Annotated in this window: 112 protein-coding genes (2 of these 112 only partly in view); 62 read left to right on the forward strand and 50 right to left on the reverse strand. The window is 53.0% G+C overall.

Annotated features, from left to right (window positions below; translation table 11 throughout):
- The 8 genes from ABKW30_RS14500 to moaA all read right to left on the reverse strand — a co-directional run.
- Positions 1-87 carry the start of a glutathione S-transferase gene (locus tag ABKW30_RS14500; protein ID WP_348599616.1) on the reverse strand. 534 nt of this gene lie to the left of the window's left edge, so the window shows 87 of its 621 coding nt (coding positions 1-87); it begins with the start codon at positions 85-87; the stop codon falls past the left edge of the window.
- Positions 88-110: 23 nt separating this feature from the next.
- Entirely contained in the window at positions 111-947 is an 837-nt protein-coding gene (locus ABKW30_RS14505; protein ID WP_348599617.1) for an ABC transporter permease, read from the reverse strand.
- Positions 944-1657 carry an ABC transporter permease gene (locus tag ABKW30_RS14510; RefSeq protein WP_348599618.1) on the reverse strand — a complete coding sequence of 238 codons (714 nt, stop codon included), beginning with the start codon at positions 1655-1657 and terminating at the stop codon, positions 944-946. Before ABKW30_RS14510 ends, ABKW30_RS14505 begins: the two co-directional genes overlap by 4 nt.
- A gap of 104 nt (positions 1658-1761) precedes the next feature.
- Complete coding sequence (locus ABKW30_RS14515; protein WP_348599619.1) at positions 1762-2553, reverse strand: ABC transporter substrate-binding protein; 792 nt, start codon at positions 2551-2553, stop codon at positions 1762-1764.
- A 225-nt stretch (positions 2554-2778) separates the two neighbouring features.
- Positions 2779-3294 (reverse strand): molybdopterin-guanine dinucleotide biosynthesis protein B, encoded by a 516-nt coding sequence (mobB, locus tag ABKW30_RS14520; protein ID WP_348599620.1) that lies wholly within the window; start codon positions 3292-3294, stop codon positions 2779-2781.
- Complete coding sequence (gene mobA / locus ABKW30_RS14525) at positions 3291-3923, reverse strand: molybdenum cofactor guanylyltransferase MobA (protein WP_348599621.1); 633 nt, start codon at positions 3921-3923, stop codon at positions 3291-3293. Before mobA ends, mobB begins: the two co-directional genes overlap by 4 nt.
- A 2-nt stretch (positions 3924-3925) precedes the next feature.
- Positions 3926-4840, reverse strand: coding sequence for a DMT family transporter (locus tag ABKW30_RS14530; RefSeq protein WP_348599622.1), 915 nt, complete (start codon positions 4838-4840; stop codon positions 3926-3928).
- Between the two features lie 97 nt (positions 4841-4937).
- Entirely contained in the window at positions 4938-5927 is a 990-nt protein-coding gene (gene moaA / locus ABKW30_RS14535) for a GTP 3',8-cyclase MoaA (RefSeq protein WP_348599814.1), read from the reverse strand.
- 227 nt (positions 5928-6154) lie between these two features.
- On the opposite strand from moaA, the gene ABKW30_RS14540 reads away from it, so the two are divergent.
- Positions 6155-6532 (forward strand): DUF971 domain-containing protein, encoded by a 378-nt coding sequence (locus tag ABKW30_RS14540; RefSeq protein WP_348599623.1) that lies wholly within the window; start codon positions 6155-6157, stop codon positions 6530-6532.
- A gap of 3 nt (positions 6533-6535) precedes the next feature.
- Here the strand turns inward: ABKW30_RS14540 and ABKW30_RS14545 are convergent, their stop codons facing one another.
- On the reverse strand, positions 6536-7144 hold the full coding sequence (locus ABKW30_RS14545; RefSeq protein WP_348599624.1) for a L,D-transpeptidase: 609 nt from the start codon (positions 7142-7144) through the stop codon (positions 6536-6538).
- A gap of 290 nt (positions 7145-7434) precedes the next feature.
- Here ABKW30_RS14545 and ABKW30_RS14550 point away from each other — a divergent pair, with 290 nt between their 5' ends.
- Positions 7435-9351, forward strand: a complete 1917-nt coding sequence (locus ABKW30_RS14550; protein WP_348599625.1) for a L,D-transpeptidase family protein — start codon at positions 7435-7437, stop codon at positions 9349-9351.
- Here the strand turns inward: ABKW30_RS14550 and ABKW30_RS14555 are convergent.
- The 6 genes from ABKW30_RS14555 to ABKW30_RS14580 form a co-directional block, all read right to left on the reverse strand.
- The gene (locus ABKW30_RS14555; RefSeq protein ID WP_348599626.1) at positions 9348-10088 is read right to left on the reverse strand and encodes a proteasome-type protease; all 741 of its coding nucleotides are present in this window, start codon (positions 10086-10088) and stop codon (positions 9348-9350) included. The two genes, ABKW30_RS14550 and ABKW30_RS14555, sit on opposite strands and share 4 nt — an antisense overlap.
- Positions 10089-10119: 31 nt before the next feature.
- Positions 10120-10917, reverse strand: a complete 798-nt coding sequence (locus tag ABKW30_RS14560) for a transglutaminase family protein (protein ID WP_348599627.1) — start codon at positions 10915-10917, stop codon at positions 10120-10122.
- A 5-nt stretch (positions 10918-10922) separates the two neighbouring features.
- The gene (locus ABKW30_RS14565) at positions 10923-11864 is read right to left on the reverse strand and encodes an alpha-E domain-containing protein (protein ID WP_348599628.1); all 942 of its coding nucleotides are present in this window, start codon (positions 11862-11864) and stop codon (positions 10923-10925) included.
- An 82-nt stretch (positions 11865-11946) separates the two neighbouring features.
- Entirely contained in the window at positions 11947-13359 is a 1413-nt protein-coding gene (locus ABKW30_RS14570) for a circularly permuted type 2 ATP-grasp protein (protein ID WP_348599629.1), read from the reverse strand.
- Positions 13360-13591: 232 nt separating this feature from the next.
- A complete protein-coding gene (locus ABKW30_RS14575; RefSeq protein WP_348599630.1) occupies positions 13592-14065 on the reverse strand; it encodes a BA14K family protein in 474 nt (157 codons plus the stop codon).
- A gap of 135 nt (positions 14066-14200) precedes the next feature.
- Complete coding sequence (locus ABKW30_RS14580) at positions 14201-14884, reverse strand: HAD family hydrolase (RefSeq protein WP_348599631.1); 684 nt, start codon at positions 14882-14884, stop codon at positions 14201-14203.
- 142 nt (positions 14885-15026) lie between these two features.
- Here ABKW30_RS14580 and rpiA point away from each other — a divergent pair, with 142 nt between their 5' ends.
- The 3 genes from rpiA to gor all read left to right on the forward strand — a co-directional run bounded on the left by rpiA (position 15027) and on the right by gor (position 17908).
- Positions 15027-15746 carry a ribose-5-phosphate isomerase RpiA gene (rpiA, locus tag ABKW30_RS14585; protein WP_348599815.1) on the forward strand — a complete coding sequence of 240 codons (720 nt, stop codon included), beginning with the start codon at positions 15027-15029 and terminating at the stop codon, positions 15744-15746.
- Between the two features lie 93 nt (positions 15747-15839).
- Positions 15840-16397 carry a DUF2059 domain-containing protein gene (locus tag ABKW30_RS14590; RefSeq protein WP_348599632.1) on the forward strand — a complete coding sequence of 186 codons (558 nt, stop codon included), beginning with the start codon at positions 15840-15842 and terminating at the stop codon, positions 16395-16397.
- Positions 16398-16516: 119 nt separating this feature from the next.
- Complete coding sequence (gor, locus tag ABKW30_RS14595; RefSeq protein ID WP_348599633.1) at positions 16517-17908, forward strand: glutathione-disulfide reductase; 1392 nt, start codon at positions 16517-16519, stop codon at positions 17906-17908.
- Between the two features lie 12 nt (positions 17909-17920).
- Here the strand turns inward: gor and ABKW30_RS14600 are convergent, their stop codons facing one another.
- The 3 genes from ABKW30_RS14600 to ABKW30_RS14610 form a co-directional block, all read right to left on the reverse strand.
- Positions 17921-18235 (reverse strand): BrnA antitoxin family protein, encoded by a 315-nt coding sequence (locus ABKW30_RS14600; RefSeq protein ID WP_348599634.1) that lies wholly within the window; start codon positions 18233-18235, stop codon positions 17921-17923.
- Positions 18232-18480: a BrnT family toxin gene (locus tag ABKW30_RS14605; RefSeq protein ID WP_348599635.1), complete on the reverse strand. Its 249-nt coding sequence runs from the start codon at positions 18478-18480 to the stop codon at positions 18232-18234. The genes ABKW30_RS14600 and ABKW30_RS14605 overlap by 4 nt, the downstream gene beginning before the upstream one ends.
- Before the next feature lie 86 nt (positions 18481-18566).
- Entirely contained in the window at positions 18567-19448 is an 882-nt protein-coding gene (locus ABKW30_RS14610) for an alpha/beta fold hydrolase (RefSeq protein ID WP_348599636.1), read from the reverse strand.
- A gap of 196 nt (positions 19449-19644) precedes the next feature.
- Between ABKW30_RS14610 and ABKW30_RS14615 the strand changes: the two genes are divergently transcribed.
- The 11 genes from ABKW30_RS14615 to gltX all read left to right on the forward strand — a co-directional run bounded on the left by ABKW30_RS14615 (position 19645) and on the right by gltX (position 33355).
- Positions 19645-21024 (forward strand): 3-deoxy-7-phosphoheptulonate synthase class II, encoded by a 1380-nt coding sequence (locus tag ABKW30_RS14615; RefSeq protein ID WP_115053270.1) that lies wholly within the window; start codon positions 19645-19647, stop codon positions 21022-21024.
- Positions 21025-21096: 72 nt separating this feature from the next.
- Positions 21097-21528, forward strand: a complete 432-nt coding sequence (locus ABKW30_RS14620; RefSeq protein WP_348599637.1) for a GFA family protein — start codon at positions 21097-21099, stop codon at positions 21526-21528.
- 96 nt (positions 21529-21624) lie between these two features.
- Positions 21625-22800: a Na+/H+ antiporter NhaA gene (gene nhaA / locus ABKW30_RS14625; RefSeq protein ID WP_348599638.1), complete on the forward strand. Its 1176-nt coding sequence runs from the start codon at positions 21625-21627 to the stop codon at positions 22798-22800.
- A gap of 60 nt (positions 22801-22860) precedes the next feature.
- Positions 22861-23286: a GFA family protein gene (locus tag ABKW30_RS14630; protein ID WP_348599639.1), complete on the forward strand. Its 426-nt coding sequence runs from the start codon at positions 22861-22863 to the stop codon at positions 23284-23286.
- Between the two features lie 54 nt (positions 23287-23340).
- On the forward strand, positions 23341-23691 hold the full coding sequence (locus ABKW30_RS14635; protein WP_348599640.1) for a diacylglycerol kinase: 351 nt from the start codon (positions 23341-23343) through the stop codon (positions 23689-23691).
- A 52-nt stretch (positions 23692-23743) separates the two neighbouring features.
- A complete protein-coding gene (locus tag ABKW30_RS14640; protein ID WP_348599641.1) occupies positions 23744-25420 on the forward strand; it encodes an NAD+ synthase in 1677 nt (558 codons plus the stop codon).
- Between the two features lie 279 nt (positions 25421-25699).
- Positions 25700-27205 (forward strand): DUF4173 domain-containing protein, encoded by a 1506-nt coding sequence (locus ABKW30_RS14645; protein ID WP_348599642.1) that lies wholly within the window; start codon positions 25700-25702, stop codon positions 27203-27205.
- A gap of 9 nt (positions 27206-27214) precedes the next feature.
- Positions 27215-27910, forward strand: a complete 696-nt coding sequence (locus ABKW30_RS14650) for a response regulator transcription factor (RefSeq protein ID WP_348599643.1) — start codon at positions 27215-27217, stop codon at positions 27908-27910.
- On the forward strand, positions 27907-29463 hold the full coding sequence (locus ABKW30_RS14655) for an ATP-binding protein (protein WP_348599644.1): 1557 nt from the start codon (positions 27907-27909) through the stop codon (positions 29461-29463). The genes ABKW30_RS14650 and ABKW30_RS14655 overlap by 4 nt, the downstream gene beginning before the upstream one ends.
- Before the next feature lie 400 nt (positions 29464-29863).
- Positions 29864-31678, forward strand: a complete 1815-nt coding sequence (locus ABKW30_RS14660; RefSeq protein ID WP_348599645.1) for an ABC transporter ATP-binding protein — start codon at positions 29864-29866, stop codon at positions 31676-31678.
- 303 nt (positions 31679-31981) lie between these two features.
- Positions 31982-33355 (forward strand): glutamate--tRNA ligase, encoded by a 1374-nt coding sequence (gene gltX / locus ABKW30_RS14665; protein ID WP_348599816.1) that lies wholly within the window; start codon positions 31982-31984, stop codon positions 33353-33355.
- Here the strand turns inward: gltX and ABKW30_RS14670 are convergent.
- Positions 33273-34343: a DUF2865 domain-containing protein gene (locus ABKW30_RS14670; RefSeq protein WP_348599646.1), complete on the reverse strand. Its 1071-nt coding sequence runs from the start codon at positions 34341-34343 to the stop codon at positions 33273-33275. The genes gltX and ABKW30_RS14670 overlap by 83 nt on opposite strands.
- A 66-nt stretch (positions 34344-34409) precedes the next feature.
- Positions 34410-36707, reverse strand: a complete 2298-nt coding sequence (locus ABKW30_RS14675) for an NADP-dependent malic enzyme (RefSeq protein WP_348599647.1) — start codon at positions 36705-36707, stop codon at positions 34410-34412.
- A 204-nt stretch (positions 36708-36911) separates the two neighbouring features.
- Between ABKW30_RS14675 and ABKW30_RS14680 the strand changes: the two genes are divergently transcribed.
- From ABKW30_RS14680 to ABKW30_RS14690, 3 genes are all read left to right on the forward strand, one after another.
- On the forward strand, positions 36912-37733 hold the full coding sequence (locus tag ABKW30_RS14680; RefSeq protein ID WP_348599648.1) for a UDP-2,3-diacylglucosamine diphosphatase: 822 nt from the start codon (positions 36912-36914) through the stop codon (positions 37731-37733).
- Positions 37723-38796, forward strand: coding sequence for a glycosyltransferase family 1 protein (locus ABKW30_RS14685; protein WP_348599649.1), 1074 nt, complete (start codon positions 37723-37725; stop codon positions 38794-38796). The genes ABKW30_RS14680 and ABKW30_RS14685 overlap by 11 nt, the downstream gene beginning before the upstream one ends.
- 165 nt (positions 38797-38961) lie before the next feature.
- Positions 38962-40164, forward strand: coding sequence for an MFS transporter (locus ABKW30_RS14690; RefSeq protein WP_348599650.1), 1203 nt, complete (start codon positions 38962-38964; stop codon positions 40162-40164).
- Here the strand turns inward: ABKW30_RS14690 and dgcA are convergent.
- Positions 40161-41144, reverse strand: coding sequence for an N-acetyl-D-Glu racemase DgcA (gene dgcA / locus ABKW30_RS14695; RefSeq protein WP_348599651.1), 984 nt, complete (start codon positions 41142-41144; stop codon positions 40161-40163). The genes ABKW30_RS14690 and dgcA overlap by 4 nt on opposite strands.
- A gap of 59 nt (positions 41145-41203) precedes the next feature.
- On the opposite strand from dgcA, the gene ABKW30_RS14700 reads away from it, so the two are divergent.
- Genes ABKW30_RS14700 through ABKW30_RS14715 form a run of 4 tightly spaced genes read left to right on the forward strand, consistent with a single transcriptional unit; the run spans position 41204 to position 44939 of the window.
- Entirely contained in the window at positions 41204-42379 is a 1176-nt protein-coding gene (locus ABKW30_RS14700; protein WP_348599652.1) for an ABC transporter permease, read from the forward strand.
- Between the two features lie 20 nt (positions 42380-42399).
- On the forward strand, positions 42400-43296 hold the full coding sequence (locus ABKW30_RS14705) for an ABC transporter ATP-binding protein (RefSeq protein ID WP_348599653.1): 897 nt from the start codon (positions 42400-42402) through the stop codon (positions 43294-43296).
- Positions 43297-43299: 3 nt separating this feature from the next.
- On the forward strand, positions 43300-44292 hold the full coding sequence (locus tag ABKW30_RS14710) for an MlaD family protein (protein WP_348599654.1): 993 nt from the start codon (positions 43300-43302) through the stop codon (positions 44290-44292).
- A gap of 59 nt (positions 44293-44351) precedes the next feature.
- On the forward strand, positions 44352-44939 hold the full coding sequence (locus tag ABKW30_RS14715; protein WP_348599655.1) for an ABC-type transport auxiliary lipoprotein family protein: 588 nt from the start codon (positions 44352-44354) through the stop codon (positions 44937-44939).
- 234 nt (positions 44940-45173) lie between these two features.
- Here the strand turns inward: ABKW30_RS14715 and ABKW30_RS14720 are convergent, their stop codons facing one another.
- On the reverse strand, positions 45174-45596 hold the full coding sequence (locus ABKW30_RS14720) for a rhodanese-like domain-containing protein (protein ID WP_348599656.1): 423 nt from the start codon (positions 45594-45596) through the stop codon (positions 45174-45176).
- 66 nt (positions 45597-45662) lie between these two features.
- Between ABKW30_RS14720 and ftrA the strand changes: the two genes are divergently transcribed.
- The gene (gene ftrA, locus ABKW30_RS14725) at positions 45663-46685 is read left to right on the forward strand and encodes a transcriptional regulator FtrA (RefSeq protein ID WP_348599657.1); all 1023 of its coding nucleotides are present in this window, start codon (positions 45663-45665) and stop codon (positions 46683-46685) included.
- Positions 46686-47021: 336 nt separating this feature from the next.
- On the opposite strand, the gene ABKW30_RS14730 is transcribed toward ftrA, so the two are convergent.
- Positions 47022-52097 (reverse strand): kinesin, encoded by a 5076-nt coding sequence (locus ABKW30_RS14730; protein WP_348599658.1) that lies wholly within the window; start codon positions 52095-52097, stop codon positions 47022-47024.
- Between the two features lie 304 nt (positions 52098-52401).
- Here ABKW30_RS14730 and ABKW30_RS14735 point away from each other — a divergent pair, with 304 nt between their 5' ends.
- The 3 genes from ABKW30_RS14735 (at position 52402) to ABKW30_RS14745 (ending at position 54568) form a co-directional block, all read left to right on the forward strand.
- On the forward strand, positions 52402-52770 hold the full coding sequence (locus ABKW30_RS14735; RefSeq protein ID WP_348599659.1) for a histidine kinase: 369 nt from the start codon (positions 52402-52404) through the stop codon (positions 52768-52770).
- An 84-nt stretch (positions 52771-52854) separates the two neighbouring features.
- Positions 52855-53175, forward strand: a complete 321-nt coding sequence (locus ABKW30_RS14740) for a 2Fe-2S iron-sulfur cluster-binding protein (protein WP_348599660.1) — start codon at positions 52855-52857, stop codon at positions 53173-53175.
- Positions 53176-53542: 367 nt separating this feature from the next.
- Complete coding sequence (locus ABKW30_RS14745) at positions 53543-54568, forward strand: NAD(P)/FAD-dependent oxidoreductase (protein ID WP_348599661.1); 1026 nt, start codon at positions 53543-53545, stop codon at positions 54566-54568.
- A gap of 197 nt (positions 54569-54765) precedes the next feature.
- On the opposite strand, the gene ABKW30_RS14750 is transcribed toward ABKW30_RS14745, so the two are convergent.
- Positions 54766-55392 carry a DUF922 domain-containing protein gene (locus tag ABKW30_RS14750; RefSeq protein ID WP_348599662.1) on the reverse strand — a complete coding sequence of 209 codons (627 nt, stop codon included), beginning with the start codon at positions 55390-55392 and terminating at the stop codon, positions 54766-54768.
- A gap of 129 nt (positions 55393-55521) precedes the next feature.
- Between ABKW30_RS14750 and folP the strand changes: the two genes are divergently transcribed.
- Positions 55522-56361: a dihydropteroate synthase gene (gene folP / locus ABKW30_RS14755; protein ID WP_348599663.1), complete on the forward strand. Its 840-nt coding sequence runs from the start codon at positions 55522-55524 to the stop codon at positions 56359-56361.
- On the forward strand, positions 56358-56867 hold the full coding sequence (gene folK, locus ABKW30_RS14760; RefSeq protein WP_348599664.1) for a 2-amino-4-hydroxy-6-hydroxymethyldihydropteridine diphosphokinase: 510 nt from the start codon (positions 56358-56360) through the stop codon (positions 56865-56867). The genes folP and folK overlap by 4 nt, the downstream gene beginning before the upstream one ends.
- A gap of 149 nt (positions 56868-57016) precedes the next feature.
- Here folK and ABKW30_RS14765 read toward each other — a convergent pair whose 3' ends face one another.
- The 6 genes from ABKW30_RS14765 to ABKW30_RS14790 form a co-directional block, all read right to left on the reverse strand.
- Positions 57017-57553 carry a hypothetical protein gene (locus tag ABKW30_RS14765; protein ID WP_348599665.1) on the reverse strand — a complete coding sequence of 179 codons (537 nt, stop codon included), beginning with the start codon at positions 57551-57553 and terminating at the stop codon, positions 57017-57019.
- Positions 57554-57663: 110 nt separating this feature from the next.
- On the reverse strand, positions 57664-58011 hold the full coding sequence (locus tag ABKW30_RS14770; RefSeq protein ID WP_348599666.1) for a type II toxin-antitoxin system PemK/MazF family toxin: 348 nt from the start codon (positions 58009-58011) through the stop codon (positions 57664-57666).
- Complete coding sequence (locus ABKW30_RS14775) at positions 57998-58216, reverse strand: type II toxin-antitoxin system PrlF family antitoxin (RefSeq protein WP_348599667.1); 219 nt, start codon at positions 58214-58216, stop codon at positions 57998-58000. Before ABKW30_RS14775 ends, ABKW30_RS14770 begins: the two co-directional genes overlap by 14 nt.
- 49 nt (positions 58217-58265) lie before the next feature.
- On the reverse strand, positions 58266-59339 hold the full coding sequence (locus tag ABKW30_RS14780; RefSeq protein WP_348599668.1) for a TIGR01620 family protein: 1074 nt from the start codon (positions 59337-59339) through the stop codon (positions 58266-58268).
- Positions 59336-60802 (reverse strand): YcjX family protein, encoded by a 1467-nt coding sequence (locus ABKW30_RS14785; RefSeq protein WP_348599817.1) that lies wholly within the window; start codon positions 60800-60802, stop codon positions 59336-59338. Before ABKW30_RS14785 ends, ABKW30_RS14780 begins: the two co-directional genes overlap by 4 nt.
- Positions 60803-60915: 113 nt before the next feature.
- On the reverse strand, positions 60916-61431 hold the full coding sequence (locus tag ABKW30_RS14790) for a histidine phosphatase family protein (protein ID WP_348599669.1): 516 nt from the start codon (positions 61429-61431) through the stop codon (positions 60916-60918).
- Positions 61432-61816: 385 nt separating this feature from the next.
- Between ABKW30_RS14790 and dksA the strand changes: the two genes are divergently transcribed.
- Entirely contained in the window at positions 61817-62233 is a 417-nt protein-coding gene (gene dksA, locus ABKW30_RS14795; RefSeq protein ID WP_040854267.1) for an RNA polymerase-binding protein DksA, read from the forward strand.
- 194 nt (positions 62234-62427) lie between these two features.
- Here dksA and ABKW30_RS14800 read toward each other — a convergent pair whose 3' ends face one another.
- Positions 62428-63531 carry a hypothetical protein gene (locus ABKW30_RS14800; protein WP_348599670.1) on the reverse strand — a complete coding sequence of 368 codons (1104 nt, stop codon included), beginning with the start codon at positions 63529-63531 and terminating at the stop codon, positions 62428-62430.
- Positions 63532-64031: 500 nt separating this feature from the next.
- On the opposite strand from ABKW30_RS14800, the gene ABKW30_RS14805 reads away from it, so the two are divergent.
- Positions 64032-66629: a response regulator gene (locus tag ABKW30_RS14805; protein ID WP_348599671.1), complete on the forward strand. Its 2598-nt coding sequence runs from the start codon at positions 64032-64034 to the stop codon at positions 66627-66629.
- 26 nt (positions 66630-66655) lie between these two features.
- Here ABKW30_RS14805 and ABKW30_RS14810 read toward each other — a convergent pair whose 3' ends face one another.
- Complete coding sequence (locus ABKW30_RS14810; protein ID WP_348599672.1) at positions 66656-68146, reverse strand: AbgT family transporter; 1491 nt, start codon at positions 68144-68146, stop codon at positions 66656-66658.
- Between the two features lie 35 nt (positions 68147-68181).
- On the reverse strand, positions 68182-69339 hold the full coding sequence (locus ABKW30_RS14815) for an amidohydrolase (RefSeq protein ID WP_348599673.1): 1158 nt from the start codon (positions 69337-69339) through the stop codon (positions 68182-68184).
- Positions 69340-69467: 128 nt separating this feature from the next.
- Here ABKW30_RS14815 and ABKW30_RS14820 point away from each other — a divergent pair, with 128 nt between their 5' ends.
- The 3 genes from ABKW30_RS14820 (at position 69468) to ABKW30_RS14830 (ending at position 71488) form a co-directional block, all read left to right on the forward strand.
- On the forward strand, positions 69468-70400 hold the full coding sequence (locus ABKW30_RS14820; protein WP_348599674.1) for a LysR family transcriptional regulator: 933 nt from the start codon (positions 69468-69470) through the stop codon (positions 70398-70400).
- Between the two features lie 79 nt (positions 70401-70479).
- Entirely contained in the window at positions 70480-71013 is a 534-nt protein-coding gene (locus ABKW30_RS14825; RefSeq protein WP_348599675.1) for a GNAT family protein, read from the forward strand.
- 43 nt (positions 71014-71056) lie between these two features.
- Positions 71057-71488 (forward strand): GFA family protein, encoded by a 432-nt coding sequence (locus tag ABKW30_RS14830; protein ID WP_348599676.1) that lies wholly within the window; start codon positions 71057-71059, stop codon positions 71486-71488.
- A gap of 40 nt (positions 71489-71528) precedes the next feature.
- On the opposite strand, the gene ABKW30_RS14835 is transcribed toward ABKW30_RS14830, so the two are convergent.
- Positions 71529-71867: a hypothetical protein gene (locus ABKW30_RS14835; RefSeq protein ID WP_348599677.1), complete on the reverse strand. Its 339-nt coding sequence runs from the start codon at positions 71865-71867 to the stop codon at positions 71529-71531.
- Between the two features lie 54 nt (positions 71868-71921).
- Positions 71922-72329, reverse strand: coding sequence for a GFA family protein (locus tag ABKW30_RS14840; protein ID WP_348599678.1), 408 nt, complete (start codon positions 72327-72329; stop codon positions 71922-71924).
- Positions 72330-72560: 231 nt separating this feature from the next.
- On the opposite strand from ABKW30_RS14840, the gene ABKW30_RS14845 reads away from it, so the two are divergent.
- From ABKW30_RS14845 to ABKW30_RS14870, 6 genes are all read left to right on the forward strand, one after another.
- A complete protein-coding gene (locus tag ABKW30_RS14845) occupies positions 72561-73112 on the forward strand; it encodes an AAA family ATPase (protein ID WP_348599679.1) in 552 nt (183 codons plus the stop codon).
- A 256-nt stretch (positions 73113-73368) separates the two neighbouring features.
- Positions 73369-73656: an antibiotic biosynthesis monooxygenase family protein gene (locus tag ABKW30_RS14850; protein WP_348599680.1), complete on the forward strand. Its 288-nt coding sequence runs from the start codon at positions 73369-73371 to the stop codon at positions 73654-73656.
- Between the two features lie 135 nt (positions 73657-73791).
- The gene (locus ABKW30_RS14855; RefSeq protein WP_348599681.1) at positions 73792-74112 is read left to right on the forward strand and encodes a metalloregulator ArsR/SmtB family transcription factor; all 321 of its coding nucleotides are present in this window, start codon (positions 73792-73794) and stop codon (positions 74110-74112) included.
- The gene (locus ABKW30_RS14860) at positions 74112-74522 is read left to right on the forward strand and encodes an SRPBCC domain-containing protein (RefSeq protein WP_348599682.1); all 411 of its coding nucleotides are present in this window, start codon (positions 74112-74114) and stop codon (positions 74520-74522) included. The genes ABKW30_RS14855 and ABKW30_RS14860 overlap by 1 nt, the downstream gene beginning before the upstream one ends.
- Before the next feature lie 15 nt (positions 74523-74537).
- Positions 74538-74771: a hypothetical protein gene (locus ABKW30_RS14865; RefSeq protein ID WP_348599683.1), complete on the forward strand. Its 234-nt coding sequence runs from the start codon at positions 74538-74540 to the stop codon at positions 74769-74771.
- A gap of 160 nt (positions 74772-74931) precedes the next feature.
- On the forward strand, positions 74932-75237 hold the full coding sequence (locus tag ABKW30_RS14870) for a HigA family addiction module antitoxin (RefSeq protein WP_348599684.1): 306 nt from the start codon (positions 74932-74934) through the stop codon (positions 75235-75237).
- Positions 75238-76439: 1202 nt separating this feature from the next.
- Here ABKW30_RS14870 and ABKW30_RS14875 read toward each other — a convergent pair.
- Positions 76440-77873, reverse strand: coding sequence for a PLP-dependent aminotransferase family protein (locus ABKW30_RS14875; protein ID WP_348599818.1), 1434 nt, complete (start codon positions 77871-77873; stop codon positions 76440-76442).
- A 92-nt stretch (positions 77874-77965) separates the two neighbouring features.
- Between ABKW30_RS14875 and ABKW30_RS14880 the strand changes: the two genes are divergently transcribed.
- Entirely contained in the window at positions 77966-78202 is a 237-nt protein-coding gene (locus ABKW30_RS14880) for a DUF1127 domain-containing protein (RefSeq protein WP_348599685.1), read from the forward strand.
- A gap of 259 nt (positions 78203-78461) precedes the next feature.
- On the opposite strand, the gene purB is transcribed toward ABKW30_RS14880, so the two are convergent.
- The 5 genes from purB to ABKW30_RS14905 all read right to left on the reverse strand — a co-directional run bounded on the left by purB (position 78462) and on the right by ABKW30_RS14905 (position 83444).
- On the reverse strand, positions 78462-79778 hold the full coding sequence (gene purB, locus ABKW30_RS14885; RefSeq protein WP_348599686.1) for an adenylosuccinate lyase: 1317 nt from the start codon (positions 79776-79778) through the stop codon (positions 78462-78464).
- Between the two features lie 100 nt (positions 79779-79878).
- Complete coding sequence (locus ABKW30_RS14890) at positions 79879-80616, reverse strand: DUF2259 domain-containing protein (RefSeq protein ID WP_348599687.1); 738 nt, start codon at positions 80614-80616, stop codon at positions 79879-79881.
- Complete coding sequence (gene rpe, locus ABKW30_RS14895) at positions 80616-81290, reverse strand: ribulose-phosphate 3-epimerase (RefSeq protein ID WP_348599688.1); 675 nt, start codon at positions 81288-81290, stop codon at positions 80616-80618. The genes ABKW30_RS14890 and rpe overlap by 1 nt, the downstream gene beginning before the upstream one ends.
- 64 nt (positions 81291-81354) lie before the next feature.
- Positions 81355-82362, reverse strand: coding sequence for a P1 family peptidase (locus ABKW30_RS14900; protein ID WP_348599689.1), 1008 nt, complete (start codon positions 82360-82362; stop codon positions 81355-81357).
- The gene (locus tag ABKW30_RS14905) at positions 82362-83444 is read right to left on the reverse strand and encodes a branched-chain amino acid ABC transporter substrate-binding protein (RefSeq protein WP_348599690.1); all 1083 of its coding nucleotides are present in this window, start codon (positions 83442-83444) and stop codon (positions 82362-82364) included. Before ABKW30_RS14905 ends, ABKW30_RS14900 begins: the two co-directional genes overlap by 1 nt.
- A 73-nt stretch (positions 83445-83517) precedes the next feature.
- Between ABKW30_RS14905 and ABKW30_RS14910 the strand changes: the two genes are divergently transcribed.
- The 5 genes from ABKW30_RS14910 to ABKW30_RS14930 all read left to right on the forward strand — a co-directional run bounded on the left by ABKW30_RS14910 (position 83518) and on the right by ABKW30_RS14930 (position 86545).
- Positions 83518-84087, forward strand: coding sequence for a flavin reductase (locus tag ABKW30_RS14910; protein WP_348599819.1), 570 nt, complete (start codon positions 83518-83520; stop codon positions 84085-84087).
- A 13-nt stretch (positions 84088-84100) separates the two neighbouring features.
- A complete protein-coding gene (locus ABKW30_RS14915) occupies positions 84101-84424 on the forward strand; it encodes an XdhC family protein (RefSeq protein ID WP_348599691.1) in 324 nt (107 codons plus the stop codon).
- 2 nt (positions 84425-84426) lie between these two features.
- Positions 84427-85116, forward strand: a complete 690-nt coding sequence (locus tag ABKW30_RS14920) for an XdhC family protein (protein ID WP_348599692.1) — start codon at positions 84427-84429, stop codon at positions 85114-85116.
- Positions 85117-85125: 9 nt separating this feature from the next.
- A complete protein-coding gene (locus ABKW30_RS14925; RefSeq protein ID WP_348599693.1) occupies positions 85126-86004 on the forward strand; it encodes an alpha/beta hydrolase in 879 nt (292 codons plus the stop codon).
- Positions 86005-86119: 115 nt separating this feature from the next.
- A complete protein-coding gene (locus tag ABKW30_RS14930) occupies positions 86120-86545 on the forward strand; it encodes a hypothetical protein (protein ID WP_348599694.1) in 426 nt (141 codons plus the stop codon).
- 30 nt (positions 86546-86575) lie between these two features.
- On the opposite strand, the gene ABKW30_RS14935 is transcribed toward ABKW30_RS14930, so the two are convergent.
- Complete coding sequence (locus ABKW30_RS14935; RefSeq protein WP_348599695.1) at positions 86576-87502, reverse strand: diacylglycerol kinase family protein; 927 nt, start codon at positions 87500-87502, stop codon at positions 86576-86578.
- Between the two features lie 78 nt (positions 87503-87580).
- On the reverse strand, positions 87581-88879 hold the full coding sequence (locus tag ABKW30_RS14940; RefSeq protein WP_348599696.1) for a glucoamylase family protein: 1299 nt from the start codon (positions 88877-88879) through the stop codon (positions 87581-87583).
- Positions 88880-89007: 128 nt separating this feature from the next.
- Between ABKW30_RS14940 and ABKW30_RS14945 the strand changes: the two genes are divergently transcribed.
- The 4 genes from ABKW30_RS14945 to ABKW30_RS14960 all read left to right on the forward strand — a co-directional run bounded on the left by ABKW30_RS14945 (position 89008) and on the right by ABKW30_RS14960 (position 94611).
- A complete protein-coding gene (locus ABKW30_RS14945; protein ID WP_348599697.1) occupies positions 89008-89700 on the forward strand; it encodes a fumarylacetoacetate hydrolase family protein in 693 nt (230 codons plus the stop codon).
- Positions 89701-89948: 248 nt separating this feature from the next.
- Positions 89949-90428: a hypothetical protein gene (locus ABKW30_RS14950; protein ID WP_348599698.1), complete on the forward strand. Its 480-nt coding sequence runs from the start codon at positions 89949-89951 to the stop codon at positions 90426-90428.
- Between the two features lie 179 nt (positions 90429-90607).
- Positions 90608-93232, forward strand: coding sequence for a bifunctional lysylphosphatidylglycerol flippase/synthetase MprF (gene mprF, locus ABKW30_RS14955; protein ID WP_348599699.1), 2625 nt, complete (start codon positions 90608-90610; stop codon positions 93230-93232).
- The gene (locus ABKW30_RS14960; protein WP_348599700.1) at positions 93229-94611 is read left to right on the forward strand and encodes an AcvB/VirJ family lysyl-phosphatidylglycerol hydrolase; all 1383 of its coding nucleotides are present in this window, start codon (positions 93229-93231) and stop codon (positions 94609-94611) included. Before mprF ends, ABKW30_RS14960 begins: the two co-directional genes overlap by 4 nt.
- Positions 94612-94613: 2 nt before the next feature.
- Here ABKW30_RS14960 and ABKW30_RS14965 read toward each other — a convergent pair whose 3' ends face one another.
- Positions 94614-95582, reverse strand: a complete 969-nt coding sequence (locus ABKW30_RS14965) for a bile acid:sodium symporter family protein (RefSeq protein ID WP_348599701.1) — start codon at positions 95580-95582, stop codon at positions 94614-94616.
- 108 nt (positions 95583-95690) lie between these two features.
- Here ABKW30_RS14965 and ABKW30_RS14970 point away from each other — a divergent pair, with 108 nt between their 5' ends.
- On the forward strand, positions 95691-96287 hold the full coding sequence (locus ABKW30_RS14970) for a DUF1349 domain-containing protein (RefSeq protein WP_348599820.1): 597 nt from the start codon (positions 95691-95693) through the stop codon (positions 96285-96287).
- On the opposite strand, the gene ABKW30_RS14975 is transcribed toward ABKW30_RS14970, so the two are convergent.
- Positions 96273-96935: a GntR family transcriptional regulator gene (locus ABKW30_RS14975; RefSeq protein ID WP_348599702.1), complete on the reverse strand. Its 663-nt coding sequence runs from the start codon at positions 96933-96935 to the stop codon at positions 96273-96275. The two genes, ABKW30_RS14970 and ABKW30_RS14975, sit on opposite strands and share 15 nt — an antisense overlap.
- A 154-nt stretch (positions 96936-97089) precedes the next feature.
- On the opposite strand from ABKW30_RS14975, the gene ABKW30_RS14980 reads away from it, so the two are divergent.
- From ABKW30_RS14980 to ABKW30_RS14990, 3 genes are read left to right on the forward strand one after another with little or no spacing between them, the layout of a single operon-like run.
- A complete protein-coding gene (locus ABKW30_RS14980; RefSeq protein WP_348599703.1) occupies positions 97090-98667 on the forward strand; it encodes a sugar ABC transporter ATP-binding protein in 1578 nt (525 codons plus the stop codon).
- Between the two features lie 47 nt (positions 98668-98714).
- Complete coding sequence (locus tag ABKW30_RS14985) at positions 98715-99974, forward strand: ABC transporter permease (protein WP_348599821.1); 1260 nt, start codon at positions 98715-98717, stop codon at positions 99972-99974.
- The gene (locus ABKW30_RS14990) at positions 99971-100936 is read left to right on the forward strand and encodes a substrate-binding domain-containing protein (protein ID WP_348599704.1); all 966 of its coding nucleotides are present in this window, start codon (positions 99971-99973) and stop codon (positions 100934-100936) included. Before ABKW30_RS14985 ends, ABKW30_RS14990 begins: the two co-directional genes overlap by 4 nt.
- A 190-nt stretch (positions 100937-101126) precedes the next feature.
- Here ABKW30_RS14990 and treY read toward each other — a convergent pair whose 3' ends face one another.
- Positions 101127-103733 (reverse strand): malto-oligosyltrehalose synthase, encoded by a 2607-nt coding sequence (treY, locus tag ABKW30_RS14995; protein ID WP_348599705.1) that lies wholly within the window; start codon positions 103731-103733, stop codon positions 101127-101129.
- 28 nt (positions 103734-103761) lie between these two features.
- Positions 103762-105186, reverse strand: a complete 1425-nt coding sequence (locus ABKW30_RS15000) for a trehalose-6-phosphate synthase (RefSeq protein ID WP_348599706.1) — start codon at positions 105184-105186, stop codon at positions 103762-103764.
- A gap of 105 nt (positions 105187-105291) precedes the next feature.
- On the opposite strand from ABKW30_RS15000, the gene otsB reads away from it, so the two are divergent.
- Positions 105292-106104: a trehalose-phosphatase gene (otsB, locus tag ABKW30_RS15005; RefSeq protein ID WP_348599707.1), complete on the forward strand. Its 813-nt coding sequence runs from the start codon at positions 105292-105294 to the stop codon at positions 106102-106104.
- A 21-nt stretch (positions 106105-106125) separates the two neighbouring features.
- On the opposite strand, the gene ABKW30_RS15010 is transcribed toward otsB, so the two are convergent.
- Positions 106126-107457, reverse strand: coding sequence for a sorbosone dehydrogenase family protein (locus ABKW30_RS15010; protein ID WP_348599708.1), 1332 nt, complete (start codon positions 107455-107457; stop codon positions 106126-106128).
- 139 nt (positions 107458-107596) lie between these two features.
- Between ABKW30_RS15010 and ABKW30_RS15015 the strand changes: the two genes are divergently transcribed.
- The 7 genes from ABKW30_RS15015 (at position 107597) to ABKW30_RS15045 (ending at position 112213) form a co-directional block, all read left to right on the forward strand.
- A complete protein-coding gene (locus tag ABKW30_RS15015) occupies positions 107597-107911 on the forward strand; it encodes a hypothetical protein (RefSeq protein ID WP_348599709.1) in 315 nt (104 codons plus the stop codon).
- A gap of 207 nt (positions 107912-108118) precedes the next feature.
- Positions 108119-108328: a cold-shock protein gene (locus ABKW30_RS15020; protein ID WP_008126707.1), complete on the forward strand. Its 210-nt coding sequence runs from the start codon at positions 108119-108121 to the stop codon at positions 108326-108328.
- A 131-nt stretch (positions 108329-108459) separates the two neighbouring features.
- On the forward strand, positions 108460-108822 hold the full coding sequence (locus ABKW30_RS15025) for a DUF6481 family protein (RefSeq protein ID WP_348599710.1): 363 nt from the start codon (positions 108460-108462) through the stop codon (positions 108820-108822).
- A gap of 151 nt (positions 108823-108973) precedes the next feature.
- Positions 108974-109768, forward strand: a complete 795-nt coding sequence (modA, locus tag ABKW30_RS15030; RefSeq protein WP_348599711.1) for a molybdate ABC transporter substrate-binding protein — start codon at positions 108974-108976, stop codon at positions 109766-109768.
- Between the two features lie 50 nt (positions 109769-109818).
- Entirely contained in the window at positions 109819-110520 is a 702-nt protein-coding gene (modB, locus tag ABKW30_RS15035; protein WP_348599712.1) for a molybdate ABC transporter permease subunit, read from the forward strand.
- Positions 110517-111590, forward strand: a complete 1074-nt coding sequence (gene modC / locus ABKW30_RS15040; RefSeq protein WP_348599713.1) for a molybdenum ABC transporter ATP-binding protein — start codon at positions 110517-110519, stop codon at positions 111588-111590. Before modB ends, modC begins: the two co-directional genes overlap by 4 nt.
- Before the next feature lie 65 nt (positions 111591-111655).
- The gene (locus ABKW30_RS15045; RefSeq protein WP_348599714.1) at positions 111656-112213 is read left to right on the forward strand and encodes a helix-turn-helix domain-containing protein; all 558 of its coding nucleotides are present in this window, start codon (positions 111656-111658) and stop codon (positions 112211-112213) included.
- Here ABKW30_RS15045 and ABKW30_RS15050 read toward each other — a convergent pair.
- Entirely contained in the window at positions 112210-113106 is an 897-nt protein-coding gene (locus ABKW30_RS15050; RefSeq protein ID WP_348599715.1) for a dihydrodipicolinate synthase family protein, read from the reverse strand. The two genes, ABKW30_RS15045 and ABKW30_RS15050, sit on opposite strands and share 4 nt — an antisense overlap.
- Positions 113107-113166: 60 nt before the next feature.
- Positions 113167-113192, reverse strand: the final stretch of a protein-coding gene (locus tag ABKW30_RS15055) for a YciI family protein (RefSeq protein ID WP_348599716.1). It continues 358 nt past the right edge of the window; the window shows 26 of its 384 coding nt (coding positions 359-384); the start codon falls outside the window, past its right edge; the stop codon is at positions 113167-113169.

Raw genomic sequence — 113192 nt, forward strand, 5'->3', positions numbered from 1 at the left:
ATTCTCATAAGTCACGCCTGTTTCTTCAGCAGCCCAAAGAACTTTCTTGACGTTGGTCGAGTTTGTTCGACCCCAGATTTTGAGCATGAGAACTCTCTTATGATTTGATTCTAACGGATCAGGTGGCGGGTAATACGACGTTCCATCCAGTCCCATAGGTGACGCAGAACTTCAACCAGCAATAGGTAGATGATTGCAGTCCAAAGGTAGGTTTGGAAATCGAACGTGCGTGAATAGGCCAGCTTGGTATAGCCCATCAGATCATAGACCGAGATCAACGCCACAATTGCCGAACCCTTGATCATCAGGATCAATTCATTGCCATAGGGCCGCAAAGCCACGATCAGCGCCTGAGGCAGGATGATTTTACGGAAGGTCACGAACTTGGAAATACCGAGTGAGGCCGCACCCTCCCACTGTCCGGGGGAAACGCTGCGAATAGCGCCGCGCAGAATTTCTGCCTGATAGGCAGCGGTGTTGAGCGCAAATGACAACAGCGCGCAATACCATGCTTCGCGGAAAAATCCCCAAAGCCCAACTGCCTGAAGTTCTTTGCTGAACGATCCGAGGCCGTAATAAATCAGGAACACCTGCGCGATTAGTGGCGTCCCGCGGAAGAAATAGACATAGAAGTAGGCGATGGATGAGATGATCCGGTTTTTACTCATCCGCCCAAGTGCTACCGGGACGGAAAGAATTGCCCCAATGATAACCGATGCCACGACAAGACTTATGGTGGTCCATAGTCCCGAAAGATAGGTTGGAGCGTACTTGTCGATGAGTTCTCTGTCCCAGGCGGTATAAAGAAAATACATCAGGCCAAGGATCAATGCTGTCCAAAGCCCTACAAGTATATGGCCGGTAATCCGGGTTTTCGTCCATGGCTTCGGTGGCGCTGGAGGACGGCGAACGGCAGCGGCGGAGGGGGAGATCGCATTATCGGTCATCTCTTCGCTCCACTCTTGGCGGCCCAGCGATCAATGCCGTTGATGGCAAAGGATGACAGAATCCCGAGTATGAGGAAGATGAGACAAGCGGTTCCATAGAACATGAAAGCGTGCTTCGTCACGCGGGCTGCCACGGATGTCTGACGCAAAATATCGGCAAGGCCGATGGCTGAGACAAGCGCAGTATCCTTAAGCAATATCAGCCAGAGATTACCCAGACCGGGCAGGGCGATACGGATCAACTGCGGCAGGATAATCTTTCGCATGGTCTGCCCGTAGGAAAGACCAATCGCATAGCCGCCTTCATACTGACCCTTGGGAATAACGCGAAATGCCGAGAGGAAGACTTCACTGGCATAGGATGAGAACACGGTGCCCAAGGCGAACATGCCCGCGATAAACGAGTTTATCTCTATAGCGCCGGTATATCCAAGCAGTTGACCAAGCTTTTGAACACCGATCTGCCCGCCGTAATAAACCAGAAACAAGGTCAGCAGTTCGGGCAAACCGCGAAATATCGTCGTATACATATTGGCAGCGAGTTTGACCGACGGTTCTTCGGATTGCTTTCCGAGAGCAACGAAAAACCCGATCGCCAGCCCCAAGGGCAACGTGGCAAGCGCCAATGTTACCGTGACGAGTATTCCGCTGGCTATGCTCGGGCCCCATCCGCCTTCGCCAAAACCCAAGAGCGCTATTGAGCCTTCCATAGGCAACTTTCATATCTTGCGGGCAATTCCCCAACCCGTCATTTTTTGTAGGTTCGCAGATGGCAGTTTTATCCGCCATCTGCATGTCAAATCAACTTTTTATCTTAGTTTTCTGCACCATACACATCGAACTTGAAGTACTTGTCGTTGATTTCCTTGTACTTTCCGTTCTTGCGGATGGCGGCGATGGCTTCGCTGAACTTGTCGGCAAGAGCTGTATTGCCCTTTTTGACAGTTACACCAGCGCCCGGGCCGTGAATGGCGACATCGGGTGTAATTGTGCCGAGGATTTTGCAGCATGAGCCGGCATCGCTATCCACCCACTGACTGAGCACGACAACATCATCCATCACCGCGTCAATACGGCCATTCGAAACGTCGAGCTTATACTCGTCCGCAGTTGGGTACATTTTGATATCCGAGTCACTGTACTTGGCTTCGGCAAAGTTTGAATGGCTTGTCGAGCCCTGAACGCCGAGGGACTTGCCTTTCAGTGATTCGGGGGTGACATCCTTGATATCCGAATCTTTTGGTACAGCGATGGCTGGAGGTGTGTTGTAATACTTCTTGGAGAAGTCGACCTGCTTCAGGCGTTCCGGTGTAATTGACATGGAGGCAATAACAGCGTCGAACTTGTCTGCCTGTAGAGCCGGGATCATTCCGTCCCAATCCTGCGTGACAAAAGTGCATTCTGCCTTCATCTCCTCGCAGAGTGCTTTGCCGATATCGATATCAAAGCCTTCAAGCTTGCCATCTGGCGTCAGATTGTTGAAGGGCGGATAGGCACCTTCGGAAGCAATCTTAATCTTCAGCGCGTCCTGTGCATGAGCTGCGCCCATGGTTAAGGCGAGGGCTGCAGCAGAAATCGCGATCGCGAGACGCTTGGTTGTACGCATTTATTTGAACCTCTCTTTTATGGCCCGGCTGTTCCCCTGTTTTTCTGGACAGCCTTCCGGACAAGGTAGCAGTTTAAATCACTGCTCCTGACACGGATATTCCCACTAGTTTTCAATGAAAAGCAACCGGGAATCGTGCGCCGTTTAACGAATTTAATTGTAAAAAATGCCGAATGTTTCGGCGTTTTTACTTTTGTTTCGCCCTCATAAGTGGAAAGGACATATTCAAACACGTTGAGGGTGAAGGCCTGTTTCACGTTCAATCATGTCAGCAAGTCCGGCAACATCATCAAGATCAAAAACCGGGACCGTTTCGTCAGCAAGAGCATGATCACTTGCAACTGCCACTATCGTTGGATCATTGGTGGTCAAGCGCTCTCCCGCGCGGCCGTCCAGTCGCCTTGTCTCAATCTTCTTGTGCGCTTCCCGTTTATATCCTTCAACCAATATGAGATCGCAGGGCGAAAATTGTTCCAGTATCTCTGCCAGTGAAGGTTCCTGTTCTTCTTTCAACTCGTGCATTAGTGCCCAGCGTCGGTCGGATATGATTGCAACTTCGCCAGCACCTGCCTTGCGGTGACGGTAGGAATCGGTGCCTTCCTTGTCGATATCGAAATCGTGGTGCGCATGTTTGATCGTCGAGACTCTCCAGCCGCGCCGCGTGAGTTCGGCCACCAGTTTGACCGTCAAAGTCGTTTTTCCGGAGTTCTTCCATCCGGTTATGCCGAATAGTCGATTCATCGTGTCGAGGCCGCCCATCGTTGTCGCGCTTCCAGAATATCCTCTTGAGTATTTATGTTGAAGAACGGGTCCAATGGCTGGCCTGTTTGCGCCTCTGTCAATGGAAATTCAAAACTCCGGTATGGTTGGACTTCAATCCAACTCATGACGCGGCGATTCTGGTCGTCAGCCAACCATTTGCGCAGTTCGTGACGCGACGAAATTGGCCACAAACCAAATACCGGGTGAAGGCGCCCCGCTGATGACGCGATTGCGATGGTGTGCGGGAGGCCAGCAATCTCCCGACCGAGTTTCTCGGCGAGATCATCCGGAAAGAACGGAGTGTCCGTCGCAACAGTCATTATGTGCGAAAAGGCATCGCTCTGAATTGCAGCCCATTCCATTCCGGCGAGTATGCCGGCAAGCGGCCCCGCATAGCCGGTAATGTCGTCGGGGATGACGGGAATGTCGAGATGATGAAAGTGTGAAGGATTATTGTTTGAATTCAGCGCCATCACCGGCAGCTGATGTGCGAGACGTTTGACGATGTGGTCGATGAGCTTGGCGGCGCCAAAGGGCATTAGAGCCTTGTCCGGCCCATTCATGCGGCGGGATTGCCCACCGGCCAGAATGATTCCTGCTGTGTTCACAATCACACTCCGTCGGGTGAGGATGCCGCTGCTGTTGCTGCTGGCTTGATACGGCTTACCTTCCGTTCACGGTAGAGCGTATAAAGACCGCTGCCAATGACAATGATTGAACCAATAATCATCGGCATGTCCGGCAGGTCCCCGAAGAATAGGAAGCCCAGCAATATCGCCCAAAGCAAACTTGTGTAACGAAATGGGGCAACGAAGGAAATCTCGCCTTCCCGCATCGCCAGAATAAGGAAATGGTAGGCGACCATGACGCAGCATGCGGCGAGGACGAGTAGCAGAATGTTTGTGTTCGACATTGGTGTCCAGCCGCCAAGAGGCACAATCATGGCTGCACCCGCGACCCCCACGCCCACCGATGTCAGCGCTGATATCATCAGAACGGGAATGGTTTTTGGTACTTTGCGTGTTGCAAGATCACGTAGCGATGCAAAAATCACCGTAATGACGATCAGCAAGATGTATGGGCTCATTCCACTTTGGCCGGGGCGAACAATGATCAGCACACCTGCAAGCCCTATGACGATTGCAACCCATCGCCGCCAGCCGACCGGTTCACCGAAGAACAGTGCCGCGCCCAGTGTTACAACCAAGGGCAGAGCCTGAAGAATGGCAGATGTCAGCGCAAGCGGGACATGTACGAGGGCAACAAGAAAGCTGACGGTGCCAACAACTTCGCCGATAACGCGCAATATCGTCATCTTGTGCAATGCCTGACCCAAGGGAATAAGCATACCTTGATGCCAGGCCAGGGCAACGATCAGAAATATGGCAATAGAACTGCGGACCAGCATCACCTGACCCATGTTCATTTCTTCGGCGACAAATTTGACTGTCGCATCGTTGAATGTGAAGCAAGCCATGCCGATGGCCATCGACAGACTTCCGCGCAAGTTGGGAGATAGCGCCAAGATTATTCACTTCCGCTGGCAGGAACGACTCTCCTCCAGAATCGCTTCCATTGATATATCAATGAAAACAATATCGCGCATGCGGAATATTTGCGTTTTAGCCGCCTGTAACGCTCATGTGGCGGGAAACCGCAGGACGGTTGTGTCGGCGGTCGATGATGAAGTCGTGCCCCTTGGGCTTGCGGCCGATAGCTTCATCTATTGCGTTATTCAGAAGATCATTTCCTTCGGAGGCCCGCAGGGGCGCACGAAGGTCGGCCGCATCCTCCTGACCGAGGCACATATAAAGCGTGCCGGTACAGGTTAGGCGAACACGATTGCAGCTTTCGCAGAAATTATGCGTCATCGGCGTGATGAAGCCGACGCGTCCGCCAGTCTCGGCGATTTGTACATATCGGGCAGGACCGCCGGTCTTGTAATGAATATCGTTGAGCGTGAATTCTTCACGCAGTCTTGCCCGGAGTAGTGACAGCGGCAAATATTGATCGGTCCGATCCAGATCAATTTCGCCCATTGGCATGGTTTCGATCAGAGTAAGATCCATGCCACGCCCATGCGCCCAGCGGATCATGTGCGGGATTTCGAGATCGTTGAAGCCTTTCAATGCAACGGCATTCAGCTTTACATTGATTCCTGCTGCCTGAGCGGCATCAATACCTTCCATCACGCGGTCAAGATCGCCCCAGCGTGTAATCGCCTTGAATTTTGCTGCGTCGAGCGTATCCAGCGAAACATTAATGCGCTTGACGCCCAGATCGGCAAGTTCATGCGCGAAACGCGCAAGCTGCGAGCCGTTTGTGGTCAAGGTCAGTTCTTCCAAAGCACCGGAACGCAGATGGCGGGAAAGCTCACGGATCAGATGCATGATGTTCTTGCGAACCAGCGGTTCTCCGCCTGTGAGCCTCAGCCGTTTCACGCCTTTTTCGATAAAGGCCGTGCAAAGTCTATCCAGTTCCTCAAGCGTCAGAAGTTCTTTTCTTGGAAGAAAGGTCATATGTTCCGACATGCAATAGGTGCAGCGGAAATCGCAACGATCCGTAACCGACACACGCAGATAATTGATCGTCCGCCCGAAGGGATCGATCATCGATGTCTGTGCTGGTGTCTGGTCGAATGTTGCCAAATAGTCCAAGAGCTTCCTCCTCGTTCAGAGATAGTGCGGCATCAAAGACTTGTCCAGTTATCGGGTCTTCGCAGAGCACTCTATGAAGTGAGGCGTTTGCGCGCATTTCACTTCGCTGGAAAGGCCTTGGCTGACGCTTGCCTCTGCAAGCGTCACGGCCTACACAGTCAGGAAACAAGGATGGAAACACGATGACCGATGCCTGGCCAAAGGAATTGCGCGTCAGCAAGGACCGCAAATCTTTGTCGATTACCTTCGATAATGGCGAGAAGTATGATCTGACTGCAGAACTTTTGCGTGTAGCTTCGCCGTCAGCCGAAGTGCAGGGGCATTCTCCCGAGCAGCGTGTAACTGTTCCCGGCAAGCTCAACGTGGAAATAGCCAAGATGGAGCCTATCGGAAATTATGCCGTGCGCATCACCTTCGACGATATGCACGATACAGGTCTTTTCAGTTGGGATTATCTGATTGACCTTGGCAGAAACAAGGATGTGCGCTGGCAGGTCTATCTCGATGAACTTGCGGAAAAAGGCCTTGCCCGCGAGCCTGTAAGGCTGAAGCGCTCCTGAATTCTACCGCAGGACGACGACGCGTGTGCCGATGCTAACATTGGCGTAAAGATGTTTCACATCATCATTTGCCATGCGAATGCAACCGGATGACATGGCCTGACCAATCGTCCATGGCTGGTTGGTTCCGTGAATGCGGTAGATGGTAGAGCCGATATACATGGCCCGTGCGCCAAGCGGATTGTTTGGGCCGCCCGGCATGTAAGTCGGAAGAATGCGCCCTTTCTTGGCTTCGCGTGCACGCATGCGTGCTGGCGGTGTCCAGCCCGGCCACTCAGCTTTGCGTGAAATCCTGTTGCTGCCGCTCCACGTAAATCCGCTTTTTCCGACACCAATTCCATAGGCCACGGCGCGGCCAGAAGATGTCACGTGATACAGTCGCCGCTCGCCAGTGCGTATAACGATTGTTCCTGCTGAATATTTGGATGGAAACGAAACACTTTTTCGTGTGATCGGCGAGAAATCTGATCGATATTTGGCGGATTGGGCTTGTGGCTTTCCGTTTTGGAAAAATTTTCTACCAAGGTTATCTTGCGGTTTTGCTGTTGCTCCGAAGCAACTCAGACAAAAAACGCCAAAACACAGTAAAAATATGCGATAAAATCTACTCATCGTATCCCCCAATTCGATGTTTCGACCGCTTGTACTGTGACATTATTGCATGTTCGAGAAAAGAACGCCTATGATCAACTCGTCGTGTAGTGAATCAAAATGAAATTCGAGTTGAATCACGTTAACCTTTGAACCAAGGCGAACGTGCTGAAATGCGTCGCCAGAGAATAATCTGCCGGGGGCGGGGCATTGTTAAAACATTCTAAACAAGATGCGTCGAAACTGGAACGACACCAAATTGACGGCCTGCATTTGACCGCAGGCGAGACTGTTCCAGCTGGGCGAGCATCATGAATTCTTCTTCGAAAAAACGTGCACTCTTCTTGGCAGCTATGCTGTCGGCAACGGCAACCGCCGTGCCACAGGCATCGGCAGCCAATAACCTGATGGAACTCCTGTTTCCCAATCGGCGCATTCAATCACAGCCGGTCTTGCCGCCGGAGCCAGCGGTGGGAGTTGGTCAGAGTTCTGCTCCCGCCCAACGCGCCCCGATCAAGCGCGTTACCGTGACTGCACCCAAGAATTACGATTACAAGCCAGATGCGTTGGTTCAGATCGATCTGACAAAGGTTGATCCGCAGCTAACTGCTTCTTCCCACCCCAGCATCGGCGCTGCACCATCCATGGAAATGGATCAGTTCGGCTTGAAAATTGACCACCTTCGCGAAGCCCACGTGAAAGCTGAGAAAGACATCGCCGATGCGATTGTTGCTTACTACGCATCCGGGCAACATCCAATCTGGACGGCATCCTATGACGTCACGCCAAAGGCAAAGGCTGTTGTCGAGCTTTTCGCCAAGGCCGCCGAAAGCGGCCTGGACCCGCAGGATTACGCGGTAAAAGTTCCAAGCGATGATTATGACCGAAGCGATATTCCTGCTCGTTTGAAGGAACTGGCCGAGTTCGAGCTTTCGCTTTCTGCTCGCGCCCTCCGCTATGCAATGGATCAGGGCGATGGTCGTGTAAATCCAAATCGCCTGAGTGGGTTCCACGATCTGAACACCGATAATGTAAAGCCTCGCGCCGTCATCGATCAGCTTGCATCAACCAAGGATGCAAGTGCTGTGCTGGCCGGTTTTGAGCCGCAGAACAAGTTTTACACCGAGCTGAAGCAGAATCTGCACGAAATAGCCGATGTTGCCGGTCCATCCGTCCACATCGCGCCCGGAACCCTGATCCGCCCGGGTGAAAGCAATCCTGAACTGAAAAACGTTGTCGCTCTCATCAGAGCCAAGGCGCCGAAGGAATATCTTCTCCAGCACGACGCAATCTTGCAGGCGAACGAAACTGCTGAAACCTACGATTTAAGTCTCGTCGACGCGGTGAAGGACTACCAGAAATCGCAGGGACGACAGGCTGATGGTGTTATTGGGAATGCCACGATCAAGTCGCTTCAGGGCGAAAGCAGCGCATCTAAGCGCGACCGGATTCTGTATTCGATGGAGCGTATGCGTTGGATGCCGCGTGATTTTGGCAATCGCTATGTCTTTATCAACCAGCCTGCATATCGTGCACAGTATTTCAGCGATAACACCGAAAAGCTCGCGATGAATGTTGTTGTCGGATCGCCGACCAACCAGACTTATTTCTTCAACGATACGATTGAAACGGTGGTGTTCAATCCATCGTGGGGTGTGCCTCGCTCCATTATTCTCAATGAGATGATGCCGAAGATCCTCAATAACCCATCCTATCTCGAAAATAGCGGCTATGAGGTTTATGACAAGTCCGGACGCGTGGTTCCATCCAGCTCAGTCAATTGGGGGCAGGTTGCTTCAAATGGCGGCGGCGTCGGAATTCGCCAGAAGCCAAGCCTTGATAATGCGCTGGGCGAACTGAAAATCCTGTTCCCGAACAGCCATGACATCTACATGCACGACACACCCGCAAAGTCGTACTTCAAAAAGGATATGCGCGCTTTGAGCCATGGCTGCATTCGCTTGGAGCGGCCACGCGATATGGCTGCTGCAGTGCTTGAAATGCCGGTGGAAGAGTTGAAGCAGTATTTTGGCAAGAACGAACGCAACGTGAAGGTGAAATCACAGCTTCCCGTTTACGTTTCCTACTTCACGGCTTGGCCGGATGCGGCGACAGGGCAAATTCATTATTATGATGATGTCTATGAGCGCGATGCCTATCTCGAAAAGGCTCTTGGCAAGACGCATTCTGTGCGTCAGGCAGAAACCGTGCAGACCGCTAATCTCTAGTCGCGCGATTTAATCTCGAATGGCGGCAGGCTCTGGAACGCCAGTTTCAGAGCCTGAGACCAGCCTTCTGATACGATCTCATAATAGGGGTCATTGCGTTCGATACGCTTTTCAAAGCCGAGACGGAAACTGTCGGACTCATAAAACTGCAAATCCAGCGGCAAGCCAACAGACAGATTAGACTTCAACGTTGAATCGAACGAAACAAGCAAAAGCTTGGTCGCTTCTTCAAAAGTCATCGCCGGATCATAGGACCGCACAATGATCGGCTTGCCGTATTTGTGCTCGCCGATCTGGAAGAATGGTGTGTCTTGTGTCGATTCAATGAAATTTCCTTCGGGATAAATAAGGAATAGGCGTGGATCGCCGCCCTTTATCTGACCGCCGAGTATGATTGAAGCGCCGAAGGAGTCGGCGCGCTGACCACCGCTATCTACCTGATGGATCACGTCACGGATCGTATCGCCAACGAGTCTTGCAGTCTGAAACATCGAGGGCATTTCGTAGATCGAAGGCGAGCGTTCCGATGGTGTTTTGGTCCGCTCGTTAAGAATGCTGATAACTGCCTGTGTCGTGGCGAGGTTGCCAGCGGAAAGAAGCGTTATCACCCGGTCGCCTGTCCTTGCCCAAGTGTACATTTTCTTGAATGTCGAAATATTGTCGACGCCCGCATTAGTCCTTGTGTCAGACATAAACACAAGTCCACGGTCCAGTTTGAGCCCGACGCAATAAGTCATAGCGAATCCCAAGTTCGAATATCAGAGCCGATTACTGCTCTACATTGACCTCGACGGCAAGAGATTCAATTGACGGTCCAAAGCGTATTCCCGAAACGGGCGCCGCTTCGCGATAATCCAGACCACAAGCAATTCGCACGTAGGTCTCGTTGGGGCAGATATCGTTGGCAGCATCGAAACCGACCCATCCGAGGCCGTCAATATGGGCTTCGGCCCATGCATGGCTGGCCGTCTGTTCGATTGTATTATTCATCATCAGATAGCCGGAAACATAGCGCGCTGGGATATGCAGAAGCCGGGCAGCGGAGACAAATACGTGCGTATGGTCCTGACAAACACCAGTTCCAAGACGCAGCGCTTCCTCGGCGGTCGTGTTGATTGTTGTCGAACCGGGCGTATAGACCAGTTTCTGGTTTAACGCGCCCATGAGTTCATGCAGAATCTCAAGCCTGTCCGACTTTGCCGGTAATCCTGCCACAAGTTCGCGGATAGCCTCACCGGGCGCTGTCAGTTCGGTCTCTCGCTCATAGAGCCATGTCGGCATGAAATTATAGACCTTGCCATGAACGCCGCTGCGATCATCAGTCTCGACATGTCCGGCGGCGCGGATAATGAGTTCCTCTGTTCCGCGATCAACGCTAATGAGCATGGTACGATTGCCGTATCCGTCGCGATAGTTCGCTTCCTGCGTCGCACCCTCAACCGTCACATTCCAGTCAATGACCTTTTGCCCGGGGGAACTCTGGGGATGAAGGCGCAGGCGCTGCACAGCGTAGTGCACCGGTGCATCGTAGCGGTAGTGAGAATTATGCTGGATATTCAGAAGCATGGCGCTCAATCAAAATTGTAGGCTTTGGCAATTTTACTGCTCAAGCCGGTGGTTTGATAGATAAGATCACTCAGGAATTCGTGCAGGCCATTGTCGAAGATCGTGCGGATATCGTTATTCTCAAGCCGCGTCATAATCCCCTCAGCCATGTCGTGGCATTCGTGACGGGCACCATAATCAATGGCCAGATGTTTCAGATTATCGACAATGTTCGAATAACAGAAATTCAGCGAGCGCGGCATCCGGGAATTGAGGATCAGATAATCTGCAATGTTAACCGGACTATATTCGATATCGTAAACCCAGCGATAAGAGCGATGGGCAGAAACCGATCGCAAAATCGATTCCCACTGGAAGTTATCAAGTGTTGTCCCGACATATGAAATTGATGGCAGCAACACATAATATTTGACATCAAGAATGCGCGCTGTGTTATCCGCCCGTTCGATAAAAGTGCCAATGCGCGCGAAATTGAAGATTTCATTGCGAAGCATGGTGCCATGAAAAGCACCCCGAATAATCGCGGTCTCACGTTTGATTTGATCGAGAACGCGGGGCAGGTCGGTTTCGGGAATGGGCGACGCCAAGGTAGATTTCAGCACCATCCAGGTTTCGTTGACACTTTCCCACGCTTCCCGTGTTAATGCGGTACGCACCATGCGCGCGTTTGAGCGAGCCGTTTCAACGCAGGACATGACACTCGATGGATTGTTCAGGTCGCGGAGAAGGAAGTCGGAGACAAGGCTGGCATTGTATTCCTTGTACTTATTATCGTAACCGATCTTTACACCGGCGCTCATCAAAACGGAGGACCATTCTTCCGGCGCATCGGACGTCTTTGTAAGTGCCATGCGCAACCCGGCATCGATCAATCGAGCCATGTTTTCGGCCCGCTCTATATAGCGGAACATCCAGTAAAGACCGTTTGCGGTACGCCCAAGTAGCATTTTCTAATAAATTCCCTCTTTTATTAATCGGGAGCCTTATGGATGGCCCTTATTTCCGCAATTATTGTCAGTTGCCTGAATGTTAGTCGTCCAGCACCCAGGTATCCTTTGTCCCGCCTCCCTGACTGGAATTGACCACCAACGACCCTTCCTTGAGAGCAACACGCGTCAACCCGCCGGGTGTGATACGAATGCGATCAGAAACAAGCACGAACGGGCGTAAATCCACGTGACGCGGCGCGAGGCCTTTCTCGGTCATGATTGGCGTCGTCGATAATGCAAGCGTGGGTTGAGCAATGTAATTCTTTGGATTGGCTTTGAGTTTCAGCGCAAAAGCCTCACATTCCTTCTTGGAGGCGGCTGGCCCGACCAGCATGCCATAGCCGCCGGAACCATGTACTTCCTTGACAACAAGCTCGCTCAGATTTTCGAGCACGTATTTCAACGTGTCAGGCTCGGAACAACGATGCGTAGGCACATTCTCCAGTATCGCCTTGCGTCCTGTATAGAACTCGACAATCTCCGGCATGTAGGAATAAAGCGCCTTGTCATCGGCAATTCCGGTGCCCGGAGCATTGGCGATTGTGATGTTACCGGACCTGTAAACATCCATGATACCAGCAACGCCAAGCGCTGAATCCCGACGGAAGGTAAGGGGATCGAGGTACGAGTCGTCCACGCGGCGATAAAGGACATCGATTGCACGGTTGCCTTCGGTGGTACGCATGACAACTTTGCCGTTTTCGACCTTCAGATCGCCGCCTTCGACAAGTTCCACACCCATTTGATCAGCCAGGAAAGCATGCTCGAAATAGGCGGAATTATAGATGCCGGGCGTCAATACGGCGATGGTTGGTGTTCCATTGCATCCCGGAGGAGCCACGGCAGCAAGCGATTGCCGTAACATTTTCGGATAAGTCTCTACCGGCCTGACCTTGATCTGCTGGAAAAGCTCTGGAAAGAGCTGCATCATCGTTTCGCGATTTTCCAGCATGTAGGATACACCGGAAGGTGTCCGCGCATTGTCTTCCAGCACGTAGAACTGGTTCTCGGCGGTCCTTACAATGTCAACTCCAATAATATGGGTGTAGACATTGCCCGGCGGCCGAAACCCTACCATTTCGGGTAGATACGCGTCGTTATGGGTAAAAAGCTCACGCGGAATGCGTCCGGCACGAATGATTTCCTGACGGTGATAAATATCGTCGAGAAAAGCATTGAGCGCCATAACGCGCTGCTCGATACCCTGTGAAAGGCGGCGCCATTCATTTCCGGTGATGATACGCGGGATAATATCGAAGGGAATGAGCCGCTCGGCAGCTTCTTCATCGCCATAAACAGCGAAGGTAATACCGGTTTTCCTGAAAACATTCTCGGCATCGAGTGCTTTTTGTGCCAGCCGGCCTGGGTTCTGTGTATCTAGCCAGCTTTTCAACTGGTCATATGGCTGACGGACCTCGTCGCCGGTTTTGATCATCTCGTCAAATGGCTTCACTCATGTCCCCCTTTTTATAAGTGTCATTCAAGCGCGTTCGAGGAAAAATGCAAGCACATTCCGTCGTTGGTGTGCAGCAAAACCGGTGCAGGTTAAAAACTAGGCAGCTATAACGGGCCTTGTGCAAAGGCAATGCGGCTTCCGTCTAATATGGAGGCACAACGATATGTCGACTAACAATAAAAAGCCCGGCTCATTGAAAGCCGGGCCGCAGAATCAAGACCGTCGATTATCAATATGGCGAATTACACTGACGACGCGGACCATTATTGGGCTGAAACGTGTTGTCGGATGCACGGTACGAACGATAGCGATCATAGCACCATTGCGTGTGCGAGCGGACACCACGATAGGCGGGGCGATTGACCGTACTGCCAATAATTACGCCAGTACCAAATGCGGCCAATGGGAACCATGCACCATTGTGATATCGATATCCCGAGCGATGATGACGATATCCGCGATGACCACGCCAATGACGATCACCTCTCCACCCGCGATCGCCGCGCCAGTGCCGATTGCCTCTCCAACCACGATCGCCGCCATGTCGCCAGTGACGGCCACGGTCTCGCACCGTTTGCACGTTGGGAGTGCCTGTTTCAATCGAGATAGGAGCCAGCGGAGCAGAGGTAGCCGGAACAGCACCGGCTGATAACATGCCAACAGACATAGCCATTGCTGTCAGAATTGAAGTGAGCTTTTTCATAATTCCTCCAGAGTTTCCCGAAGTATTAAACACTTCGTTCTGATGACCAACCAAAATTTGTCGGCATCATTGGAAAGTTATAACGCGCAGTCAACCGTTTAGTTCCTGAAGTTTTATGAGTACTGAAACGTTTGGCTATGCATTCACGGCTGCGATCAAAGACCTGGCCATTTCTACATTCAATTCGCGATAATGTGAAATGACGCGGCTCGGGTCGTAAGTGGCTACCGGCATGTCGGAATAACCGAAATCAACGGCAATTACCGGAATGCCTGCGGCTTTGGCGGTGTTGATGTCTGTATGGCTGTCGCCAACCATAATTGCCTGTTCCCGATCACCGCCTGCGAGTCTGATTGTCTCCAGAAGATGTCTCGCATCCGGCTTCCGGAAAGCAAATGTATCGCCACCGGTAATTGCAGCAAACCGACGTGTCTCACCCAGATGATCAAGTAGTGACGTGGCAAGTCCTTCAAACTTGTTTGTGCAAACGGCCAGCAGATAACCTGCTTTGGCAAGGTCGTCCATTGATTGTGCAACGCCTTCATAGAGCGCAGAGTGACCGGGCATGTGTGCACCATAGTGCTCGATGAAAAGACCGAGGAGCCAATCAAGCTGTTCCGGGCTAAGCAGCTTCTGCTGTGCCTCGAAAGCGCGCTCGATCATGACGCGCCCCCCCTGACCAACGTAGCGGCGCAAGGCCACCGGGTCGACTTTCTGCATTCCTGCGGCACTTAAACAATGATTGAGACTGTCGAGAAGATCTGGAGCTGTATCGACCAGCGTTCCATCAAGATCGAATACGATAATTGGTTGAGACATTTTATTCCTGCAATCGCTTCATGGGTGTACCAGCCCGCCAAAAATCAACAGGCGAGTCTTGACCCTTTTGCCTGACGTGTTAGGGAGCCCAATGTCAACGCAAAAAGATGGCAAGTCAAAGCTACAAGAGGGCGCATCACTCATGGACCCAAGAACATTGAAGATCGAAGCTGCCGCCGCTGCATTGACCTATGTAGAAGATGGTATGCGACTTGGCATTGGCACGGGATCGACTGCGGAAGAGTTCGTGCGCCTTTTGGCAAAAAAGGTCGAGGGCGGTATTTCCGTCATCGGTGTACCCACTTCGGAACGCACAGCAAAGCTTTGTCGTGAGCTTGGCGTACCGCTATCCACCCTTGAAGACACGCCGCAACTTGACCTCACAATTGATGGCGCGGATGAAGTCGATGCACAACTCAGCCTCATAAAGGGGGGTGGTGGTGCCTTATTGCGCGAAAAGATTGTCGCCGCTGCCTCCAGCCGGATGATTGTCATCGCCGATGGTTCCAAGTTTGTCGATGTTCTGGGTGCCTTTCCACTGCCGATAGAAGTCAATCGTTTCGGATTGGCTGCAACGACGCTGGCGATAGAGCGCGCCGCTGTGGAGTTGGGTTTGTCAGGGGCGGTGACATTAAGGGTGACGGGAGCCGATGCATTTGGTACAGAGCCATTCGTAACAGATGGGGGGCATTTAATCCTGGATGCATCTTTTGGCCGCATTCCAGATACAAGAGCGTTATCGAATGCCTTGCATACCATTCCCGGTGTTGTAGAGCATGGTCTGTTTTTGAATCTGGCGCACACAGCCATTCTGGCGGGTGCTGACGGTATTCAAACATTGCTGCGTGATAAGTCTGTCTAGGCACGCGGCGGCATTAGAATCGGTTGTTTCATCCGAAAACTTGGAGATGGTTTTGGATGAGACGCATACAACGAAAAACGGAGCGATAAATTCATGAACCGAGCAACTGGCTTTCGCCGCTTGATTGCACCTTTGTCCATCGCAATCATGCTGGGCGGTGTTTATTCTGTACAAGCGCAAGAGATCACTCCATCACATCTGGCTGCTGCACGCGCCGCGGTTACCGCCATCAAGACGACAGATCAGTTCGACTCGATTCTGCCAATGGTTGCCCAGCAGTTGAAATCTGAACTGATCCAGAAGGACCCGAATCTGGAATCTATTATCAGTTCAACTGTTGATGAGCAGGCTCTGACCCTGGCTGCCCGTCGCGGTGACTTGGAAGATGAAGCAGCGCGCGCCTATGCCGTTTCTTTTACGGAAGAAGATCTGAACGCCATCACCGGCTTTTATAATTCTCCGGCAGGAAAGAAACTCCTTTCGGAAGGTCCAATCGTAACACGTGAAGTGTTGAAGGCCGCCGGTATCTGGCAGCGTGGTATTGCCCGCGATCTAGCCCAGGCTGTAGCGGAAAAGATTGTGGCTTCGGGCGCTGCAACGGCTCCGGCAACACCAGACGCACCGGCTGATCCGGAAGCGCCAAAACCTTAATTATGACAATCATTGTCTATTGATTTTCAAAGCCCGGTTCTTGCCGGGCTTTGTGCTTTTAAATTGGTGCCATAGGGCCCATATATGTCAGCCACGCACAGATTCGGAGCGCTCCTGCCATGACAATATATGACTACGACCTTTTCGTTATTGGGGGAGGGTCCGGTGGTGTGCGTGCGGGCAGATTGGCTGGCGCCATGGGCAAGAAGGTGGGCCTTGCCGAAGAATATCGCATGGGCGGCACCTGTGTGATCCGTGGCTGTGTCCCCAAAAAGCTTTTTGTTTATGCTTCCCAGTTCCCCGAGCATTTTGAAGCCGCAGCAGGCTATGGCTGGAGCGTCGGCGAAACCAAGTTCGATTGGTCGACGCTTATCGCAAACAAGGATCGCGAAATCGCGCGTCTTGAAGGACTGTACCGCAAGGGGTTGGATAATTCCCATGTGGAAATATTCGACAGCCGTGCGCTGCTGATTGATGCTCACACGATTGAAATTCTCAAAACCGGCAAGCGTGTTACCGCCGATCAGATTTTGATCGCCGTTGGCGGTCACCCTAATCCACACGCGGCACTGCCGGGATACGAGCTTTGCATCAGTTCCAATGAAGCGTTCCATCTCGAAAAGCTGCCTGAATCCATCATTATTGCAGGCGGCGGCTATATCGCTGTCGAGTTCGCCAATATTTTCCATGGGCTTGGTGTCGACGTAACACTGGTTTATCGTGGCAAGGAGATATTGTCCCGTTTCGACCATGATTTGCGCCATTTGCTGCATGAAGCCATGGAAGCCAAAGGCATTAAAATCCGTTGCGGCGAGATTTTGAAAGAGGTCAAGCGCAATGCCAATGGCCGCCTCGACGTGCAATTGTCCTCCGGCGATGAACTGCCTGCGGATCAGGTTATGTTGGCAATCGGCCGCATACCCAACACAAAGATGCTCGGTCTGGAGCAGGCCGGCGTTGAAGTTGATGAAATCGGCGCTATCAAGGTTGATGACTATTCCCGCACGAATGTGGAAAATATCTGGGCAGTCGGTGATGTGACAAATCGGGTGCAATTGACCCCGGTAGCCATTCACGAAACGATGTGTTTCCTCGAAACGGCATTCAAAGGCAATCCGACCAAGCCTGATCACCGCGATATTGCCACAGCCGTATTTTCACAGCCGGAAATCGGGACGGTTGGGCTTTCGGAAGAGGAAGCCGCCAAGGAGTTTGACGAAATCGAGGTTTACCGGGCGCTTTTCCGGCCGATGCGCAACACGCTTTCGGGATCGAAAGAGAGAATGTTGACCAAGCTTATCGTCGACGCTGGAAGCAGGAAGGTAGTGGGTGCGCATATTCTTGGGCCGGATGCCGGCGAAATGGCGCAGCTTCTCGGCATTCCGATTAAAGCTGGCTGCACGAAGGACGATTTCGACCGTACTATGGCTGTCCATCCGACCGCTTCAGAAGAACTTGTCACCATGTACAAGCCAACCTATCGCATTGTGAAAGGCGAGCGCGTCGACTGAGTGCAATGGCGATCAGACCTTCGCTTGTCTCAGCACTTCATTAATTCTGGACTGCCAGCCGCGCCCGGTCGCCTTGAATTTCGCAATGACATCGGGGTCGAGGCGTATCGTGACCGGTTGTTTGGTAATGGCTGAATGCGGTCGGCCACGTTTGGCTATTTCCTCGCGGATTTTTTCTGCCAGCTCGGGGAAGACTTCGCGAAAGGGACGGGCGTTTTTAATGTCTTCTTCGGTCCATTCAGGATTGTCGGAGACTTCGTCCCAATCCTTTTGAGAGTAGCCTCTGCCTTCTTTGAATTCACGCTGAATATTCTGTTTTGCTGTCATAAAATGAGCGCTCTTTCCTTTGGGTTGGCGGGGCGCATGGAAACTATGGACCAGCCCTTACTACCGAGTTTGAAAAATATAACTGATATCACCCCGTTATGAAGATGCCCAATTGCCTGAAGCCGTTGTTTCTTGGCTGGTCGAATAACTGCACCAAGAAAGAAATCGATATCTAAGGCCATAAAGTCGAGCCCATGCTTTTCGATATTCGCGATACGTTTTGGTTCGTCCCAAATGATTATCATATATTGTACGTACAATAAATAAGAGAAATCAAAATAATGAGACGATAATAAATAGTGCCTTTCAGATTGATAGCGCGACCTTAGTCTCAGGCCGCTTTTACGCTTGACCGGCGTATCGCACCTTCCGGTAGTTTTCCGTCCAGCAGCCAACCCATAATATCCGGCCACAAGGTTTCCGCTCTGGTTTTACGGAAGAAACCAAGATGACCAATCTGATCTGCGCGATTGTCAGGCGAGAGCCATATTTCGCTGACATCGGCATTTGCCAGCCTTTCCAGAAATAAACCGACCGCCCTGGGTGTACCCCAGGGATCGTCTGCAATACCCACGCCAAGCACTGGTATCCTTACCGCGTTGAAATGCCTTGCTTCGGGTACTTTCGGGTCCTCGAACAGGAAGTTCGGATTGCGGCACCAACGTGCCCAATCACGGAAAATGCTGCCGGGTAGTGCTTCACCTATTCCGCTCCACTTTGGGAGTCTCCCGAGCGGATATGTAAGTGGCACACCCAACAGGTTCATTTTTGCAAACACGGCAAACGGTTCGGCAGTGTTGCGGTAATAGCCCGATAATGAAGCAAGAGTAGTATAGCGCTCGAAATCGGCGGAGCGGTTGCAAAGGCCAATTGCAACGCCACCAAAGGAGTGACCAATGCCTGCTATCGGCTTGCCGCCGGATGTCTTTTTCAGTTGGTCAAGCGCTGCAGGCATGTCCAATACCGCCCAATCCTTCATATGCAAGCGAGGCTTCCAACCTTTTGGGACGGTTGATTTTGCTACTCCGCGATAGTCATAAGTAAGGACGTGAGAAGCGCCAAGATCAAGCAACCGGTTGGCATAATGCCGGTAAAAACTGTCGGGGACTGCGGCGGCCGATGAGATCAGGACCGCAGGTTTTTGTCCTGTTCCGCTGAACAGATTGCCGCGTAGGGGAAAACCGTCTGACGCCTCAAAAGCAATCTCTTGCATCACTGCCTCCCGTAATTACTTTTACGTTAAGGTAATACAAAGCGATGCCGCTCACAACGGCCAAATCGGCTGTGCGGCACAATCGTTAACAGGACTGGTATCGCAAGCATAATTGGACTATATGAGCGCCTTCCGGCATGACCGGAAAATCTCAAACAAACGCTACCAAAGTGGAAAGCAAGTAACAGGTGCAATAATGACCAAGAACTGGACACCGACTTCCTGGAGAGGCAAACCGATCAAGCAGGTGCCTTTTTATCCGGACGCTCAAGCTCTGAGCGATGTCGAGGCCCGTCTTCGGACATATCCACCGCTGGTTTTTGCAGGTGAGGCACGCAAGCTGAAGAAGCAGCTCGCGGCCGTCTCCCGTGGTGAAAGCTTTCTCTTGCAGGGTGGCGATTGCGCCGAAAGCTTTGCCGAACATGGCGCGGACAATATTCGCGACTTTTTCCGTGTATTCCTCCAGATGGCGGTCGTTCTGACGTTCGGTGCCTCGCAGCCCATCGTCAAGGTTGGCCGCATTGCCGGTCAGTTTGCCAAGCCGCGTTCTTCGGACACGGAAACCAAGAATGGTATCGAGCTGCCAATCTATCGTGGCGATATTATCAATGGCACCGAGTTCACGGAGCAGTCGCGTATCCCTGATCCTGCACGTCAGGAAATGGCTTACCGTCAGTCTGCCGCAACGTTGAATTTGTTGCGCGCGTTCGCACAGGGCGGTTATGCCAATCTTGAGAACGTCAACCAGTGGATGCTTGGCTTCGTTGCGGATAGCCCGCAGGGTGAACGCTATGGTATGCTTGCCCGCCGTATTGCCGATACGGTCGACTTCATGCGCGCCGTCGGTATTACAGCCGAGACTAACGCGCAGTTGCGTGAGACGGATTTCTACACCAGCCACGAAGCATTGCTGCTTGGCTATGAAGAGGCCCTCACACGCGTCGATTCAACGTCCGGTGACTGGTACGGCACGTCCGGCCATATGATCTGGATCGGTGATCGTACCCGTCAGGCGGATCATGCCCATATTGAATATTGCCGTGGCATCAAGAACCCGCTCGGTCTCAAGTGCGGCCCATCGTTGGAGCCGGACGATCTTCTGCGTCTGATCGATCTGCTCAACCCTGCAAACGAAGCTGGCCGTTTGACACTGATCGCCCGTTTCGGACATGACAAGGTTGGCGATCATCTGCCAAAGCTAATCCGTGCAGTACAGAAGGAAGGCCGCAATGTTGTCTGGTCCTGTGATCCGATGCATGGCAATACGATCACTGCCAATGGCTACAAGACACGTCCATTTGACCGTATCCTCAAAGAGGTCGAAGGCTTTTTTGCAGTTCATCATGCCGAAGGAACATATCCCGGCGGTATCCACATCGAGATGACCGGCAATAATGTGACCGAATGCACAGGCGGTGCGCGTGCTATTTCTGCTGAAGATTTGCAGGATCGCTACCACACCCATTGCGACCCGCGTCTCAATGCCGATCAGGCTTTGGAACTGGCGTTTCTGGTTGCCGAACTGCTCAAGAAGGAACGTGACAGCCAGCCGCAGAAAATGGCTGCAAACGGCTGATCTGCCAGACGTTTAAAAATTTAATGGCGGTCCTTGTGGCCGCCATTATTGTTTCAGGGGTCAGGAGAGCGGATGGACAAGAATATTGAAGAGATTGATGGTTCGTGCCACTGCGGCGCTGTCCGCTTTCACGTGCGCCTGAAAAATGGCTTGCACGGCGCGCGAAGATGCACCTGTTCCTATTGCCGTATGCGCGGTGCAGTTGCTGTAACTGCTGATATCGGGGACATCGCAATATTCGAAGGCGAAGACGCGCTCACGCTCTACCAATTCAATACGAACACGGCCAAACATTATTTCTGCTCGAAATGCGGGATTTATACGCACCACCAGCGCCGCTCCAATCCGCAGGAATATGGCGTTAATGCTGCCTGTCTTGAAGGTATCAGCCCTTTTGATTTTGAAGAATTGCCCGTTAATGATGGAACTTCTCATCCTTCCGACAGACGTAATAGTGCAGACTCAGGACTTGCAGGAATTTTGAAATTTATCCCGCTCAAGTAATCCGGCTTTGCAGAGGATAATGCGAACACTCACAATCACGTCATAACCGACGGCTTTGGGGTGGAATTTTAGGTTTTCGGATTCTATCAAGGCACTATGAATACGAAAGCGCCCCGCCGAGTCCGTCTGTCCGCATCTTTCCGTTCGTTTATGGCGAGTGAAGCCGCTGGCGGCATCATTCTTATGGTGGTTGCCGCCCTGGCGCTGATCGTTGCCAACTCACCCCTAAGCCAGACCTATTTCGATCTGCTGCACATCGATCTTGGCGGACTGAGCGTTCTCCATTGGGTCAATGACGCACTGATGGCCGTTTTCTTTTTGCTCGTTGGTCTGGAGATCAAGCGTGAGATGATCAGCGGCCAGTTGTCGAACTGGTCGCGGCGGGCGCTTCCGGGTTTTGCTGCAGTCGGCGGCATGGTCGTGCCAGCGCTTATTTTCCTTGCCTTTAATGAAGGCGAGACCATACGTGGTTGGGCTATTCCATCGGCGACCGATATTGCCTTTTCGCTGGGCGTATTGTCGTTGCTCGGTTCACGCGTTCCGCTTTCATTGAAGGTGTTTCTGACGGCGCTCGCCATTATCGATGACCTTGGCGCGGTCATCATCATTGCACTGTTCTATTCGGAGGGTCTCAATGTTCCGGCGCTGGCCGGTGTTGCGGTGGTCTTCGCCATTCTTATGGCGATGAATCTGCTCGGAATGGTGCGGCTCTGGGCCTATATTGTTCTTGGCGTGATCCTTTGGATACTGGTTTTCAAATCCGGTATTCACGCGACAATAGCAGGTGTTCTGCTTGCATTGACCATTCCCATGACGGGCGAGAAGGGGGAGGCAGGTTCGCCGCTTCTCAAGCTTGAACATGCCATCCAGCCTTGGGTTGGATTTATCATTGTTCCCATATTCGGCTTTGCCAATGCCGGTGTTTCATTCACCGGAGTGTCACTTTCAAATCTTGCTGATCCAGTGCCGCTTGGCGTCGCTGCCGGGCTGTTCGTGGGCAAGCAGCTTGGCGTGTTTTCGTTTGCATGGCTGGCGATCAAAATGCGTCTTGCGGAACGACCAGCCGGTGCCAGCTGGATGCAAATGTATGGTGTCTCTGTTCTCTGCGGCATCGGCTTTACGATGAGCTTGTTTATCGGCCTCTTGGCTTATGCCAATTCACCGATGCTTCAGGATGAAACCAAACTCGGTGTTCTGCTCGGCTCGCTGCTCTCCGCGCTGTTTGGTGCGCTCCTGCTGGTGCTGTCGTCAAAACGTTCACCAAAGGCGTGAATGCGAAAGCAGGCCGGACTGCACTGCCTATTCTCCAGTCCTGCGAGGGAGGAATGACTTATGAGCGAATTGCATAAAGGCTCGTGCCTTTGCGGAAATGTTCATTTTGAAACACGCGGGCCTTTGCGTGGCGTTGTCTATTGCCATTGCTCGCAATGTCGCAAACAATCGGGTCATCACTACGCTGCCACAAATGTCCAGGACGACTGCATCGATATATCCGGTCAGGAAAACATCAGTTGGTATGAAGCCAGCGAATTTGCCCGGCGCGGCTTCTGCAAGCATTGCGGCTCAGTGTTGTTCTGGAAGCATAATGACCTTGATTATATTTCAGTTATGGCCGGTGCTTTCGACAATCCAACCAACCTTAAAGGGGACATCCACATTTTTGTTGCCGATAAGGGTGACTATTATGAAATCGATGATGGTCTGCCGCAATATGAAAAAAGCAGTAGCGGCATTGTGGTGGCACCGCCAAAGCATTGACGCAGGCCATATGGGTCTTATAGCTGACTTGTCTAAGATATTCAGGGGCAGGGCATGCATCGACTGGTAATGGCATTCATAAATTCAATGCGGGCGCTTCGGCACCTCGCCGTCCATGAAAAAGCGGTACAACAGGAACTTGTACTGTTTTTGCTGTCTATTCCCGTCGCCGCATTCATTGCGCCAACTGGTCTTTCCTTCCTCCTCCTCACTGGCTCATTGCTTTTTCTCATCATGGTTGAAGTCTTGAATACCGGCATTGAGGCGGCCTGCGATGCGGTTTCCCGTGATTTTCATAAGGAAATCCAGATTGCCAAGGATTGCGGTTCGCTGGCCGTGCTGATCTCGGTTATTCTCGTCGCGACTATCTGGCTCTACACGCTCTGGCACGTATTTTTCTTATGATACGCCCAGCGGCGACATTGTTTTCCCATCAACGAAACGATATATGTTCATTATGAGCAAAAATACCGACATCCTGCGTATCGCCATTGCCCAGCTCAATCCTGTACTGGGTGATATCAAAGGCAATCTGGCCAAAGCGCGCGAGGCGAGAGCCGACGCGACCCGGCAGGGCGCTGACCTTATACTCTTCACAGAACTGTTCATTTCGGGCTATCCGCCTGAAGATCTGGTGTTGAAGCGGGCTTTTATCGAGGCTTGCGAAAAGGCAGTCCAGGATTTCGCCAAGGATACTGGCGATGGTGGTCCCGGTGTCATTATCGGTACGCCATTGCGGCGGGAAACCGGTTTACATAACTCGGTGATGGTCCTTGATGGCGGCAAGGTCATTGCAGAGCGCTTCAAGGTCGATCTGCCGAACTATGGCGAGTTTGACGAAAAGCGTGTGTTCCAGCAGGGGCCAATGCCCGGTCCGGTTAACTTTCGTGGCGTACGTATCGGCATACCGATCTGCGAGGATATATGGGGTGATCTGGGCGTTTGCGAAACGCTTGCGGAAAGCGGCGCGGAAATTCTCTGCGTGCCGAATGGTTCTCCCTATTACCGCGGCAAGGTCGATGTGCGCCATCAGGTGGCATTGCGTCAGGTGATCGAGACTGGCCTTCCGCTGGTTTTTGCAAACCAGCTTGGCGGGCAGGACGATCTGATTTTTGACGGCGCTTCGTTTGCTTTCAATGCCGACAAGAACCTCGCATTCCAGATGTCGCAATTCGAAGAGCAGCTGATTGTCACCACGTGGCGTCGCGGCAAGGATGGCTGGGCCTGCGGCGAGGGGCCGATGTCGCATATTCCGGAAGGTGAGGAGGCGAATTATCGCGCCTGCATGCTTGGCCTGCGTGATTACGTCAACAAGAACGGCTTCAAGGATGTTGTGCTTGGCCTTTCCGGCGGTATTGACTCGGCGATCTGTGCTGCTTTGGCCGTCGATGCGTTGGGTGAGGAGCGCCTGCGCGCCGTCATGATGCCCTACACCTATACGTCCAAGGATTCGCTGAAAGATGCAGAGGACTGCGCAAGATTGCTCGGCTGCCGTTATGATATCGTGCCGATCTTTGAGCCTGTTGAAGGGTTTCTCAAGGCGCTTGGCCCGACATTCGAAGGCACCAGGGAAGGCATTACCGAGGAAAACCTGCAGAGCCGTGCGCGTGGTACGATCCTCATGGCCATCTCGAACAAGTTCGGCTCAATGGTTGTAACAACGGGCAACAAGTCGGAAATGTCGGTTGGCTATGCCACGCTTTATGGCGATATGAATGGCGGCTACAATCCGATCAAAGACCTCTACAAGATGCAGGTCTATTCCATGTCCGAGTGGCGCAACAAGAATGTGCCGGCGGGTGGGCTTGGTCCATCGGGCGAGGTGATCCCGGTCAATATCATCAGTAAGGCTCCTTCGGCGGAGCTGCGCGAAAATCAGACCGATCAGGATTCGTTGCCGCCTTATCCGGTGCTCGACGATATTCTCGAATGTCTGGTGGAAAATGAGATGGGCGTTGATGAAATCGTTGCGCGTGGCCATGAACGTGCAATCGTGGAACGCATTGAGCATCTGCTTTACATTGCGGAGTATAAGCGTCGCCAATCGGCTCCGGGTGTGAAGGTCACCAAAAAGAATTTTGGCCGTGACCGCCGCTATCCCATTACCAATCGCTTCCGTGACAGGCTGCAATAGCTTCATAGCTGATGCAGATTGCGGCGTGCACCGCGATCTGCACAATTCCTGCACAAAGCTCCTGAAATCCTCCGCATCTTAGGCACGGGGAATCCTTTATGTGCCCGCATAAGGAGGCATGCGCCAAATAAATCCCAACACCGGTTTTCCGTTTCCCGCTTTGCCCTCCCGCCTTTTGCGTGATGGCTGGTGGATTGATGATCCAAAGACGGATGCCAGTGCGGTGATAATTCCGTTTCGGCGCAGAATCAGCGAAGACAAATCAATCAGGATAAGAGAATGACCGCTTCCGTTTATGCACAAAAATGGAGTTTCCCTGCACGCCTATCGATAGTCATATTGCTGACTGTCGCGGCAGACTTCCTGTTTTACGATCATTCGGCAGGCATATCGGTGTTTATCTTTGCGGTCCTGTTGGCTATGGCAATTACCGTGGTTCACGCAAGAACAATCGCACAGCGGGGCCTGTTGGTACGTTGCACTTTGCTGTTCGCCGGTCTTCTTCCGCTTTTTGAGGAACTCACGGAACTATCACTGCTCATAGCGCTGTTTTCGCTGGCCGCCTTTGCCCTGTCGATGGCAAAGCGTTTGCGTTCCCGCTTCGATGTGGCGGTGAGGCAAGTAATTTTGTTTCTTATCGTCGTTCCTGCAAGGCTGATACGCGATTTTTTCCGTTGGCGAAAAGCGGTCCGACGTACAGGCTCCGGCAGGATCAGGTTTGCTGGCCTTGCAATCTGGCTGATGCCTGTTGTGCTCACGGCATTCTTCATCAGCATGTTCGGGCTCGCTAATCCGGTCATCGAACATTGGCTTTCGCTGATTGATGTTTGGGTGATATTCGAGCGTATCGAGATCATACGCATCATATTCTGGACTATTACTATCGTTTGCTGCTGGGCATTTATCCGCCCACGCTTGCGCCAGCGCATGAGCCGCAAGATCAATCTTCCAAGGTATAAAACCGTGACCACGATTGAGGATGTTGTATTCGGCAAGGCGGCCATCTTTCGCGCGCTGCTTATGTTCAATGTTCTTTTTGCAATCCAGACAGTGCTGGATGGAGCTTATCTATGGGGCGGCATCGCCCTGCCGGATGGCATGTCCTATGCGCGTTATGCCCATAGTGGTGCCTATCCTTTGATTGTCACCGCGCTTTTGGCTGCACTCTTTGTGCTCATTGCCATGCGTCCGGGCAGTGCCAGCGCTGGAGATCGACGTATCCGTATCTTGGTCTATGTGTGGATTGCCCAGAATGTGGTGCTGGTCGCATCCTCGATTTTACGGCTTCAACTCTATGTCGGCATCTATTCACTGACTTATTGGCGTGTTGCCGCATTCATATGGATGGTGCTGGTTGCAACTGGTCTTCTGCTGATCCTTGCCCGCATTGCAATTGGAAAAACCAATGAATGGCTTTGCACGGCCAATCTTCTGGCGCTTTCTGCAACGCTTTATCTGTGCTGTTTTGTGAACTTTGCTTATTTGATTACCAGTTACAACATTCAGCACAGCCGCGATCTTGGCGGAGAGGGCGTAGCGTTGGATACTTATTATCTGGAACAATTGGGGCCAGCCGCAATCCCGGCAATCCAGAACGCTATTGCTTCGGGGAAAATCAGGAACCATGAATTGCCACCACAATTGGCAAGTATCATCTATGTACATGAGCCTTATGGTGAGAACTGGAGTGAATGGACCTTTCGCGGATGGCGGCTTTCCCGCTATCTACGGGATCATCCCTTTGTGTACGAAATGCCCAAGATCAGGCGCAATGAATATGAGTAGTACATTGTAATGAGCCATCGCATCCTAGTCGTCGATGACGATCCGCATATCCGCGAAGTCATATGCTTTGCATTGGCGAAGGCTGGTATGACCACGGAAATTGCCGGTGACGGCATCACTGCGCTGCGTCAGTTCGAGAAAATAGCACCTGATCTTATCGTTCTCGATGTAGGTATGCCGGAGATGGATGGCCTTGAGGTCTGCCGGGAACTGCGCAAGAAATCCGATGTGCCGATCCTGTTTCTTTCGGCAAGAGACGATGAGATTGACCGCATTCTCGGGCTGGAAATTGGTGGTGATGATTACGTCACCAAGCCATTCAGCCCGCGCGAACTGACCTCGCGTATTAATGTCATTCTACGCAGGGCGCGGCCTTTGGCCGAGCCTGAATCCGCCCCGGTATCCATGAGCCATGGGCTTTTGAAACTCGACCCGATAAGGCGATCTACAAGCTTTGCAAGCAACGAAATTGATCTCACCTCAATTGAGTTCTCAATTGTCAAAAGCCTGCTTACGAGACCGGCGCATGTGCTCAATCGCGTGCAGATACTGGATGCAAGCCACGCGGCAAATGTTCATGTGTCTGATCGCACCGTAGACAGTCACGTCCGCAATATACGCGCCAAATTTTCCGCTGCTGGCTGCCCGGATATAATCGAAACGGTGCATGGTATCGGTTTTCGGCTTGGCCGATGCGGCGCATGAAGGACAAGCTTCGCCCCCGCCTGCGTCTGGTGGTGCTGGCGCTGCTGCTCGCGGTCATGCTGTTACCGCTGGCAGGGCTGTTCTTCTTCCGCATTTATGAAAACCAGCTGGTGCGTGAAACCGAAGCCGAACTGATCGCGCAGAGCGTGGTCATAGCAGCTGTCTATTCCCATAATCTGCGGGAAGCGGCTGTTTCACCCAATGAATTCGGTGCCCTCGTCAGTACACGAAATCCCCGGGAGGCACGCTACACGCCTATCGAGCCACGCCTTGATCTGGCGACTGATCCTATCCTGCCCAGCCGCCCGGATGCCGTTCCTGCGACAGCAAACTCTCAGTTTACGGCGATAGGCGCAGGGCTGTCAGATATTCTAGAGAAAACAAAGAACACGACACTTGCAGGTATTCGCCTGCTCGATCCGACGGGTGTAGTGATTGCCGGTGGGGGTGATATCGGCAGTTCCTTTGCCAATGTTGAGGAGGTTCGAACAGCGCTGGAGGGTCAATATTCCAGCGTCATGCGGACTCGCGTTCTGGATGAACCGGCACCATCGCTCTATTCGATCAGCCGCGGCACCCGTATCCGCGTATTCGTGGCGATGCCTGTTGTTCTCGATAGTCGTGTCGCGGGCGTTGTTTATATCGCGCGCACGCCCAATAATATTGTCAAACATCTTTATAGCGAGCGCGGCAAGGCAGCGCTTGCGGTGGTCGTCATAGTAGGCGCCACTCTTCTTATCGGATTGATTTTCCTGCGCACGATCAGTCGTCCGATCTACGAATTGATGGAACGCACTGCCAGAATTTCCGCTGGCGACCGCGAAGCCATGCGTCCGCTGAGCCATCACGGCACGCGGGAAATGGCAGAGTTATCCGAGGCTTTCCTTGATATGGCGCGCAAGCTTCAGGCGCGTTCAGATACCATTCAAACCTTCGCAACCCACGTTTCACACGAGCTCAAATCCCCGCTGACTGCGATTCAGGGTGCTGCTGAGCTACTGCGTGAATCCGGTGACGAAATGGATACGGCGCAACGGCTACGCTTCTACGATAATATCGCTGCGGATACGCATCGCCTCAACGAGCTTGTACGCCGCCTGATCGAACTTGCACGCGCCGAAAGCGCCGACCTCACGGCTGAGACTACATCGCTCGCCCGGGTGCTGCCCGGCATCAAACCGCCCGAGGGCTTGACCATCAATATTTCCAGCGGCGCACAATTGCCATTCCAGATGTCCAGCGAATATGCAGGGATCATTCTCACCAACCTTGCCGAGAATTCAGTGCAGCACGGCGCACATCAGCTTATTCTCAATGCCCGAATTGAGGTCGAGGCGATCCTCATAACGGCATCAGATGATGGCAATGGAGTTTCCAGCGGCAACAAAGATCGTATTTTCGATCCGTTCTTCACGACAAGGCGTGAGAATGGCGGGACGGGAATTGGGCTCGGAATTATTGCGGCCCTGCTCAAGGCGCATAATGGAACGATCAGGCTGATCGATTCTGAAGCTGGCGCGCGTTTCGAAATGATTTTGCCAAAAACAGTCTAGGCTGGCATTTGCAAGTCCACGTTGCGCGGGACCGTGCCTACACTGTTGCAATCTGGCCGCACCGCAAAACCAAAGCCATTTGCACAAAAAATAGGCGCTTGGCGTGGCAAACCGATTCGCCTATAAGCCAATCTCCGGCAATTACGACCGGGAGGTTCACGAATGGTAGCTCTCATGATGTCCCCACGGGGCGGCGCCAGTTCCTGATATGTGATGGCGGAAAGCACTCAAGCTTTCCTATTGGCTTCACAAGTCAAGAACTCATCGCCGACATTGGCCTTGTCCGTATTCGGCCAAGTCGCCACACCACAATGCCGTACTGATTCACTTTTCTTTTTACGCGGCATCTTCTTTCTGTAATTCCTATTGAGGCCGGTGCTTTGCGTACCGGACAATCGTCATGGCTTTTTTACGACTCGCTATCCGAGGCGGAGCTTTCCGCAGCGTTCTTGGATTCACCTGGAAACATTGGCAGGCACAGCCCGTGCGTCTGTCACTAACGCTTGTTGCCGTGTTGTTTTCGACAATGGCTGATGTGCTGACCCCGCTTTATTCCGGGCGGCTCGTTGATGCCATCGTCAAGGGCAGTCCGCAGGACGAAGTAACGTGGAATGCCGCAATGACGGCGTTCTTCGCACTGATTGCCCTGTCTTTCGGGGCAATTGTTCTGCGCTATGTCATCTTCATGACAGTGGTTAATCTGACATTGAAGATGATGTCCGACATTGCGGCGAATGCCTTTTATCGCATCCAGCGTTTTTCGACTGACTGGCATGCAAATAGCTTTGCCGGTTCGACTGTGCGTAAGGTCACGCGCGGTATGTGGGCGCTTGACCTGTTGAACGATACGCTGCTTCTGGCACTGTTTCCGTCCATCATCATGCTCATCGGCTCGACAGCGCTGATGACGTGGTACTGGCCGGTCATGGGTATCATTGTCGGTCTGGGATCATTGCTGTTCGTGGTGGTCACGGTGCTGATGTCGCTTGGCTTTGTTGCTCCAATGGCAAGCCTTGCCAATCGCTGGGATACCAAGCTTGGCGGTGCCTTGGCCGATGCGGTCAGCTGCAACATGGTCGTCAAAGGCTTTGGTGCGGAAAGCCGCGAGGATGCCCGTCTTGCCAAGGTTGTGGCGAAATGGCGTGACCGTACAGCCCGCACATGGCGGCGCGGTACGATCAATGGAACAACACAGGGTTCGATGCTTCTCATCCTGAGAGGCTCGATGATCGGCGCAGCATTGCTGCTTTGGTCGAATGGACATGCGAGTGCGGGTGATATCACCTTTGTACTCACATCGTTCTTTATCCTGCAGGGCTACTTGCGTGAAGTTGGCATGGACATTCGCAATTTGCAGCGTTCTGTCAATGACATGGAAGAGCTGGTTGATATTCAGAGTCAACCACTTGGCATTGATGATCGTCCCGGCGCCAAGCCGATCGACATCACCAATGGCAAGATAGAGTTCGACAATGTGACGTTCCACTATGGTGCACACAGGCTACCGCTTTACGACCGGTTCTCGGTAACGATCCGGGCAGGCGAGCGGGTTGGTCTGGTCGGACATTCGGGTTCAGGCAAGACCACCTTCGTCAAGCTGATCCAGCGCCTGCATGATGTGCAGTCGGGCCAGATCCGCATTGACGGTCAGGATATTGCCGATGTCAGGCAGGCATCGTTACGCCAGCAAATCGCCATTGTGCAGCAGGAGCCAATCCTGTTTCACCGGTCGCTGGCTGAAAACATTGCCTATGCAAAGCCTGGTGCTACGCAGGCCGAGATCGAGGAAGCTGCCCGGCAGGCAAGTGCGCATGATTTCATCATGGGCTTGCCGAAGGGCTACGGCACGCTTGTTGGTGAGCGTGGCGTGAAGCTTTCGGGTGGTGAGCGCCAGCGCGTTGCCATTGCCCGTGCATTCCTTGCGGATGCCCCGGTTCTTATTCTGGACGAGGCGACTTCCAGCCTTGATTCAGAGTCAGAAATGCTGATCCAGCAGGCAATGGAGCGCCTGATGCTCGGCCGGACGACATTGGTGATCGCTCACCGATTGTCGACCGTTCGCTCCCTCGACCGGCTGCTGGTCTTCGACCATGGCCGTATCGCGGAAGAGGGCAACCACGAGGCCCTGATAGGGCTCAAGGGCGGTATCTATCGCGGCCTGTTCGAGTTGCAGGCGATGGAACTGACCAAGGGCCTGATGCTTCAGGACGACTAGGACGCTTCGCTGCGGCGACCTCTTATCTCTCTCCCTTGCGGGAGAGAAAGCGCAAGAGAGAGTAAGTGCATCGAAATTTGCATTTGGCTCAAAGCGTGGTTCGACGGGGCTCACCATGAGGAAGGTTGTTACTTGCAGGGAGTTTATCTTCTGCAAGGTTGGCGACTAATGTGCAATCAACCACTTTCCTCATGGTGAGCCCCGTCGAACCACGCAACGACCGGAATGCAGATTATGCCACTCACACAGTGGGAGATGCCAATCCATATTGCCATTCCCCACCGCATCCGATATTCCCCCACCATGACCCCAATCGTACGTTTTGCTCCTTCACCCACCGGCTATATCCATATTGGCAATACGCGCACGGCCTTGTTCAATTGGCTGTTCGCGTTGAAAAATGGCGGGCAAATGGTCCTGCGTTTTGACGACACGGATGTTGAGCGATCCAAGACAGAATATGTCGAGGCGATAGCCGAAGATGTGGAATGGCTGGGCATCAAGCCTTTCCGCGTGGAATATCAGTCGAAGCGCTTTGCCGAATATGCTGCGGCCGCTGAAAAGCTGAAGGCTGCCGGTCTGCTTTACCCATGCTACGAGACTGCCGAGGAGCTTGACCTGAAGCGCAAGCTTCGTCTCGCACGGCGTCTGCCGCCGGTCTATGGCCGCGATGCGCTGAAATTATCTGACGAAGACAGGGCGAAACTGGAAGCTGAAGGCAAGCGCCCGCATTGGCGTTTTCTCCTACCGAATTTCAAGGGTGATCCTTTCGCTCCTGTGCGCACCGAAGTGCATTGGGACGATCTGGTTCGCGGTCCGGAAACTGTCGATCTTGCGTCACTGTCAGACCCTGTGCTGATCCGTGAGGACGGCACGTATCTTTATACATTCACGTCGGTGGTCGATGATATCGACATGGGCATCACCCATATTATTCGCGGTGACGATCATGTCACCAATAGCGGTGTTCAGATTTCGATCTTTGAGGCAATGGGTGCGAAGTCACCGCAGCTTGGCCATCATAATCTGCTGACAACTGCGACAGGCGAGGGCCTTTCGAAACGTACAGGCGCATTGTCGGTGGGCAGTCTTCGCCGCGCTGGCTATGAGCCCATGGCCGTTGCAAGCCTTGCGGTACTGACCGGCACTTCGGAAAACGTGGTGGCCGTGCCTGACATGGACACGCTGGCCGCAATCTTTGATCCGGCGGCTACATCAAAGTCATCTTCGAAATTTGATCCGGCGGATCTCGACGCGCTGAATCGCACGCTGATTCATGCCATGTCTTTTGCTGACGCGAAGGAGAGGCTTGCGGCTCTTGGCATTGAAGGCAGCGATGCAGAAGCATTCTGGCTGGCCGTTCGCAGCAATCTGACCTTCGTATCAGATGCATCCCAGTGGTGGGCAATTGTCAAAAATGGCCCCGCTGCCGATGAGGCTTTGGCTGATGAAGATCGTGAGTTTATCAATGCAGCTTTCGACATTTTGCCGTCGGAGCCATGGAGCCGCGAGACCTGGAAAGAGTGGACGGATGCTGTGAAGACACAAAGCGGCCGCAAGGGCAAAGGCTTGTTCATGCCTCTGCGTATTGCGCTTACGGGCCGGGCTTCCGGTCCTGAGCTTGCGGATCTTTTGCCCCTCCTTGGTCGGGAAGGAACGTTGGCCCGACGACCCTGACCTTTCGGTTCGGATCGATAGGCTTGTCCTCGCTCAAGGGTTTTGGCAATGGCGCTTCGGTCGCCGGTTTGCCCAGTTCAATGATCGAAGAGGGCTTTTCCTCTACCTTTGGAGCTGGCGGGGCGGGCTCTGCCTTTGTCTGAACCGGTTGCTCTTTTGGCTTAGCCGGTTCTGTCACTGTGGGCTTTGCCGGTTCGATTACCGGCAGCTTTGCGGGCTCGGTTGGTGCTGGCGTAGTCGGCAAAGGCTCTTGCTTCGTCACCGCAGGTTGTTGAGGGTCTATCGCGATAATCGATGGCGTTTTGGGCTGAGAAGGCGGTGCGGGCGGTGACGTGGGTTTGGGCGGTTGTTTTGCAAGTTCGCGCGGATTACCCATGGTCGAGAAATTGCCGGCGGTTTTCTGGCATGTACATTGCGGCGTAGCATTGGCGCCAGCCTTGCGGAATTTGAACGCGTTCGGCATATCCCGATAAGCCTGACCACCAAGCGAAATCATTGCTTCGGGCCGCTCTTCCCCTGTTGGCTTGAAGAAAAGCTGCGCTCCGGGGCACTGTGCCTGACATTGCGCCTGATCGCGGGGAAAGTTTTCCGCCCCTGTCTCATAGGTCAGCGGGAAATAATAACCGTCACATGTGCGCACGCACATGGTTTGGTATTGGCCACCCTCGATGGGAACCGGGATTGAACCGGGGCCGACAGGTTGCGGCTCGCGCCCTCCGTAAATCTCGTATGAACCCGGCTCTTCTTCGTCCAGTCGCGGCAGATCGCGATACTGATAGTCATTTATCGGGCAATTATTGGCATCGAGTGCCGCTTCAATGCGATCACGACGCAAATTGAACTCGTATTCGTCCAGCGTCGGATCATTGTTCAACCTGTCGAGACGGCTTTGCATGCGCGCGCAACTCTCGCTCTGCGCATGAGACAACCCGGTTACCGCCAGTAGAGCGGCAAATGCGGCAAGGATAATCAAGGGTGTCCGGAGCATGGATGGTCTCATATTAAAATGTCGATGAAACCATCCACGCTCGTGCGGCAGCAATAAGACGAAGGCCTATTCAACCCGTTGCGAGGCCTCTACAACAGCCAGCGCTGTCATGTTGACGATGCCGCGCGATGTTACCGAAGGCGTCAGGATATGGGCTGGCTTGGCTGCACCGAGCAGGATCGGGCCAACATGCAGCGCATCCGTAACAGTCTTGACGACATTCAGCGTGATATTGGCGGCATCGAGATTGGGGAATACCAGCAGATTGGCTTCATCCGTCAGGCGGGAGTGCGGCAGCACGCGTTCCCTCAGCACCTGCGAGAGTGCGCTATCGCCATGCATTTCACCGTCCTGCTCAAGCTCTGGTGCTTTCACGCGCAGGATTTCCGAGGCACTGCGCATTTTTGCGGCGCTTTCGGAATCGCGCGAACCGAAATTCGAATGCGAGAGCAATGCGGCCTTGGGCTCGATACCAAACCGGCGGATTTCGTTTGCTGCAAGCACTGTCTTCTCGGCAATTTCTTCCGCAGTAGGATCGATATTCACATAGGTATCGGTCAGGAAAAGCACGCCGCGCTGCGAGATAAGCAGGCTGAGCGCGGAGAAGTTACGAATACCTTCCGATTTGCCGATAATCAGTTCGACATTGCGAAGGTGCCGCTCGAAACGACCTTCAAGACCGCAGATCATGGCATCGGCTTCGCCGCGTACGATCGCGAGCGCAGCAATCACCGTGCCGCTGGCACGAACCATCGTCCTTGCAACTTCCGGTGTGGTGCCACGCCGCCCCGTAAGACTGACCAGCAGATCGACATAATCGCGATAACGTGGATCGTCTTCCGGATCGATGACATCGAAATCCTGCCCGATCTTGATTTTCAATCCATAGCGTTGAAGCCGCGTTTCGATGACCTGCGGACGTCCGATAAGGGTTGGAACGGCAATGCCTTCTTCCAGCACGACCTGAGCTGCACGAAGCACGCGCTCGTCTTCGCCATCGGCATAGATGACGCGCTTTTTCTCCGCGGTTTTTGCCGCAGTGAAAATCGGCTTCATGATGAGGCCGGAACGGAAAACGAAGCGGTTTAGCCGGTCGAGATAAGCGTCGAAATCTTCGATGGGGCGTTCGGCAACGCCAGTTTCCATTGCAGCCTTTGCCACAGCTGGCGCGATGCGCAGGATCAAACGCGGATCGAAAGGCGACGGGATCAAATAGTTTGGGCCGAATGTCGGTGTTTCGCCGGAATAGGCGCGGGCGGCAACGTCTGACGGCTCTTCACGGGCAAGCGCCGCAATGGCCTGAACCGCCGCCATTTTCATTTCTTCATTGATGGCACTAGCGCCGCAGTCCAGCGCGCCCCGGAAAATATAGGGGAAGCAAAGGACGTTGTTGACCTGATTGGGGAAGTCCGACCGGCCTGTGCAGATCATCGCGTCAGCGCGTGCAGCGCGCGCTACTTCCGGCATGATTTCCGGATTAGGATTGGCGAGCGCCATAATCAGCGGATTTGGCGCCATCTGTTTCAGCAGTTCAGGTTTCAACACGCCTGCTGCTGACAGGCCGAGAAACACATCTGCTCCGCCAATAACATCGGCCAGAACACGCGCATCGGTCTTCTGTACATAAACGGACTTCCAGCGATCCATAAGTGTGTTGCGGCCTTCATAGACCACACCATCAAGGTCGCAGACCCAGATATTCTTGCGATCTGCGCCAAGCTTGACGAGAAGGTTGAGACAGGCAAGCGCTGCCGCGCCAGCACCGGAAGCAACGATCTTGACCTTTGACAGGTCTTTGCCGGCAAGCTCCATACCATTGATGATGGCGGCTGCGACGATGATGGCCGTGCCGTGCTGGTCATCGTGGAACACCGGAATGTTCATCTTCTCGCGAAGCTGCTCTTCGACTTCGAAGCACTCCGGTGCCTTGATATCCTCAAGGTTTATGCCGCCGAATGTTGGCTCAAGAGCTGCAACAACATCGACAATCCTGTTGATTTCCTGCGCATCAATTTCGATGTCGAATACGTCAATATTGGCGAATTTCTTGAAAAGGACCGCCTTGCCTTCCATTACAGGCTTGGAAGCGAGTGGTCCGATATTGCCAAGACCAAGCACGGCAGTACCGTTGGAAACCACTGCAACCAGATTGGCGCGGCTGGTGTAATCGGCAGCCTTGGACGGGTCTGCGTGGATGGCCAGACAGGGAGCGGCAACACCTGGAGAATAGGCGAGGGCAAGGTCGCGCTGGTTGCCAAGCGGCTTTGTCGCCTGAATTTCCAGCTTACCCGGCGTCGGAAAGCGATGGTAAAACAGCGCGCTTTCATCAAGTTCTGAATTGCCGGGTGTGTTGTCCTGAGCCATGAATTGGTTCCTTCCGGAGTATCGGTCTGCGTCTTTGGTCTAAAATTCAACTGTCCATCTGAGGCTTAAATGAACCCAGATTTGATACAAGTCTTTATCGCGTAAGTCTGCATTTTTCCTTGCCGTCATAAGACTGTGACATGAATCGGGTTTGTGTCGCGCAGAAAGACGCATATGCGTCAGCGCGATACGGAGATCCGCATCATGGTCGAGACCGAACCCAAAAAGTTTCGCACGCTGTTTCTGTCCGATATCCATCTCGGTTCAAAAGGTGCCAAGGCCAGCTTTTTGCTGGACTTTCTGAAGTATCACGACGCCGAAACCATATATCTCGTCGGCGACATTGTTGATGGCTGGCGGTTGCGCCGCTCATGGCATTGGCCGCAGGAGCACAATGATATTGTGCAGAAACTCCTGCGCAAAAGCCGCAAGGGCGCGACAATTCATTACATTGCCGGAAATCATGACGAGTTCCTGCGTGACTTTCAGGGTACGCATTTCGGCGGCATTGAAGTCACGGACCGCATGATGCACGAAACGGCCGATGGCCGTAAATTCCTTGTGATCCACGGCGATCAGTTCGATGTGGTTGTTCGTAACGCCCGTCATATCGCATATCTTGGTGATTGGGCCTATGACGCGGCGCTGGCCATCAACACGGTGATGAACAAGGTGCGCCGCCGCCTTGGCCTGCGCTACTGGTCGTTCTCCGCCTGGGCAAAGTTCCGCGTCAAGAAAGCCGTCAATTTCATCGGCTCTTTCCAGACCGTTGTTTCCGACGAGGCACGCCGTATCGGAGCGGATGGCGTCATTTGCGGCCATATTCACCACGCCACCATCGAACAGATCGACGGTATCGAATATATCAATACCGGAGATTGGGTGGAAAGCTGCACGGCAATTGTCGAACATTTCGACGGCCGGATGGAACTCCTTTCATGGACTCACCTCATCGGCGAACAGGCAGGATTTGCTCCCGTGATCCAGATTGCCGACAAGCGGCCAAAGGCGGCGAATGCGGCGTGACGAGGTAAAACGGCTCGTCATCGTTTCGGATGCTTGGCATCCGCAAGTGAATGGCGTCGTGCGGACCCTGACCAAGGTGCGCGAGGAAATGGAAGCGCGGGGCTTCGAGGTGACGATCATTTCCCCGGCGGACTACCGTTCAGCACCTTGCCCGACATATCCGGAAATCCGGCTTGCATTGACTTTGCCCTCTGCCGTCAAGGCGCGCATTGAGGCCATACAGCCTGCCTATGTGCATATCGCCACCGAAGGGCCGCTTGGCATGATGGCACGGCGCGCCTGCATCAAGAATAACTGGCGCTTTACGACCAGCTTCCATACCCGTTTTCCCGAGTATCTGCGCAAGCGCCTGCCGGTCCCGCTATCCTGGTCCTATGGCTGGTTGCGCCGCTTTCACAATGCCGCCGAATCCTGTCTGGTGCCGACGCAGTCGATCCATGACGAATTGGTTGCACGCGGCTTTGAAACCCTGAAAGTGTGGACGCGAGGCGTCGACCGGCAATTGTTCCGGCCACAGCCGGACATTGATCTGGGCTTGCAGCATCCTGTTTTCATTTGTGTGGGGCGTGTTGCCATCGAGAAGAATCTCGAAGCGTTCCTGTCGCTGGATCTGCCGGGCACGAAACTGATTATTGGTGATGGTCCCGACCTCGACAATCTGAAGCGCCAATATCCAAAGGCTGTCTTTGCCGGGAAACATGAAGGTGAAGCACTGGCAAGATACTATGCCGGGGCCGATGTCTTCGTCTTCCCGAGCCGCACCGATACGTTCGGGCTGGTACTCTTGGAGGCCATCGCCTCCGGATTGCCGGTTGCGGCCTATCCTGTACCGGGGTCGAAAGATGTTATCGACGCGACCGGCGCTGGTGTTCTATCGGAAGATTTGGGCGAGGCTGCACTGGCGGCACTGGCCATGGGTAATGTTGATCCGGAAACCACCTTGGAAGGATTCAGCTGGAAAGCTTGTGCCGATATATTCGAAAGCATTCTGACGAAGATAGGCGTCTCCCGCGAAGTGCCCGGGCGTGTGGTCAAACCCAGCCGGACTATTTCTGTTCGTTAGATATTGTGAATCATCGTTCGTGCGTGCCGGGAACACAATGAATTTGTGCGTATGGTCCGCCTCTAATTCTATGAACTCGTTGAATTTCATGATAATTGCGAATCTCAAGGCAACGCATGGTTGCGATTCTGCCTGAGCAGCTCCGAACTTCCGAAAGTTCCACCAATGACAGCCGCCGTTGCGGATTTAAGCCAAGGCAAACCGTCTCGCTTCGAGCTACGGATTGCACTGACCTATTTTGCTATTTTCATGTCCAGCGGGTTGCACCTGCCATATTTCCCGCTCTGGCTTGAATACCGTTCACTGACGCCGACGGAAATCTCCATTGTTCTGTCAATGCCGCTGTTTGTGCGGGTTATCGCGGCACCACTGGTTTCGATGCTTGCAGACCGCTCCAATGATCGCGCGCATATCCTTACGCTGTGTACAGTTCTGGCAGTTATTGTTGCGGCATTCTATTTCGTGCCATTTGGTTTTGTCGGCATTCTTGCCGTATCGCTGCTGCTTTCTCCGCCATGGACATCGCAAGTGCCGGTGGCCGACACAATCGCGCTGTCAGGCGTTCGGCGTTATGGAGCCGATTTTGCCAAGATGCGGGTTTGGGGATCGATCTCGTTCCTGCTCACATCCTTTGTCGCCGGCATGTTCATCCAGCGGTTTGGCGAGCACATCATTCCCTGGGCCTTGCTTGGCGCACTCCTGCTTGCCTGCGGTATGAGTTTCATCGTTCCCCGGATTGGCAAGCCACGCCGTCTGTCACCGCTTTCCGACGTGGATATAGCGGATGCGGGCAGGGCACTGCGCCGACCGGCTTTCGTGACTTTTCTGATCGCGACTGGCATCACTCAGGCTAGCCATGCCTATGGTTACAGTTTCTCAGCGATCTACTGGAAATCAATTGGCATAGAAGAAACCGTTATCGGTGCTTTCTGGTCGATTTCGGTGGTTGCGGAAGTGATCATGTTCACCTGTTTCCGCCGCATCTTCGGCAATTTTCATCCTGCCAAGGTGCTGATGATCGGTTCTGCCATCGCGATGTTCCGCTGGGCGGTGTTCCCGCTCATCGAACCTTTCGGGCTTGGTGTTGGTGGATTTCTGGTCGTTCAATGTCTGCATTGCTTTTCGTTCGCCCTGTCATTTCTTGGTATGCAGAAAATGATCGTGCTGACCATTCCCGAAGAGCGCGGGGGCACGGCGCAGGGACTATCGACTTTCTTTATTGGTACGTCGCTGGCAATCGCTACCATGGCGTCAGGCCCGCTTTATGCGGCGACGGGAATTTACGGCTTCTACGCGATGGTGGTGCTCGCTGCTATTGGCCTTGCACTAGCAGTGGTCTCGCTGAAGCTTGAGCAGCGCGAGGCTTAGCCCCACAGTTCGGGTTTTGGTGGCGAAACACGGCTTCCTGTGAATTCAAGTCCGGGCGCCCGATCTTCTTTAAGGATCAGCGGGCCATCGAGATCGACGAAATCTGCGTCCTGCGCAACGAGAACCGCAGGTGCCATGGCCAATGATGTGCCCACCATGCACCCCACCATAATACCGAAGCCGAGTTCGCGTGCACGTTTCTGCATGCGCAGCGCCTCTGTCAGGCCGCCGGTCTTGTCCAGTTTGATATTGATGCTGTCATAGCGACCCAGCAGCGTATGCAGATCGTCGGTTCCGTGGGCACTTTCATCAGCGCAGATCGGCACGGGGTGAGGTATCTTCGCGAGAATCGCATCATTTCCGGCAGGCAGAGGCTGCTCGATAAGCACAATGCCCGCCTTGGCACATGCCAGCATGTTTTCAACGATATTGGCGTCAGTCCAGCCCTCATTGGCATCGATTATGATGCGGCTTGAAGGTGCAGCTTCCGCCACCGCGCGTATCCGCTCCGCATCGTTTTCGCCACCAACCTTGACCTTGATCAATGGCCTGTCTGCGAAATTTCGCGCGGCCTCCGCCATGGTTGCAGCATCGCCAAATGAAACGGTTACAGCAGTTGTCAGGTCGTGCAAGGCTGGCATGTCCAGTATTGACGTTACGCTACTGTGGTTACGTTTCGCTTCCAGATCCCACAGGGCGCAATCCACCGCATTGCGTGCAGCGCCCGCATGGATCAGCGTGACCAAACCGTCACGAGTCGCGCCATTCTTCAGAGCACCACGCAAAGCTTCAATTTCGGCGACTACGGATTCTATGCTCTCGCCATAACGGGCATAGGGTACGCATTCACCGCGGCCACTATAAGCACCATCGGTCAACGTGCAGACGACAATTGCCGCTTCCGTTTTGGAACCACGGGAGATTGTAAACGTTCCGGCAATGGGCCAGCGCTCTACCGCAATATCCAGATTAATTGACATGATTTACGCCTTAATTGTTCAAGTGACATCGGCCCGGAGACTCGATATGTGTGTTGGTGATGTTGACCGATAGAGCAAACAATTCAAGTGCTTCTACTGCAGCGCCTCCACATGTTGAGTTCAGCAAGGATGGAGACCGCGCAACAGTTACACTTACCGGCGCCTGGACCACACGCAACGTTCGCCGCGTGGATGAAGCCATGCGTGACATTGGTGGTGATAACGGCTTTACAAGCGCCGTTATCGACCTTTCCGGCGTGGAATTGCTGGATACGGCCGGTACCTGGCTGATAGAGCGCCTGCGGACTGCGCTGGAGAAATCTGGCAAGCAAGTGACGATTGAGGGCCAGTCGGAAAGCTGGGGTGCCCTGTTTGAAGCCGTTGGTGAGATTGCGGCGACACCTCCGGAAGTCGTTCATATCGACCGTCCACCTTTGGTAACCCGGTTCTTCGAATCAATTGGCCGTACGGTCTATGCTTTCGGCGATGATTTCATCAAGGCGATGCATATTCTGGGCGCTACAGTGCGCGGTGCGCAAATGAAGGGTGGCAGCCGCAGTGGTATTCGCCCGGCGGCTATTGTGCACCAGATCGACAGTATGGGTATTGGCGCCGTGCCGGTGGTTGTGCTCATGTCGACGATTATCGGCGCGATCATCGCGCAACAAGGTGCTTTTCAGCTGCGTTATTTCGGCGCGGAAATTTTTGTTGTCGATCTTGTGGGCATTCTGGTGCTGCGCGAGATCGGTGTGCTTTTGACGGCTATCATGATCGCAGGTCGTTCAGGCAGTGCCATCACCGCCGAAATCGGCTCGATGAAAATGCGTGAAGAAACCGACGCGCTTACCGTAATCGGCCTTAATCCAGTCGGTGTCCTTGTTTTCCCAAGGCTCGTCGCGCTGGTAATCTCGCTGCCATTGCTGACGATTATCGCAGATTTTGCCGCTCTCGCTGGTGCTATGGCAATCACTTGGGCCTATTCAGGAATTCCGCCGGATGCCTTTATCCAGCGTTTGCGCGATGCCATTGACCTTTCGAGCTATCTTGCCGGTTTGATCAAAGCACCATTCATGGCCATGATTATTGGCGTGATGGCTTCGGTTGAAGGCATGAAGGTTGGCGGCAGCGCCGAATCGCTGGGGCAACGGGTGACGGCATCCGTGGTCAAATCGATTTTCGTGGTCATTGTGGTCGATGGTATTTTCGCCATCTTCTACGCGTCCATCAATTTTTAAGTCTTTCAGAACCGAGGCGCATGAACCCGAAACAAAACAATCAGAGCACCGACGAAAAGGCTGATGATATCATCCTTTCCGTAAGGGATGTCAGCGTGTCGTTCGGCCGCTCGACGGTGCTCGACAATCTTGACCTTGATGTCTATCGGGGCGAGATTCTGGGTTTCGTCGGGGCCTCCGGTACAGGTAAGTCTGTTTTGATGCGGACAATCCTTGGGCTTAATCAGAAGCAGAAGGGCAAGATCAGTATTTTCGGCCACGATATCGATGAGGCGACCGATCAGGATAAGCTGGCTGTCGATATGCGCATGGGAGTGCTGTTCCAGCATGGTGCGCTGTTTTCATCATTGACGGTGCTTGAGAACATTCAAGTACCGATGCGTGAATATCTCGACATTCCGCACAAGCTCATGGATGAACTTGCGCGTCTCAAGATTGAGCTCGTTGGATTGAAACCTGACACGGCCGACAAGTTTCCTTCCGAACTTTCAGGCGGCATGATCAAGCGCGCGGCTTTGGCCCGTGCCTTGTCGCTTGATCCGGAAATCGTCTTCCTTGATGAACCGACCTCGGGTCTTGATCCTATCGGTGCTGCGGATTTCGACCAGTTGATCGCTGATCTGCGCGATACGATGGGACTGACCGTCTATATGGTGACCCACGATCTCGATAGCCTGTTCGCCGTATGCGACCGAATCGCGGTATTGGGGAACAAGAAGGTTCTCATTGAAGGAACCATTGAGGACATGTTGGCGTTTGACGATCCGTGGGTCAAAGAATATTTCCGTGGAAAGCGTGCTCGTCAAATTGTATCCAATGGCGATAACAGGCGGCGTTCGGCGCGCGAGGAAACCGCGCCAGCGCCAAATACACAACCGCAGAACAGGCCAGCGGAACAACAGGGTCGGGCAGAGTAGTCTATGGAAACCAAAGCCAATTATGTTCTGGTCGGTATTTTCACGCTTGCTGTCTGCGTGCTCGCCTTCGGATTCGTTTACTGGATCGCGCGTTATGGCGATAAGACCGAGACTGCAACGCTGGAAATCCGTATTCTTGGCTCGGTGACGGGTTTGGCCGAGGGCAGTCAAGTGCTGTTCAATGGTATCAAGGTGGGCACTGTCCGGCGCTTGTCGATCGATAGCAACAATCCTGATGCCGTTATCGCGCAGGCCGAAGTCAATGCGACGACGCCGATTACACGTTCCACGCAGGCCACGCTTGGATTTGCTGGTCTTACGGGACAGGCCTTCATCGAATTGAAGGGCGGCAAGCTATACGAGCCGATGCTGCTTGAAGAGGCGGCAAAGGAAGATTCGATAGCTCGTATCGATGCCGATCCCTCAGTGGTGAACAATCTTCTGCAGAAGGCGCAAACGATCCTTGAGCGTGTTGATGGCGCGGTCGGGTCGATTGAAAGCTTTATTACGGAAGTGAAGGGGCCATTGGTTGATACTGTGAACAATACCAAGCAGTTCACGGACGCTCTTGCCAAGAACTCTGATGTCATCGAGAAATTCAGCCGTAGTGCCGAAGACGTTCAGGTTGTTGTTAGTGAGGCTCGTCAGATGATGGCCAAGCTCAACAATGCTTCTACCCGTGTCGATGGTGTTCTGGCCAAGCTCGATAAACAGCTCTCCGATGAGGATGGCAGTGTCGTTCGCGAAGCACGTCAGACTTTGCAGTCTTACCGTTCAGTGGCTGATAATCTGAATGCGCGACTTGGGCCGATCACAGACAATCTCAACCGCTTTTCGGGGCAGGGATTGCGTGATGTGCAGTCACTCGTGAATGAAAGCCGGCAGTCGGTTCAGCGTATTGAACGCGCCATCACCGATCTTGAGAAAAACCCGCAACGGGTGATTTTCGGTGGCGGCGGTAATGTTCCGGAATATGACGGACGCACGCGCCGTTGACTTTGACGTATTCGCACCGCATGAAAGTTAATGAATAGTTACGCGTCGGGATTGGTTAAGTGGTAAAATCGAAAACAGTAATCGCTGCGTTGGTTCTCGCATTGTCTTTGTCGGCCTGCGCCAGTTCAAAGAAGCTCGACACGTTCGATCTTTCCAGTCCTTCACCGGAAGTTACCTCGTCACGGAAGCAGGGTCGTCAGATTCTGATTGCCGCTCCCTCCGCATTGAAAGCGCTGGATGGCGAAAATGTCGTCGTGCGCTCCGGCCCGAATTCGATCTCGTTTTTGAAGGGTGCGCAGTGGGCAGATCGCCTGCCGAATATTGTGCAGTCGCGTCTGGCACAGGCATTTGAAAGCACTGGACGCCTCGGCGGTGTTGGTCGTCCGGGCGATGGTCTCGCCATCGACTATCAGGTGATCAGCAATATCCGCACGTTTAATATCGATGCTTCAGGCAATGAAACAGCAGTTGTCGAGATTGCCGTGAAGATACTCAATGACAAGAATGGCACAGTGCGCGCAACCAAGGTCTTCCGCTCGACTACTGCGGTACGCGGTGCTGGCAGTGCATCTTATATTGCTGCGCTGGATAGCGCCTTTGACGATACCACCAGCGATATCGTTACCTGGACGCTTTCGGTTATTTAGACTGGTACGCTCATTAACCGGCTAATTGGCATCTAATTCATTGCGTGGTTCGACGGGGCTCACCATGAGGAAGATTGTGATTTGCAGGGAGCTAGTTATGGAATGTAGGCCATTAAGTTGATCGTCTAGAGCCACGAAACCGCAACGGTGGAGGGCGAAAGTGCCATCCACCAACCTTCCTCATGGTGAGCCCCGTCGAACCACGCACAACTCAGGTGCCAACTACCAATCACCTCAAGCCGCCTGCTGGAAATCGCCAGCTTCTGGTCCGGTTGCAAATGGCAATTCTTCATCTGCCCAGCCGGTTATTCCGCCGATCATGATTTTAACCGGCCTGCCAAGCCGCGCGAGCTTCAGTGCTGCCTGATCTGCGCCATTACAGTGAGGCCCGGCGCAATAGACAACAAAAATAGTGTCCTGCGGCCACTCTGCCATGCGCTCGGCTGAAATTTCCCGATGGTTCAGATGGATAGCACCCGGAATATGGCGGCGTTCATAGGCCGCGCTGGTGCCCACCACATGCAGCAGCACGAAATCCGGCCCATCCTGTAGTGCCTGTGCGACATCGGCACAATCAGTCTCGAGGGACAATCGCTTCGAAAAATGCTCAATGACGATATCGGGTGATGCCGGTGCAATTTCGGTTACGTAGCTCATTTGCGCTCTCCTTTTGTTGGTGAGCAAGAATTAGAACAAACGATAATTCACTGGTAGTTGGCAAGAATGCCATATATCGTCAAGATCATGTCAAAGGTATCAAATACGCCCCGCCTAAATAATCCGCTTGTCGTAGCGGTCGCCTATGACGGCCTTTGCACGTTCGAATTTGGCGTTGTTGTCGAGATGTTCGGCTTGCCAAGACCTGAAATGGGTGACGACTGGTACAAGTTTGCAGTGGCCAGCATTGAGATGGGCGAACTGCGGGCGACTGGCGGAGTGCGTATTCTAGCCGATGGTGGCCTCGACCTTTTCGAGCAGGCAGGCACGATCATCATGCCCGGATGGCGCGGCGTCGAGCATTCCGTGCCTGAGTCTCTGGTGCAGGCACTGCAAAAAGCCCATGCCAATGGTGCGCGCATTTTGTCGATCTGCTCCGGTGTATTTGTACTTGCTGCTGCTGGTCTGTTGTCGGGTCGCCGTGCGACAACCCATTGGCGCTATGCCGATCTGTTGACTGAACGCTATCCCGATATCGAGTTCGAGCCGAATGTGCTTTACGTGGATGAGGGCAGTATCCTGACCTCTGCAGGGAGCGCCGCAGGCATCGATCTTTGCCTGCATTTGATCCGTCGTGATTTCGGCACGGATGCTGCCAACAAGGTGGCGCGGCGGCTCGTGGTTGCTCCGCATCGCGATGGCGGACAAGCGCAATTCGTCGAGCAGGCGGTGCCTGCGGCGCATGAGGGTGCGCGGCTTTCTCCGCTGCTGGAATTGATGCGCAACAACATCCAGAACGAGTTTTCCATCGCCAGCCTCGCCAAGGCTGCCGGTATGAGCCCACGCACATTCCTGCGCCGCTTCGAGTCTGCAACAGGCATGACGCCGGCCAAATGGCTCTTATCAGAGCGATTGGGTCGGGCACGGGATCTTCTGGAAAACTCCTCGCTCTCTGTCGAGGTGATAGCCGCGAATACGGGTTTTGGCACAGCAGCTACCCTGCGTCATCACTTCCGCCAGCAACTGGCTACGACACCAACAGCGTATCGGGATATGTTCGGAAAAGTGCCGGAGTTGGAAGAGGCTTGAGGTTCGCACAGCCCATCTCCTATTTCCCACAATGAGGAGAGATAATTGGCAGATAGCTCATGCGTGGTTCGCCCTTCGACAAGCTCAGGAGGGCTCACCATGAGGAAGGTAGACAATTGCATATTTGTCGCCAACCTTGCTGGAAATAACTCCTTGCAAACAACAACCTTCCTCATGGTGAGCCCTCCTGAGCTTGTCGAAGGGCGAACCACGCAATGAACCGGATGCAAATTACGTTGAACGCAATGTTCACTCACGGCATCAAGCAACTGGGCATCTGAAACAACATAAAAAACGCGGCACCAAGGCCGCGTTTTTTGTCATTTCAATTCGCTCTTAGCGCAGGCGATTACTTGCGTGGGCAAGCATGGTGTAGACCTTGCCTGTGTCTGAAGTCAGATAGGCTTGCGTCGTTGTGTTGTCGCGGTCGTTGCGTGTCACGTCCTCAAGCAAGCGCTCGAAATCGTCCATGTAACGGTCGACAGCACGCTTGAACTCACTGTCCGACGAATATTTGCGCTTGATCTCGTCAAAGGTTTGCTGGCCCTTCAGCGTGTAGAGGCGGCGGGTGAATACATTGCGCTCACCGGCACGATAACGCTGCCAGAGTTCAACGGAAGCTTCGTGATCGATAGCACGGGTAATGTCGATCGACAGGGAGTTGAGCGATTCAACAACCTGGCCGGGCGAGCGGCCTGCCGGTGCCTTGGGAGCTGCTTCGGCCTCATCGGTCGAAGCGCGGCGAAGAAGATCGGAAACCCAGCCATTACCTGCAGGACGGGCCTGTTCAGCATTGCCGCGTGTATCGAGTGTCCCGCGCATTGCCGGAGCCTGAGGTGCCGGGGCAGCAGGCCGTGGTGCCGGAGCAACCGCTTCGGTACGCTGCGGCTGTGCGGCAACTGCTGCACTGGCGCGAGCCGGTGCTGCACGCTGTGCCCGAGCTTCACCAACGTCGGTAAGGCGCCCGGATTTCTGAACGATTTCCGACAGTTCCTTCAGCGCGTTGATCTGTTCGGAAACAGCCTTGCGCATCTGGGCCGTCGACTGCTTGGCTTCTTCCGGCATATCCATCACGCCGCGCTGCAACTCGGAACGGGTCTGTTCGAGTTCCGTACGGATCGCTGCGGATGAGCGGCGAATTTCGTCAGTCGCGTTGGCGAACTTCTGTGATGCCTGTTCGACCACTTCGGAGATCGAATTGCGAATCTGCTCCGTTGTCTGGTTTGCCCGGCCCTCGGCGCGGTCGAATGCCGAAGAGACAAGTGATTCAAACGAACGCATGGTCTTTTCGATAGTTTCCGACTTGGCGATAAGGCCTGATGCCAGTGCCTGCAAAGCCTCCTGACGCTCATCGAATGTCGAGGCGAGGTTGGTCTGCGATGCGTTGATCAGATCGGAAGCCTTGCTCAGCATGTTGCCATGCTCATCAAAGCGCTGGGCGATGGAAGCAATATCGGTCAGCGTGCTGTTCGACAGTTGCGACAGCTTGCCGAGATTGCCGTCGATCAGACGGGTTGATGTCTCAAACGATTCAGCAGCCTTTGTTGCGTTTTCAGCAAAGGCAGTTGTCGTGTCGAGCAAACGTCCATCAATGTCACCAAGGTTCTTGGTCGCCATGTCGATCAGCTCACCAAGCTTCGCGTTGGAAGAGGAGAGGCGGTCGATAAGGTTGCTCACGTCGTCGGTCAGACCGGCCTTGGCTGCCTGAACCGCAGTGATCGTTTCCGCTGTGCGGCTGGCGATTGCATTGATCAGAGCCGCATTTTCAACGCGCAGGCGTTCGGTAGCGGATGTCGTTGCTTCCACCAGCTGCGAGGCGAGCGTGCGGCCATTATCGGCAAGGCTCTCGACCAGCGGCTGAGCCGTATTGTCGAGAATGCTGATGATCTCCTGCGAGCGGGCCGAGAGAACCTCGTTCAGTTCGCGGGTGCTTTCTGCAAGCTTCGATGCTGTTGTATCGGTCGCTGCGGAGAAGCGGGCTTCCAATGCTTCGAGGTTCGCTGCGGCTTCCGTCGCACGCTGGCCAAGACGCTTTTCAGTTTCCGCAAGGCTTTCGTTCATGCGCAGGCTGAATGCCTCACCGTGACCGTCGAGAGCCTCACCTGCCTTCTGTGCTTCACCCGTAAGGGTGGAGGCAGCTTCGGTGATCTTGTCGCGCAATGTGCGGGCAACAACCGAAGCGCTCTGTTCGAGCGACTTGCGGACATTATCGACACCGATGGCCAATGCGTTCTGCATGGTTGATGTGCGCTCGTCGATTGTGCCGCCGTGGTTTTCGAAAGCCTTGGCAAGCACATCCGCGCTGTCCTGCAGAACTGCCTGCAAGGCAACGGTGCGGTCGCCGATAGCGCCAGCCTTGTCGTCCAGTGTCTGGCCGAGAGCAGCATTGCCCTGGTCCATAGCTGCGCGAATGGCTGCAATGCGCTGATCGAGAATACTTGCATGATCGTTGAGCGTTTCGCCGACGCGGGTGTCGCTGTCTGCCAGTGCCGTGCGGATAGCGGCTGCGCGGTCATCAAGCGTTCCGATATGCGAAGCCAGCGTATCGCCGATCTGCATATTGCTGCTGTCGAGAACAGAGCGGATACCTGCGGTGCGCTCCTCGATATCGCTGGCATGCTGTGCAAGCGTTTCACCAATGCGGGCATGGGTGTTTTCAAGCGCTGCCTGGATACCGGCTGTGCGCTCATCCAGCGAGGAAGCGTGCGAGGCCAAAGTCTGGCCGATACGCTGGTCACTATTGCTCAGCGCCTGCTCAATTCCCGCCGTGCGATCGTCAATCGAACTTGCGTGCGAGGACAGGATATTGCTGATGCGCGAGTCACTATCGACCAGTGCCTGACCGATGCCGGCAGTACGCTCTTCGATTGCACTGGCATGAGAAGCCAGAACATCGCTGATACGGGAGTCGCTGCTGGTCAAAGCCTGTTCAATACGGCCTGTGCGGTCATCAACACTGTCGATAAAGCCGCTCAATGTACCGTCGATGCGCGTGCCGCTATTGAGCAGGGTGGCCTGAATTTCGGCATTGCGTGCATCAATGGCCTGCGTATGCGCGGCAAGTGTTTCGCCAAGCTTGGCATCGCTGCCGGAAAGGGCCAGCTGGATTTCCTGATTGCGTTCGTCCAGACCCTTGTTGTGGTGATCCAGTGTTTGCGCAATCTTGGCATGCGTTTCAACGAATGCTGCACGCATTCCGATAGTGCGCTCGTCAATGATCTTGGCATGAGCGTCAAGCGTCTGGCCGATGCGTGTATCAGTTGCGTTGATTGCTGTTTCAATGTTTGCACTACGCAGATCGATGTTGCGAGCATGCTCGTCCAATGTGTCGCGGATACGTGTGTCTGTATCTGCAAAGGCAGCATGCATGCCAGCTGTGCGGTCTTCAATAGCCCTGGCATGCTGTTCAAGCGTGGCGCCGATACGGGCATCATTATCCTCAAGCAGCGTATGAATACCGGCTGTGCGGCCTTCAATAGCCTTGGCATGCTGGTCCAGCGTTGCGCCAATACGGAAATCATTGTCTTCAAGCGAAGACCGCAGGCTGGCGGCACGTTCTTCCAGCGTGGAGCCATGGCCTTCAATGATCTGACCGATTGCAGCCGTGCTGCTTTCCAGAATTGTCTTGAGGTTCGATGTATGATCACCGATCTGTCCGGCCTGATCGCGGATAACGATGGCAGCACGGTCGGTTTCCTGAACCAGTGTGGCAGCCAGTGCTTCGCGTTCTTCGGCAAGTTTGGCGGCAAGAGCCTCGCGGCTTTCGACAAGACGGTCGGAGAGGGCAGCAGCATTGGTTGAAAGCAGGCTGCCCACCTGATCGGAAAGGCTGGAAAGATCGTTGCCGATCTTCGCCTTTGTTTCATCGACAATACCATCGATAGAAGCGCGGCCATCCGTAAAGGTCTTGGCGATATCGCGTGTGCGTTCGATCAATTGTTCATTGATCTGGCGTGCGCGGGCCTCAAGAGCTGAATTAAGACGTTCGGTGCTCGTATCCAGCGACTGGGCACGGGTTTCAAACTCTGCCAGCAGCGAACGGCCCCGTTCATTGATTGTCGTGTCAAGGCCAGCCAGACGCGTGTCGAATTCGCCTACCAATGTTTGCGTGGCATTGCCCAGCAGCGACAACATGCTGTTGGTGCGGCTGTCAAGCGTATCGGCCAGTTTCATCGTTACAGAATCTGTCTGTTCCGACAAAGCTGCAATGCGCATTTCCAGAAGATTTGCAAAGGCTTCGCCGGAAGTGCTGATCTTGTTTGAGATGTCGTCCGAGCGGGAAACGATCTGCTCGGAGATAACCTGACCGCTCTGGGTAAGCCGTTCAATGAGCGACTCGCCGGACTGGTTGATGGACATGCTCAGATTTGTCGATGCGCTGGAGATATTCTCGCGCAGCGACTCGCCAGCCAGTGACAACTCGTCTTTCAACTGTTCATGCGCGCTCGAAATCGATGCGCGTACGCGTTCGGCATGGCCGATTACCGATTCACGCTCACCGCCAAGGCGGTCAACGAGGGTGCGGATACGGTATTCATTGTCCGTGTAAACACGCTCAAGCTGATTTACTTCGGTTTGAACCAAAGTTTCCAGTTCAACAGCGCGGGCAAGCGTACGTTCAACGCCTTCGCTCATAGCGGCAACTTCGCGGCGTACAGCCTGACCAAGCGAGGCAACGCGATCCGAAGACAGCATTTCAGGCTCGGAAAGACGCATTGCGGCTTCTGCCATGGAGCGCGCTGCATATTGCATTTCCTGACCGCGGCGGATCATGATCGCAAATGCCCAGAAGAGCATGATCGGGACGACAATCGCGACGGCAAGGCCAATTGCATAGGGCGCGGCGGCAAAATCGGAGAATGAGCGGATCGACCAGAGCGATGGGCCGTAGAGAGCATTGCCGAGCGCAAGTACGCCGCCAGCCCAAAGAACGCTGACGATGCTTGTGATCAGACCATAGGATTTTGGCTGCGCAACAGAACTTGTGGAGTGCGCTGTCTTGGATGTTTGCAGCAGATCGTCATTCGCCGGGCGGAAAGACGGCTGCGATGGTACGGCCGGAGCCTTCGGCGGGGCGGGCGGTGCCGCTGGAATCGGGTTGGCTGCCTTGATTTGCGGCTTGGGTGCGGGCAATGGAATAGCAGCAACGGGAGGTTCGGTTACCTCCGGTTCGGGCAATTTTACGGGTTCGGCCGCAGCGGGTGTCTCGAATTTTTCAGCAGCAAGCTCTTGGGCTGCCTGCGAAATCTGCGCTTCAAGATCGTTCAGGGACAACAGATCGTCATCAATTGGAGACAGATCCATATCCATCCCGAGCGTCGACTCGTCGAAATCGATTTCTAGAGCCTTTTCAAGGGCTTCACCGAGCTCGTCTTCGGCTTTGAAAGCCTTGCTTTTCGGGGCTGTGGCCATGTTTTCCTCACAATATTGGGCGGTCGCCACATGTGGGGCTAACCGCGCCATACTCTTTACGCCGCTACTCTAATGTACTGGCACATGGTTTGGAAAGAAACAATGGATTCGGGAAATGCTTAAAAGTTTAAACACAAGGTTAATTTTTGGGCCTCTCAGGAAATTTCAATTGTAGGCAAAAATTTACCGGGCGTTCACCATAAGGCAGCATTTAAGCAGGGTTCCTGCCTCGTTTTAACCTTGAATCAGGCTCATCAGCTTAGCCTTGTTTGTTCAAATGTAAAAAGCGTTCAGGAGAATACCAATGGCCCAACAGGCATCGATGGCATTTGCTTCGCCAGGTGGCGAGCGATCGAAGCCAGCACGTAAGCGTCCGATTGATCTTGTACATCTTACGCGTGAAACATTCGGCAATCGTGCGCTCGAAACTGAAATCCTCAATCTGTTTTCCCGGCAAACCTGCGGCATCGTGGACAGACTTATCCACGCAAATCCGGATGATCGCGTCCGTCTTGCCCGTTCTCTCAAGGGATCGGCCAACGCAATCGGCGCATTTCGCGTTGCCGAACTTGCAGAAGCAGTCGAACAGTCGCCCAGCGATACGAAGAAGGTCAGGGATCTGCGTCCGGCGATTGATGATGCACGGGATTATATCGCAGCGATCACCCGCTGAAGTACAGGCTGCGTCAGGGCGTACAATTGACTTACGCCTTTAAAGCCCTATGTCAGCGTTAACTTGATCACTGGGGCTTTATTCATGGCAAAAATCACCTTTGTCACACATGGCGGCGAACGCATTGATGCGGAAGCCGAAAATGGCTCGACCGTTATGGAAAGCGCCATTCGCTTTGCTGTGCCTGGGATTGACGCCGAATGCGGTGGCGCCTGTGCCTGTGCCACCTGCCATGTCTATGTGGATGAAGAGTGGACGACGACTGCCGGCGAACCGGAAGCCATGGAAGAAGACATGCTCGACTTCGCCTATGACGTGCGCCCAAATTCGCGTTTGTCCTGCCAGATCCGTGTTTCCGATGAACTCGACGGCCTTGTGGTTCACGTTCCGGAGCGCCAGTCTTAACTTTGCAGTAGTGTCGTGCGCCCTTCGACAAGCTCAGGATGAGGAGGGGTTTGATTGCAGGGAGTCTCATTCTGCTAGCTTGGTGAGTGTTTCTGCAAACAACACACTTTCCTCATGGTGAGCTTGTCGAACCACGCAGTACAGAAAAGCAATCATTGTAAAGTCATCGCGTATCCCTGATATTTTCTCATCCACCTATTAGAAACAAACCATAGAAGCGCTTTTCATCGCTTGAAGTGCTGCATTGTCTTGACCTTGCGGTAAGCAATCGTTACGCGCATGGCAGCCCGTGTGTCCTGAACACGCCAGCCATTACCCCTTTTTCTATCTGCACGGCATGCAGACCGTCCGGCATGAGGAATTTGCGATGAGCGAGACTATCAAAACCGATGTTGTCATCATTGGCGCAGGCCCGGTTGGCCTGTTCGCAGTGTTTGAACTTGGCCTTTATGATCTGAAATGCCATCTCATCGATATTCTTGACCGCCCGGGTGGTCAGTGCGCCGAACTCTATCCGGAAAAGCCGATCTACGATATTCCGGCCTGGCCCATCATCAGCGGCAACGAATTGACCGAAAAGCTGATGGAGCAGATCAAGCCATTCTCGCCGCAATTCCATTTCAACCGCATGGTGACCAAGCTCGAACGTCTCGAAGACGGTACATTCCGCGTCGAGACCGATGATGCGGAAGTTTTCGAAGCAAAGGTTGTGGTGATTGCTGCCGGTGGCGGATCATTCCAGCCAAAGCGTCCGCCGGTTCCGGGTATCGAAGCCTATGAAGGCAAGAGCGTGTTTTATTCCGTGCGCCGCATGGAAGAGTTCCGCGATCAGGACGTGCTGATTGTCGGCGGCGGCGATAGTGCCCTCGATTGGGCGCTCAACCTGCAACCAATAGCGCGCAGCCTGACCGTGGTGCATCGCCGTGCGGAATTCCGCGCTGCACCCGACAGCGTCAAGAAAATGTTCGAGCTGGTCGAGAGCGGCAGCGTTCGTTTTGAACTCGGGCAGGTTTCCGGCCTGAAGGGCGAAGGCGGCGAACTGACCCATGCGGTTATCAAGGCCGCTGAGGGCGAAATCGAAATTCCCGTTACGCGCCTCCTGCCGTTCTTCGGCCTGACCATGAAGCTCGGTCCGATTGCCGATTGGGGCCTGAACCTGCACGAAAATCTCATTCCGGTGAATGTCGAAACGTTCGAAACATCGGAACCCGGCATTTTCGCCATTGGCGACATCAACTGGTATCCGGGCAAGCTCAAGCTCATCCTTTCCGGCTTCCACGAGGCTGCCCTGATGACGCAAGCGGCAAAACGCATTGTCAATCCGGGTGAACGCGTCGTGTTCCAGTACACAACCTCCTCAACCAGCCTTCAGAAAAAGCTGGGCGTGAACTGAGTTAATTGGCGGCAAATTATCTTGTGCGTGGTTCGCCCTTCGATAAGATCAGGATTGCTCACCATGAGGAAGGTGGTTTGATTGCATTTTGAGGCTACGTCCTCAGAAAATCACGGGATTGCAGCCCACCATCTACCTCATGGTGAGCAATCCTGAGCTTGTCGAAGGGCGAACCACGCACAAACAACTGCAGCAGCTCAAGGTTTGGCCAGTTCCCTGACCATGCGATAAGTCAATAACCTCTCGAAGCGCGCATCGAAATTTACAGTCTCAATCCGATCAAAGCGCACCTGATCCGCATCGTGCTTCTTGAGCAGTTTTGCTGTCAGCGCGTCGATATCCGCTTTCATTTTCACGCAATCGCTGCGCCATGGCAGTGCTTTGATCTGGCGTTCCATGTCACCGGCAGCTGTGCGGGCGATGACAATGTGGCTTTCCTCATGACGTTTGATATCGGCCGACAATGTGTCCCAGACCATTGCAAGGTCACGCTTTGCCGTGCGGCGCTGTTTCCAGCGGGGAAGATACACTGTGGCGCGCACAACAATATCTGCATTCACCACCTGACAGCTTTTGCCGTTGGAGCCGAACTTGACCTTGCTGTCGAAGCGCATCCGCGTCATGCCGGGGTGCCTCGCACCGGTCTTAGCCAGCATTGGACCCCGGCGGCTCAGCTCTTTATCCAGCTCTGCCGCGTTGTGCGCACTCAATGTAAAATACTGGTATTTCCGCAATACGGTTGTCGCATTGGCAGCTGGTACAGTGATCATTGAAGCGATAGCTATCGAAATCGTGCTGGCGGCTAATCTGGCCAAAATATGCATTCAGCTTTTCCTTTTTCATCGGCCAGTGTGCATCATCGAAACAGTATCGTCAAAAACGTTGCTGATGAATTGACGTTCCGGACATTCTGTTAAAAAACGGAACAGCAGACAATCGACGGGAGCGCATGAATGCATCGGGAATGGCAATTGGCACATGGCAGGACTTTGACCCTGGGGCCGCGCTCTGTGATTATGGGCGTCCTTAATGTGACACCCGATTCATTTTCCGATGGCGGTGTCCATTATTCGTTGGATCAGGCGTTAAAGGGTGCGCGCAAGATGATTGAAGAAGGTGCTTCGATCATTGATGTGGGTGGCGAATCCACGAGGCCGGGCGCCGAGCGCGTCGAACCTTCCGTCGAGCAATCGCGCGTATTGCCGGTCATTGCGGCCCTCGCGAAGCAGGGGGATATCATCATATCCGTCGATACTTACCGCGAGGAGACAGCCCGGCTTGCCATTGAGGCAGGCGCGCACATCGTCAATGATGTTTGGGGTGTGCAGCGCGAACCGGCAATTGCCGATCTTGCAGCAAATACCGGCGCGGGGCTCGTCATCATGCACACCGGTCGCGAACGCGAGCGCGACCCGGATGTGATCGTCGATCAGTTTGCATTTCTCAACCGCTCGCTGGAAATAGCAAGGCTTGCGGGCGTTTCCGATAATCAGATCGTGCTTGATCCGGGCTTTGGCTTTGCCAAGGATACGGACGAGAATATTGCTTTGATGGATCGTTTTTCTGAACTGTCCGCCTTCGGCTATCCTTTCCTTGCAGGCACATCACGCAAACGCTTCCTTGGTGCTGTTTCTGGCGGGGAGGCAGAGGAACGCGACGTTGTAACCGCTGCAACGTCAGCAATGCTCCGCCTTGCAGGCGCTGATGTTTTCCGTGTTCACGACGTTTCCATGAGCCGCCGCACACTGGCGCTCGCCGACGCTATGTTGTCTGCGCGTGGTAATCGTCAATGACCAGAAAAGCTTGGCTGGGGCTCGGCGGAAATCTCGGCGATCCGGTGGCGGCGATGGGGCAGGCATTGCACGCGCTGGATAGTCGGAGCGACACATCGGTCGTTGCCGTCTCCTCCGTTTACAATACGCCGCCATGGGGCAAGGTGGATCAGCCTTCATTTTTCAATGCCTGCGCAGAAGTTACGACGATACTTGAGCCAGAAGCCCTGCTTGCGGCTTGCCTCGATATTGAATTGGAAATGAAACGCGAACGGCTGGAGCGTTGGGGACCGCGTATCATCGATATCGATGTACTGGTCTATGAGGGCGTTGATCGACTGGATAGTCCGACACTGATCCTGCCTCACCCGCGCATAACAGAGCGCGCCTTTGTGCTGATACCATTGGCGGATATTGCGCCGGAACTCGTCATTGAGGGTAAAAGCGTATCGCGCTGGGCGAAGCTCGCTGACAGTACCGGAATGACAAAAGCCCGCGATGACGCGGGCTGGTGGAGGGCTCAATAGCTCATTGCAACAATATATTGCGTCCTTCGACAAGCTCAGGATGAGGAAGTTGACGAACTGCAAAATCAGAGCGGAGAGAAGATCGCTTTTGCAGTCAACCCGTCTTCCTCATGGTGAGCCTGTCGAACCACGCACTGGGTTAGTTGCACTCAGTTCTTCGCAACGCTGCCGACGGCTGTTGTATCGACGCGCTTCAATGACATGCCGACGACAGGGATCAGCTGGTCTTCCAGATGAACCGAAATTGTCACATTCATGCTGTTGTCATTGTTGAATTTCGCCTGCATGGCACCGCTTAGCTGCCTGCGGTTGATAGCAAGAACAACACGGTTGCCCGAAACATTGCCGCCGGTGATATCCAGCCCCTTGCCGGCAGAGCCATCAAGGAAGGTGCCCTTGTAAGTGTTGCCGCTGCGGGTGATCGTTGCCTTCATCGGTTGATTGAAGATACCGACGCGGCAGCTTCCGTCCAGCGTCATGCCAGTTGCATTAGCTGGAGTTGACCCATCAAGCGTGCAGGTAAACTTCGTGCCCTTGTATTTACCCGCGACGATTTCGCCGGGGCCAACCCACTGGCCTTCAACATTCTGGAAAAATTCCGCGTCTTTATCCTTGGCTTGCGCCGGCAACGCGAATAGCGCGCAGGCGAACAGGGACAGGGCGGCGACTGCTGCGCTTGTTTTCATCAACACGGACTCAAACTCTAATCATTGGAATGTCTGCTTCGAACCAATCATGGGTTGGAATGGTTAACGGATGGTTGCCAGTAGTCGTTTAAAGCAATGAAAAGCAGTGCTCAAGACGTTGAGCTGGTAAGATTTTTGATAACCTCGCCGGTCACTAAGGCCAGAAGCGGATCGGATATCTGCCCGATTACTTCTGCATCACCTGTTTCAATCGTCGCTATTTTCGACGTTCGGACCAAAGAAACAATCGGCAGGCCGGTGGCGGGCAAGTCTTCAACAACAATATCACCCGGCCATTTTTTGTTTTCGGCGCTTGTTATCATCAAGACCCATAGAAGTGCGCCTGTTTGCCCAATGCCACCACGCGAAATAATCAGGGCGGGTCTGTGTTGTCTCGTATCTTTGTCGGTATAAGGAAATGGGACTCTTACAACCTGACCGGCTCTAAAGCTTTCCATAGGCTCTCCGGTCAGCCTCGGAGTTCCATTCTTCAAACGTTGCGAAGGGATTATCAACCGGCTTTTCGGCTTCGTGTTTGAAAAGAATAACTGATCCACCTTCTATTCTGTATTCGAGGTGATCACCTTCGGCCAAATGTAGTGCGGCGCGAACCGGTTGCGGGATAGTCGTTTGGGCTTTGCTGGTTATTTTGCTCGTGATCATGATCATTTCCTTCAAAGTCATTCCTTACATTGTAAGGAGAAAATGTCAATCATTGGTTTTTCGTGCCGCCAATCCTTGCCAGATCGCCGATGAAGTCGGCTATTCCCGGGCGCTTTTCGGCATTGAACGGGAAGGGCCGTACCAGATCCATCGCCGAAATACCAATGCGAGCGGTCATCAGGCCATTGATGACGCCTTCGCCCAACCGTGCGGACAGCCGTGCAGCAAGACCATGACCTACCAGCTGCTGAATGATGCTGTCCCCCATGGCAACAGTGCCTGTCACTGCCAGATGGGCAATAACATTGCGTGTAAGCTTCAAAAAGCCGAGCGTTCCCGGTCTGCCACCATAGAGTTCCGACAGGCGGCGGATAAGCCGGGCTGATTCGAAAATGACGTAGCCGATATCGACAAGCGCGCGCGGGCTGACCGCCGTGACGATCGATACCCGCTTGGAGGCGGCGAGGATCATTTCGCGCGCCTGCCGGTCGAGCGGGCGCAGCAATTCGGTTTCCGTGAGGCGTATAAGATCGCGGCCATCAATCACATCGTCACGCAGATCGTGCAGCAGGGCGCGTCCCTTTGCAGTTGCCGGAAGCGTTTCGGCTATGCTTACCAGCTTTGCAACTGCGGCCTTTGCTTGAACAGGATCATTTTCCGCTGCTGCCTTGGCTGCTTCATCACGCAGGTGCTGCACCGAGGAAAGCCGTCGCAGAGCCAGCGTTTCGCGAATAACAATGGCGATCAGTGCCAAGGCGCCGAGGATTGTCACCCCAAGCGCCACCCAGCCAAGCCAGAGCGCGCGCTCGAAAAGTGTCCGGATAAGATTGTCTGCCCAAAGCCCAAGCGCCAGCGATATGAGTATTCCAAGTGCGGCGGTAAAGACCGAAGCAAATGAGAAGCGCTTTTTATTTGCCAAGGCCGGAGGCGGTGTGAGTGCATCAAGCTCATTGGCCGCTTCAGGATCGAGATCGAACACATCAATCGCTGCGGGCGTTAAGACTGCAATGTCCTTTATCGCCGTTGGCTTGCGTGCTGGCGTGTGTACAGCCTCTGCCAATGCAGGTTCTGCCGCTTCCGGCTGGTCCACGCGGAACGAGGCTGGCTTGCGTTTTTCACTCATGCGAGGCGATCTCCAATGAGGAACTGTATTGCCCGGTCGAGCCTGATATGCGGCAGGGAAAGCGTAAAACCTTCTGCTGTTTTTTCAAGCTTGGGTGGACGAAAGCGGACAAAGCGTATTGCCGGGTCTTCAGAAACCGATTCCGGTCCTTCAAATATTGAATCCGGTTTCTCCGGTAAGTCACCGGGAAATATGGCCGTTTCAGTTTTGCCGTCGAATTTCTCGCCGTCGATTGTCTCGCCTTTGAGCGGTGTGCCAACGATGACAGGCAAGATATTCTTGCCTTGGGTCACGGTTGCCTCGCGCGTCGTACGAACCGCAGCCATTGCCAATACTTCGACGCTGGCGCTGGTAAAATCTGCGCGGCTGATGGCGCGGTCAACAAGACGGCGCACAATCGCTTGCAGCCGGTCATGGCTCTCATGGTGCAGATGATCTGCCTTGGTTGCGGCAACGAGAATGCGGCTGATGCGCCTTTGCACGAGGCCGGTCAAAAAGTTTGTGCTACCGGGACGGAAACATGAAAGGATTTCAGTGAGGGCGCGCTCAAGATCAGCCACCGCTGAGGGACCGGCATTCATTGCCTGCATGGCATCGACCAGCACGATTTGCCGGTCCAGCCGTGCAATGTGCTCGCGGAAGAAAGGCTTTACCACATGCGTCTTGTAAGCCTCATAACGCCTTTCCATCATGGCGCCGAGCGAGCCGGGCTTGTGTTTTTCGTCTCCGAGGCCCGGTAGCGGCGCAAACGTCAGTGCCGGGGAGCCTTCGAGATCGCCCGGCATGAGAAAGCGGCCCGGCGGTAGCGTTGACAGCGCGCGTTCATCGGCCTTTCCCGCTTTCAGGTAAGCGGTGAAGCTTTTTGCAAGCCTTTGAGCGGTCATCTCGTCAGCGCTCGCTGTCGCGTCCACATCCAGCGAAGCCCTGAGCCAATCCTTTGCCAGGTCGTGACGGCTTTCCAATTGAGCAAGCTCAAAGGAATCGCGCGAAAACTCATTGTAGCTTTTGCCGAGCAAAGGCAGATCGAGCAACCATTCGCCCGGATAATCGACTATATCGACCGAAAGCCTGCCACCGGAAAACATGCGGCCCCAGGCCCACGCAGATTCATATTCGATGGTCAGGCGCAATTCGGAAATCGCCCGGGTAGAATCCGGCCAAATGCGATCTTCGATCAGCGCTTTCAAATGATCTTCATATTGAAATCTTGGAACTGCATCGTCCGGCTGCTGTTCCAGATAGGCTTTGGCGATGCGGCCCGACTTTTGCGCTTCAAACAACGGCAAGCGTCCGCCGTGGATGAGGTTATGAACGAATGACGTGATGAAAACCGTCTTACCTGCACGAGATAGGCCAGTGACGCCGATGCGGACGGAGGGAGAAGCCAGCGACACTGTTCGCTCGGTCAGCGTATCGAGTGCAATCCTCGCCTCATCAGCCCAGCTTGTCAGTCCTGTGGTCAATGTAGCCAATCGACAATCCTATTCGCGGCATTCTGCTTGCACCCATTTGGGTGCTGCATGTGTCAAACTCAAGGTGAAGTTGTTTGGCAGAACTGCCGTGCGTGGTTCCAACATCATAAATGCGATGATGGCGAAAAGAACTCCCGCAGCGTACCTCTTCCGGGTCGGATTTCCGCCAATGGCTCGTCAAACTCTATCACCGCCAGCCCTGCCGTGGGAAATCCGGAGACGAATGTTGGATGTATGGGCGGATCACCGCGCCCGGATAGCGCCATTGCAACCTCTTCCATCATGGGATTGTGCCCGACCAGCATGACCGATTGGCTGCCTTCATGCTCCAGACCTGCCATCCGAATGGCCATCAGATAGGTATCGGGACCGCCGGAATAGAGTTTTTCGAGTTCCTGAAGGATGAAAGGCGGCTCCAACGCCACATACTCAAGTGTCTGGCGCGCCCGGATTGCAGTCGAGCATAGAACGACGTCAGGTTTAAGTTTCCCCCGTTTCAACTCCAGACCAAGGATTTTGGCGGCCTCCGTACCGTCCTTGTCGAGTGTACGGTCGAAATCTTTCTGGCTGGGTGTTGGCCAGATTGCTTTGGCATGACGGAGAAGAAATACGAGACTCATTTACTTATCTCCGTTCTGAAAGAGGTCTGGAAAGGTGCCATGCTTCACCTTTCGAAGCAAATTTGCCATTCTGGACCATGCGGCAAATGCGTCATTTATCAAATAAGTGTGCAAAACCGGTCTGCGAATATTCTGTGCAGGCCGCAATTTTGCAAGGCAAAACGCAACCGCAAGTAGAGCCAGAACGGCTGAAAATGCCAATTTTGGGCCGCATTTTCCGCTAACAGGCTAGTCAAAATTCCAATTATCTGCCCGGAATGCCATTATTTTAAGCGATTTTGGCCGTCTTCTTTATTGATTTGCTATGTCTTTTTGTAGTTGTGCCGCCATGTGACACGACCTATATAGGCCTCCTCGCGTCTCAAAGGTGCAGGGTGATTCAATGATGAATAAACTTATCGATCTTGACTATAAGCCCACGGATGACGAGCCTTTCATGAGTGATCGGCAGAAATCCTACTTTCGTGAAAAACTGATCGACTGGAAGAACGACATTTTGCGGGAAGCCCGCGAAACGCTCGAAATCTTGCAGCAGGAAAATGCAAACCTGCCGGACATCGCCGATCGTGCTTCTTCAGAAACAGACCGCTCCATCGAGCTTCGTGCTCGTGATCGTCAGCGCAAGCTGATTTCAAAGATTGATGCTGCTTTGCAGCGCATCGATGATGGTACATATGGTTTCTGCGAAGAAACAGGCGATCCTATCAGCTTGAAGCGGCTTGACGCCCGCCCGATTGCAACATTGTCTATTGAAGCTCAGGAACGTCACGAACGACGCGAGAAAGTTTATCGCGACGATTGAGCTTAAATCTTCAAATTAAAAGCCCGGGAAACCGGGCTTTTTTTATAAGATATATTGTGCGTGGCTCAACAAGCTCACCATGAGGGAGTTTGTTACTATCGCATGCGCCTACCGCATCATTGCAGCCAAACAAGTTTCCTCATGGTGAGCTTGTCGAACCACGCAGGTGCTCTTATGCAATCGAACCGTACGCTCTAGCGGTCCGGCCGGGAAAGGTCGCCCAGCAGGCGTTCCATTTCATCTTCAATGTCATCGGCCTTTTTGGGCTGCTCGTCTCTGTCGACCTCTCCGCCGGGCGTGATGTTGAGTTCGCTCGTCAGTTCCGGATCGAAAGCATCGGAAAAGTCGGCATCGCTCAACGTTATTTCCGGCTCTGAAGTTTCCTCCGGCTCGATATTGTCGAGCGTTGGCTCGCGATAGATAGGCTCATTGCGTGCTGCAAACGGGAATGCCGCCGCCGTGCTGGCCCTTTGTTCGCCTGAAAACTGCCTGGCCGGCTCTGGAGCCACGATTTCGGGTTCCGGTGCTTCTATCACTGGCTCTGCCCGTGTCTCGCTGCCGAAAGATGGCGAAGCCGTCCGCTCCCAGCTATTGCTGGAGTCACGCACGGGGGCGGTGATGGTTGGGGCTTCGTTTGCTGCTATTGCGGCTGCCGTGATAACGGGCGCCACATAAGGGTGCGGCGTACGTGCCGGTTCCGGGGTTGCTGTAATTGGTGGAATGGGCGCCATGGGCGGGATTGGCGGCAATGGTGTTGGCGCTGTCTGCTGGCGTGGAGCCTGCGGCACATCCCGAGGGGGAACTGGCTGAGGCGTTGGCGTGCGCAGCGGCACTTGCGGCGCTGGCTGTACAGGCGCAGCGGGGCGTGCCACTGGCGCTGTTGCCTGTGGTGCTGGTGAAACCGGCTCGGCCCGTGGTGGTTCCACCGGCTTACGCTCGTTTTTCACGTCCGGCTCGGAGATGCCGTTGGCGGCTGGTTCGATGCGGGACGGTTGCTTGGCAAACTGCCGGATATTCTGCTCGATAACGACATCGCTGGGGCCACCAATCATGATGAGATGCTCGACATCATCACGTCTCACCAATACCAGGCGTCGGCGGTTGTCTACAGCAGCAGCATCGGTAACAGAGAGCCGAACCTGCCTGTTTCGACCACCGGCCACAAATGTTCCGCCCGTGACCCGCCGCAATACGGCAAAGACGAGCAGCAGCAAAATGATGACCAGGGCAAACAGCAGGATGAAGCCCACGATAGGGGCGGCGGTATCGCCAACGACTGTGGCAAGCCATGCATTCATGACGAACTCTCCTCTATAACATCCACCAAGCCCGAAAACTTGTTCCCCGACAAGGGCTTCGCAGTATATTCTCGGGGGACACTAGTGGTCTTATTCTAACATTCGTATCCATTTCGATCACGCTCGTAGCGAATGTTAGAATAATAGGACCACTAGTAAGCATATATTTCTAATGGAGTTTACGAATTTGACATTTGTATCAAAGCATTCGACTGATCGGGAAGCAAATGTCAAATTCACTCCATTAGCGAGTGGGCTTCGCAGTCGCAACCCTGATGATTCCTAAACATATTTAGCCTATAAGCCGTGGAATAAAGCTTATCCGATAAAGGATAGGGTTTAACGCCGGTCAAAGATATGATCCAACCGATTCGAGAAGTGACGACGCAAGCGGCGCTGCTTAAGAGTTGCAGCCGGTTTGACGATGAACAAGGGGCCTGAGACGTATGTCTCAAGAAACAAACAGTAGACGTATGTCTCAAGAAACAAATAGCGGACGTATGTCTCAAGAAACGAACAGCGATCTTTATCCGGAACCGATCATCGCGAACACAAAATCGAACAGGGCAGGCTTGCGCCTCATTCTGCTTGGCATCGTGCTCGTTGGCATTTCGGTGCTGTATTTCATCTACCGCGATCAGTTGGGCCAGCAATTCCTGCTTGGCCTTCTCGGCGTTCTCGCCATGACCGGTGTTTTCTATCTGTTCGGTTCTGCCATCAATGTCATCCAGTTCACGCCTCGCGGTACAAGCGATGAGCTTACGCGTGCGTTTGTCGATACCTATCCGGAAGGTACGGTTGTCTGTGACCAGAAAGGCCGCATCGTTTACGCAAACCGCGCCTATGCGGAGATGACCGGCGTTACAAGCTCGAATGATGTTCGCCCCATCGAGCACATTCTTTCCGGGGAAGCTGCTGCGTCTGACCCGATTTACCGCCTTGCCAATGGTCTTCGCGATGGGATCTCGGGTCAGGAAGAGCTGCGGCTTTCGCGCCCGCTCGATCCGTCCCGCGAGCCTGTGCCCACGTGGTATCGCGTCAAGGCGCGGCCTGTTGCGGGTATCCCCGAGCAGACCGTTCCTGTCTATGCGTGGCAGATTTCGGATATTTCCGCCGAGCGTGCCGAGCAGGAGCGTTATTTTCAGGATATCCAGGAAGCAATCGATCACCTCGACCATGCGCCAGCCGGTTTCTTTTCGGCTGATCCCGATGGCCGTATCATTTACATCAATGCGACGCTGGCGGAATGGCTCGGTATTGACCTCACGCGGTTTACGCCCGGCTCCATGACTGTCCGCGAGATAGTCGCAGGCAATGGCATGGCGCTTATCAATGCGGTGAAGACGGAAGCGGGAACAAGCCGCAATACGGTTATCGATCTCGATCTGGCGAAGGCGAATGGTCAAAGCCTTGCCGTGCGCTTTTATCACCGCGTTCAGGCGCAGCGCGATGGCAAGCGGGGGCCGACAAGAACAATAGTCCTTGATCGGGCCGAGGGCGAAGACACTTCAGCCGCCTTGCGCGCCGCCGAAGTCCGTTTCACGCGTTTCTTCAATTCCGCGTCGATGGCTATCGCCGCTGTCGATTCAACCGGCAAGATTCTGCGCACCAATGCGCGCTTCCTGGGTCTGTTCGCACCGGTGGTTGACCGTGATGACATCGACCGGCGTATCCCGCTCGAAACCGTTGTACACGAGCGTGATCGTGAGGCGTTTGATCGTGCCTTGGCTTCGGCATTTGCCGGAAAAGCTGAGATTTCGCCGGTGGATACGGTCATCCCCGGCAATGAAGAGCGGCATTTGCGGTTCTATATCAGCCCTGTCTTCGATGCCGGTGCAGAGGACGGCTCTGAGGAGGCGGCGATTGTCTCTGTGGTGGAAACCACCGAGCAGAAGGCGCTTGAAGCCACAATGGCGCAAAGCCAGAAAATGCAGGCGGTCGGTCAGCTTGCTGGCGGCATAGCGCATGATTTCAACAATGTGCTCACGGCGATCATCATGTCGTCTGACCTGCTTTTGACCAACCATCGTGCATCGGACCCGTCTTTTGCCGATATCATGAACATCAAGCAGAACGCCAACCGCGCTGCCTCGCTGGTGCGGCAGCTTCTGGCCTTCTCGCGCCGCCAAACGCTGCGCCCCGAGGTTCTGAACCTTACCGATGTCATCGCCGATGTGCGTATGCTCCTTACCCGGCTTGCGGGAACGCAGGTCAACCTCAAGATAGAGCATGGCCGCGATCTGTGGCAGGTGAAGGCCGACCTTGGCCAGTTCGAGCAGGTCGTCGTCAATCTCACCGTCAATGCGCGCGATGCCATGCCGGAAGGCGGCGATCTGATCATCCGCACCCGCAATATGGGCGAGGCAGAAGCTGCACGCCTCAATTACCGCGATGTCGTACCCGGTGATTATGTGGTGGTTGAGGTTGCCGATAGCGGCACGGGCATGACGGCGGAAACCATCGCGAAGATTTTCGAGCCATTCTTCACGACAAAGGAAGTGGGCAAAGGCACCGGCCTCGGCCTCTCCATGGTTTACGGCATTATCAAGCAGACGGGTGGCTCCATCCATGCGGAATCCGAGCTTGGCAAAGGTTCCACATTCCGCATCCTGTTGCCGCGCTTTGTTGAAGGCGTCGAGCCGCAGGTACTGAATGCCGAGGGCGAAGTCGTTCAGATCGAAGCGCCGAAGAAAGAAAAGAAGCAGGAGAAAGCGACCGATCTTTCCGGTACGGCAACCGTGCTTCTGGTTGAGGACGAAGATGCAGTGCGCATGGGTGGCCTGCGTGCGCTCCAGTCACGCGGTTATACGGTGCATGAAGCGTCCAGTGGTGTCGAGGCTCTCGAAGTGATGAAAGAGCTGGATGGCAAGGTTGACATTGTGGTGTCTGATGTTGTCATGCCGGAGATGGATGGTCCGACATTGCTGCGCGAGCTGCGCAAGGACTATGGGGATATCAAGTTCATCTTCGTTTCGGGCTATGCGGAAGACGCTTTTGCCAAGAACCTGCCGGAAGATGCCAAGTTCGGCTTCCTGCCTAAACCGTTCTCGCTGAAGCAACTGGCAACCGCCGTCAAGGAAATGCTGGAGAGCGAATAGCTGCTGCTGCCCGCTCTCCAGTCGGCTTATTTTATGAACAGACCAACACCCGGTGCCAGAGGCAGTCCGACTTCGATCCAGAAGACGAGGAAGGCGGTCCAGGCAACGAGGAAACCTATGGATATCGGCAGCGTCATTGCCGCCAGCGTTCCGATCCCTGCATCTTTCTGGTAGCGCTGCAGGAACGCAAGGCAGACCGCAAAGTATGGGCTCATCGGCGAAATGACGTTGGTAGCAGAGTCTGATATCCTGAAAGCTGCCTGCACCAGCGCTGGCTCCAGCCCGACAAGCATCATCATCGGCACAAAAATCGGTGCCATCAGCGACCATTGGGCTGAACCGGAAGTGATGAAAATGCTCATGACTGTCGCCAGCATGATGAAGGCAAGCACAAGTGGCGTACCTGCAAAGCCGCTGGCGTCGAGCACATGCGAACCGCTGATGGCGATCCATTCGCCAAGATTGGTCCACTTGAACCACGCAAGAAACTGTGAAATCGCAAAGAACAGCACCAGGGTCGGCGCGAGTTCTTTCAGCGCTTCCGTCATCAGGTTAACCGCATCACGGGCGTTTTTAATTTTGCCAACGGCTTTACCGTAAATCCAGCCGACCAGCAGGAAGAACACAGCCAATAGCGCAACAATGCCTTCAAGCAGCGGCGACGGTACGAGCCCGCCTGTTTCATTACGCAGTGGCGAACCCGATGGAAGGGTAATGGCAAGAACTGCAACGACGAATGCCAGTGCTGCCCAACCTGCAAGTTTCAGTCCGCGCATTTCAGTTGCGCCGATTGCTTCAAGATTGAGCATGACGTCGCCATCGTATTTACCGGCCAGCGGTTCGACGATGCGTTCGATCACGAATGTACCCACCAGAGACAGCAGAATTGCCGAGCATGCGATGAAGTAATAATTGTCGAGCGGCGATACATAGGCCTGCGGATTGATCGTATGGGCGGCGCTGGTCGTAATGCCCGAAAGGATCACGTCCACCGGCGTAATCAGCAGGCTGGCATCATATCCTGCACCCACCGCCACATAGCCCGTTACAGCACCAACAAGCGGATTGCGCCCGACAGCCTGAAAGATCATCGCAGAGAGCGGTATCAGCACAATATAGGCCGCATCAGAGGCAACATGGCTGCACATGCCAACGAGAAAGATCACGAATGTCGTCAATTGCCGTGGTGCTTTCATCACGCTCACCTGCATCAGGCTGGCAATGAGACCGGCGCGATCAGCCACGCCTATGGCCAGCATAATGACGAGGATCACGCCGAGCGGCGGGAACATGACGTAGTTCTTGGCGATTGAGGTGAGGGCAAAGACCAGCCCTTCGCCCGAAATGAGGCTTTGTACAAAGACTTCCTTGCCGGTCTTGGGATTGATACCGCTGGCGCCGCCCATGGCCATGAGCCAGGAGACGATAGCGACGACAACGCAGAGGATCAGAAAGAGAATGAATGGATGGGGCAGGCGATTGCCAGCCCTTTCAATAATGCTGAGTAAACGCTGCATGGCGAATATCCTTCAATCGGGATGGAAAGAGTGGATCAGCGGCGCGTGAGACGCCGCTCTGCTATGGCCGTAAACATGCCTGCTGCCACGGGGAGTATTTCATCGCGGTAGTTGTAAAGTGGGTGGTGCAGATAGGCACCGTCCTCGCCATTGCCGACGAAGAAGAAGCAGCCGCGTATACGCTCGAGATAAAACGCAAAATCTTCAGCGCCCATGGTCGGAAGCGTATCGATCCTGCCTGCTTTTTCAGCCCCCATCGTTTCGATGGCTGTTGCAATCACGAACTCGGTTTCATCCGCATTGTTTACGACAGCGGGAATGCGCATGAGCTGGTTGATCGTGGCTGTCGCGTTGTGGGCTTCGCATATCTGCGCCACAACCAGCCGTAGCTCCTTGTCAATCACTGCATAAGCTGCGGGAGAGCCGTCGCGCGTATTGATAATCAGCGATGCGCTGACTGGTATGATGTTGTGACTGTTTCCGCCATGAAATTGCGTGACCGTCACAACGCCCGATTCCAACGGCGAGAGGCGACGGGAGATCACGCTTTGCAATCCCTGCACGACGGCGGTTCCGACGAAAATGGGGTCAACGGCCAGATCGGGCCGCGAGGCATGACCGCCTTTTCCGGAAATCGATATTTCGTAGAGCGAACTGCCGCCCATGGTCGGGCCGGTTTTGGCGAAGACGCGGCCGAGCGGATAGCCCGGACGATTATGATAGCCGTAAATGGCATCGACACCTTCTAGTGCACCCACTTCGATCATTCGTGCGGCTCCAAGCCCGCCTTCTTCGGCAGGCTGGAACACGAGCTTTATCCGGCCTGAAAGCCGATCCGCCATGCCTGTCAGCCCATCGGCCGCCAGAAGCAGCGAGGCCGTGTGCCCGTCATGACCGCAGGCATGCATCTTCCCGGCATTCTTTGAGGCGTAGGGCAACCCCGTTTCCTCGATGATCGGCAGGGCGTCCATATCGGCACGGAATGCGATGGTAGGGCCGGGGCGTCCGGTATCCAGCGTTGCGACAACACCCGTTTCTGCCAGGCCCGTGACAACATCATATCCCAAGCCGCGCAAACGGTTTGCCACCAGATCGGCGGTGCCATGTTCTTCATATTTCAGTTCAGGATTTGCATGAATGTGACGGCGGGTTTCCGTCGCATATTGAATCGCTTCGTTCGAAAACGCGTTCATCGATACTCCCATTTCAATGTTCCGCATGGCCTGACTGGCCTTTTTGACGTTGATATCAGCGTCACAAACATGCCACAATCGCTTTAATTCGTATAAACCGTTGCCGAAATGGCAAGGCAGGAAACGTCATGCAAAGTACATCGCTTCGTTATTTTCTTGAGGTTGTGAAGTCGGGTTCTATTGCCGATGCTTCCTATCGGCTGAACGTCGCAAGCTCCGCCATCAGTCGGCAGATTGCCAAACTGGAGCGGGAATTGGGAGTGGAGCTGTTCGAGCGGCGACCTCGCGGCATGGTCCCGAGTGCGGCAGGTGAGGTTTTGTCTGCCCATGCGCGGCGCACAATGCTTGATGCCGAACGTGCGACTGCCGAGATCAAGGCTTTACAGGTGCCTGATCGTGGTTTTGTACGCCTCGCCAGCTATGAAGGCTTTGCCGTCGATATTCTTTCTGAAGCAATAGCCGGGTTTCGCAAACGCTTTCCCCGCGTAACGTTCCATCTTTGGGTTGGAAACTCTGTCGAGGTTGCGCAACTCATTCAGGATGGTGAAGCCGACATAGGCACGACATTCAATCTCGCGCCGCCACGCGGCGTCAAGATCGAGCAGGTTATCCGTCGCCCGATGCACGCCCTTATCCCGAAACATCTGCCGCTCGCCGGTCTTGAGACTGTAACAATGGCGCAAACGCTGGAATATCCTGTCGCCTTGCCGGATAAAGGGCGCACGCAGCGCCATTTGATCGACGCATCCTTTGCAATGCAGGGATTTGTCGTAGAGCCCGTCATGTCAACCAACTGCATCTCCGCACTGCGCCGCTTTTCCGATGCGGCCGATTGCATCCACTTTACGAGCGCCATCCGCACGCCCGGACGCACTATTGTCGGGGAGTTTGTCGCCGTTCCTGTCGATGATGAGGTCATGACAGACAGCGTATTGCATATACTGACCATGGAGGATCGCACTCTGCCTGTCGCAGTGCGCGCATTCCTTGATATGCTTCTGGATGACCTTCATCCGTCGGAACGAGGCGAATTGGCGAAGCCGTTAAAAGCGGTCAGCTAGGCCGATGCCCTTGGCTATGGCAAAGTCTATCGGGTATGTTTTCACTGGAATAATGCTCCATCCACTTTCGGAGGTCCCTATGCCACCTGTCCTTACGGGCGCGCATGTAAAACTTCGTTCCCCGGTCATTTCTGATGCGAATGCCCGATTTTCATGGGGAACGGTGCCCGAGATCGCAATTATGTTTGGTGTAAGCGCGGCTGACATCAAACCACTCACCCTCGAAAAGAGCCAGCAATGGGCGCGCAACCTTGCGACACATCCTAACGCATGGATCATTGAGCATGGTGGAGCTTTGATCGGTGAAATACGGCTTGACCGGCTCGACATGCAGGACCGGCGCGCCTCAATGGCCATTGCTATATATGATCCGTCCTCTCTAGGACGTGGTTTGGGCACAGAAGCCATCAAGCTTGTACTGGCTCATGCCTTCGGCACCATGGCACTCCATCGGATTGGTATTCGGGTTCTCGCCTATAATGCTCGTGCGATCCGCGCCTACCAAAAATGTGGCTTTGTCATTGAGGGCCGCGAGCGTGACACGGCCTATGTTAACGGGACATGGCACGACGATATCATCATGGGGCTATTGGAACACGAATACGAGGTTTGATGGTTTACCCAATCCACTTACTGCATCGACAGGAGCAAGCAATATGACACAGCAGGGACCCGACAAGTCCCGCACTTTGCGGGGATCGTGCCGGTGCGGCGAAGTCACATATGAAGTAGCGGACGAGTTCATCTTTGCCGTGAATTGTCATTGCTCAAGCTGCCGGCGCACAACCAGCGCAGCATTCAAGTCGCTTGCAAGAATTGAGCGCACCAAACTCCGCCTCACCAATGGGCAGGAGCACACATGGATCATCGGCTCCGATGATTGGCATGATGAGCGGTGCAAATCATGCGGTTCATTTCTTTTTGCGGTCGTTGATGGCGGCGAGTTCGCTCATATCGCTATGGGCACTCTTGTGGATGATCCGACCATTCGCCCAAGTGCGCACATCTTCGTGGGCTCCAAGGCGCCATGGTTCACGATCACCGATAACCTGCCGCAATACGATAAACACATCATCGAGGAAGGTTGAGCTGCTGCTGAATATTTAGCCCGGCCCTGCGAGAAGGTACCTACTGCGAGGTGTTGCTCGGTGGATTTGCTTGGGTGTCGCCGCCGGAGCCGCTCTGCGGTGTCGTATTTTCAGCGGGTGCATTGGTCGTCGGCTGGTCACCGGAGGGCGGCGTAGCCTGATCAGAAGGTTTGTTCTGATCGGGCGCAGAGTTTTCCTGTTGGGTTACGTTTGCCTTGTTGTCGGTGCTTTCACCAAACAATTCAGCGCCGCCCCACGCGACGGCTGCAAGTAGCAATCCACCCACCAAGACAAGCAGTACTGGTTTGCCGAGTGGACCTTGCCTTGCTTCCCTGGCGGTTTCGCCGACATTATCGTTGGTCCGAGGTTCATTGGCCATTTGTTCATTCTCCTATTGGAAGTTGAACAAGTGAGCTGGCCTAAAGTTCCCCGATCACTCTTTTGCCAGATTTTCCTCGAAGCCTTCGACATCTTGCGGAAGAACAACCCAATGATGTTTATAGCGCTCAAATACTGAAAGGGTTGGAGCCGGGAAGTCTGGATCGGCCAACGCGCCGACAGCAACGCCAAGCATTGCAGGTGCGGCATCAGCTTTCCAATAGACTGTCGAACCACAAGTCGGGCAGAAATACATGCGTACCTTGCGGCCGCTTTCGGCGATGCGAACGAACTCTGTAACGGTTCCTGAAATCTCCACAGTATCAATTGCATAGAACGCGTTGACGCTGAAAGAACTGCCGGTTCGCCGCTGGCAGGCAAAACAATGACACGCGGCAACCAGTTTGGCGGGTTCTCGCATCACAAGTCTGATTGAACCGCATGCACACTGGGCATCGGACATGGGAAATCCTCCGTCTTTCTCGGTGAAACAGTTTTTAAGGTGTGGGGTGAGGCGCAGTTCGAACTGCTGTCTTGGACAGGCAGGACGTAGAAGATGACCCAATTGCGAATCTGAATGCGCAGGCCTTACATTCCCACAGCGTCGCCGATGCTGTCAACGGCGAAGCAATCCTGCCGCTTGCCACCTTGCGGCTCGGCACATAGGTTCACTGCATTATCGACGAGGTTACACATGCTGATCATCATGAGCGGACTGCCGGGCACTGGAAAAAGCACGATTGCGCGGGAACTGGCCCGTCGCCTGAACGGTGTCTATCTGCGTGCCGATACCATCGCGCAGGCGCTCATCTCGGCAAAAGTCCTCAAAGATGATAACAATCCAACGGCCTATATCGTTGGATACGCCGTCGCAGAGGAAAACCTGCGGACAGGCGCAATCGTAATTGCGGATTACGTCAATGGCATTGAATTGACCCGTCGGGCTTGGCGAGATGTGGCAGGACGGGCCAACGCCAGCTTTCACGAGATCGAGGTCATATGCTCCGACGCGGTGGAGCACTGGCGCAGGATTGAAACCCGCGTTTCAGACATCGCTGGTCTAGTCCTGCCCACGTGGCAGCAGGTCATCGACCGAGCCTATGAAAAATGGGACGCAGGAACGACGACGATTGATACTGCTACAACGAGTTTGGAAGATGCTGTTGCCGGTTTGCTGGTCCAATTCGGAAAAGACGGCGGCGAGGATTGGAATGCACTTCAGCGCACCATCTCGACATTACGCTAGTCTTTGGATCGGAAATGAAATGTGGAAAGCATATTTAGTGAAGTCTTTGCAAATCATTGCAATTGGGCTTGCAGTGTTTTCTTTCTGTGCCTTCATCTACGCGCTTTTCCCATACAGCCTGATACTAATCGGCATACCGCTTTGGATTGTGACCGCCCGTTTCTTTGCCCGAAGCTGATTATAATCGGGACCAGTTGTCGGTTTCGCCCCTCTTCAATCGTCTTTCCTACATGGACACATTCAAGAGGAGGCTAAAATGCTGATCATCGCAGGTCATTATTCCGTTTCACCAGAGCGTCGCCAATCGTACATTGATGCCTTTGCCGATCTGGTTCAAAGGGCGCGGGCTTATCCAGGCTGTATCGATCTGGCAATCAGTGCTGATCCAATCGATCCATCCAGAGTAAACATGATTGAAATATGGGAATCCGATGAAGTGCTGAAGGCTTGGCGGAAGATTTGCAACCCGCCCAAAACAGGCGTTCGGATGCATAATATCAATGTGCAGAAGCATTATATCAGCCGGTCAGAGGCTCCGTTCTGAACGCTGCGGTAAGCCCAGAGTAAACCTGAATCGCAATCCTGCTCTAGCGAAAGCATTGTTTCACCGCACAACATGCTTGACTAACATATAGCTGCGTAGTTATAGATTGACGTATAGCTAACGAGTTATATGTCGATGCAGCCCAATCATGATCTCATTTTCAAAACACTGGCAGATCCGTCCCGGCGCGCTCTTTTTGAGCGTATGTGCCGGGAAGGAGAGCAGACCGTCGGGGCCCTGACGGTTCACGCAGGAATCTCGCAGCCTGCGGTGTCAAAACATCTTGGGGTGCTCAAGCAAGCCGGACTGGTTCTTGGCCGGCAAGACGGGCGCAACATTCACTACAGCGCTCAGATAGGTGCCTTGTCCTCGCTCATAGACTGGACAAATCAAATGGCGGGGTTCTGGGAAAACCGGTTCGATGATCTCGAAGACTTACTCAAAAGGATGGACTGATGGCCGAAGTAGCTACAGAAATTCGCTCGGTTATTATTGAGCGCGAGATATCTTATCCGCCGGAAAAGATTTGGCGCGCATTGACCCAACCTCATTTGATTGAGGAGTGGCTCATGAAGAACGATTTCAAGCCTGTCATCGATCACCGTTTCAAATTCAGTGCGGACTGGGGCGCAGTTGACTGCCAGGTACGCGCCATCGAGCCGAACAAGACGCTGTCTTACACGTGGGATGCCTATGGGCTTGAGAGTGTCGTTACCTGGACGCTCACCCCGACGAAAACAGGAACCAGCCTGCGTATGGAACAATCCGGCTTCCGCCGCGATCAGGAACAGGCCTATCGGGGTGCAAAACATGGTTGGAAGCAATTCATGGATGCGTTTGAGAAAGTTGTGTCGCGGATAGATTAACAAGGGGAGGTTGCAATGAACGTAAGCAAATGGGTTCGGCAAGTGCATCGCTGGCTGTCGATCATCTTTACCCTAACCGTCTTGGCTAATTTCGCTGTTCTGGGATTGAATGAAAGTGATCGCCCGATGTGGGTGGTCTATTCCCCGCTTATCCCGCTCTTTTTGTTGTTGTTCAGCGGTCTGTACATGTTCGCCTTGCCCTACGCCATAAAGTGGCGCAGCGGGCAGAACTTCGGTGCGCAGGGGTAGGGTGCATCGTTTTCTCTAATGACTGTTGCGGTGATGCTACGTAAGTTATTTGCTTACAAAGATGCAGCAAAAGTCGATTTCGAGCAGTATCACTGAATTGCCACCGGGCGGGTGCCCGAGACCTAACCGGGCACTGGGCCGCGACCGTAAGGAACCGATTATGAATTACGAAGTTAACCGTCCGTTGGCACGCTGCCCGTCCCATCCCGGCGCGTTGCTTGACGATATCATCTCTGCCACCGGCAAGACGAAAGTCGAGATCGCCAGCATGCTCGGTATTTCCCGTCAGCAACTTTACGATATCATTGGCGAGCGAAAGCCCGTTTCTCCGTCTGTTGCTGCCCGCCTCGGCAAGATGTTCGGCGATGGTGCTGCGATCTGGCTGCGTATGCAGGCAGGGTATGATGCTTGGCATGCAGAACGCGAAACAGATTTGAGCAAGGTTCCAACGCTGAAAGTGGCGTGACCTTGTTATTTCGCTAATCTGCTTGAGGTGATTTCTTGAATAGCTTTGCATGGCAGGAGTTGTGACGCTCTTCCTATGTGTCGGCAAGTGTTCCCTGACTAAAAGGTCCGCACTGAGCGTTAAATCGTTCTGTAATTCGAGATAAACTGATGTAGTTCCTATATGAAGAATTGTTTTCGTATTCCTGCGATTGAGATGGAGTTCAGTCTTTCCTTCGTGTCCATGGTGATGCAACGCTTGACCTGTATGCTTGCCAACCTCGAGGTAGGTCAGCCAGTTCCATTATGCTAGGATCAGTTTCCACGATTTCCCGTAAGCTGACTAACACCGCATCTTCTTCATTTAGTGGATCTTGATTCCAGAATTGCCACCCTCCATCGTCCTCGTCGTGAGAAACGTACGAAATCCAATCCGAAAATTGCGAAATCTTCTTGTTTGTAATTACCGCCTGGTTCGTTGGATCTACAAACTTCCAGAGCATCGAATTCTCCAATTAAAACTGTGTGGATCATTGTCTAGTTTGCAATCGCCAAAACTAGGCGACAAGGGGAAAGTTGCTTGACATCAATCTTTATCGGCATCATCCGACCAAACAATTCCGTCAGTGTTCTGGTCCTTTGGTTTTTCATTAATTGACATTGATTCCTAGCTCAAACGCCTTTTTGCCAAAGCTGAATAGAATAAAATGGGCAGACAGTGATTACATGAGTTCGGGCCGTTTAATGGTCGACGACAAAACCAAGGCTTGGCGCGACCGAATATCCGATACGGGTACGAGAGGTCTTCGACGAAAAATCAGATTGGCAACTTAGTGCAATTTATACCGTCTATGAAACATGCATGTTCGAGCGGAATAAAAATGAAGCAATTGCCTACTTCCGGGAAGGGAAATTAAAAGGAAGTCTTTTTGCTGAGGCAAGGTATTACAGGTACATAAATCACGGCTGGCGCAAATGGCTCAACTATCCGCGAGTCATCATACTCGCCATAAAGGCCGTTAGAATTATGCTGAGGGATGAGCACGATCCGCGCATACTTCGCTGACATGGTCAAATATGTCACCAAGCAATCTCCCGCTGCGCGATTATTTCGGAGAGCTTTCTCCGCTGCATCAATTACAGTGGTAAGTGCGGAGGCCTATGAGCGTGGAGGATCAAGGCAAGGTTGGGCGATAACGATATACGGCTGACAGCCACCTAACCTCACGAATAGCTGTCATAGCTGGCGTTGCTGGTTTCCATCAGGCGGCGAATAATTGAGAATCCTTGACGCAATTCTTCCCGCGTTGCGGGCACCGTCACGCCGAGCCGGACGCGGTGGAACGCTTTCTCCGTGCGGCCCGGTTTGAACTCATCTTCGTCGTCGATCAGAACGCCTTCGTTGAGGGCGGCATTCTTGAATGTGGCTGAAAGCCATGGGTCCGGCAGTTTTACCCAAAGGAATGTCGCCAGAGGCTGGGAGTTGAACTCCATTCCGGCGAATATGTTCTGCGCAATTGCTTCGCGGGCTTGAACTTCTTTGCGGACCTTGTTGCGGATCACGTCGGCTTCGCCGGAATTCACCAGTTGTGCACCCAGTTCCGCCATCATGAAAGGCATTCCGCCTGTAACCATCTTATGTGCAGTATAGACCCGTGTCGCCAAGTGCGAAGGACAGGCGACCCAGCCGCCACGAACACCGGCGGCGACCGATTTCGACAGCCCGCCAATGTGGAATGTGCGCTCGGGTGCTAAAGCCGCAATGGCAATATGTTCGTTCTGCATCACCGAGCCGTATATCTCGTCTTCGATGATCCAGACATTGTATCGCCGTGCGATCTCGACAATTGCCCGGCGGTTTTCCTCCGGCATGGTCGTTGCCGTGGGGTTATGCAGCGAAGGCATCAGAAAGACCAGCTTCGGATGCTGTTGGGCACAAAGCCGTTCAAAATCGTCCGGAGTCGCAAAACCGGCCTGCGTATGCATGATGATGCTGCGCCGGCCCATGAGATTGACGCTGCGAGCGGCAGAACAATAGGTCAGGTCTTCGAAAGCGATCTTGTCGCCCGGAGCAGTCACCGCAGCAATGATCGCCAGGATCGCCGAATGCGCGCCAAGTGTGGGCACAATGGTAGTGGGCTCCGGTGTCCAGCCCGGAGACGCCAGCCACTTGCTTCCGGCTTCGAGCCAGCCTTGGGGCAGGGTGCGGGAATAGCTGGATATCTCGCGCGGATATTGTTTCACAATACCCTGTAGCAATCGTTCCATCGGCTCAGATTGTCCAACGTCAATCGCTGCGGTCGAGTCGAGGCGGATATTGCCGGGCTCGATAATCGCGCCGCGCGTGCCGCCAAATGGCGTTGATGTGCTCGAACGCTCGACCAGTGGCACATCCTTGTGGCTGGTCACATAAGTGCCGCGCCCGACTTCGCCGGTGACCAAACCACGCTCGCGAATAAGATTATAGGCGCGGCCCACTGTCCCAATCGTAACGCCGATATCGAAGGCAAGGTTGCGTTGCGGAGGCAGCTTGGTTCCGGGCGGGAGAATGCCCTGCGCAATGTCCGATTCGATGCGGTTTGCCAGCCGCATATAAAGCGGCCCGCGGCGTTCTTGGGGTTCAATGTCGTTTTCGAGGTCTGGAAGCCAATTTGTCATGGTGACAATGAATATATTGCGATTCAAATAGAGTCAATTCATTAAAGATACGAACAATAATCGAGTCAATGCAGGCTTGAAGGATTAGAAAAATGAGTACAATTGATACAATGAGGCCATCTTGCCAATCTGATGAGGGCGCTGGTGAATATAGCAGCGCTCCCTCTGCGTTGATGGCGATGCTTAACCGGGTGGCATTTGCTTTGGTCAAGCGGCGGACACGCGCTCACCTCAGCGAACTCACCGATGAGCAACTTCGGGATATCGGTGTTACAAAAAGTCAGGCACGGCAAGAAGTCGCGCGGTCTTTCTGGGACTATGAAGCGTGAAGCTGAAGCCCGAAATGAGGGATGCGAGCCGTGCGCTTCATCTGCAATCAACGCGTGTGGGAAACAAATGAAAAAGAGGAATTGAACGAGCGTTCAATTCCTCTTTTGAGCTTATCGGGTTTTCGCGGCTTTTTTTGCTGCAAAAACCCAAAAAATGAAACTGACATTTTTGATTTCGCTACGGCTTCGCGCAGAATTCGCAAAGTTTGCGAGCAAAACGCTCCAATTTTGCAGCATTTTCGCAACCGGCAGCTTTAATTTAGTTGTTGCTGGTTGAGCCAAACACGCGGCGGAAGATCGTATCGACGTGTTTCGTATGATAACCGAGATCAAATTTTTCGCGGATTGCATCCTCCGGTAGAGAAGCCCGGACATCGGCGTCGCCGAGCAATTCCTCAAGGAAATCCGCGCCGTGTTCCCAGACCTTCATCGCATTGCGCTGAACCAGCCGGTAGGAGTCTTCACGCGAAACGCCAGCCTGTGTGAGTGCCAGCAGAACACGCTGAGAATGGATCAGACCACGGAATTTATTCATGTTTTTCAGCATGTTGTCCGGGTAAACCAACAGTTTTTCGATGACGCCAACCATGCGCGCCAAGGCAAAATCGAGAGTGATTGTTGCATCCGGACCGATCATGCGTTCAACCGAGGAGTGTGAAATATCGCGCTCATGCCAGAGCGCAACGTTCTCCATTGCCGGAAGTGCAAAGGCGCGAACCATGCGGGCAAGACCAGTCATGTTCTCGGTCAGTACCGGATTGCGCTTGTGCGGCATCGCCGATGAGCCCTTCTGTCCGGGCGAGAAGTACTCTTCCGCTTCCAATACTTCCGTGCGTTGCAAATGGCGGATTTCGACCGACAAACGCTCAACCGAAGAGGCTATAACACCCAAGGTTGCAAAATACATGGCATGGCGATCACGCGGGATAACCTGTGTCGAAACCGGTTCTGCCTGCATTCCCAAAGCCTTAGCGACATGCTCTTCGACCCGCGGGTCGATGTTTGCGAATGTGCCTACCGCGCCGGAAATGGCGCAGGTTGCAATCTCTTCGCGTGCAGCGACCAGCCTTTGACGGCATCTTTCGAATTCTGCATAGGCTTGTGCAAGCTTCACACCGAAGGTTGTCGGCTCTGCGTGAATGCCATGGCTACGGCCGATGGTGACCGTGTCCTTATGTTCGAACGCCCGCACCTTCAGGGCAGCCAATAGCCGGTCAAGATCATCCAGAAGGATATCGCTGGCACGCATAAGTTGCACATTAAAGCAGGTATCAAGAACGTCCGAAGAGGTCATTCCCTGATGCACGAAGCGCGCGTCCGGTCCGACGATTTCAGACAAATGTGTAAGGAAAGCAATGACATCGTGCTTTGTCTCGCGCTCGATTTCGTCAATGCGATCAATGTCGAATGTCGCTGCGCCACCCTTTTCCCAAATGGTTTTCGCCGCTTCTTTCGGGATTACGCCCAGCTCTGCAAGGGCATCGCAGGCATGCGCCTCAATCTCGAACCAGATGCGGAATTTTGTCTCGGGAGACCAGATTGCGACCATCTCGGGCCGCGAATAGCGCGGGATCATGTGTTTTCCTGTCGGCGGGTGGATATCGGATTTCAGTGCGGTCTATCAGACCAGAGCGGATCACTCAATGCTGCTTTAGGCTGGTCTTGGCTGTTGTGCATTATCGCTGTCTGGTTACTGCCAGCCAACGGTAGTCCGGGCCCTCGAAGCCAACGCCCCGAACTGCAATCATCACAGCTACAACCGGTTTGCCACCTTCCGGATAGAACGTCTGGACAGCGCCGATACTATAGCCGAGTGGGCAGCCACGGCTGGACGGAATGGTAATATCCTCATGCAGCAGTTCGGGTTTTGTATCCGGCTTATCTTCGGTCAGGGTCAGGCGGAACCCTTTGATTTCACCTACGTTTTGGCATGTTTCGCTGGCAGGGACGGCAACTTCCTGAAGCTGGATCGTGATGTTTGCGTCCAGAGCCGGGAAGATCGGCCTTGGATTAACAGTAACTTTGAACGGATCGGCGGAGAGTTCAGTAACAGGGTTGAATGCAACGGTCTGACCGGCATTACCGCGCAACTCCGTGTCGGATAGAGATGTCAGCCCCTGACCATCCTGTCCGGCTTTATTACGGGCGTTTTCAAGTGATGAATGCTCATCGTCCAGCCTTACCCGCACCGGGGTTTTGGACAGAAATTTATCGGTCGCCGTGTCGATGTAGAACCGGTTTGCATATGGAAAGCCGGAGCCGTCCTGTACGCCATACTCCTCAAAAGCGAATGTACCGCCATCCTTGGAAAACCCGAGAATATCGAGCTTGGCAGCGTCACCAGCCTGTGCCACGGCAGGCATTGCGACAAGCATGGCAACGAGTCCCAAGCCCGATAGATGGCGATATGACATTACGATCCCTTCTTTATCGAACTCCGTATCAGGTCGATATTAGCTTTGTATTGGGCCTCTGTCCCGCCTTTATAGACAGCCGATCCTGCAACGAGTGCATTGGCACCAGCTGCGACAGCCAGTGGTGCGGTCTCGGCAGTGATACCGCCATCGACTTCAATGTCGATAGGGCGGTTGCCTATCATGTTTTTGATTTTCCTCAATTTATCCTGCATCTCAGTGATGAACTGCTGACCACCAAAACCGGGATTGACCGTCATGACCAGAATAAGATCGACGTTATCGAGAACGTATTCAATTGCGGATTCAGGCGTCGCAGGGTTGATCGCAACACCTGCTTTTTTACCCAAGGCACGAATGGCCTGTAGTGAACGATGCAGGTGGGGCCCAGCTTCCGCATGAACTGTGATGATGTCCGAACCCGCCTTGGCGAAAGCTTCAATATACGGATCGCAAGGCGCGATCATCAGATGCGTATCGAACACCGCATCGGTTAGCGGCCGGATTGCTTTCACGACATCCGGGCCAAATGTGATGTTAGGCACGAAATGCCCGTCCATGACATCGATATGAATCCAGTCCGCGCCGGCATTCAGCACGGAAGTTATTTCCGTGCCAAGCTTCGAAAAATCCGATGCCAGAATGGACGGGGCGATAACGAGCGGACGGCTCATGGTACTCTCCGGGATAGGGAAATGGTTGGCGCGCACCTATCATGCGTAGCCCTGCGGCACAAGCTTAAGTCAGTGAACGCCAAACAGGGTAAGGGTCGTTTTCGGCGGGTATGGCTGAGTACACCCCTCGTGCAACGGCGCGGGCCATTGTGGATGCTGCGCTGGCGCAAAGATCAATGAACTCGCCGATCTCCGGCGCTCTTCCGCTCGTTCCCGTGGCAAGGGCGAAGATCAGATCGCCATCGAATACAGTATGGGAGGGCCAAATTGCGCGGGAAAAACCATCGTGAGCGGAGATAGCCAAGCGCTTGGCCTGCGCTTTGGTGAGTATGAAATCTGTAGCGATAACGCCGATTGTCGTGTTGGCGGCACCCGATGCATGGCTGAATTTGGTGCGTACATCAGCAGCTATTTCCGGCATTGGATGCGGCAGACCCAGCCCGCCAAACTCGTCAGCAATTTCAAAAGGAGTGGCCCAGAAATGCCGTGTATCACCCACCGTGACCATGCCCAACGCATTGACAGCAACAAGCGCGCCGATGGTCGACCCGTTGTCTATCACCGTAGAGGCCGAGCCTAATCCGCCCTTTAATCCTGCAACTGTGGCACCAGTCCCGGCACCGGTCGTGCCAAGAGAAAAGTCGAGGGATGCGGAATGCACCGCCTCATATCCCAGTTCCCGATAAGGTGGATATCGGCCCCAGTCCTTGTCGCCGCCGTTGAGCATATCGAACAGAATTGCTCCGGGAACGATGGGAATTCGCTGATTGCCAACCTCAAAGCCAACGCCCATCTCACGTAATGCTGCTTGCACGCCTGATGCAGCGTCCAGCCCGAAAGCCGAACCGCCGGACAAAACCAGTGCATTTATTGCCTCGACTGTGTTGTGCGGTTCCAGAAGGTCTGTCTCTCGCGTTCCTGGAGCGCCGCCGAGCACTTGTACTGCGGCTGTTGCCGGGGCGTCGCAAACTATGACGGTACAGCCCGATTTTATCTTGCCATCGGCAGAGTTACCTACTTTAAGGCCGCCAACATCCGTGATGAGATTCCGCAAACCGGCGCGCCGTGCCATTAATTGGTCTCCGGTACGAATTGTTTACCATCATATTTCTGCAACCGATATGTGTCAGCGATGCGTTCACCCGCTGCATCGAATTGAACAGTTCCGAGCGCTGTATTAAAGGTGGTTTTGCGGAGCAATTCGCCGATTGAACCGGCCTGAGATCTTGCTGCACTCAGAACGTCAAGCGCTACTTCAGCTGCAGCGTAGGAAGCGATTGTATAACCTTCCGGGACTTTTCCAGCAAGCTCAATGGCATTTTTAGCATTGCGGGCGCTTTCAAGAATTTGCACCGCGCGGGGAGCGATCATAAGCGTGCCCACGGCAAGATCGTTCTCCTTGCCTAACGCATTCAAAGCTTCACTTCCGATAATTGTCAGAGGGTAGTTTAATGCGGTAGCACTACGGCCGATGGCAGCAACATCATCGCGTTCGCCTCCAACAAAAACCTGCGTTGCCCCGGCGCGCTTAAGGCGACTGACAAGCGCATTCTGGTTATCAAGGCCGGGGCGGTACGTATCCGAAAATACCGGTTTCAGACCATTTTCCTCAAGTCTCGCACGGATGGCGGATGTAAGTTCGCGCCCAAAAATTGTCCCGTCGTCGATCAGTGCAAAGGGAACAGAGCGCCAGAGATCAGCAAGAATGGCGCTTGTTTCATTTACTTCATTACGATTTGAGGGAGCCAAACGGAAAACAGGAAACGGTTGATCTGTTCGAAGTTCGGCCAAGGTCTGCGAGCGGATTGCCGGTGTGATGATCGCGATGCCCTTTTGACCAAGGATAGGCAAAGCTGCCTCCAGCGATTCTGTGCACAGGAAACCTATGACGAGAAGGACATCGGATTGGAGCAATTGTTTTGCAGCTTCTGCTCCCCCGGCAGCGGTGCAACTGTCATCGCGGGTTATGATCGATGCGACCTGTCCACTTTTATCGGATGCAACCGCCACTGCGGCACCGTCCACAAGTTGATTTCCCAGGCGTGAGAACGCGCCCGAGATTGGCGCTACAACACCAATTTTGTCGTCAGCATGTGCAACAGTGCAGAACACCAAGCCCAAGGCCAAGGTTGTTGTGCGGATCAGGAGATTCATCGAAAAATTGCCGTTTCCTCATATCTGGTAACCGATTACCTGTTTTCGGTAACTGTTTCCTTCACTGAGTGCAATCCGGCCCTATATAAATGATGCGTCTTGCGTTAGTGATGCAAAGACAAATGGAAAAAGTACTGTGTTTATCGCTAAAGACCAGAAGATAGAGCCTCTCGCGTTTCGCAATGCGATGAGCCATTTTGCTGAAGCTGTTCACATTCTTACCACTGATGGCCCGGCGGGTCGTCGTGGCGTGACCATATCAGCAGTGTGCTCGGTGTCTGATGATCCGGCGACCATGCTCGTCTGTCTTAATCGTAAACATGAGTTCAATCACCTTTTTGTAGAGAATCAGGTTTTTGCAATCAATACGCTGTCCTTTCAACAGCAGGCCCTTTCGGAAGCTTTTTCGGGCAAAGGCGATCTTTCGCAGGCCGATAGATTCGCACTTGGAAAATGGCATACCGTGCAAACGGGTGCGCCTGTGTTGGTTGATGCACTAGCAAGTTTCGATTGCCGGATTGTCGCCACACACGAAGTGGCAACGCATTACGTCATCTATGGCAAGGTAACGGCGATCAACATGGGGGAACTTGAAAGCTCTCTGGTTTATCTCAACCGTGGTTATCATAGCGTCGGAGACTGAGGCTGGGGAAACCATGACACGACAGCTTGTCGATCCACTAACGGTTGCAGAAAGCTGGATGCGGGAAGGCCGCGACGTTGCAATAGCTACGGTCATAGAGACATGGGGATCGTCGCCGAGGCGTGCAGGAAGTCAGCTGGTGGTTGACAGCACAGGCAATTTCGAAGGATCAGTTTCCGGAGGATGTGTCGAAGGTTCCGTTATCACGGAAGCAGCCGATGTGATCCGTCATGGCGAGCCAGTCATGCTTGAATTTGGTGTCGCCGATGAGACCGCTTGGAAAGTGGGACTCTCCTGTGGAGGGCGCATCAAGATTTATGTCGAGCGACTAGGTTAGCCGTGGATCCCTTTAGCCTGAAGAAACTGAATGAAGCGCGCCGCGAACGGCGTGCTGTAATGCTGTTGACTGACCTCGCTGACGGTCGCGATCGGGTGATAAGAGAAAGCGACCCTGTAGCGGGGAAGCTGGGCGAAGTTGTCAGAAAAGTTTTTCTGACAGGGCAATCCGGAGTTGCTGAAGTTGAAGGTCGCTCTTTCTTTTTGAATGTCTATCTGCCAGCGCCACGCCTTGTTGTCATTGGCGCTGTTCATATCAGCGAAGCACTTGCTCCAATGGCAAAAATTGCTGGCTATGAGATGGAGATCATCGATCCGCGAACCGCTTTTGCAACGCAGGAACGTTTTCCCGATGTAGCGGTATATGCCGACTGGCCGCATAGGGTTCTGCAGGAACGCCCACTGGATGCCTATTGCGCACTGGCGGTGCTGTCCCATGATCCCAAAATAGATGATCCGGCGTTGGAAATGGCCCTGAATGCCGGGTGCTTTTATATTGGAGCGCTTGGCAGCCGCACAACGCATGCAAAACGCGTGGAACGATTGAAGTTGCTGGGATTCAGCGATGATCATATAGGTTCGATCAATGCGCCGATCGGTCTGGATATCGGTGCTGTTGGCCCGCAGGAAATTGCGGTCGCGATTATCGGCGAAATTATCAAGGCCTTTCGCACACGCACCGAACGATCATGAGGAAATGAATTGAAGAAGCCCGGTTTTCTAGCAGCATTATTCTTTGCCTGGTTTGCCGGTGCAGCGTCGGCGGCCCAACTGGAACCTTACAAGGACAATTTGTTTGCCTATCCCAATATTCTCAAAACAAGCGATAATGGTGACTACATCGTCGTCGATTACAATGAAACGCGGGATATTAACGGGCGGGACCAAATTCCGGAGCGCCGCGTAAAGCAGGCCTATGTATCCATGCAGCCCAAACGCTCACAAAAGGATCTGGTTATTACGACAGATAATGGAGCGTTGAAGGTCATGGCCGTTGGCAAGCTTGATGGCGAGGCTTCAGTCATTACGATTTATCTGCACGGGCAGGGCGGCAATCGTCAGCAAGGCATGAATGACTACACGTTTGGCGGGAATTTCAACCGCCTCAAGAATCTGATGGACAAGAACAACGGGCTTTATCTTTCGCCGGATTTCAGTGATTTTGAGCAGAAGGGTGCGGGCGAGATTTCAGGTTTGATTGGATATGTCAAAACTAAATCGCCCAACGCCAAGTTGTTCGTTGCTTGTGGCTCCATGGGTGGAGCACTGTGCTGGCGATTGGTAAATGATGCTACCGTTTCCAAAAACATATCCGGCTTGGTTTTGCTCGGGTCCCTGTGGGACAATAAGTTTCTCGGTTCGTCCGCTTTCAAACGCCGGATTCCCGTGTTTTTCGGTCACGGTAGCCGTGATCCGGTATTTCCGATTGACACTCAAGAGGCGTTTTACCGGAAGATTCGAACACAAACTCCGGGTTATCCTGTTAAATTTCACCGGTTCGAGAGTGGTAATCATGGAACGCCTATTCGAATGACCGATTGGCGGCTGGTATTGAGCTGGATGCTCTCGGTTGCAACCTGAGCCCATGTTGCAATAAAGTCCCATTGTGGCAGTTGTGCCACTCGACAATTGTTAAAAAGCGAATAGTTTCCGGCCTTATATAACATCCTTCGAGACGATCTTTGCGGAGAGAGCAATGCGCCTGCCCAACAACATCCTGTGCCGGATTGCCCCATTGGCAGTTCTTATTCCATTGGCAGCGTGTTCTACGTCAAGCGAACCCAACATGCGGCCAACAATCATGCCGACATTTGCTCCGGTTCGTCCGCCTGTTGATGCGGCTCTTGCCGATCCTTGCATTTCAGCTGCGGCAACGAAATATTTCCTGGCTGAAAATCATATCACTGCGATTGACGCCGAACCAATTGGTGGCGGGATAAATCAGGTGCGGTTGAAGGCCGATATTCGTGATGCAATGTGTACTGTTACCGACAAGGGTAAGGTACGTTCGGTGGTTGATACAATGCCGAAAAGCGCCGATCAGGTTGCGGCTGAAGAAGCGGCAGCGGCCAAGAAGGCTGCACAACCTGCTCCAGAGCAGAAGCCCAAAAAGAAGAGTTAAATCGGGTTCGATTGAGTTAGTGGGGCGGCCTTAGTCGCCCTGTTTTTGTTCCTGCTGGTCTCTTGGGGGCACGAGTACATTCAACTCCCCGGCATGTATTGCGATTTTGACGTCCTTGGGTAGCGCAACCAATTCTCCATCGATTGTCGCCTTGGCGCTTTTCCTGAGATGAGGAAAGTGAAGCTGGACTTCTTTCGCCAAGATTTCCTCAACATCGGTATTCCGGCGCCATGAGCCGGTTATAACTGTCAAAGCCAGTTTCATCAGAGTACCCGATGAAAGGCTGCCGGCGACATAGACACCCAGTTCACCTCTGTTCACGTTTTCCGGCACTGGCAGCATCGTCTGCCCATAAGGATTATTGGCTATTGAAATCGCCGATACCGTTCTCTCGGTCGGGCTTCCATCTATCGTCATCCTCACCGCAAAGCTGGGCGGCTTGGCCATTGCTTTCAGAAATGCACGAAGGCTGGCCAGTCTTTTGCCCCAACGGGAGCGAAACTCCAGCGTATTACGAAATTTGATCATCTGCGGCTGAAAACCAATTGAAAATTGGTGCACAAAGCTCTCGTCATTGGCGGTTGAGATATCGACGGCTTCGATCTGGCCGCTTGCAAGGCTTTCGAGCGCCGCGTTAAGCTCCAATGGAATTTTCAAAGCCCGAGCGAAAAGATTCATGGTGCCGGCTGGCAGCACAGCAAGTGGCACCCCGGCCTTCCATGCAATATCCGCTGCAGCAGAAATTGTGCCATCACCACCGCCTGCCATGAGCACATGTTCTCCGGCCTCTGCTGCAACATTTTTCAATGCAGTTACGATGTCTTTGCCTGCTACAATCTCGCTCTCGAAACTATGGCCATGCTTTTCAAAAACGTCCTTTGCCGTTTGCGAAAAGAGAGCCATATCCATCGTGCGAAATGTGCCGCCATCGCGGTTGAAAACGGCATGAACTTTCATAGCTGGCCCCTGAATTGCAGATAGGAATGAAAAGATGTGGATTGAAAACTGATTAATTGCACGGACTGACGGAATGATTCAGCCGTGATTTGGTTCCGCAGTTTTTTCCATATGCGGACTGTTAAAGCCCAGTTTGAGCAGTGCATATTTTATCTCGGGAGCGCTCATGAACAGGTTCCAAAGCAGGCCGCTACGGTAATTCTCTATCATTGCAATAACCGGCCCCTGATCGATAGCCAGATATGTTCGTGCATACCATCCGCTGGCTGGCGAGAATGCATCGACAAAGCCGAACCGGCCTGCGATCTTGCCTTTCGGCAAGCTAAGAAAATGGCGTAGTGCCTGCATGGATTCGATTGGCGTATATGGCATGCTGCTGAGAGATGCCGTTGGAGCGATCAGGCCAAAATCAGATCCCGGTGAACTGACCACATAGCCAGTTGGCCCATGACTAGAAGTCAGTCCCCAACAATCAGCACCGTATCCGGAATAGCCATGCGGATTATACACACTATGCAAATAGTTGATACGGCTATGGTTTTGATTTTGCTGCCAATAATCTGCATAGCCGTCGATAAGGCCTCGTGGGTCCAGCCCGCAAAACGAATAATGGGCAAAAAACAGCGGTCCGCCGTAATCTGGCCCCAGTGGCAATGTGACTCCATAGTAGTCACGGCCATTGAGAAACGCACCATTTCCCGCGAATCCATCATTATAACTGTCAGCCTGAATGCCGTATTGTTCGGCCGCGGCCGCTAAAACATAAGTAATGAGCGCTTCGTTCCATCCCCGAATTGGTACATTTCGGGCGAAGCGATATTTTGGACTACGATGCCAGTAAAGAACGTTTTCTCCGGGTTTAATGTGGTTGCTCCACTGCACACCTCTCCAGATCAAGTTGATACGGTCTCGTAGTGTCAAATCTTCGACGCCGGTAGTGTTGAAGTACTGCCTGACACAAATCAGACCTTGAATGAGAAAAGACGTTTCGACCAGATCGCCACCATCATCCAACTTGGAAAAGGGTATTGTTGAGCCATCCGCGCCGTTTATGAAGTGCGGGAAGACTCCATGATAGCGTTTTGTGCGTTCCAACGCCGAAAGCATCAGATCTATTCGCTCGCGAGCCTGCTGGTTTGTAATCCAACTATGTTCAAGAGCAACCAGAATTGCCATGAAAGCGAATCCGGAGCCGCCAATGGCGACAAGGTCATTTTCGGGATCGTCGGCGCGGCCAGATCTGTCACGTGCAAGTCCGCTTTTGGGATGCGCGCCTTCCCAGAAGTAAGCAAAACTGGAACGCTGCACATTCTCAAGCAGAGCATCATCGTCATCCTCAGCGAGGTCCGGGGCCGTTAGGTCAAATCTACGGTGCATGAAAGAGGAAAGTCCCCGCTGCGACTTGTGGAGTTGGCTCGATGATCGTTTTCTGGTCTTGAAAGCATGTAGTATGGATGATCTAGTTCAGAAAGACTTCAGCGATCAATAAGCGGTGAAACATCATCATGCATAACGAGTTTATTTTCGAACCAGCCCCCCAGTCGGGACTGGAAATTTCCGGTTCGAATAAAATTTTTCCGGTTCACAGGATATATTGCGTTGGCCGGAACTATGCTGACCACGCTATCGAAATGGGTCATGACCCGAATCGCGAGCCGCCTTTTTTCTTCCAGAAGAATCCCGACTCACTCGTGAAACAGGGTCAGGATTTCCCCTATCCATCAGCCACGAATGATGTTCATTTTGAAATGGAACTCGTGATTGCAATCGGGAAGGGCGGAGTGGATATCGCTGCTGACGCAGCGCTTGATCATGTATTTGGATATGCTGTCGGGCTGGATATGACGCGCCGTGACCTGCAAGGGGAAGCCAAAAAACTTGGTCGCCCTTGGGAAGTAGCCAAGGCGTTTGAATCATCGGCTCCCTGCTCATCAATTGTTCCCGCATCAGAGATCGGTCATCCAGCGAAAGGGGCGATCTGGTTGAAGGTAAATGGCGTGGAGCGCCAACGCGGCGACCTTGACCAGATGATCTGGAAAGTGCCCGAGACCATTACCTATCTTTCGACATTGTTCACTTTGAAAGCGGGAGATCTCATCTTTACAGGAACACCGGCGGGGGTAGGCGCAGTCGAGCGCGGCGATCAAATGGTAGGTGGTGTCGACGGAATTGCCGAAATTACAGTAAGCGTTGTGTGATGTGATCTTAATTTTGCCAACAAAGATGATTGTTCTTGCTGTGAACAAGTTGCTTGTTGGAAAATATTTTAGACCTGTTTGCCAACTCTGCTCAAGAAAAAAGCCTTTAGAATCGATGCGCAACATAATATTCGTCGACTAAATAAATATATTCTGCGATTCGATGAAGAATTCGTGTGTTGTCTTTGAAAATAAATGCTTTATTTAGTGTGTGAACATAACACGCATGGTTCGAAAGTTGGCATTTGATGAACTACAAAATTCTGTTCGGCTCATACCCTATCCCGCGGTTTGCGGGCATAGCCAGCCATAACTTCGTAGTGATGTGTGACGAAACCGGAAGGCCACTTTTTGAGATAAATGGCGGCGCATCCAATGCGGACGGCAGCTTTAACTATTGCGCCATTCGGGGACCGCTGACAGCCGTTGTTACAGATTATGCTCACCGTGATTTGCGCTGCTATCCTGAATTCTACGTCCGTCCGACATCAGTAACGTCGCTGCTTCTGGAAGGCAGCTATAGTTCGATAGCAACTCACTGGCGTGCTGCCGTCGAATTGGCAGAGCGTATTCGCCAATCTGATCTGCGTTATTCTTTTCTGCTCCAGAACAGCAATTCTGTTGCGACAGCCGTTACAGAAGCTATGGGTTTGACTCCACCATTGTCCGCCGTTGGTCGGGTAAAGGCACCGGGAAGCTATCGTCGCTTGGCGCTGAATGCTGCATAGTCGACGTTGCTTTGGCTGGCCAAGCAAGTATGTTCGTTTCTCTGTTGTTTTGATAGATTAGTTTCAGTTTTTCTTACTTTTTGGCGCAATCCCGCCATTATTGGATTGCTAGTGACGCTACCCCAATTTCATGGTGAACTTGGCATTTAGAAACCGTTTTTTCAAAGCCGGTACCTGCAATGACGCCAATTGCTGACAGTGAAAAGCAAATCCGTAAGATTGAAGCGCGAGCGGAGTCCAGCAACCCATGGAGCGTTAAAGCTCGATCTGCATTATTTGCGTTCCTGGGTATCGCTGTAGCGGCCATAAGTCTGTTGGTGTTAAGCCATCTGTCGAGCGACATTTATCTCCATGACGTCCGCCAGTCATTGCGTGAGATACCTCTGAATCTGGTTGTCTTAGCGTTTGCGTTCACTGTGTTAAGTTTCGCAGCGGTAGCTGTCTATGATGTGGTTGCCGTCGAAACAATTGCCCCAGGTCGGATACCGTACCGAATTTCCGCAATGGCGGGCGGTGCTGGTTATGCTATTTCGAATGCACTCGGATTTTCGCTCCTGACCGGCGGCGCATTGCGTTACCGTGTCTATGCGGCGGAGGGCATAGACACAGCCGATATTGGCCGGATTATCGGTACATCATGGATGGCGATCTGGTTCGCATTCATTATTCTCATCGCTGTCGCGCTCGTCATAGATCCTTCTCGAATTCCGTGGATCGTGTCATTCGGACCCATTGTCGATCAGGTAATCGGTGCAGGAATCCTCGCGGGCGTAGCGCTGTTGCTTTATTGGCTTTCACGCCGCGAGCGCACCCTCCGGTTTGGCAAGATGTCAATTCGGCTTCCTTCAACACAGGGAGCCCTATTGCAGATTATTTCAGGCTTGGTTGATGTCGCGGCGGCGGCAGCCACGCTCTATGTTCTGCTTCCCGCTGGTTCGGTCGGCAGCATTCCAGCCTTTGCTTTGGTATACGTCGTTGCCGTCGCGCTGGGCATTGTCAGTCACGCGCCGGGCGGAATTGGCGCTTTTGAGGCGACAATCATTGCCGGTCTTGGGCTGGGGCAAAACCCCGATGCCATTGCGGCACTTGTCGCTTATCGCGCCATATACACGCTCTTTCCTTTTTTGGTTGCCGTTGCCGGTTTTGCCTTGTCCGAAATTCTCAGGAAACGGCATGTGCTTACGACATCTACCCAAACGGCTGTGCGGATGTTTGAACCACTCATCCCGCCATTGTCGGCAGGCATAGCCTTTCTGGGTGGAATAGTGCTGCTGATCTCGACGGTCATTCCAGGCACCCATTACAGGCTTGAGGCGCTTGCGGATATCGTTCCGATGCCCTTCCTCGAAATGTCGCATCTGGGAGCAAGTTTTGTTGGGCTTGCTCTACTCATCGTTGCGCGTGGCTTGGCCCGGCGGCTCTGGCGTGCATGGCTGGTCGCTCTTTTACTATTCAGTCTGGGCGCTGTTTTTGCCTTGGTGAAAGGCTTGGCATGGGAAGAAGCGCTTATGCTTACGTTGATGGCAGGAACGCTGTTGCTCTTTCGCGACTCTTTTTACCGCAAGCCCCTCGGTGAGAGTTTTGCCCTGACTTGGGGTTGGCTTGCCAGCGTCGGTACAACAGCGTTCGCCATTATCTGGCTCGGGTTCTTTTCCTATCGCCATGTGGAATATGCAAATGAGCTTTGGTGGGAGTTCGCTTGGGATGCTCAGGCATCGAGATTCCTGCGGGCTTTGGTTCTGGTTCTGACTTGTCTTGCCGCCGTTACAATCAATACGATCATAAATGGGGTAGGGCGCATCAAATTGCGGGCTCAACCTATTCCGAATGACGTGCCGGGACTCGTTGCCCAATCACCACGTGCCTCCGATGCCTTGGCTTTGTTGGGTGACAAGCGTTTTCTAATGGATGGCGCAGGACGTGGCTTTGTCATGTATGCCCGTTCAGGGGGAAGTCTGGTTTCCATGGGTGAGCCCGTCGGGATCAACGATAAAGCCGTCTCTGATCTCGCCTGGACGTTTCGCGGACTGGCTGATCGAACGGGAACCAGAACCGTATTTTATGGTGTTGGTCCGGAACGATTGCCATTGTTTCTTGATATGGGACTGACGGCCTTGAAACTCGGTGAGGTTGCGCGAGTGGACCTTACTGAATTTTCTCTGGAAGGCTCCAAACGCCAACCTTTGCGTTACGCAGCCCGGCGTCTGGAGAAGGAGGGAATTTCTTTCGAGATTCTGCCAAAAGAGCAGACCGGTGAGGTAATACAGGAGTTGCGCAAGGTTTCAGATGCTTGGCTGGCCATAAAATCAGGATCAGAGAAGCGGTTCTCGCTCGGCTCATTCGAGAACGCTTATCTTGCAAATTTTGACATTGCGGTTTTGCGGAAAGAGGGGGCGATTGTTGCCTTTGCAAATCTCTGGCGAGGTGCGGACCACCAGGAAGTTGCCGTTGATTTGATGCGGCATTTGCCGGATGCATCAAGTGTCATAATGGATGGGCTGTTTGCCAATCTGCTGGTTGCTGCAAAGAATGAAGGATATCGTTGGTTCAATCTTGGCGCCGCGCCGCTATCCGGTCTATCGGATAACCATCTTGCATCGCGCTGGAACCGTATAGGCTCGTTTATTTATCGGCGCGGAGCTGAGTTTTACAGGTTTGACGGACTTCGTGCCTTCAAGGATAAATTCGGCCCGAAATGGACGCCTTACTATTTAATCTGCCCTCCGGGGCTCGCAACGCCGCGCTCGCTCATTGATGCAACCAACCTTGTGAGCGGAAGTCCCTTCGAGGTTTTTAAAAGATGATGTTTTTGCGTAACCGCTATGTTTTGATTGTAGCGGCCTTTCTAATCGTCAGCGTCGTCTTGGCTGCCGGGCTGCAATTTGCCCCGCAATTGGGTTTGCGCGTACCTGGAAAGCCAATACTGGTTTCGTCTGAACGCCTCAATGATGTCCCACTTTTGCAGCCTTCGGGGAAGCCGAAAGCGCTGGCGATCCTCGTTTCGCAGAAGGGCGGGCTTGCAGCGGACGATAATAGCTTGGCCGAACTGCTGCTGGAGCGAGACTTTCTTGTTCTTACCGTTGATCTGGAGAAATGGCGCAAGGAACTCAATCAGGACACTGGCGATTGCACCTACTTCGTTTCCGATTTCGAGGGGGTTGCCAAGGAGGCGCAGCGCATGATTGCCGTCGACGTTTATATGCATCCCGTCATTATTGGAATCGGTGAGGGCGGTGTGATGGCTTATGCGTCCGTGGCCGATACGCCTGCGGCCACAATTGCTGGCGCCGTAATCGTAGACCCGTCAGTCGCTTTGGATACAAAGTTGCCATCATGTGAGGGAGCTGATTACGAAGCAGTGGCTGGACAAGGCTTCAGCTATTCCTACGATGCCGACCTGCCAAACCCGGCGACGATAATACGGGAGAAGCCCGACACTGATTCCAAGGGACCGCCGAGCGCAGGCTTCTTTCTTGCTCAAGAGAAAATTGGTGCAACCAAAGCTGAACGGCTTGAGCTTGCAGCGGATGCAGCAGTGGCTATTGCGAAAGAAGATGCGTCGGTCGAGGCATTGCCAGTTGTTGATATTCCATCTGCCAATGGACCGGCAAAGTATGTGGCTCTGTTCTTTTCCGGTGATGGTGGATGGCGTGATATAGATAAATCCGTTGGTGATATTATTTCAAAAGAATCCACCCACGTGGTTGGTGTAGATTCGCTGCGCTACTATTGGTCGCTGCGTAAGCCGGAAGGTATTGCCAAAGACATACAAAGAATGGCTGCGAAGGCCGATCCGAGCGGAAAATTGCCGGTCCTGCTGCTTGGCTACTCGTTTGGGGCAAACACCGTACCCTTTGCCTGGCCCTATCTGCCCAAACAACTTCAGGATCGTATCAGCCTTGTTGGATTGATCGGGACTGAAAAGACGACGCCTTTTCAAGTCTCTGTTGGCGCTTGGCTGGGTTTGGGAGGTGACAATGAGGTTGCGCCAGCTGTCGCCAAGATTCCGACCGGAAAAGTACTCTGTGTCTACGGTTCCGAGGAAGATGATACGGCTTGCACTGATCCATCATTGAGCGCTGTGGAAAAAATCGAACTACCGGGCGATCATCATTACGATGAGAAATACGAGCTTCTTGCTGCAAAATTGATGGAGGCTGTGGTCGCTCGGCAGTCCAAATAAGCTTAGACGCTTCGATTGGCCCTATCCGCATAACGTTGGGCGATAACGGCGCATGCCATCAACTGAATTTGGTGAAACAGCATCAAGGGCAGCATAATACTCCCGATGCTTTGTCCGGCGAAAAGCACAGTTGCTATGGGTACGCCGCTCGCCAAGCTTTTCTTGGAGCCGCAAAAGGTAATTGCGATTTCATCTTCCCGTGAGAAACCAGCCCAGCGGCTGCCAAACATTGTGACCGCGAGCACAGCAGCCAACAGAACAATATCGATAATGATGAGCGTGGCGAGATCGCTGATCGAAATTGTGCGCCATAGGCCTTCCGTAACCGATTCACTGAAAGCCAAGTAGACAACCATCAGGATTGATCCGCGATCAATCGGCATCAAAAGCTTTTTCTTGCTGCGAAGAAAATTACCGATCCATGGCTGAAGTATCTGCCCAAGGACGAATGGTGCAAGCAACTGAAGGAGGATCGATTGAAGCGCATCCAGCGAAAATCCTGCATGTCCCTGTGCCGATAATAGAACGCCTGCGAGTACCGGCGTTAAAAACATGCCGAAAATATTTGAAGCTGTTGCCGCGCAGATTGCTGCCGGAACGTTGCCGCCTGCGATAGATGTGAACGCTATTGATGATTGAACTGTAGACGGCAACACGCACAGGAAAAGAACGCCCGCATAAAGTGCAGGTGAAAGAATAAAAGGTACCAACAATCCGATGCCCAGACCGAGCAGCGGAAAGAGGACGAAGGTAGCGGCAAGGATGGTAAGGTGTAGTTTCCAATGAAGGAAACCTGCGATAACTACGTCGCGGGACAGCCGTGCGCCGTGCAGGAAAAACAGAAGACCAATCGCTACTTTGGTTGCATAGCCGAAATATTCAGCTGCTTCCCCGCTGACCGGTGCAAATGAAGCAATGACCACCGTGACGACGAGTAGCACGGTGAATGTATCGGGTAAAAAACGTGACATGATTTTTCCAAACCGGGATGGTCTATTAACGCTGCCTGAATCGCACTTCCCAGTGCTAATAACGTCGCAGTTGCGATGCAGCAAGAATATGACAGGAGCGAAAAAACCATGAGCACACAATTCAGTTGGTTAAATGAGCCCGCGATCCACAGCGGCAATGACAGTGCGCTCAAACTTATGACCGACGACCGCACAGATTTCTGGCAGCGCACATTTTATGGATTTGAGCGGGACAACGGCCATGCCTACCTGACGCCAGTTTCGGGTGATTTCAGCGCTAATGTTACGATTAAAGGGAAATACGAGGAGCTTTACGATCAGGCTGGCCTTTTGCTCAGAATTGACGAGCGGAATTGGATAAAAGCAGGGATCGAGTTCACTGACGGCTTGATGCATTTCAGTGTCGTCGTCACAAATGGAATATCAGACTGGTCGGTTCTTCCATTACATAATGCGCTCACTACAGATGAGGTAAACGTAAGGGTCACGCGTCATGGCGATGCGGTTCGCGTGCAATATTCAATAAATGATGGCCCGTGGCAGATGGCAAGATTGGCGCCCTTTTCAGCTGCTGATGCCACTGCTGGAGCAATGGCCTGCTCCCCTCAACGAAATGGATTTGAAGTCATTTTCACCGATCTGAAAATTGGTCCTGCAATATCGCGCAATCTTCATGAGGCAGCCGATAGCTCAGCTTCCGAATAGTTCCGGTCTTTTTTGTTGAAGTTGAAGAAGCATGATACCCATCTTTGAGATGTGATCCTCCATTGTCTTGGCCGCCAGATCCGGATCACGAGCGCTGATGGCTGAGATGATAGCTTCGTGTTCGAGCAGGGTTTCACTCATTCTCGTTTCGTAATGCAAGAGCAACCTCCTGACGCGATCAATCTGACTGCGTTCTTTCGCGGCGATTTCGCGAAGTCCCACCAGTCCAGACGCATCGCAGATCATGTCATGCAAGGCTTCATCCAGCTCGTAAAACTGTTCGAAATCCAATGACTCGGCGGCTTTTCGCTGATCTTCAAGATTTTTGCGAAGTTGTATGGCGGTCTCAACCGTTCCATTTGCAGCCGCTCGCCGAACGGCCGCTGTCTCAAGGGCAACTCGAACAAATTGCGCCGTCTCGATTTTGTCTAGCCAGAGCCGGGCTACGAATGTGCCTGCTTGGGGGTAGATTTCAACCAAGCCTTCATCCGCAAGCCTATTGATTGCCTCGCTGACAGGTGTTCGGGAAACGCCGAGCTGGGTTGCAACAAGTTCTTTCCGAATTGCTTCACCAGGAGCGAGCTGTGATGAGATGATCGCTTGCCGCAGGATACCGTAGACCTGATCCTTACGCGTGGTTGAAACCACCTTTTGCTCTTTGTAGTTTCTACTCGAAAAACGCGGTTGCAAGTTGTGAAGCTCCCCCTGAAGTCCAGCCAGCATTAAGCGTTACAAATCTTCTGCGAAAGCATTTGACTCTCAGCATTCAACATCTAACATGTTACACACCAGCTTTAAAAGAATGTTTTGGGAGGAACATTTTTTGGAAAGTTCGAAGCCGATCATCTCGCTCCGCGGGGTCAGTAAATCATTTGCCCACGTCATTGCATTGCGCAGCGTCGATCTGGACGTTTATGCGGGCGAAATCCATGCTGTTATGGGTGAGAATGGTGCCGGGAAATCAACGCTTGTCAAAATCCTGAGTGGCGTCCATCGGCGAAGTTCAGGCTCAATGGAAGTTAGGGGGCGAGAGGTGGATTTCGCTTCACCAAAAGAAGCCGAACGTGACGGCATCGCTATTATTCATCAAGAACTGAACCTGATTCCAAGCTTGAGTGTGTCCGAAAATATCTTTCTTGGGCGTGAGCCGCTCAAGGCCGGGTTATTTATCGATTATGCTGAAATCGAAAAGAGAAGCGCCGAGATATTAGCCAAATTTGGCATTGATATTGATGCACGGGCTGATGTCGAGACATTGAGAGTTGGTGAGCAGCAGCTTGTAGAGATCGCCCGCGCCCTTTCGCTGAATGCTGATGTGCTTGTGCTGGATGAACCGACATCAGCATTGTCGGAAGCGGAAGCACAGCGTTTGGCGGGCTTTGTACGTGTTTTGGCATCGCAGGGCGTAGCAATTCTCTATATCTCGCATCGCATGAGCGAAGTGTTTGCGCTGGCAGACAAAATCACCGTTTTGAGAGATGGTAATTTTATCGCGACGCGGCGTTCCAGTGAAGTCAGCCAGCGGGATGTCATCCGTATGATGGTTGGGCGCGAATTGAAGCCGCAAGAAAGCAAGAACAGTGTTTCGAACAATCCTGTAGTCCTTTCCGTAAAGAATATTGGCTTGCAAAAACCCAACTCGCGCGGGCGGATGCATAACGTCGTCGATGGTGTGAGTTTTGATGTCCATGCCGGAGAAATATTTGGCATCGGCGGGTTATTGGGCTCGGGCCGCACCGAGGTTTTGGAGCTAATATTCGGCGCATCGAGGGGCAAGAGTTCCGGCTCTATCTCACGAAGTGGCGCCAGCTTCAATGTAAGGTCTCTTACGCCTCGCGCCTCGGTTGCGAATGGCATTGCTTTTCTGACGGAAGACAGGAAAGGCAGCGGGCTGCTGATGCATACCGATATCCGGTCCAATGCAGTGCTTCCCTCGCTTCCATGGCTTGCACCGACGGGGTGGATAAGCCGCTTGCGTGAGAATGCGGTTACTAATCGTATGATCAAGTCAATGCGTGTCCGCTGTCAGGGTCCGGAACAGCAAATCGAAGAGCTGAGCGGCGGAAACCAACAGAAAATTGTTCTTGGAAAATGGCTGGAAACAAAACCGCGTGTGGTTTTGCTGGATGAGCCAACGCGCGGGATTGATGTAGGCGCGAAGGAGGAGATTTATGACCTACTTAAACAGCTTGCTGCGACAGGCGTTGCTATTGTGATGGTGAGTTCCGAGTTACCAGAGTTGCTGGCGCTATCAGATCGCATTCTTGTAATGTGTGAGGGCAGGGCAACCGGTATTGTCGAGAGCGACGATTTTTCTGAAGAGCGCATCATGGAGCTTGCCACACCTTCTGGCGCCCGGCTTGAAGGAGTGGCCGCGTGAGCCAGTCAAGCGAACAGATCAGAGCTTCGTCTGGAGCGTCCGAACGCCTGAAAACAGTGTTGAAACACACCAAGCTTTATTGGGGTCTGGTTCTGCTTTTCATCTTGGGTGTTCTGTCGTCCCCGATATCATCAAAAGGCAATAACATATTCCTTTCATTCGGTAATCTCTCCGATGTGTTCCGGCAAATATCGGTGACAGGTATTACTGCTGTAGGGATGACATTGGTTATCCTGATTGCCGGTATTGACCTTTCCGTCGGTTCCGTTCTCGCGCTGGGCTCAGTCGTATGTGCCATGCTGTTGACCAATGAAGGATGGTCAGCCGCTTATTCAATCGGAACGCCAGCGCTATTCATTCTCGTATTCTTATGCCTTTTCGGATTGATGAGCTTTGCAGCAAAGCTTCGTACGAGTGCTGAAGGCAATTTGCCGAATGCGGTATCGGCCAGCCCCAAAATCATAGCTGCGGTTGCACTTATTGTGGCTCTTGTCGCGGCATTTGGGATCGCAATGGGCTCCGATGGCAAAGCGGGTGTTCTGCTCGTGCTCTTGGTCGTACCGGCCGTGGGGTTCATGCTTGGCATGATCAACGGACTGGTTATTGTAGGTGGCCGTCTACAGCCATTTATCGTTACTTTAGCGATGATGGTGGCCGGTTTGGGTATTGCCCGCCTGACAGCAGGGCAGAACACGGCTGTTTGGCCGGTTTATACGGGAAGCAATGCCACCGAAGATTTTGAGCTTCTTCGTTCCTTGATATTTGGCATAGTTCCCGTTCCCGGGGTCATATTCGCTGGAATTATCTTTCTGTTCTGGGTGGTCCTGAAATTCACGAAGTTCGGGCGATACGTCTACGCCATTGGCGGCAATGAGGAAGCAGCCCGTCTGGCCGGTGTGCCGGTCTGGAGGGTCAAGATTACGGTCTACGCCATTTCCGGTTATCTGGCAGCTTTGGCGGGTATCCTTTACGTTGCGCAGTATCGTCAGGGCAAACCGGATGCAGGAATGGGTCTGGAACTCGACGCCATTGCAGCAGTTGTCATCGGCGGCACCAGCCTGATGGGAGGGCGCGGATCAATGATTGGCACGCTTGTTGGCGTTTTGATCTTCGGTTTTCTCAGCAACATTCTGCAACTCAACAATATCGACAGCAATACGCAGCTCGTACTGAAAGGCGCGATCATTATCGTCGCTGTACTTCTGCAGGAGCGCCGCTCAAGCGGCTGGCTGTTCTTTTTATCGCAACTGAAACTGCGAGACCGGGCAGAAAAAAATACAACAACATCAAAGGGAGAGAGAAAATGAACATAACCCGCAGGCATTTTTCAAAGTTGGCACTGGCAACGGCCATATTGATGCCCTTGGCAATCAATGGCGCGCTCGCTCAAACCAAAGACAAATATGTTATTGGATTTAGCCAGACGACAACAGTTGAACCCTGGCGTGTACAGTTCAACAAGGATTTAGAAGCTGAGGCCAAGAAGCACTCCAATGTCGAACTTCTTGTTGCCGATGGTCAAGACAAAACTGAAAAGCAGGTTGCGGATGTCGAAAACTTCATTCGTCAGGAAGTAGACGCAATTCTGATTTCTCCGAAGGAATCTGCTGGTTTAACCGGAGTGGTTGAAAAGGCGATGGATGCGGGCATTCCGGTTATCGTTCTTGATCGCAACGTTGATACTGAAAAGTACACACAATGGATTGGCGGCGACAATGTTGTTATTGGCGAAGCTGCAGGTAAGTACGCTGTTGAACTCCTTGGCGGCGCAGGTAAAGCCAAGGGCACTGTGGTCGAAATCTGGGGCGGTTTGGGTACGCAAGCCAGCCACGACCGAAGCAATGGTTTTCATAAATTTACGGATGCCGAGAATGGCATAACCTATCTGCTGGACAAACAATCCGGCGATTGGAAGCAGGATCAAGCCTATAACATCATGGCGACGGCTCTACGTAACCACGAGGATATATCGGTCGTTTACGGGCACAATGACCCTATGGCTTATGGAGCATATCTCGCCGCAAAGGATGCCGGGCGCGAAAAGGGTATTCTCTTTCTGGGCGTAGACGGGTTGCCTAATGAGGGCGTGCAATGGGTAAACAAAGGTGAACTCGCTGCGACATTCCTTTATCCCACACCGGGTGCAGAAGGTCTTCGTCAGGCGCTAAAGGTGCTTGCCGGAGAGAAAGTTGAAAAGAAGATCGTGTTGGGAACCGAGACGATTACCAAGGAAAACGCACCGGCAATATTAAAGGCCAATGGTCTCTGACATCTGACCGAACACGCTAAGATTATAGGAATAAGTTCTCAGCTGAGAACTTATTCCAGTATAATTAAGTTTAATCCGGGCTTGAAAACACGGGTATTAAAGAGTGATTTCGAGCAATTTCTCAGCCATTTTCGAGAATTCTTCCGCAAAACTACATGGCGAAAACAAGGTTTTTGCGTGGCGACGTGCCTTAATTCACGCCTGCTATGAGTGTCGCAGTGGAAAATTCGCGCATTGCGTCAGCGGCCAAAAAACTGTCCTCTGGAGTAATTGTCTCACCTGTCAGAATGTTTTCAAAAGTCGTCAAGTTTTCCATTTCCGGCAGATGGATTGTTGTGTCGCCCCAAACCGGAACCGGCATGAAAGGCTCCTGAAATTTAGAAACTGACTCAAATGGCAAACGTGGCACCGCGACCACACAAGATGTCGATCCAGCACGACGCATAAATGCCACCAGATGATCGGAATAGACCCCGCTCACTTTCAAGGGGATGTATTCTCCCTTCTGAAACAATGCTGGATGTTGCTGTCTCAATCGAAGATGCATTGTTATAACGCGCTGCTTCACTGCACCGGAGTGCCAGTCTGACAACAGGTTTACGAGTGGCGATTGCTCTGCATAGTTCAGTTGTGTGCCAAGTTTTTCAAAGCCAAGCGCATCAGGGGAACCCGTTTGCGAAATCGAGAAATCCCAGGTTTCCGAGCCGGTCTGTATGACGGGTATACCAGGCGTCGTCAGTTTAAGGACAGTTTGCGTCAGGCTGTTGACTGCACCTGCAACCCAATAAGGCTTTATCCGATCTGCGAATTCCGTGAGAAAATCGCGGTCGAGGAAAAGCTCTCCGATATAGTCGGCGATTGCCAGTTCATAGGGGCGGTTTGTTTCCGTCCAGAACGCGTCTTTTCTCATTTCGCGAACAGCTCTGATGACAAAGGCTGTCAGTTCCTGCTGTACCGTCATGAGGGCTTGCTGATCGTCAAGGTGTAGCTCAGGTGGCCAGATTGCAGCCATGGTCTGGTAGATCAACCACTCGGTTTCAGGGTGAGGCGCCAAGGCTGCTTCGATCGTTTTGACGTTGCCAGCAAAACGTATGCGCCAGTCGGAAACGCATTGCGCCCAAACTTCCGGTGCTTCGGTAAGTGCCAGAAGACGCATACGAGCATCTTCTCCAAATTTGGTGGCATAGGAAAAGCTAGTTGCATTCATGCCGAGAGGCATAGCGGCAGCTTTTTGCGCCATGTGTTTATGAAATGCTTCTACCGGGTGTTCTGCATCCGCCGAGAAGACGGTGATTTCGTCGAGCGTGATCGGACCGCGATCATAACGGTAAGATTCCTCAACCGCTTGAGCCATAACGGCTGCGGATAGCTGCTGATAACGAGTGTCGAACTCATCATATATGGCTGATGGCAATACTGATCTATCTAGTCCTGCGGTTTCCAGAATTTTGGCATAGTGATGCTGACGATCATTTGAGTACGTTCGAAATACAGGCAGTTCCGTAATAGTTTCGGAAACCACCTGCCTTACCTCCAACTCACCAACATCGTCCGACGCATATTGCAGCAGCAGATCACCCGAAGCCTGAAATTCAGGGGCAAACTTTTTGTGAAGAATCGCACGTTTCGCGTCGCGGTAGTGTCTTTCAGGCGGTCTTTCCATCCCCATCATTGTGGCATAGGCCTGTTCGAGAATTGGAAGCCGTGCGTGATCAATCAAAACATTTGAAGTTGCGGAAATGAACTCATAACCAGCCGTTCCGTTCGCACTCCATTCTTCTTGGCTTTCGCCATTCAGGAAAATCTTATCGGTTACGATATAAGCATCCTTACCGGCAACATAACGCAGTTGCTTCAGATAACCGGCAGGGTCAGCCAAACCGTCTATCTGATTTACGCGAAATCCACTGACTGCGCCTGATTTGAGTAATTCCAACGCAGTTCTATGAAAATCATCAAAAACCTCGGGACGCTCCACCTTCGCCCCAGCAGAATACAGCGAATCGTATGAGTGCCGGTAACTAAGAGAGCTGCGTGCTTCTGCAATGGTTGTCAGGACCCAATGCTGCTCTGCCAACACTGTCTTCAGCGATGTTATTTGGCTGGTCATCTTGTTGAGATGGTTCGCCAGTTCCAAACGATCTGAAATACTGCTTTCACCATAGATCATGCGGAGGTTTTCCCGAAAGTTGTTCGGGTCCAACGGACCAGCTTTGACTATTGCTTCCTGCAACTTGCCCGACAAATCATTATCAAGGCCCTTTAAAGCTGTCGTGTAGGATAACGGCGACAATGGGTAGAAGTTGCCGGAGTGCGATACTCCAATGGCTTGTGCTCCAGTGTCGAATGCCAAGGTAATGAGTCCGGCATCCAATTCTTCAGCGAGCGGGCGTTCCAATACCGGCAGCCCGAGTTGACTGCTCCAATCAATGTCGAAGTATGAGGCATACTTGGCTTGTTGCCCCCACTCAAGCAGCGACCTCCACCAATTATTCTCATGGGAAACAGGTATTTGATTGGGATTGATATCAATCAGGAGACTGATGCCAGCTTGCTTCAACGATTGACTGAGTAGAGCAAAGCCCTGCTCGCCGCCGGACTTTTGATCCAGCACCGTTGGATCGAACGAGCGCCGGCCGTTACCCGCATCGTTTGTATTGAAAACAGACGATACACTGACGGAGTCAACGCCCAGACGTTTGAGATATGGCACTACCGTTGTGAGGTGATGAAAAGTGATACCGTTCTTCAAAAGCAATCGATAGGTTGATGTCGGTACTTCGTTTTCTCTGGGCATTCTGATTTCAAAACTCCTGATTTTCTTTTTAGTTGGTCAGGTGAATAGGGGAGTGTTTCGTGAACTGATGTATGTGTTGCGACCGCTCAGACTTACCAAGAAGTGCGTCGAGGTATTCACGCTGCCACCACTGCGCGTCGTGGTCTGTGACGCGCTTCAAGAGCTTGCGGTGACGCAATTGCCGCTCGGCCAACGGCATGGTTGCCGCCTTGTGAATAGCTTGCGCTACATCATTGATATCGTAAGGATTTACGATCAGTGCCTCGCTCAATTCCTCGGCAGCGCCGGCAAATTTCGACAGTATGAGTATCCCCGGATCATCGTCGTCCTGTGCAGCAACATATTCCTTGGCAACAAGGTTCATTCCGTCACGCAGTGGTGTAATGAGACCAATAAGGCTGGACTTGAACAACGGGGCTAACTTGGCTCGCGCAATACTGCGATTTATGTACTGGATCGGTGCCCAATTGAAGTCCGCGAACTTGCCATTGACCCCGCCTGCAAGCTGTTCAAGCTCCGATTTGATGTCGCCATAGGCTGTGACATCCTCTCGCGAAGGCGAAGCAATCTGCAAATACTCTGCATGGCCTTGGTATTCCGGATAAAGATCGAGGAACTTGCGAAATGCCTTTATGCGATGCGGCAGTCCTTTCGAATAATCCAGACGGTCGGCCGATATGATCTGGAAGCGCTTGAGCGTCTTGCGGCGCATACGCTCCAACTCTACCGTGTCATCTGGTTTGCTGGAGGTCTGGGCAAACTGCTTTACATCAATCCCAATGGGAAAATGTCCAACATGAACTATCCGCTCTCTTACCTGCACCAGTTCCGGTGAAATGACATCGGCGTCGGAATGTTCTTTCAGGTAACGATGAAAATTCTGGACATCATTTACCGTTTGAAATCCTACGAGATCATATTGGAGCAGGCAATAACGCAGCCATTCATGCCGCGGAACGGCGGAGAACACATCTACCGAAGGAAACGGGATGTGCAGGAAGAACCCGATCTTGTTCTCGCAACCATTCTTGCGCAGTTCAGCGGCCATCGGGATCATGTGGTAATCATGAATCCAGATGACATCGTCTGGTTCAAGCAGTGGTGCAAGAGTGGCCGCAAACCGCTCATTTACGGACGCGTAGCAGTCGGCAAACTCAGTTCGATAATCCATCAGATCAAGACGATAATGAAACGCTGGCCAGAGAACCTTGTTTGAAAACCCGAGGTAATATTTTTCGTGCTCATCGGGGGTGAGGGATGTGGTGACAGTAGTGACGTTGCCATGCTTCTCACTTTTGGTCGACGAAACGTCGTCTGAGATGCGCCCATCCCACCCCATCCACAGCCCGCCTTGGCTCTTTAAAGCATCCACAATTCCAACTGTTAATCCACCTGCCTGTGATTTTTTGGCGAGGTTCGCCGTTCGGTTTGAAACAACAACCAACCGTCCCATGATGAGTCCCTTGCATTCGCGTTAAGTAAGGCCAACCCGCTCAGGCGCAGATGGTTCCGAATTTTGATCGAGATTGAACCATTTGCGTTCAATTGAGTTCAACCAGTGAACTTCAATTCAAAAAACACGGCGGATACTTTGATTATAAAATCTGAAAAAACGGGTGTTCTCCCGATTAGCCTTCATGAATGGGCAGTGTTTCTGGATATTGACGGAACACTGATCGATCTTGCCTCTACACCAACAGGGATTGTTATCCCGGAAGAGTTACCGGCTCAGCTCAAAGCCCTTTCCGGGCTGGTTGATGGTGCAATGGCGCTCGTAACCGGGCGGTCAGTTGAATCGGTTGATTCAATGTTTGCTCCCTATCAATGCACGGTTGCAGGCATGCATGGATCTGAGGTTCGAGGCCCGTCAGGAAATATCAGTAGAAAAATGATTGATCGCACTGCTCTTGATCAAGCCCGGCAGGAGCTTGAAAAGCTGACTTCAAGATGGCCGCAAACCATCATTGAAGATAAGGGGTTGGCTATTGCAATGCATTATCGCCTTGTTCCCGAGGCGGAAAGAGCGGTGCAGGCTACAATGTCCACGATCCACTCCAGATTGGGAGAGGGATGGAAACTCCAAAGTGGAAAGATGGTCGTTGAGTTGCTTCCATCCGGTACGGATAAGGGCTCTGCCATTGCCGATTTTATGAGTATGCCCCCCTTCAAAGGGAAAAAACCTTTGGCGATCGGTGATGACCTCACAGATGAGGCGATGTTTCATTTCGTCAATGCTTCAAACGGCTGTTCCGTCAGGGTAGGCGAGGCACTTTTCCAAAGTGATGCGCAGCACAAAGTTCAGTCTGCCAGTGAGGTGCGGACATGGATTGCAGCGATGACTGCCTCAAATCAAGAGCAGAAGGCCGTTTGAGATCGACAACCTCTTGGTTCCTTACTCAGGAACGACGCGCCAGATTGTATTACCAACATCATCTGCGACGAGCAGCGCGCCCGTCTTGGCGATGGCAACTCCAACCGGCCGACCAAGTGCTTCATCCTGTTCGCTTATGAATCCCGTCAGAATATCTTTTGGAGCACCGTTTGGTTTGCCGCCAGCGAAGGGCACGTAAATCACTTTATAGCCGCTTCTTGGCTTACGGTTCCATGAGCCATGCTGGCCAACGAAAGCACCGTTTTGATATTCTGATCCCAGTAGCGATCCTGTGTTGAATGTAAGGCCGAGCGATGCTGTGTGCGGACCGAGGGCGTAGTCGGGCTTGATGGCCTTCGCGACCAGTTCGGGATTTTGAGGCTTCACCCGCACATCAATATTCTGGCCATAATAGCTGTAAGGCCAGCCATAAAATCCGCCGTCTTTAACCGATGTCATATAGTCGGGCACGAGGTCACTGCCGATTTCGTCGCGTTCATTGACTGCTACCCAAAGCTCTCCGCTGTCAGGATTCCAGGAAATGCCGTTGGGATTGCGCAATCCCGATGCGAAGACTCGCTGTTGGCCCGTGGCAAGATCAATCTCCAAAACGCCCGCCCTGTCTTTCTCTGCATCCATACCGTTTTCGCCAACATTGCTGTTGGATCCAACCGTCGCATAGAGCTTTTTGCCATCGGGGCTGGCAACAACATCCTTGGTCCAGTGGTGATTGATCGGTCCACCTGGCAAATCAGCGATCTTCTCCGGAGCGGCAGTGGCTTCCATATCCCCCTCCGCATAAGGGACCGCGACGATGCCATCGGCATTGGCCACGTAAAGTTTTCCGTTTGCCAGCGTCATGCCAAACGGCGAATGCAAACCTTGCAGGAAAGTCTTTTGTATCTCTGCCACACCGTTATTATCTGCATCGCGCAACAATATAATTCGATCTGCACTTTTAACCGCTGCGCCGGCTTGGCCCATTACAACGCCCATCACCCAATTTCGGATACTGAACCCTTGTTCTTCCTTGGCAGGAGCATTGCTTTCGGCCACAAGAACGTCGCCGTTTGGCAAAACATGGATCATACGCGGATGATCAAGGTCCTTGGCGAGCGCATTGACCTTCAAACCTGACGCGGCCTTTGGCGTGACACCTTCCGGCCATTTGCTGGCTTTTGCAATATTTACGGTCGGGATAGGTTTGGGATTAGGAGCAGGAAGCGTGGGGTTTGGCCCATAACCCTGTTCGATTGCAACTGTTGCCGATTCCTGTGAGTAGAAATAGACGCCCCCGGCGCCAAGCCCGGTAAGTACAACAAGTGCCAACACAACTTTAGCAAGAGTTTTCATCGATTTATCCTTTGATGCCGAGTTACATCTTAATGCTTATAATGGATGAGTGTTCCATGCCTTGCTGTTCGGAGCGATCCATAATGTTTTGCGGAACCTGATCGCCATCGCAACGTTGAATTCGGACAGGAGAAAACAAATGACCGAAACAACATTGCTTACAGATCATCAGGCTATTCGGGACTGGGCCGGTGCCCGTTCCGGAGTGCCCGCCATACGCGATGCAGCGGAGCTTATAGGCATCACCGAACCGGTGCTGATGATAGAATTCGGACAGCAGGCATACGAAGATAATGACGATAGCGGTTCAGACCGGCCTGATGAACTGGGACGCCCACGGCTGGTGGAGTGGGACGAATGGTTTCAGCTATTCGATGAAAAGCAACTGGCGCTTGTTGTTGCTTCTGAAGTTGAGGGGCAACGCGACGAATTTCATGAGCTTGTGCGCAAATAGCATCGCTTGAAACTTGAGAGCGTAAAACAAATCTGACCGTGGGTTGATCCTTGCGGGTTCGGAATGTAAATAGAAGCATTGGATTTTGGATCGTCTGACTTTGTTCTACGCGTTTAGCGCTTCGACAAGCTCCTTCTTCAAAACTCGATTAATTAGAGGCACTCGCTAACGCGTTTGCCAGTTGTTGCTGCTAGACGGAGGTCCATCATGGCCACAGGCACAGTTAAATGGTTCGATTCGACAAAAGGTTTTGGTTTCATTCAGCCGGATGACGGCGGAACAGACGCTTTTGTTCACATCTCTGCGGTTGAACGCGCTGGTTTGCGTAACATCGTTGAAGGTCAAAAGATCAGCTACGAGCTGGTTCGCGACAAGAAGTCTGGCAAGATGTCGGCTGACCAGCTCGCAGCTGTATAAATAACAAGCACGGTATTCGCTTGGCGAGTTCCGTGATACGACCAAAGAGAAAGGCTGGGCCGGTGTCCGGCCTTTCTTCATCGAACGGCAATTGAAAAGCCAATTGTTTGCAACGACAGGACTACTTTCTATTGAAAAATCTTAAAGAATTGAATGAACGCCGCGCCGCGGCGATAGAAGCGAAAAAGCTTCTGCTGAAGAAATTTGAGTCGGCACCCAAGGCTGATGATCCGGAAGTGATTGCGAAGCGTGCTGAACGCGAAGCTATCATTGCTGCACGTGAAGCAAGAAAAGCTGAGCGTGACCGCTTGGCGAAGATAGAAGAAGAACGCAAGCTTGCGGAAGCCGAAGCTGTTGCGCAAGCGGCTGCTGCTGAAGCAGAGGCGAAAGCCGCAGAAGCAAAGAATCGCATCGCGCGCGTTGTTCTCGATGAAGCGGAACGAAAGGCGGAACGTGACCGCCGCTATGCAGCCCGCAAAGCCAAGCAGCGCTAATATCGTCCTCTCCTTTTAGTTCCAGTTGGCTCCACAGTTCTGAAACTGTGGAGTGTTTTCGGTTGTGTTTTTGAAAATATAACGCTGGCTATCTACTGCTTGGCGATATATCCATGAAAATATTACGGTGGAACAAAAGAGAGAACTTGAGATGAGCGTTAATTGGCGTGAATTGGCTAAACGAGCCGCTACTATCCTAACAGTTTTGTTGCTGGCCACGTCTTTGCAAATCGGGCCATTATTGGCAGCCGAGAAGGTCACAGTCTTTGCGGCGGCAAGTCTTAAAAATGCGCTCGATGATGTCACGGCTGCATGGAAGGCAGATTCCGGCAAAGACGTGACAACTTCCTATGCCGCAAGTTCGGCTCTGGCTAAACAGATCGAGTCCGGTGCTCCAGCCGACATTTTCATTTCTGCGGATCTGGATTGGATGGATTATCTTGCGGGCAAGAAGCTCATCAAGGAAGACACACGCACAAGCCTTCTTGGCAACAGCATCGTTCTCGTAGCCTCTAAAGACAAGGCGGAGCCTGTCGAACTCAAAAAAGGCTTCGATTTGGCAAAGCTTCTTGGTGATGGCCGTCTGGCTATGGGTGCAGTCGAGTCTGTTCCTGCGGGCAAATATGGCAAGGCCGCACTGGAATCTTTGGGCATCTGGTCGTCTGTGGAAAGTAAAGTCGCCGGTGCAGAGAGTGTTCGTGCTGCATTGCTGTTGGTTTCGCGTGGCGAAGCACCTTACGGTATCGTCTACAAGACTGATGCTGCAGCCGACAAAGAAGTAGCAATTGTCGGCACGTTCCCCGAAGACAGCCATAAGCCAATTGTCTACCCAATCGCCATCCTTGCTGACAGCAAGAATGCCGATGCTGTGTCACTGCTGGATTATATAAAATCAGATAAAGCTGTGCCATTGTTCGAGAAACAAGGTTTTACAGTATTGAAATAACAGCAGGCTCCAGTCGAGAGCTGCGGCAAAAGAAAAAGCGAGCTCTTGATTTGGACTGGTTCTCGTTAAGCAATGAGGAGTGGACGGCAGTTCATCTCAGTTTGCGTATTGCAACTGTGGCCATGATTGCCAGCTTGCCTTTTGGCATTGCCGTCGGTCTGTTGTTGGCGAGAGGCCATTTCTGGGGCAAATCACTTTTAAACGGACTGGTACATCTCCCGCTGATTTTGCCTCCGGTGGTAATAGGTTTTATCCTGTTAATCCTTTTCGGCAGACGCGGGCCTGTTGGTGCATTTCTCGCTGAAAACCTCGGGATTGTTCTATCGTTTAAATGGACAGGTGCAGCCTTGGCCTGTGCGGTGATGGGGTTTCCTCTCATGGTCCGCAGTATCCGCCTTTCAATTGAAGCTGTCGATAGAGGGCTGGAGGACGCAGCTTCGACGCTGGGCGCCAGCCCGGTCTGGGTATTTATCACCGTAACTCTGCCGCTCGTCTTGCCGGGTATCATTGCCGGCATGATACTTTCATTTGCCAAGGCGATGGGCGAGTTTGGCGCGACCATCACTTTTGTCTCCAATATTCCCGGCGAAACGCAGACGTTATCAGCGGCGATCTACACCTTTACGCAAGTACCGGGCGGGGATGCCGGTGCATTCAGACTGACCATTATCTCTATAATTATTTCCATGGCCGCTCTGATGGCGTCCGAATTCATGGCTTATCTCGTCGGTCGCAAAGTGACAGCATCATGAAGCTGATATTCGAGGCGCGCCGAAAGCTCGGAGCATTTCAGCTGGATGCGGCATTCAATTCGGACGGTGGTGTGACTGCGTTGTTCGGTGCGTCAGGCTCAGGGAAGACCTCGGTAATCCGCATGCTGACCGGCCTGAGTCGGCCCGACGAGGGGCGTATTATCTTCGACGACGATGTGATCGTTGATACGGTGCGGGGAATATTCGTTCCAAAGCATAAACGCCGTTTTGGCGTTGTTTTTCAGGATGCTCGATTGTTTCCTCATCTTTCAGTCCGCCAGAATCTGAATTATGGTCGGTGGTTTGTTCCCAAGTCCAAACGGGATAGTTTCGCACCCATTGTCGATTTGCTGGGATTAAATTTTCTGCTAGACCGGCGGCCGGGCAATCTTTCAGGCGGCGAAAAACAGCGTGTCGCCATTGGCCGTGCACTTCTTTCCTCGCCGCGTTTACTATTGATGGATGAGCCGCTTGCCGCGTTGGACGAGACGCGAAAAGCCGAGATTTTACCTTATCTCGAAGCCCTTCGCGACAAGATGAATATCCCGATCATTTATGTCAGTCATTCGGTGACTGAAGTGGCGCGGTTGGCAGATAAGGTTATCGTCATGGACAACGGTGCCGTTGCTATGGCCGGAGCTGTGACCGATGTATTGAACCAGCCTTCAATATCAATGGTGCACAGCCGGAGAGAGGCCGGAACGCTCATAGAAGGCAAGGTTATTCATCACGATGCAAAGCATAGGCTGACGACGATTGGGTTTGAGTCGTCCCAGTTTTTTGTTCACGGACCCGAGGTGGCGGAGGGGAAAACTGTCCGCATGTACGTTTTGGCCAAGGATGTGATGCTTTCTACAGTTTATCCGCAAAGCGTTAGTGCCCTCAATATTCTGGAAGGGAAAATTGCGGCAATTCTGACAAATGCCGAGGGCACAGTAGATATACAGATAGATTGCCAGGGAGCGGCACTACTTTCCCGGATAACCACGCTTTCGCGCGATAGGATGATGTTGAGGGAAGGAATGACGATTTACGCCATCATAAAGACTGTAGCGCTCGAGCCGCGGTAAGCCATTCTTGTTTTCCCCGGCATCAAGTCGTACATACTACCGATCGGTTTTATTTGGAAAATATCATGAAGGTAGCGCGAGAAGACATCGTCAAGGCAGCTCGGGAACTCTTTCGGCAATATGGCTATGCCGGGGCATCGATGCAGGCTTTGGCAACGAATGTCGGTTTGAAAAAAGCAAGCCTCTATATGCGGTTTGAAAACAAGGAAGCGCTGGTTCCCGAGGTAATGTCGCTTACATTGGCGGAGACCTTCGACGATCCTGCACTGGAAAACCCGGACTGGCGCATTGCCTATGCGGCGGCTCTCCAAGGCATTTCATCTGGTCTGATTGAGTCTAAGCGCTGCGTCGGACTGCATCTGGCCTATGGCGTCACAGATGAAACACCCGAGGCGAGGGAAGCTGTCCGCGACTTCTTTCTCGGGTCTCGAAAACGTTTGCAGGATATTCTTGCAATCGGAGTTGGAGCCGAACTCGCCGAGCAAATGGCAACCGATGCACTATTGCGTCTCGAAGGCGCTACCCTATGGCTGGCTACAATGGGTGATCAAGCTCCAATGAACCGTGCAGTCAAGGCGCTGATTGCCGAAGCAGAAGCCGCTACAGTAAACGCTGGCTCCTAGGCGGATAATCCTTCCAGGGCGCGTGCAATGCGCTGGTGCTCGGATTTTGCAATCGGAAGTATCGGTCGCGGGGGATTGGAATGCGTCAATCCCAATATATCCGCAGCGGCATACATCACGCGAATGCTCGTCAGCTCTTGAAATAAAGCCCAGAGTGGTTGCAAAAGTTCGTCTACCCGTTTGACTTCGCTATGATTTCCCGCTTTCGCGGCGTGTGTCAGTTCCAGACATGGAACAGGTAAAAGTCCGCCCGCCACGCTGTACCATGCATCGCCTCCAGCCATTAACGCATTTGCCGCATTCCAATCGCCGCTGAATCCAACAGAAAAGTCGGCGGAAACTGCGTCGCGAAGAGGCTTGATCACAGATGGCATTTCCGAAGCTGGCGCTCCGGGGTATTTTATAGCCACGATATTATCGATTTTTGACAGTCTCTCAATAAGCGCAACGTCGAATGTAAAATGCGTGGTTGTTGGATTGTTGTAGATGCATAGGGGAAGGCGAGTGGCGCCAGCCACCGAGACGTAGTGTTGAAACACCTCTTCACTGTTCAGCGGTGTATATGAGACAGGCGCAAGAAGAAGCCCTGACGCGCCTGCTTGTTCGGCATCTTTTGCGAATTGTTCCGACTCATTGGTGCGCAATGCGCCAACTCCGACGATGAGGGGAACTTCAGTTCCAACACTTTGCCTGGCGATCTCGATTGCTCGCTGCCTTGCTGCCCGATCAAGGTACATATATGTACCTGTACTTCCCAAAAGGCCGATAGAATCGACACGGGCATTTGCCAGTCGGCCGAGGATATTTGAAAGGCCATTTTCATCTATCCGGCCATTGTCATCGCAGGGCGTGATGGGAAACGCTGACAACCCATGGAAGATCGACGATTTCATGCTGATATCCTGAATGTGACGGAAGCTGGTTATGGTAGAATAGCTAGTGTCAAAATCTATCTAGCTCTCATCGTTCGCCGTCAACG

It is taken from the genome of Phyllobacterium sp. SB3, from assembly GCF_040009165.1.
In the GTDB taxonomy this organism is placed as follows: Bacteria; Pseudomonadota; Alphaproteobacteria; order Rhizobiales; family Rhizobiaceae; genus Phyllobacterium.

What these genes read in the sequence shown, in the direction of transcription:
- ABKW30_RS14690 (WP_348599650.1), top strand. Translation starts at nt 38,962, where the DNA reads ATGACAGCCGCCGTTGCGGATTTAAGCCAAGGCAAACCGTCTCGCTTC.
- ABKW30_RS14575 (WP_348599630.1), bottom strand. Translation starts at nt 14,065, where the DNA reads ATGAAAAAGCTCACTTCAATTCTGACAGCAATGGCTATGTCTGTTGGC.
- ABKW30_RS14875 (WP_348599818.1), bottom strand. Translation starts at nt 77,873, where the DNA reads ATGACAAATTGGCTTCCAGACCTCGAAAACGACATTGAACCCCAAGAA.
- folP (WP_348599663.1), top strand. Translation starts at nt 55,522, where the DNA reads ATGCATCGGGAATGGCAATTGGCACATGGCAGGACTTTGACCCTGGGG.
- rpe (WP_348599688.1), bottom strand. Translation starts at nt 81,290, where the DNA reads ATGAGCCGTCCGCTCGTTATCGCCCCGTCCATTCTGGCATCGGATTTT.
- ABKW30_RS14945 (WP_348599697.1), top strand. Translation starts at nt 89,008, where the DNA reads ATGCATAACGAGTTTATTTTCGAACCAGCCCCCCAGTCGGGACTGGAA.
- ABKW30_RS14840 (WP_348599678.1), bottom strand. Translation starts at nt 72,329, where the DNA reads ATGTCCGATGCCCAGTGTGCATGCGGTTCAATCAGACTTGTGATGCGA.
- ABKW30_RS14915 (WP_348599691.1), top strand. Translation starts at nt 84,101, where the DNA reads ATGACACGACAGCTTGTCGATCCACTAACGGTTGCAGAAAGCTGGATG.
- treY (WP_348599705.1), bottom strand. Translation starts at nt 103,733, where the DNA reads ATGCCCAGAGAAAACGAAGTACCGACATCAACCTATCGATTGCTTTTG.
- ABKW30_RS14640 (WP_348599641.1), top strand. Translation starts at nt 23,744, where the DNA reads ATGAGCAAAAATACCGACATCCTGCGTATCGCCATTGCCCAGCTCAAT.
- ftrA (WP_348599657.1), top strand. Translation starts at nt 45,663, where the DNA reads ATGCCATATATCGTCAAGATCATGTCAAAGGTATCAAATACGCCCCGC.
- ABKW30_RS14510 (WP_348599618.1), bottom strand. Translation starts at nt 1,657, where the DNA reads ATGGAAGGCTCAATAGCGCTCTTGGGTTTTGGCGAAGGCGGATGGGGC.
- gor (WP_348599633.1), top strand. Translation starts at nt 16,517, where the DNA reads ATGACAATATATGACTACGACCTTTTCGTTATTGGGGGAGGGTCCGGT.
- ABKW30_RS14680 (WP_348599648.1), top strand. Translation starts at nt 36,912, where the DNA reads ATGGTCGAGACCGAACCCAAAAAGTTTCGCACGCTGTTTCTGTCCGAT.
- rpiA (WP_348599815.1), top strand. Translation starts at nt 15,027, where the DNA reads ATGGACCCAAGAACATTGAAGATCGAAGCTGCCGCCGCTGCATTGACC.
- ABKW30_RS14745 (WP_348599661.1), top strand. Translation starts at nt 53,543, where the DNA reads ATGAGCGAGACTATCAAAACCGATGTTGTCATCATTGGCGCAGGCCCG.
- ABKW30_RS14820 (WP_348599674.1), top strand. Translation starts at nt 69,468, where the DNA reads ATGCAAAGTACATCGCTTCGTTATTTTCTTGAGGTTGTGAAGTCGGGT.
- ABKW30_RS14555 (WP_348599626.1), bottom strand. Translation starts at nt 10,088, where the DNA reads ATGACTTATTGCGTCGGGCTCAAACTGGACCGTGGACTTGTGTTTATG.
- ABKW30_RS14540 (WP_348599623.1), top strand. Translation starts at nt 6,155, where the DNA reads ATGACCGATGCCTGGCCAAAGGAATTGCGCGTCAGCAAGGACCGCAAA.
- ABKW30_RS14960 (WP_348599700.1), top strand. Translation starts at nt 93,229, where the DNA reads ATGATGTTTTTGCGTAACCGCTATGTTTTGATTGTAGCGGCCTTTCTA.
- ABKW30_RS14660 (WP_348599645.1), top strand. Translation starts at nt 29,864, where the DNA reads ATGGCTTTTTTACGACTCGCTATCCGAGGCGGAGCTTTCCGCAGCGTT.
- ABKW30_RS14735 (WP_348599659.1), top strand. Translation starts at nt 52,402, where the DNA reads ATGGCCCAACAGGCATCGATGGCATTTGCTTCGCCAGGTGGCGAGCGA.
- ABKW30_RS14935 (WP_348599695.1), bottom strand. Translation starts at nt 87,502, where the DNA reads ATGAAAGTTCATGCCGTTTTCAACCGCGATGGCGGCACATTTCGCACG.
- ABKW30_RS14810 (WP_348599672.1), bottom strand. Translation starts at nt 68,146, where the DNA reads ATGCAGCGTTTACTCAGCATTATTGAAAGGGCTGGCAATCGCCTGCCC.
- ABKW30_RS14645 (WP_348599642.1), top strand. Translation starts at nt 25,700, where the DNA reads ATGACCGCTTCCGTTTATGCACAAAAATGGAGTTTCCCTGCACGCCTA.
- purB (WP_348599686.1), bottom strand. Translation starts at nt 79,778, where the DNA reads ATGATCCCGCGCTATTCGCGGCCCGAGATGGTCGCAATCTGGTCTCCC.
- ABKW30_RS14750 (WP_348599662.1), bottom strand. Translation starts at nt 55,392, where the DNA reads ATGCATATTTTGGCCAGATTAGCCGCCAGCACGATTTCGATAGCTATC.
- ABKW30_RS14670 (WP_348599646.1), bottom strand. Translation starts at nt 34,343, where the DNA reads ATGCTCCGGACACCCTTGATTATCCTTGCCGCATTTGCCGCTCTACTG.
- dgcA (WP_348599651.1), bottom strand. Translation starts at nt 41,144, where the DNA reads ATGTCAATTAATCTGGATATTGCGGTAGAGCGCTGGCCCATTGCCGGA.
- ABKW30_RS14965 (WP_348599701.1), bottom strand. Translation starts at nt 95,582, where the DNA reads ATGTCACGTTTTTTACCCGATACATTCACCGTGCTACTCGTCGTCACG.
- ABKW30_RS14765 (WP_348599665.1), bottom strand. Translation starts at nt 57,553, where the DNA reads ATGAAAACAAGCGCAGCAGTCGCCGCCCTGTCCCTGTTCGCCTGCGCG.
- ABKW30_RS14815 (WP_348599673.1), bottom strand. Translation starts at nt 69,339, where the DNA reads ATGAACGCGTTTTCGAACGAAGCGATTCAATATGCGACGGAAACCCGC.
- dksA (WP_040854267.1), top strand. Translation starts at nt 61,817, where the DNA reads ATGAATAAACTTATCGATCTTGACTATAAGCCCACGGATGACGAGCCT.
- ABKW30_RS14705 (WP_348599653.1), top strand. Translation starts at nt 42,400, where the DNA reads ATGAACCCGAAACAAAACAATCAGAGCACCGACGAAAAGGCTGATGAT.
- ABKW30_RS14580 (WP_348599631.1), bottom strand. Translation starts at nt 14,884, where the DNA reads ATGTCTCAACCAATTATCGTATTCGATCTTGATGGAACGCTGGTCGAT.
- ABKW30_RS14770 (WP_348599666.1), bottom strand. Translation starts at nt 58,011, where the DNA reads ATGGAAAGCTTTAGAGCCGGTCAGGTTGTAAGAGTCCCATTTCCTTAT.
- ABKW30_RS14850 (WP_348599680.1), top strand. Translation starts at nt 73,369, where the DNA reads ATGCTGATCATCGCAGGTCATTATTCCGTTTCACCAGAGCGTCGCCAA.
- ABKW30_RS14790 (WP_348599669.1), bottom strand. Translation starts at nt 61,431, where the DNA reads ATGAGTCTCGTATTTCTTCTCCGTCATGCCAAAGCAATCTGGCCAACA.
- ABKW30_RS14780 (WP_348599668.1), bottom strand. Translation starts at nt 59,339, where the DNA reads ATGAGTGAAAAACGCAAGCCAGCCTCGTTCCGCGTGGACCAGCCGGAA.
- ABKW30_RS15000 (WP_348599706.1), bottom strand. Translation starts at nt 105,186, where the DNA reads ATGGGACGGTTGGTTGTTGTTTCAAACCGAACGGCGAACCTCGCCAAA.
- ABKW30_RS14740 (WP_348599660.1), top strand. Translation starts at nt 52,855, where the DNA reads ATGGCAAAAATCACCTTTGTCACACATGGCGGCGAACGCATTGATGCG.
- mprF (WP_348599699.1), top strand. Translation starts at nt 90,608, where the DNA reads ATGACGCCAATTGCTGACAGTGAAAAGCAAATCCGTAAGATTGAAGCG.
- ABKW30_RS14675 (WP_348599647.1), bottom strand. Translation starts at nt 36,707, where the DNA reads ATGGCTCAGGACAACACACCCGGCAATTCAGAACTTGATGAAAGCGCG.
- ABKW30_RS14565 (WP_348599628.1), bottom strand. Translation starts at nt 11,864, where the DNA reads ATGCTACTTGGGCGTACCGCAAACGGTCTTTACTGGATGTTCCGCTAT.
- ABKW30_RS14620 (WP_348599637.1), top strand. Translation starts at nt 21,097, where the DNA reads ATGGACAAGAATATTGAAGAGATTGATGGTTCGTGCCACTGCGGCGCT.
- ABKW30_RS14545 (WP_348599624.1), bottom strand. Translation starts at nt 7,144, where the DNA reads ATGAGTAGATTTTATCGCATATTTTTACTGTGTTTTGGCGTTTTTTGT.
- ABKW30_RS14900 (WP_348599689.1), bottom strand. Translation starts at nt 82,362, where the DNA reads ATGGCACGGCGCGCCGGTTTGCGGAATCTCATCACGGATGTTGGCGGC.
- ABKW30_RS14980 (WP_348599703.1), top strand. Translation starts at nt 97,090, where the DNA reads ATGTTTTGGGAGGAACATTTTTTGGAAAGTTCGAAGCCGATCATCTCG.
- ABKW30_RS14845 (WP_348599679.1), top strand. Translation starts at nt 72,561, where the DNA reads ATGCTGATCATCATGAGCGGACTGCCGGGCACTGGAAAAAGCACGATT.
- ABKW30_RS14685 (WP_348599649.1), top strand. Translation starts at nt 37,723, where the DNA reads ATGCGGCGTGACGAGGTAAAACGGCTCGTCATCGTTTCGGATGCTTGG.
- ABKW30_RS14800 (WP_348599670.1), bottom strand. Translation starts at nt 63,531, where the DNA reads ATGAATGCATGGCTTGCCACAGTCGTTGGCGATACCGCCGCCCCTATC.
- ABKW30_RS14950 (WP_348599698.1), top strand. Translation starts at nt 89,949, where the DNA reads ATGAACTACAAAATTCTGTTCGGCTCATACCCTATCCCGCGGTTTGCG.
- ABKW30_RS14990 (WP_348599704.1), top strand. Translation starts at nt 99,971, where the DNA reads ATGAACATAACCCGCAGGCATTTTTCAAAGTTGGCACTGGCAACGGCC.
- ABKW30_RS14635 (WP_348599640.1), top strand. Translation starts at nt 23,341, where the DNA reads ATGCATCGACTGGTAATGGCATTCATAAATTCAATGCGGGCGCTTCGG.
- modC (WP_348599713.1), top strand. Translation starts at nt 110,517, where the DNA reads ATGAAGCTGATATTCGAGGCGCGCCGAAAGCTCGGAGCATTTCAGCTG.
- ABKW30_RS14550 (WP_348599625.1), top strand. Translation starts at nt 7,435, where the DNA reads ATGAATTCTTCTTCGAAAAAACGTGCACTCTTCTTGGCAGCTATGCTG.
- ABKW30_RS14710 (WP_348599654.1), top strand. Translation starts at nt 43,300, where the DNA reads ATGGAAACCAAAGCCAATTATGTTCTGGTCGGTATTTTCACGCTTGCT.
- ABKW30_RS14880 (WP_348599685.1), top strand. Translation starts at nt 77,966, where the DNA reads ATGAGTACAATTGATACAATGAGGCCATCTTGCCAATCTGATGAGGGC.
- ABKW30_RS14505 (WP_348599617.1), bottom strand. Translation starts at nt 947, where the DNA reads ATGACCGATAATGCGATCTCCCCCTCCGCCGCTGCCGTTCGCCGTCCT.
- ABKW30_RS14730 (WP_348599658.1), bottom strand. Translation starts at nt 52,097, where the DNA reads ATGGCCACAGCCCCGAAAAGCAAGGCTTTCAAAGCCGAAGACGAGCTC.
- ABKW30_RS14870 (WP_348599684.1), top strand. Translation starts at nt 74,932, where the DNA reads ATGAATTACGAAGTTAACCGTCCGTTGGCACGCTGCCCGTCCCATCCC.
- ABKW30_RS14890 (WP_348599687.1), bottom strand. Translation starts at nt 80,616, where the DNA reads ATGTCATATCGCCATCTATCGGGCTTGGGACTCGTTGCCATGCTTGTC.
- ABKW30_RS14630 (WP_348599639.1), top strand. Translation starts at nt 22,861, where the DNA reads ATGAGCGAATTGCATAAAGGCTCGTGCCTTTGCGGAAATGTTCATTTT.
- ABKW30_RS14970 (WP_348599820.1), top strand. Translation starts at nt 95,691, where the DNA reads ATGAGCACACAATTCAGTTGGTTAAATGAGCCCGCGATCCACAGCGGC.
- ABKW30_RS14940 (WP_348599696.1), bottom strand. Translation starts at nt 88,879, where the DNA reads ATGCACCGTAGATTTGACCTAACGGCCCCGGACCTCGCTGAGGATGAC.
- ABKW30_RS14560 (WP_348599627.1), bottom strand. Translation starts at nt 10,917, where the DNA reads ATGCTTCTGAATATCCAGCATAATTCTCACTACCGCTACGATGCACCG.
- ABKW30_RS14855 (WP_348599681.1), top strand. Translation starts at nt 73,792, where the DNA reads ATGCAGCCCAATCATGATCTCATTTTCAAAACACTGGCAGATCCGTCC.
- ABKW30_RS14655 (WP_348599644.1), top strand. Translation starts at nt 27,907, where the DNA reads ATGAAGGACAAGCTTCGCCCCCGCCTGCGTCTGGTGGTGCTGGCGCTG.
- ABKW30_RS14605 (WP_348599635.1), bottom strand. Translation starts at nt 18,480, where the DNA reads ATGATAATCATTTGGGACGAACCAAAACGTATCGCGAATATCGAAAAG.
- moaA (WP_348599814.1), bottom strand. Translation starts at nt 5,927, where the DNA reads ATGATCGATCCCTTCGGGCGGACGATCAATTATCTGCGTGTGTCGGTT.
- ABKW30_RS14835 (WP_348599677.1), bottom strand. Translation starts at nt 71,867, where the DNA reads ATGGCCAATGAACCTCGGACCAACGATAATGTCGGCGAAACCGCCAGG.
- ABKW30_RS14805 (WP_348599671.1), top strand. Translation starts at nt 64,032, where the DNA reads ATGTCTCAAGAAACGAACAGCGATCTTTATCCGGAACCGATCATCGCG.
- ABKW30_RS15020 (WP_008126707.1), top strand. Translation starts at nt 108,119, where the DNA reads ATGGCCACAGGCACAGTTAAATGGTTCGATTCGACAAAAGGTTTTGGT.
- ABKW30_RS14610 (WP_348599636.1), bottom strand. Translation starts at nt 19,448, where the DNA reads ATGCAAGAGATTGCTTTTGAGGCGTCAGACGGTTTTCCCCTACGCGGC.
- ABKW30_RS14590 (WP_348599632.1), top strand. Translation starts at nt 15,840, where the DNA reads ATGAACCGAGCAACTGGCTTTCGCCGCTTGATTGCACCTTTGTCCATC.
- ABKW30_RS15015 (WP_348599709.1), top strand. Translation starts at nt 107,597, where the DNA reads ATGACCGAAACAACATTGCTTACAGATCATCAGGCTATTCGGGACTGG.
- ABKW30_RS15050 (WP_348599715.1), bottom strand. Translation starts at nt 113,106, where the DNA reads ATGAAATCGTCGATCTTCCATGGGTTGTCAGCGTTTCCCATCACGCCC.
- mobB (WP_348599620.1), bottom strand. Translation starts at nt 3,294, where the DNA reads ATGAATCGACTATTCGGCATAACCGGATGGAAGAACTCCGGAAAAACG.
- nhaA (WP_348599638.1), top strand. Translation starts at nt 21,625, where the DNA reads ATGAATACGAAAGCGCCCCGCCGAGTCCGTCTGTCCGCATCTTTCCGT.
- ABKW30_RS14700 (WP_348599652.1), top strand. Translation starts at nt 41,204, where the DNA reads ATGTTGACCGATAGAGCAAACAATTCAAGTGCTTCTACTGCAGCGCCT.
- ABKW30_RS14930 (WP_348599694.1), top strand. Translation starts at nt 86,120, where the DNA reads ATGCGCCTGCCCAACAACATCCTGTGCCGGATTGCCCCATTGGCAGTT.
- ABKW30_RS14830 (WP_348599676.1), top strand. Translation starts at nt 71,057, where the DNA reads ATGACACAGCAGGGACCCGACAAGTCCCGCACTTTGCGGGGATCGTGC.
- modA (WP_348599711.1), top strand. Translation starts at nt 108,974, where the DNA reads ATGAGCGTTAATTGGCGTGAATTGGCTAAACGAGCCGCTACTATCCTA.
- ABKW30_RS14825 (WP_348599675.1), top strand. Translation starts at nt 70,480, where the DNA reads ATGCCACCTGTCCTTACGGGCGCGCATGTAAAACTTCGTTCCCCGGTC.
- ABKW30_RS14600 (WP_348599634.1), bottom strand. Translation starts at nt 18,235, where the DNA reads ATGACAGCAAAACAGAATATTCAGCGTGAATTCAAAGAAGGCAGAGGC.
- folK (WP_348599664.1), top strand. Translation starts at nt 56,358, where the DNA reads ATGACCAGAAAAGCTTGGCTGGGGCTCGGCGGAAATCTCGGCGATCCG.
- ABKW30_RS14720 (WP_348599656.1), bottom strand. Translation starts at nt 45,596, where the DNA reads ATGAGCTACGTAACCGAAATTGCACCGGCATCACCCGATATCGTCATT.
- ABKW30_RS14860 (WP_348599682.1), top strand. Translation starts at nt 74,112, where the DNA reads ATGGCCGAAGTAGCTACAGAAATTCGCTCGGTTATTATTGAGCGCGAG.
- ABKW30_RS14515 (WP_348599619.1), bottom strand. Translation starts at nt 2,553, where the DNA reads ATGCGTACAACCAAGCGTCTCGCGATCGCGATTTCTGCTGCAGCCCTC.
- gltX (WP_348599816.1), top strand. Translation starts at nt 31,982, where the DNA reads ATGACCCCAATCGTACGTTTTGCTCCTTCACCCACCGGCTATATCCAT.
- ABKW30_RS14775 (WP_348599667.1), bottom strand. Translation starts at nt 58,216, where the DNA reads ATGATCACGAGCAAAATAACCAGCAAAGCCCAAACGACTATCCCGCAA.
- ABKW30_RS14615 (WP_115053270.1), top strand. Translation starts at nt 19,645, where the DNA reads ATGACCAAGAACTGGACACCGACTTCCTGGAGAGGCAAACCGATCAAG.
- ABKW30_RS15010 (WP_348599708.1), bottom strand. Translation starts at nt 107,457, where the DNA reads ATGAAAACTCTTGCTAAAGTTGTGTTGGCACTTGTTGTACTTACCGGG.
- ABKW30_RS15045 (WP_348599714.1), top strand. Translation starts at nt 111,656, where the DNA reads ATGAAGGTAGCGCGAGAAGACATCGTCAAGGCAGCTCGGGAACTCTTT.
- ABKW30_RS14865 (WP_348599683.1), top strand. Translation starts at nt 74,538, where the DNA reads ATGAACGTAAGCAAATGGGTTCGGCAAGTGCATCGCTGGCTGTCGATC.
- ABKW30_RS14650 (WP_348599643.1), top strand. Translation starts at nt 27,215, where the DNA reads ATGAGCCATCGCATCCTAGTCGTCGATGACGATCCGCATATCCGCGAA.
- ABKW30_RS14905 (WP_348599690.1), bottom strand. Translation starts at nt 83,444, where the DNA reads ATGAATCTCCTGATCCGCACAACAACCTTGGCCTTGGGCTTGGTGTTC.